Origin of the sequence: Arthrobacter sp. efr-133-TYG-120, assembly GCF_030209785.1 — a bacterium.
Taxonomy (GTDB): domain Bacteria; phylum Actinomycetota; class Actinomycetes; order Actinomycetales; family Micrococcaceae; genus Arthrobacter.
Genome location: NZ_JARVRI010000017.1, coordinates 1 through 114,281, shown reverse-complemented (window position 1 = coordinate 114,281; position 114,281 = coordinate 1). Strand labels below are relative to the sequence as shown.

The window sequence follows — 114,281 nt, the reverse complement described above, 5'->3', positions numbered from 1 at the left end:
CGTAACTGTCCAGGCTCTGATGGCAGCCCGGCAATGAGCCCGGAGCCGGGCTGCTGCCGCCCGTGCCGGCAGCATAGGAATCGCCCAGGGCGACATAGACATCGGCCGGTTTCGTTGTAGTCGCCTGTGCGGGTCCCGTTCCGAGTCCCACCAGGAGTACGACGACGGCGACGGCGCCCGCCAGGCGGCCACACCGGCGTCGCGAATTAGCTGCTTGCATGATTGATATCCCCCTCGTGTCGATCTGCAGTGCCGCTTGGCGGCGCGGGCTACCCCAGCCCGGCAGTCTTGCGGCCAGACTACGCGAGCTGCGGGCCCACGACTACGGAAACCCAACTAGCTGACAGTTGTTGTCGTTACGAGGGCTCATAACGACAACAACTGCGAGTTAGTTGGGTCGGCTACGGCGGGGGTCAGTTGGGTCGGTGGGTTGGAGGGGTGAGGGCGCTGCGGACCGAGGTCCAGGACTTGAGGACCTCCAGTACGTCCGGGGCGCGTTCCGTCAGGACGGCCTGGGAGTACGATTCCTCGAGCAGCGCGTCCACGGAAATGCGGGTGCCGGTGGATGCGCTGAGCATGGCCGCTTCCACCATGGCCAGGCTCATGATGTTCTGGTGGACCTGCCCCATGGGAGTGGACCCTGTGCGCAGGGCAGTCACGAAGTCACGCAGCGAACCGGCGATCTCCTGCCCGGGATCGTCGCCGCCGGGGCCCGAATCAGCGCCCAACGAGGACACAGGTTCGCTGTCGCCGTCCCACAGGACCGTGCCGTGTTCGCCGCTGATCCGCCACGCGGCGTTCCACGAGGTCTCCTGGCCAGGGCTGCACCAGCTCCCGGTGAACACGAAGCGCTCCCCACCGGTCATTTCGAAGATGGCGGTGGCGCCTGCGTCACCGCGGTACCAGCTCCAGGCCGGGTTGTATTCCTCGCAGAACACCGAGACGGGGTCCGCGTCGAGCAGGAACCGGGCCATGTCGAACTGATGGATGGCCATGTCCAGCAGCAACGGGTGGTCCATGGCATCCCGGAATCCGCCGAAATGCGGTGCCTTGAAGAACTCGGCGGAGACAATCCCCACGCTGCCTAGAGAAGCAGAAAGCCGTTTGGCCTCGAAAAGATGCCTGTTGTACCGGCGCGACTGGCTGACCATGAACAACTGGCCGCTAAGCTCCGACGCCGCGGCTAGCGACAGCCCCCGGGCCACGGTGGAAGCCACGGGCTTTTCGCCGAGCACGGGCAGCCCTGCCGCAAGCGCCTCCGTGGTCACCGGATGGTGGGCTACCGGAACGGTGACGTTGATGACCGCTTGGGCGCCGACGTCGGACGCCAACTGTGCGGTCCCGGAGCCCACCGGCAGATCGGGACGCCCGATCGCCGCCGCGCCGGCGCGGGCGGCGTCCAGGTCCAGGTCGACGATGCCCGCTAGTTCCACGAGCGGGGACTCCTGCACCGTCCGGAGCCACGCGCGGCCCATGCCCCCGGCGCCGACGACGACGACGCGAAGGGGAGTGCCGTCGTCGGGAAGGGTGGCGAAACGGGTACTCATGCGTTGGCTCCCTGGTAGCTCTTGCCGTTGAAGAAATCGTTGGTCTCGTAGCGCAGCAGCTCGGGGTGGGCGCGCTCGGGCCGATCGGTGACTGCCCATTCGACGGCGTTGGAGATGACCCGGCGGACGTCCTTGTGGTGGTAGACCGGGTAGTCCTGGTCGCCGGGGCTGAAGAAGAAGATCTTGCCGTGGCCGCGGCGGAACGTGCAGCCCGAGCGGAAGACCTCGCCGCCGCTGAAGGAACTGATGAACACGAGCTCCTCCGGAGTGGGGATGTCGAAGAACTCGCCGTACATTTCCTGCTGATCGATCACGATGGGGTGCGGCACGCCCTTAGCGATGGGGTGGGTGGGGTCCACAGTCCAGACCAGTTCGCGGTCCTGCTCACTGCGCCAGCGCAACGTGCATGAGGTGCCCATGAGCTTGGTGAAGATCTTGGACCAGTGCCCCGAATGCAGGACGATCAAGCCCATCCCGGACAGGACGTGGCGGTGCACGCGCTCGACGATCTCGTCGTCCACATCACCGTGGGACATGTGCCCCCACCAGGTGAGGACGTCCGTGTTGGCGAGGACTTCTTCGGTGAGGCCGTGCTCGGGCTCGTCGAGGGTGGCGGTGCGGACGCTGGCCTTGTCGCCGAGGTTCTCCTCGATGCCGGCCTTAACGGCTCCGTGCATGCCCTCCGGGTAGAGGCGGGCCACCAGTTCGTCGCGCTTTTCGTGCCGGTTTTCGCTCCAGACGGTGACGCGGATTGGTTCAGACATGGTTTCTCCTTGAAGGTTAGTGGTTTGGTGCCCGACGGCGGTGCGGAGCCGCGGGCGGCGAGCTCGGCACCCGCGACGGGACCCGCTGTCGGGATCTGGCTATTTGACGGCCGCTACTTGACCGCTCCACTGGCCGTGCCCGCCGCGATGTACTTCTGCGCCGCGACCAGCAGGATGATGGCCGGGATGGAGGCGAGGACGGCCGTGGCCATGACGGAGCTCCAGTCGTTCACGTAGGCGCCGATGTACTGGAAGATTCCCAGCGTCACGGGCCGCACGGCCTCCGTGGTGGTCAGGGTCAGGGCGAACAGGAAGTCGCTCCAGGTGAACAGGAAAGTGAAGAGCCCCGCGGTGATGAGCGAGTTCCTGCTCAGTGGCACCACGATGGACCAGAACGCCCTCACATGCCCGGCACCGTCTACTCGGGCCGCCTCGATGACCGACGCCGGCATGCCGTTCATGAAGGCCCTGATGATGAGGATCGCGAACGGGATGCCATGCGCGGAGTCGGCCAGGATCAGGCCCGGGATGGAATTGAGCAGGCCAAGATCGTTGTAGGCCGTGTACAGCGCGTTGGCCACCACGATCCCCGGGATCATCTGGCTGATCAAGATCGCGAAGAGCACCACGCCAGCGCCCTTGACCTTGAAATAAGCCAAGGCATAGGCCGCCGGCGCCGCGATGGCCAGGCTGAGCACCACGCTGCCGAGCGAGATCACCAGGCTGGTGGCCAGGTTCCCGCCCTGCTCGCTGATGGCCGTGGCGTAGCCGGTGAAGTCCGGCTTGAGCGGCAGCCACGAGGTTTCCAAGGTGGTGCCGTTGGGCTGCTGCGAAGCGTTGACCATCCAGTAGACCGGGAACAGCATGATGGCCAGGAAGACGATGGCCAGGACGGTGTAGCCCCACCTTTTGCGCTCGGGTCCCGTCCCGGAGCGAACCGGTCCGGCGCCTTTGGAGGCGATCCTATTTCGGGCGCTCGCTTTCCGGGCGCCCGCCGGCGCCGAACGGCGGGTGGTGATTTTCGTCGTCGTCATGGTTTCCTCACTCATCGACGGAACGCCGGCTGGCACGCAAGTACAGGACCGCGAAGACCAGCGAAATGACCACCAGGACGTTGCCCAGCGCGGCGCCCTCGCCGAATTTGAACTCGTGGAAGGACAGATCGTAGGACTGGGTGGCGATGGTCTGGGTCGAATTCGCCGGGCCGCCGTTGGTCAGGCCCAGGATGATGTCCAGCACCTTGAGGGTGTAGACGACGCCGAGCACCAGGACCACGCTCACCACCGGACGCAGCATCGGCCAGGTGATGTGCCGGAACGCCTTCCAACCGGTGGCGCCGTCCAAGGAACCGGCCTCGTAGAGCTCATCCGGTATTTCCTGGAGGCCGCCATAGAGGATGGTCAGATTGAACGGGATGCCGATCCAGATGTTCACCCCCACCACGGCGATCAGCGCCAGCGAGGTACTGGTGAGCCATGGAACGCCCGTATTCACGATGTGCATCTCTCCGAGGAAGCGGTTCAAGGCTCCGCTGTCCTTGTCCAGGATCCATCTCCACACGGCGCTGGACACGATGAGCGGCAGCAACCAGGGGAGCAGGAGCAGCGAACGCAGGATTCCGTTGAGCGGGAACTTGCGCTGGAAGAAGATCGCCAGCGCCAGCCCGATCACGAACTGGCCCAGTATGGATCCCAGCGTGAACAGCGCGGTATTCACCAAAGATGTTGAAAACAACGACGACGACAGCACCTTCGCGTAGTTCGCCAACCCCACCCAGGGGGCCTCGCCCGTGAAGAACGTGGCCGTGGTGTAGTCCTGGAAGCTCATCACGATGTTCTTGACCACGGGGTAGCCGAAGAACAGCGCCATGTAGGTCACGGCAGGGACCAGGAACAGCCACTGGAAGAGGCGCTCGCGGCGTTTGCGGCTGCGCCGGCGCGGTGACTGGATTGCCTCCCCGGCCCGGGTGTTGTCCGAGCCGGACTTTGCGCGCGCTGTGGCCTGCTGGTTGGCGCGCTGGTTGGCCTGCCACTTGGCCTGCGCTCTGGGTTGCGACGAATCAGTTGTGAGGGACATGTCCAGCCGCTTACTGGCCTTGGGCTTGCTTGAGGGCGTCGGCGGGGGAGGCCTTGCCCGTCAGCGCGGTCTGGATTGCGGTGTAGATCTTGGTCGCCTGTGCCGGCCATCCTTCTCCGAGTTCGCCGGTACGGGCCCGGGCTGTCTTGATGAGGTCGGTGAAGGTGGCGAGCTTGGGGTTGTCGGTGGCGAACTTTGCGGCCAGCGAGGTCTTGGACGGGATAGTGTTGCGGGCCTTGGCCATGGCCAGCTGGTTTTCGTCGCTGTTCATGCAGGCCACCACTTCCGCGGCCTTGGCCTGATGGGCCTTATTGCCTGTCTGCGGAACGGTCCACACTTCGCCGCCAAGCGGGGCAACGGCTGTCTGGCTGGCGTCACGGACCGGAATCTTCACGACGCCGTATTTCAGCGCGGTGTTCTTGTCGAGCGCCGGGATCTGCCAGGGGCCGTTGACCATCATGGCTGCCTTGCCTGCCATGAACTGGTCCTTGACGTCTGCCTGGGTCCAGTTCAGCGCCGAGGAGGACACGGATCCGTCCTTGACGAGGTCGGTCCAGAGCTGGAGGGCCTGGGCTGTCGCTGGGGTGTCGATGTTCTTCTCGTCGCCTCCGTTGGACCACATGACCGGAAGGAACTGCCATGTGCCCTCGTAGGTCGGGTTGGCGTTGAAGGCCAGGCCATACTGCTCGCCTGAGGTGAGCTTGGTGGCCGCCGTCTTTAGCTCGTCCCACGTGGTGGGCGGGGTGACTCCGGCCTTGGCCAGAATGTCCTTGTTGTAGAAGAGCGCGATCGTGTTCACGGTGGGGGCGAGCCCGTACACCTTGTCTTTGTAGGTGCCTGCACTCAGGACCCCGGGCGCGAAATCGGCGGTGCTGATGTTGAAATCGGACAGTGGAGCCAGCGCTCCGGTAGCGGCAATCTGTTGCAGGTCCGGATTGTCGAGCATGAGTACATCCGGAAGGGTCTTCGAAGAGGACTGCTGGAGCACCTTGGAGATCAAGGACTTGCCCGGCACGGTCTCTCGTTTGATCGTGACGCCTGCCTTGGTGCCGCAGGCGGTCAGGGCGTCGCCGATGAAGGACTTGTCCGGCTCGTTGTTGTAGTAGTCCATCACGGAGATTTCCTTCACGGCATCCGTGGAGGAGGCGGAGGTAGTGGTGCCGCAGCCCGAGATGGCGAGCGGGAGGCCGACGAGAGCGGCCACGGCCAGGGCGAGCGGGCGGCGTGTCCTGATAGCTGACTTCATTGTCTGTTCCTTTGTTGGTGGAGGAAGGGAATGGTGCGTTTGTTGATGGGAAGTGAATTATCGAATCATCGATGCGTATCGACGATGCCGAAACGAACGGAGTAACGGAGTAACGACCTGCGATGAAAAGCGTTGACGCGGTGGATCAGGGGTGGCGATTCACTGCGGACGGAGGGTGCTTGAACGGTGCGTGATGACCGTGGGTACCAACTCCAGGGATTCGTGTGGTCCGTGGGAGTCGGTGTCGAGGAGTTGGCACATGATTTTGACTGCCCGGCGGGATACTTCAGCCGGGCGCAGATCAATGGTGGAAAGCGGTATGGGTTGGAGCTCGGCGAGGGTGGGGGAGGCGCTTCCGATAACAGAAACGTCCCGCCCCAGGGTCAAACCGCGGCGGCCCAAGTCGCGGCGCAGAATGTCTTGGATGGTGCGGTCGGGAGCGATGAACGCGGGCTTGCCGGTGGTGCCGGCGAGGGCCTTGTCCACCGATTTGGAGATGGTGGCGCGGTCGGTCCCGCCGGGAAGGTGGAGCACGGTCACGCCCAGTGCTTTGGCCGCGACGTCCGTGCCGTTCAAGAACCGGTCGACGTAGTTCACGTGGCGGTCCATCACTGCGGGCTGCCAATCAATAACGGAAATCACAGAGTGGCCTGCGGCCGCAAGATCCCGGACGCAGTGTTCACCGGCCATTTCGAAGTCGGCGTCGATGCAGACCAGCCCGGACGGATCGCGGGGGATGCCGATCAGCACCACCGGGACGTTCAGGCTGCGGGCCACCGGGAGACGCTCGTCCTCGTCCTCAACCTGCATGAGGATCAGGCCGTCGCAAATCTGCTGCCCGACCACGCGGCTCAGTCCGGCGGCGCCTTCGTCGTCGGTGACCAGGAGAATGTCGTGGTCGAATTGCCGGGCCGTACTGGCAATGACCGAGACGAACTCCATGATCGATCCCATTTCCAGCTCCGGAATGAACGGAATGACCAGGCCGATGACCCGGGTCTTGCGGCTTGCCAAGGCGCGGGCGCCGGCGTTGGGCTGGTAAGTCAACTGCTCGATGGCGGCCTCGACCTTTTTCCGGGTCTTCTCGGAGATGGGCCGCTTGCCGCTGAGCACGTACGAGACGGTGCTTTGGGCTACGCCGGCAGCCTGGGCGACATCCTTGCTGGTGGGCACGTTCCAGGCCTCCTTGCCGGGTTCAGTGGGTCTTGGTGATGCGTAGTGCGTCGATACGCATCGTCGATGCGTATCGAGAAAGAGTATGACATGGATCACGTAAAACCCGCAAGACCCAACCCTCGCTCACATATCCCGCCTTTCCTCCCGACCCCCGCTCACATATCCCGCCTTCCGAGCAAACCCTCGCTCACCTATCCGGCGTGTGGTTAGCTGTCCGGTATGGATGGGATCTCAACCGCCGCCAAGCAGCGGGGCGTCCATTGGGACGGTGCGGTGAACGCCTGGCACATCGCCGGAGGCTTGTACCGGATGGGTCGGCGGGAATGGCTCACCGATCTCGGGTGGCAGCAAATGTACGACGCCGGCATCCGCACCGTGATCGATCTGCGGACCCTTCGCGAGCAGCAGCCCAGGGAGGTTGATCCCGAGGTTTCGGCGGATGCGACTGCTCGCTTCGAGATCGTCCATTGCCCCACCGAAGATCCGGAGGACAAGGAGTTCACCGAGCGCTTTGGCCCGTACCTGAAAGACCCTGCCCACTACGCCGACTATGTGCGGCTCTTCCCGGACAGGCTCGCCGCGGTTTTCAAGGCCATCGCCGCGGCACCCGGCGGTGTTGTAGTGCATTGCGCTGCCGGGCGTGACCGTAGCGGGATCATCGCCGTGATGCTGCAGAACCTGTCCGGAGCCGGCGACGAGGAAATCGTGCGCGGTTACCAGCAGGGAATGCGCGGAATCAACGAGCGCCACCGCCACCACCGCGCCCCGCACGCCCACGATCCCTTTCTCGAGGAAGCCGCACTCGAGGCCTTGCTGGCATCGCGCAGCGTGAGCCTGTTGGAATTCGCGCATTCCTTGGACACGTCTACCTTCCTGAGAGCCAATGGGGTCTCCGAGGCGGAAATTTCCGCCATCCGAGCGAAACTCAACGCTCCGGCGCGGTAGAACGCGGTAGAAGCAGCGTCCCGGCGGGCATCTAGTGTGCAGATCGGGCCTCTCATGTATTCTGGGTTGTATTACCGAACGGCCGGTCAGTAATTTGCGGCCGTTCAGTCCATTTCGTGCCCGTGCCTTGGAAGGACCCGTCGACGATGACCAGTACCGCAGTCGCTCCGGAAGCCACAACCGTTGAAACCGTGCCCAGTTTCGTCCAGGGCGAGTGGTGGACCCCCAGCGCTGAAGCCTCCGCTGGCGTCCCCGTCCGCGACGCCAGCACAGGCGAGATCCTCGCAACGGTCAACACCGACGGACTGGACCTTGCCGGCGTCGTGAACTACGGGCGCACGGTGGGCCAGCGCGAGCTCGGCAAGCTCACCTTCCACCAGCGCGCCCTCAAGCTCAAGGAACTCGCCCAGTACCTGAACGGCCGCCGCGAAGAGTTCTACGCCTCGTCCTTCAAGACCGGCGCCACCAAGATCGACTCGATGGTGGACATCGACGGCGGCATCGGCGTGCTCTTCACCTTTGGTTCCAAGGGCCGCCGCGAACTGCCGAACTCGCAGGTTGTAGTGGACGGACCCATGGAAGTCCTGTCCAGGGACGGTTCCTTCGCCGGCGAGCACATCTACACCCGCATCCCGGGCGTCGCGGCGCAGATCAACGCCTTCAACTTCCCCGTGTGGGGCATGCTCGAGAAGTTCGCGCCTGCATTCATCGCTGGCGTCCCCACCATCGTCAAGCCAGCCACTCCCACCGGTTACGTTGCCGCCGTCGTGGTCAAGGCGATCGTCGAGTCGGGCATTCTGCCGGAAGGCTCGCTGCAGCTCATCTCGGGATCCGCCCGCACCCTGCTGGACCACCTCGACTACCGCGACATTCTCGCCTTCACCGGTTCCGCCTCCACCGCCAACTCGCTCAAGTCCCACGCCAACGTGGTCCAGGGCGGCGTCCGCTTCACCTCCGAAACCGACTCCCTCAACGCGGCCATCCTCGGACCCGACGCCGTGCCCGGCACCCCCGAGTTCGACGCCTTCATCAAGTCGGTCGTCACCGAAATGACGGTCAAGGCCGGCCAGAAGTGCACCTCGATCCGCCGCACCATCGTGCCCCAGGCGCTGGTGTCCGACGTCGTCTCCGCCATCGGCGCGCGCGTGGACGAGCGCGTCGTCGTCGGCGACCCCAGGGCAGAGGGCGTCACGATGGGCGCCCTCGCGTCGCTCGAGCAGCTCGCCGACGTCCGCGCGGCAGTGCAGTCAATGCTCGACGCCGGTGGCGAGCTCGCGTACGGGACGCTGGATTCGCCGTCGGTCACCTCGCTGGACGGCACCATCGGCGTCGTGGAGGGCGGCGCGTTCATGTCGCCCGTTGTCCTGAGCTGGGCCGACGTGGACTCGGAAGCCGTCCACTCGCTCGAGGCTTTCGGTCCGGTGTCGTCCGTGATCGGCTATTCGGACCTCGACGACGCCGTCCGCCTCGCCGCCCGCGGTGGCGGCTCCCTGGTGGCCTCCGTGTGCACCAACGATCCTGCTGTCGCCCGGGAATTGGTGACGGGAATCGCGGCACACCACGGCCGTGTCCTGATGCTCAACCGCGAGGACGCCCGCTCGTCAACCGGGCATGGTTCGCCTGTGCCGCACCTGGTTCACGGTGGGCCGGGCCGCGCCGGTGGTGGCGAGGAACTCGGTGGTATCCGTTCCGTCATGCACCACATGCAGCGCACCGCGATCCAGGGCTCGCCGAACATGCTCACTGCCGTGACCGGCGTCTGGCACACGGGCGCGGACCGCAACTTCACAGTGGAGACCGAAGGTACGCACCCGTTCCGGAAGTCGCTGGCAACCCTGCGGATCGGCGACGCCGTGCGGTCCGAACTGCGGCAGGTCACCCTGGACGACATCACGGCCTTCGCCAACTCCACCGGCGACACCTTCTACGCCCACACCAACCAGGAAGCAGCCGAAGCCAATCCGTTCTTCCCGGGAATCGTGGCGCACGGGTACCTGCTGCTCAGCTGGGCCGCCGGCCTGTTCGTGGAGCCGGCACCGGGCCCCGTCCTGGCCAACTACGGCCTGGAGAACCTGCGCTTCATCACTCCCGTTGCCGCCGGGGATTCGATCCGGGTCACGCTTACGGCCAAGAAGATCACTCCGCGCGAGACCGACGACTACGGCGAAGTAGCCTGGGACGCCGTCCTGACCAACCAGAACGACGAAATCGTAGCCACCTACGACGTCCTGACCCTCGTGGAGAAGTAGCCTCCCCTACCGACGCTCGCTCACGTATGTGGGGGTTTGGCCGGACGCCCGCTCACTTGTGTGGGTGTTTGGCCGGACGCCCGCTCACACGGAACGCTCCCCATCACTGGGGAGCGTTCCGTGTCTAAGGAGTTCTATTGCCCGGGGGCGCGGTATGTCGGGGTCTTCTTGGCAGCTTCGTCGAGATCCTCCACCGTCATGAGCGGCTTCAAATGCAGGCGCACAGCGCCTGTCGCATTGATCATGAGTGAGAGGGCGGCGGCGCTAGCCGCGTCCGGGATCTCGAAGACTCCGACGACGTCGGTCTCCCCGAAAGCGTAGTAGAAACTCTCAAGCGATCCGTCTACGGATTTGAGTGCATCGACCACAGCATCGCGGCGCTTGGTGCCACCCTCGCGCAACAGCCCCTTGATTCCGTCGCCTACGTAGTTTGCTTCGAATAGATATTTGGTCATTGTCTTCCCGTCCCTGATGTCCAGGACTCGGGCCTCCTAAGGTGCTCCCATCACCCGTTGAGGGAAGGTCCCGGAGTTGTTCCCCTGCGAGGGGGCTGTGCACATAGTAGGCCGAGGCTGTCGCCCTGACAACGGTCTAGCCAACGCATGCTCACAAGGTCTTTCCGATCCCGCCCGGCGTAAGATTTTTTGCGTAGGAGGTGGCGAAATGAACCTAGCACTCAGAACAGCCACAACCGTCTTGCCCGTCGACGACGTGGACCGAGCCCGCAGCTTCTACGCGGAGAAACTCGGCCTCCCTCATCGCGGCATGACCTGGGATGGAAATGATTTGTTCGGCATCGACGGCGGTCCCATGCTGCAGTTGATGCCCATCAAGGACGGCATGCACTCGTCGCACACTGCCCTTTCCTTTGAAGTCAGCGACATCGAGCGGACAGTCGACGAAATGGAGGCGAACGGCGTCGAATTCCGGGATTACGATCTCCCGGATCTCAAGACAGAACACCACATTTGTACCACCGACGCCGACCGTTGCGCCTGGTTCATGGACACGGAAAACAACGTCCTTTGCGTCCATGAAAGTTTGGGTATCCAGGCCGAATACCAGCTCTGAAAAGCATCACAGCACCACGCAGAACGCCCGCTCACTTTTTAGTGAGCGGGCGTTCTGCCAATTGGGGATATATGTGAGCGAGCGTCGGTCGAAAGTGCCGTATATGTGAGCGGGCGTCGGTCGAAAGTGCCGTATATGTGAGCGAGCGTCTGAGGGGGCGGGGAAAACCGGGCGACCTACGCCGAGGCGTGGAGGCCGTCGAACGCCATGGTGATGACGTCGTCGGCCAGGCGCTGCGGGGAGAGCGAGCCGCCCGGTTTGTACCACTCCACAATCGAGTTGATGGTCCCGAACAGGAGCCGGGTCACGGTGCGGGGGTCGATGTCCTGGCGCAGCGTGCCTTCTTCGCGGGCGGCCGAGATCAACGCGGCCACCTTGTGGTCGAAGGCACGACGCCGTTCCAGGGCATCGCGCTCAATGTCGGTGTTGCCGCGGAGACGCAGGAGCAGCGTGACGAACGGCAGCCGGTCCACCAGCACGGCGATGGTCTGCCGTAGGACAAACTCCAAACGCGCGTCGGCCGCCCCGGTAACAGCCTCGGGCTGTTCCAGGATGGCCTCGAGCCCACCCAGTGCGTGCTCAAGGGCGAGCTTTAGGAGGTCGCCCTTGGACGGCACGTGATGGTAGATGGCTGATTTTGAGATGCCCAGGTTTTCGGCCAGAATGCCCATGGATGTGGCGTCGTAACCGTGCCGGTTGAAGACGTCGACGGCGATGAGCAGCACTGATTGCTGGTCGTATCCGGGGCGTCCCCGCTTGGTTACTGTTTCACTAGGCATGCTGGCCATTTTCTCATGAACGGTCGGTTGATTCGCGCATGCGCCCGGCCACGTTACCTCTTGGGTCGCATGTCGTAGACGCGGCGCAGCTTGCCGTTGGAGCGCTCAAGCGAACCCGGCTCCACGACGTCCACCACGCACGAAGAACCCACGTGGATCTTGATCTGTTCGCGCAGGGCGTGTGCCGCCGTCGTGCCCGCCTCGACCGAAACGTTCTCGCGGCGCTCAATCTTGACCGTCAGCGAATCCATGCGCTTGCCTTCGGGGCGGGTGAGCTCGAGTTGGAAGTGCGGGCTGAGCTCGGGGATGCGCAGGGCGATTTCCTCGATCTGTGAAGGGAAGAGGTTCACACCGCGCAGGATGATCATGTCGTCGCTGCGTCCGGTGATGCGGCCCATGCGGCGGTGCGCGGGGCGGGCGGTGCCGGGCAGCAGTCGAGTGAGGTCCTTGGTGCGGTACCGGATGATCGGCAGCGCTTCCTTGGTGAGCGAGGTGAAGACGAGTTCGCCCGGCTCGCCGTCGGCCAGCACGGCGCTTTCCCCGCGGGAGGGATCGAACGGATCGATGATTTCGGGGCGGAAGTGGTCTTCCCAGATGTGGCAGCCGTCCTGGGTCTCCACGGCCTCGCCGGCTACGCCCGGGCCCATGACTTCCGAGAGCCCGTAGATGTCGCAGGCCTTGATGTTCATGGTGGTTTCGAGCTCATGCCGCATTTCCTCGGTCCACGGTTCGGCTCCGAGCACGGCGTACTTGAGCGAGGTCGACGCCGGATCCACACCCATGTGCGCCATCGCGTCGGCGATTGTGAGCAGGTAAGTCGGGGTCGCCAGGATCGCGTCCGGCTTGAAGTCCTGGATCAGCTGGATCTGGCGTTCGGTCTGGCCGCCGGACATCGGGATGACGGTGCAGCCGAGCGCTTCGGCACCGGCGTGGGCGCCCAAACCGCCGGTGAACAGGCCGTAGCCGTAGGCGTTGTGGACCTTCATGCCCGGCCGGACGCCGGAAGCGCGGAGCGAGCGGGCCACGAGGGTTGCCCAGTTGGCGAGGTCGTTCTTGGTGTACCCGACGACGGTAGGGCGGCCCGTGGTTCCGGAGCTCGCGTGGATGCGGGCTACTTCGTCTTGCGGTACGGCGAACATGCCGAAGGGGTATTCCTGGCGGAGGTCTTCCTTGGTGGTGTACGGGAACTTGCCGAGATCGGACAGTTCGCGGAGATCGGAAGGGTGGACGCCGGCGTCGTCGAACTTGCGCTTGTACAGTGGCACGCGATCGTAGGCGTAGGCCACGGTCCGTTGGAGGCGGCTCAGCTGCAAGGCCTCGAGCTCGTCGCGGGAGATGGTTTCTTCGCGATCTAGCTGTGCGGTGTTAAGCGGTGCGTCGGGAGCGGCGACGGTGTTCTGTGTCATTGTCTTCCTACTTCTTGGAGATGGTGCGGCTGCGGCCACGGAACTCGGCGATGAGCTCGCCGTAGCTGCCCGGTTCTTCGGGAGACCCGACGGCGGAAGGTTCGCTTGCGTCGGCCGCGAAGATTTGGATGTCGTACAGGCCGCTGCGGCCGTTGTTGGCGCGACGGTTCGCGACGGCGGTGATCACTTGGCCTTGATAGGCCGGCTTGAGGAAGTTGATGTCGACGCCGGCGGCGACAGTTATGGTGTCGGCTTCCGACGGCGAGGGGTTGGCCGGGTTGCATGCCAGTGCAAAAGCTGAATCGGCGAAGGCGAAGATCATTCCGCCGTGGGCCATTCCGAAGCCGTTGAGCATTTCCTGCCGGAGCTTCATGCGGACGGTGGCGTGGCCGTCGTCGACCTTGAGCACCTCCAGGCCCATCCACTCGGAGGCGTAGTCGTTCTTGAGAATCTGGTGCTGCGCTGCGCCAGAAAGGGTGGTCTCAACCATGCGTCATTGCCTCCAGCTTTATTTACCGAATGTTCATTAGGTAATCCCAGTTTGCTTGAACTGTCAAGAGGAGATCGCTCGGCGGGACGGATCCAGACCCCCAAAAACCCAACGTAGTAGCCTCGAGTCATGCCGCTCATCGAACTGCCCATCCGGACCCCGAGGCTCGTGCTTCGCAGGTTCGAGGCCACTGACCTGGAGCGATTCCACGCCTACCAGTCTCTGCCCGAGACGGCGCGCTTCCTGCTCCGGCAGGAATTGACCCTCACGCAGTCCATGGAAGCGTTGGGCCGCTACGCCAACTTCTCTTTCGAACAAGAGGGCGACTGGGTGTGCCTCGCCATAGAGCGCGCGGACGCGGCGGGCTTGCTTGGCGAAGTGGTGCTCAAGTGGCTGCCGGGCACGGGGCAGGCCGAAATCGGCTGGATCTTGGCGCCGGAAAGCCGAGGCCAGGGCTACGCCGCAGAAGCGGCCGAAGCCGTGCTCCGCCTGGGTTTTGAAACCCTCATGTTCCACCGGATCGAGGCCAAGCTGGATGCCCTGAACACCTCGTCGTCGGGATTGTGCGAACGGCTTGGGATGCGCCGCGAAGCCGAGCTCGTGGACAACTGGCATTACAAGGGCCAATGGTCCACCGAAGTCATCTACGCGATGCTTGACTCGGAGTGGCGCGCGCGGAAATAGCGCCCGCTGCGAGCTGCTTGCGGGACGGTCATGGTGCGGGCTCCAGTTCTTTCTCGGGTGCGATGGATGCGGTTGCCCGGGAGAGAAGGATGACGCCGGCCAATGCGGCCGCGCCACCGAGGAGCGAGGCGACACCCGGGACTTCGCCGAGCAAAATCCACCCGAGCAGCAGGGACAGCACCGGCACGACGTACAGGAGAGAACCGCCCTCTGCCACGCTTGTCCGCGAGAGCGAAACGTTCCAGAAACCGTAGCCCACCACGGTGCAGATCACCACGAGCACGGCCAATGCCAGCCAAGCGTTCCACGTGAACTCGGACGGCGTCGCTGCGAACCGGGCGGTCGGCAGGGTTGCCACTCCGCCGATGAGGGATCCCCAGAAGACCACTTCGAGCGGAGGGACGCGTGCCAGCAGGGGCTGCTGGACGATGAGGAATGCCGACAGGAGAAGTGCGGCTGCCACGATGTACAAGGCATCGCCGTTGAAGCCGACGGCCGCGGAATCGCCCAGCGTAATGGCTACGACGCCTGCTACGGCAAGCAGCATCCCCCAGTAGCCCAGGCCCGACGTTCTCTCCCGTAACATCAGATGACCGAGGACGAACGCGAAGACGGGCGAGATATTCAGCAGGAGACTCGCTGTTCCGGCCGGAACAGTCGTCTGCCCGAGGTTCAGGAGCAGGCCGAAGCCCGCATACCCCAGTAATCCCGCGACAAGCATCCTCGGAATGTCACCACCCCGCAGCGTAAGCCGCTGCCGCCGGATCAGCAGCACCAAGCCAAGCACGACGGCGGCGCCCAAGTAGCGCAGCGGCGTGAGGTCCTGGGGGTCCATCACCTTCAGGGCCTCGCGGGTAGCCACGTATGTGGGCGCGGAAGACAGCACCATCAGCATATCTGGTCTTCGGTACCATCCGGTCACAATTGGGGCCTTCCCGGTGAAGTGGCCCTTTGCTTCAGGGCGCTTATTCAGGGAACTATTGCTCTCCCGGACGATTTATTCGTACAGTACATGAATTAGATCGTTCGCGGAAGAAATAAAGAGCAACTATTCCTTGAAGAGACCTTTGAGAAGCGCATTAGTCGGACATCGGCCTGAGCAGGGGAAACGGGGACGAGCGACATGACGGCGACCGCCAAGGACCACGAAGAGCGGCCTCGCGCCAAGACTGCCGGCGAACGGCAGCGGCACCCCACTGAAGTGCGGCGTCAGCTGGTGGTTGACGCCGCGCGGGACCTGATCGCGGACAAAGGACTGTTCAATGTCCTGATCCGCGACATTTCAAAAGCCTGCGGAGTGTCACCCGGGACCATCACTTACCATTTCAAGAGTCTCGACGAAGTCCTGATGGAAGTAGTCAAGGCGGAAACCGCAGACTTCTACGTTCCCCTGCTGGAGAGCGCCAGAGGGTCCGGCGACCCTACTAGGGAACTGCTGTTTTTCCTCGAGGGGATGTTCGGCTCCGACGCGAATTCCCGCAGGCACTGGCTGATCTGGTTCGATTTCTGGTCCGCTGCGGCCAGGGACGAAGCCTACGGAAGCTGGATGAGCGAACACTACGACGGCTGGCGCAACGCCTTGCGCGAGATCACCGAGCGCGGCGTCAGCGAGGGATCCTTCGTCTGTGACGATCCCCAAGGTTTCGCCATCGAGACTGCAGCCATGGTGGATGGCCTCGCCGTCCAGTGCTATGCGCGGGGTTCGTCCCTTCCGGTGGAAACATCGCGGAACCTGCTTATCGCGTTCGTGAGGCGAGAGCTCCAGATCAGGTGAGCAGTGCGACCAGGAAGAGTGCCGGAAATAGCCCCGCCGCGACGCCGGCACGGCCGCGGGCGCGCGCGTAAAGCGGACTTACGCCGACATGCGCGAGAATAGCAGGTACCGCTGGTGTTAAGGTGGGCTGAGCATAAGAGAGATGGGGATCTTGAAGTGGGCGCATCGGGCGTGGCTGTAGTAATCGAGGATGACGATGACATCCGTGAGGTAGTCCATGCCGTCCTCGAGGCATCGGGCCTGGAGGTTTACGCGGCCGGAAACGGCGTCGACGGCGTGGATGCGGTCCGCCTTCACAACCCCGACGTGATCACCTTGGACCTTGGCCTGCCCGACATTGACGGGATCGAGGTCACCCGCCGCGTCCGCGAGTTCAGTGACGCCTACATCATCATGCTCACCGCCCGGGCACGTGAAGTGGACACCCTGCAAGGGCTGGCCATCGGCGCCGACGACTTCGTCACCAAGCCCTTCCGGCCGCGCGAACTCCTGGCCCGGGTTGAGACGCTCCTTCGGCGGCCGCGTGGCAGCAAGCTTTTGAGCAGCTCCGGAGGGAGCCCGACGGCGGAGCTGCCGCCGGCCCCGGCGTCGAACTCGCCAACCGGACCCACACCTGCGCTGCCGGCGGCTGAGCCATCGGGACTGGAACACAATGGCCTTTTCCTGGACGTAGCCACGCGGACCACCCGGGTGGGAACCGAAGAGGTGCAATTGACCCGCACCGAGTTCGACCTTCTTCAGGCCCTCATGGAGGCCGGGCGCGTTGTGCGAAGCACCACGGGGCTTGCCCGCTGGCTCCACGCCAGGGAGTACGAAACGGGAGGCTTTGTCAGCGAATCCGAAGAGCGCGCGATCCAGGTGCACATCGCCAATCTGCGGCGGAAGCTCGGCGACTCGGCGCAGTCGCCGCGGTGGGTGGAAACAGTGCGTGGCGTCGGTTACCGCCTAGCGGCAAAGACATCGGAAAACTGACCCAATCTTAAGCGAACCTTTAACAACGCTCTTTACGCTGGGAAAGTCAACTTCGGATTTTCACGGCTCAAAGGAGCATCGCATGAAAAAATTCGCCGCAACACTGCTCATGACGGGCCTGCTGGCTATTGGCGGATTTGTCACCCCTGCCAATGCCGCACCGAAGACCACGCACGACACCACCGGCACAACAGTAACGACGGTTACCACCGGCACTGTTGTGAACTACGCTCAGATCGGTTGGTGGCCCAACTGACTCGCACTAGATGCCGTTTTGGCGCCTCATAACGGCATCTACTGCTAGCTACTTGGGTAGACGGGCAAGAAGAAGCTCCACACACCGCCCCGGGCCACCGCCCAGGGGCGGTGTTTTTTTGGGCGGCCGCCCTTAGCTCTCGGTATCCAGCGGGAGCCGGACTGAAACCGTGGTTCCTACGCCCAGGGCGGACTCGACGTCGAGCCGGCCGGAATGGCGTTCCACAATGTCGTGGGCAATCGCCAGGCCAAGCCCGCTCCCGGGGATGGCCGCAGTGGAGGCGTTTGAAGCGCGGAAGAACCGTGTGAACACCTGTTCGATCTCGGTTTCGGGGATCCCGACGCCGGTGTCCTCCACGCGCACCACCACGCTGGGAACCGTCCCCGGGTCCGATGTGACCCCGCTGCTGACCGCGACGTGGCCGCCGTTGGGCGTGAACTTGATCGCGTTGCTGATGATGTTGGCGAAGACTTGCTCGAGCTTGGCCTCGTCGGCCTGGACGGTCATGGTTCCGGGCGCATGCATCACAGTGAGGGACAGCGAACGGGAGTCGGCGAGCGGCTGCAACGTCGAGACAACAAGCCTGAGCAGGGTGCCCACATTCACGCGGCTCAATTCGAGGTCGCCGGAAGTGTCCTGGTGCGAGACGGTGAGCATGTCTTCGATCAGTCGTCGGAGCCGCTCGGCATTTCGCGAAATGACATCGACCATCCGCTCGACGCCCGCGGGAAGAGGTCCACCGGCGCCAGCGCGGATCATGTCCAGGTATGCCGTGATGGACGTCAGGGGGGTACGGAGTTCGTGGTTCACCGTGGTGAGGAAGTCGGTCTTGGCCTGGTCGAGTTCCTGGAGCTTGTACATGACCTGCTGTTGCGCGCCAATCAGGTGGCTCTGCATCAGGCCATACGCCAAGTTCCCCGAGACGTGCTGAATCAGGCCTATTTCGGCCCGGGTCCATTCCTGCGCCGTGTCCGGGCGGGCGATCCAGATGACGCCGAGAACGAGGTCTCCCTCGCCTACCGGCACCACAACAGAGGCCGACGGCGCCCCCGCACCACCGGTATCACCCGCACCGCCGGATTCACCCGAGGGAGCCCGTTTGGGCAGCGGCTGCACTTCCGCTTCTGCCCACAACCGTTCCGCCAGTTCGAACGTGGCGATTTCGTCAGTGAGTTCTCCCGGCAGGACTCCCGGCACCAGTCCGGGCGCATTCCATTCGGCGCTCACCTGCGGCACCCGGGTATCCGGGAACGTCGTGAACCAGACGTGTTCCGCGCCCAAGGCCTCGCCGATTCCGTCGACCAGGTGCCGGGCAATCAGGCCTGGATCAATGGTTGACCGGATCGCCGCGGATACCTTCCGCAGGCTCTCCCTCAGCGACTCGGCTTCCGAACGGCGGCGCGTCCGTTCGGCGGCGCGGGCTATCAGTACCAAGGCCCGGTGCACCCGAAATGCGGGAGGCTGTCCTCGGTAGGTGTAATCAGCAATCGTCCACCCTTCCAGGGCAGCAACATCCAGCTCGTTCTCGGGATCCAGCAAGAGCAAAACCGGAACGCTGTTCCGGGGAAGGAACTCCCGGAGGTCGTTGTCCACCACCAGCACGTCGCACGGTTCGCTTTCCAGCGCGGCCGCAAGTGAACCGGCGTCGGGCGCTGAACGAACCCTAAACCCTGCCGCGGCGAGCGCTGCAACCGTCTCGGCGAGGCGGGCCGGGTCAGGGTCGGCCACCAAGGCCCGGTTTGGCAACGATGCATTGTCAGTCAAGCTACGCTCCTACTGTCCGGTCCGTCCCCCCACGGGAAGCCTACTATCGAGAACGTTACTTGAGTCCGGCTCCAGGCAGCAGTTCGACGGCGCCAAGGGAGTCCGCGACGAAGGCATAGTCCCACGCGCGCTCGCGCCACTGCACGTACCGTCCCGATGCTCCGCCGTGTCCACCGTCCATCTCGATCTTCATGACGATGGGCGCACTGCCCGTGGTCTCGGAGCGCAGCACCTGGACCCATTTGGCCGGTTCAACGTAGAGCACGCGGGTGTCGTTGAAGGACGTGACCGCTGCGATCTGCGGGTACGAAACGGCCCGGATGTTCTCGTACGGGGTGTAGGACTTCATGTACTCGTACACCTCGGGATCCGTGATGGGGTTGCCCCATTCTTCCCACTCGAGCGCGGAGAGCGGCAGCTCGGGGTCCAGGATGGTGTTGAGCGCGTCCACGAACGGCACGGCCGCCACGATCGCCGCGTACTTTTCCGGCGCGAGGTTGGCCACGGCGCCCATCAGCAGGCCGCCCGCGGAGCCGCCCATGGCCGCGATCCGCTCCGGCGCCACCCAACCGGAGGACGCGAGCCAGTCCGTTGCCGCGATGAAGTCGGTGAAGGTGTTTTTCTTGTTGAGCTTCTTGCCGTCGTCGTACCAGCGCCTGCCGAGCTCGCCGCCGCCGCGGATGTGGGCGATCACCATGACGATTCCGCGATCGAGGAGGGACAGCCTGGCCACGCCGAAGCCGGGATCCATGCTGACCTCGTACGAGCCATAGCCGTACACCAGGCCGGCGGCGCTTGAGTCCCGCGCAAGGGAGGCGTGCCGCAACACGGACAGCGGGACGCGCGTGCCGTCCGCCGCCGTCGCCCATTCCCGGGTGGCCACGTAGTCGGACGCGGTGTACCCGCCCAGCACCGGGCTTTCCTTCCGCAGCAGCAGTTCGCCGTGCGGCAGCGCGGCGGTGGGCAGCACGAAGTCGTACACGCGCGACGGCGTGAAGTAGGACGTGTAGCCGATGCGGATCACGGGCGCTTCATAGTCGGTTCCACCCACGCCGGCCGTGTACAGCTCCTCGTCGAAGGCGGGCTCCACGGCGGCGCCTTGCGCGGCGGTTCCCAGCCCGGCGAGCGGAAGCACCTGCACGCGTTCGATCGTGTCCTGCCGTACCGACACCACCAGATGCGTCGAGGTGACGCCCGCTCCGTTGACGCGAACGGCGTCGGAATGCCCGACGACGGTGCGCCAGTTCTGCTCGGACGGCGGCTTGGCGAACTCGGCCGGGTCCGCGATGGACACCATCGAGTTGATGGCACCCTTGTTGTGGGTCAGGAGGATCGTCTCAGCTTTTTGTCCATCAACACCATCGAGGAGGAACGGCTCGGCCTCGTAGAGGATGTGTTCGTCGCGGGAAATCACGGTGGACAGGCCGGCGTCGAAATCGTCGAAGCGCAGCAGGCGCGTCTCGCTGAATTCCGAGCAGCCGATGCTCAGCACGAGGTACCTCCGGTCGGAGGAGAGCTCGAATCCGAGCCACATTGCGACGTCGTCCTCCTGGTAGATGACCTCGTCCTCGCTGACGGGCGTGCCCAGGACGTGCGACTTCACCTGGTACGGGCGCCAGGAATCGTCAACCACGGTGTAGAAGATCCGCGTGCCGTCGGGGGAGAAGGCCACGCCGTAGAAGATGTTCTCGATGACGTCGGGCAGAAGTTCACCCGTGCGCAGGTCCTTGATGCGGAGCGTGAAGCGTTCCTCGCCGGAGTTGTCCACCGCGTAGGCATAGAGGTTGCCGTCTACGGTCACGGCGGTTCCGCCAATGGAGAAGAACGGCTTGCCTTCCGCCTCGGCGTTCCCGTCCAGCAGGACTTCTTCACCCGGGAGTTCGACGCCGGGTTCCACCGCCGGCGGGGTCCAGTCCGCCACCGGGTTGCCCGAGTTCGCGGCCTGGACGCGGCACTGGATGCCATACTCCTTGCCCTCGACAGAGCGGGTGTAGTACCACCAGCCATCCTTGCGGCTGGGGACCGAGAGGTCCGTCTCCTGGGTGCGTCCCTTGATTTCCTGGAAGATCGCCTCCCGCAGCGGTTCCTGGTGTGCGGTGACGGCTTCCTGGTAGGCATTTTCAGCCTTCAAGTGCTCAATGACCTCGGAGGATTCCTTGTCCCGCAGCCATTCGTAGTTGTCCACGAAAACATCGCCGTGGTGCTCGCGGGTGTGCGGCACCTTCTTGGCGACGGGGGCCGTTGGGCCTTCGGCGTGGGATGGCTGGGCGGAACCGGAAGTCTGGGTCATGCTCTCAATATATAGAGCCTGACGGACGCCGGAGCCCGCGTTCGCTGCGGGGGTAGCGGTGTGCGCTTAGGTGCAGGTGAACTGGCCCGACGTGGGGGTGCCCGTCCAGGTGTTGTTGGTGCCGGGGACCGGATACTGGTTGCTGACCGACCAATTCCAGGTTCCAAAGTGGGGAATGATTTTCGCCGTGTAGGTTCCGCCCCCACTTTGGTTGCTGTTGCCGCTGAAAAGGACGAGCCCGAGGCTGGAAGTGACGGTGAACTGTCCTACGAATCGGGGATCGGAAAGTGCCCAGTTCGTGACGCTGATGGTGAGGTTCGATCCCTGGCAACTCGCGCTGACCGTGGCGGTCGAAGCCAGGGTGGCGGAGGAGACCGGGAGGGCAGCGCCCGCAGCTGAGTTGAACGCGGCCTGCGCGATACCGGGAGCGAAGACCAACACCGCAGCCGCTGCCAGGACCGCGGCGACGCGCCCCAACGCAGGCGTCTGCGCTGCGTCGGCGGTGCTCCGGCTTCTACGCAAGGTCAGCGGCTTTCTGTCAGGCCCGGTGGTCCATTCCATTCTCACCGCTTTCATGCGGTAAGGGCAGGGCATCCGGTTCGGTTCTGTGAAGAGGATTTTACGCGGCGCGCCGGGTGGTGTGACCACCCAGGGCTTTTTCCAGCTGTGGTTGGTGCTGGCGGACGAGTTCCCCGGCTTGGGCTGCCGCGGTGTGATCGGTTGTGACCAAGGCGTGTTCGAGCCGGACGCAGTGCTGTTCCATCCGGAGCGCACCCACCATCGAGGAGCTGGTTTTCAGGCTGAGCACCGCATCCATCGCGAGGTCGCTGTCGCCGGTACTCAGTGCGTGGCTGATCTTGTCCACACGCTGGGGAAGCATCTTGGCGTAGGCGGCCGCGAACTTCTCGGCAGCCTCCTTGCTTTTCATTTCCCGTGCCAGGCGCTTGAGCGGGCGACGGTCAAAGGCCGGCAGGGCGGCGCCGGTGTCCACGGCGCCGTCGTCGCCTTCGGGCTTTTTCCGCCAGATGGAGACGAGAACCATGACCACCAGGGCGGCCGGAGCGCCATACATCAGGACCTTCAGGACCACGGGATCACGAAGAGCGCGGATCGCGTTGCCCAGGTACGGGACGGTGAACACCTGGCGGTCAACCTGACCTCCGGCCAACGTTGCTGTCCAGGGGTCGGCGCCGTTGTTCGCGTCGCCCTTGGTGCGGACGGTGGCAGTGCCTTGGTTGTTCACCGTCAGGTCGATGATCCGGTGGGTCTCCACCCGCTGGTCCTCCACCGGAATGTGGTAGGTGATGATGTCCCCGACCTTCAGGTTCTGGACCGCCACGGGAACGGTGACAACCACGTCTCCCGGGTTGATCAGGGGCGACATCGAGCCGGTGAGCATGGTGCTGGTCTGGTAGCCGAGGACGCGGGGCCCGACCGCGAGGAAAAGGAACGCAGCCACTGCCGCGACCATGATCGTGGTGGTGATGACGCTGACCAGCGCCCGGGCAATCTTCGACGCAAGACCCGGGTTCTTGCCCGAGCCGGGCGTCGCCGTCGTGGTGGCCGTCTGGGAGACCCGCCGGTGGCGGACCAGTGAAGCGGTCATGGCTGGGTCTCCGTTCTTGTGGAAGGCCCTCCGCCGTCGTTTGCATGGGGGGCTCGACGGCGGAGGGCTGGCTGGGTGGGGGTGTTACTGGTTGGTGGCGGTGCGCTGGGTGCCGGTGAAGTTGAAGGCGATGGTGCTGCTCTGGTTCTGGAGGGTGTTGTCTGCGGTGGAGGGCAGGGTGAGGGTGACGCGGAGGTTGTCGGTGTGTCCGGCGGTGACCGAGGTGAGGTTGGCCAGGGTGAGGTTGGCGCCGATGACGGGGCGGGAGGCGAGGACGCTGGTGGTGGTGCCGGAGCAGGTGTAGGTGTAGGCGGGGGCGGTGCCGGCTTCGGTCCAGGCGGTGGAGCAGTTATCGACGGTGACCTGCAGGCCCATGGTGGTGTTGGTGTCCAGCAGGGAGGTCGGGGAGGCGGCGGTGGTGAGGGTGATCGCGGAGAGGTTCTGGTTTCCGGTGGCGTTGGTCAGGGTGGCGACGCGTTGGACGGTGTCGCCGGGGACCAGGCCGGAGGCGGCGACGCTGAGGCGGTTGGTGGTGCCGGTGGCGCCGAGGGCGATGTTCACGATGCCGGAGGCGACGGTGTTGCTGGCGGAGGTGCTGGAGGTGAAGGCGCCGTAGGTTCCCAGTCCTGCCACGCCGGCAGCAGTGCCGACCAGGGCCAGGGATGCGATGACTTTGCCGGTGGTGGTTTTCAGGTTGAGACCCATGATCGTTTTCCGTTTCTTGAAGCCCGTGAGACCGGGACTTTGCTGTCCGATGTCCTCTACTTTCGGGCAGGTTTTTTAGGAAGCCGCAAGGTTCCCGCAAGCTTTTCTCGAAGTTTGGTTAAAGATTCGATCAAGTAGTTTTCGAGTGGTGGGAGGCAAATGCATTGCTGCCTCCCAGTAGTGGAAACGAGTAGCCCGCGTTGCCTCAGTAACCGTGGGCTGCCACATACTGCGGGAGGGTGTCGTCCCGCAGCGCCGCGGCCACTTCCCCGATCCCCGCGTAATCCGGCAGAACGATCGATTGTCCGTCCGGGGAAGTACCCGTGCCCGCGGTGGGCAAGGTGAAGAAGACTGATGCCGTGGGATCCACGGTGCGGAGTCCGTAGGCCAGGATGGCGACGGACATCGGGTCAAAGCCGTCGTCCACGGTGAGGTCATTGGCTGCGAATTGGACGAGTCCCAGCACGCTGGCAGGATTCTGCACGCCTCCCGAAAGCTTGACCAGGAGAGCGCGGAGGAACGTCTGCTGGTCGCGGACGCGCTGGTAGTCGCCGTCGACGAAGGCATGCCGCTCGCGGACAAACTCCAGGGCGGCCTGTCCATCCAAGTGGTTGATGCCGGCCACGAATTGATGCTGGGTCTCAATAGTGGAGGTGAACGGAAGCGTGACATTGACGTCGATACCACCTAAGGCATCCGTCAGGAGTTTGAAGCCGTGGAAATCAAGCATGACCGTGTGGTCCACATGGGCGCCGAGCAGCGATTCCACCGTACGGACCACCAGGGGGGTGCCTCCCAGACCAAGGGCCGAATTTACTTTTGACGCGCCGTAGCCGGGGATGTCCACCCAATTGTCGCGCATGATCGAAATACCGTAGACCTTGTGCCGGTCCGCCGGAACGTGGATCAGCATCAGGCAATCCGAACGTTGGTCCGATGCCTGGCCTGTTGTGATGGTCTGGTTGTTCTCCTCTTTGGCATTTTCACGGCTGTCACTGCCGATCACCAGGATGTTCATTGGCGCCGCCGGAAGCTCCGGGATTGTCGGCGGGGCAGGTGCGGGGGCGGGTGCGGCAGCGGTTGGCTTACGTGTTTGAGTTGCCGACGGCGTGGGGGTCGCGGTGGGGCTTGAGGAGGACGGTGCGGAGGACGGGGTCTTGTTGGATCCGGCGATGACCGCGGCCAAAACCACCATCAGGGCCAGCAAAACTGCCAGTCCCGCCGCAAGCCACAGTCGCCGTCGTCCGTTCATGTCCGGAACGTATCACCCAGGTGGGTTAAAAACGCGGCAGGGAAGGCCTCATTTCGGCCACAAAAATCGCCCGAGCGCAGTCCTGGTGTCTCGACAAAATAACGTCTTGGTAGCACGATGAGAGATAAATCTCTCGCCTTCACATGGGCCGGTTTTGCCGTGTCCTTTCGGTTCCGTAATGGGGGGCTCTTGGCCCACGGAACCGGACGTTATCCCTGCGAGCAAGGGAGGATCCTGCATGGCCCCAACGCCGTGGCGCCGCGCCGTATGCGGGGGACGGGCAGCAGTTGCGAGCTGAAGTTCATAGGGAATTAAAAGAAACCGAGTCACCGTCAAACGACGCCATGGTCTCCGGCGCGTCAAAATTTCCAGGCTAATAACAGCCGGTCAGCAAAGATTTTCCTAAGGAATGAGTCTTATGACTGCTCATCCAAAACCCCTCTTATTGCCGCGCTTTCGGGCGCTCATGATTTTGCTCCTTGCCCTGGTATTGCCGGTCGCGCTCAGCGGCACAGCGGCAGCGGACACTGGCAAATCCCCAAGGACGTGGACCGTCCAGGTCGGCTCCGAATCGTCGGACCAGGCCATCCAGGGAATGTCCTTCCTGCCGAAGAACATCTACATCAATGCGGGTGACAAGGTCACCTGGGAGGCCAACGCGGCCGAAATACATACAGTCACGTTCCTGGCCGCCGGGCAAACCATCGAGTCCACGCAACCCTTTGATCCATTCAGTCCCCTCTATATATCCGCGCAGGGCGGCACCTCCTACGACGGGCACTCCTATTACAACTCCGGCGTGATGTCGAACGTCTCGAATAGTGGGTTCGCCGAAGTCGGTTCCTACACTTTGAAGTTCCCGGATACCGGCGATTTCACGTACTACTGCCTGGTGCATGGCGCGGCCATGAAGGGCACAGTCCACGTGCGGGCCAAGGGTACGGACTACCCGTACACCCAGGGGCAATACAACAACCGGGTAGAGCGGGCTGAACGGGCCATCATCCGTGACGGCAACCAGCTATGGAGCGACGCCCGCGACCAGGCGGACAACCACACCGTGATTGCCGGAGCCGACGACGGCGTGGCTAGTGTCATGCGGTTCATCGAGCCAAAGGTGGTCATCCATGTTGGCGAGAGCGTGAGCTTCGTGAACAACGGCATGGGCGAGCCGCACACGGTGACCTTCGGTGCCGAGCCGGCCAACCCGTTCCCGCCGCTGGGCGATCCGACGAATTACACGGGCGGGCAGCTCAATTCGGGTATCTTGCCGCCGGGCGTGACGTTCACGGTGACCTTCAACAAGGCAGGGGTGTACGACTACATCTGCGCACTCCACGACTACTTTGGAATGGTCGGCAAGGTGGTGGTGAAGGACTAGCTGCTGATTCGAACGCATACTGGGGCTTGTTTCCCGTACGTGGTAGTTTCTTGCATATCCGGGGCTGGTTTCCTGCATGGGCGCTACAAACACCCGGCCGGGAACCAAGCCCCGGGTTGCGGCGGGCCGTGAGCAGGCGGTGCGCACCGCCGTCGTACGCGTTGTATTCTGTACGCTTAGCTGAATTAATAAGCAACCTTATGAAATGAGTCTTTGCGCCATGTTGGACAGCCCTCATACGTACTCGAGTGCACTGGGCGCCCCCGGCTTTCCGGCCGGAACTTTCCTCTTTGACCCGCTCACCGGGAAAGCGGAATGGTCCGACGGGCTCTTCAATCTCCACGGCTACCAGCGTGGGGAAGTAGTGCCCACGCTCGAGCTGCTGATGTCGCACAAGCACCCGGATGACCGGCCGCGGGCCATGGAGATCCTGGCTCAGGTATTCCGCGAGGGCGGACACTTCTGCATTTACCACCGGATCATCGACGCGCAGGGACATGTCCGCAGGGTCCTGACGGCGGGGAATGCGCAACGGGGCCCCTCGGGCACCGTCGCGCTCGAGGGGACCACGGTGGACCTGACGTCCACGCTGCGGCGGGAAACCGAGCAGGCGGCGCGTGACGCCGTCGCGGGCGCCAATGCGACGCGGGGCGTCATCAATCAGGCACGCGGCATCCTGATGGGGCGGTTGCTCCTCAGCTCCGAGGCCGCCTTCAAACTGCTGGCGGGTTGCAGCAGCATGACGAACGTCAAAGTCGCAGTCCTCGCCTCCCACCTTGTTCGCGTGGCTGACACCGACGCGGGGCCGGAAGCAATGGACGAGTTCATCCGTGTTCTCCAGGCCTGCGACCAAGCGGCGGTGAAACGCGCGTTGAGCCCCCAGTAAGAAGCCGGCCGGCCCAGCCATCGCCTCGCGCCCAACGGCGTGGCAGTATGTTGTGGGTCAGGCTCGATGAGGGCGTCTCCGCGACAAGGAGCGACGGTCATGACCTACATCTTCAACTTCGCCGATGTCCAGGCAGCGGACGTCGCCGTGGCGGGCGGCAAGGGCGTCGGGCTGGGCAACCTGGTCCGCGCCGGGCTGCCGGTCCCTCCCGGGTTCGTGCTGACCACCGCAGCGTATGAGGCCTTCGTGGATGCCAACGGGATCCAGGCGCGCATCCAGGAACTGGCGACGCTCCCGCCGGAGGCCGCGCCCCAGGATTACGAGGACGCCTCGGCCGCGATCCGGGACCTTTTCACCGGTGGGACCATGCCTGCGGCCATCGCATACGAGCTCGCCGCCGCTTATGAAGGCCTTCGCGGCGACGACGGCGGCGACGAGGGCGGCGAGCGGCCCGGCGAGGGCGGCGGGCCCGACGGTGACGACGGCGGCTCCGCGCCGGTTGCGGTGCGCTCGTCCGCCACGGCCGAGGACCTTGCCTCGGCCAGTTTCGCCGGGCAACAGGAAACCTACCTCAACGTCCGCGGGGCGGAAGCGCTGGATGCCGCCGTCGTCGACTGCTGGTCTTCCTTGTGGACGGCGCGGGCCATGGCCTACCGGAACCGTGAAGGCATTGCGCCCGGCGATGTACGCCTCGCAGTGGTTGTCCAGCGAATGGTGGAGGCCGAGGCGGCCGGGGTCATGTTCACCGCCAATCCTGCCAACGGCCGACGCGACCAGATCGCCATCAGTGCCGCGTGGGGCCTGGGGGAGTCCGTGGTCAGTGGAACCGTCACTACGGATGACCTTGTTGTGGAAGCTGGAACCGGCCGCGTGCTCTCGCGCCGGACGTCCGACAAGGAAGTCATGACTGTGTACGCCGAGGGCGTCCCGGACCGCGCCGCCGACAGCGCCGACGTCGCGCCGGACCAAGGAGGCACTACGGAGCAGCCGGTCCCGGCGGCGCTTCGGAACCGGGCCGTGCTCGACGACGGGGCTGCCGCCGCGCTGGCCCGCTATGGAACGAGGATTTCGGACTACTTCGGAACTCCGCAGGACATCGAATGGGCGCGGGCGGACGGCAATTTCTTCATGCTGCAATCCCGACCCATCACGGCATTGCCTGAACCCGTAGCCGATACCCCGGACACCTGGCCGTTGCCCTACCCGAAGGGGCTCTACTTCCGGGCAAGCATCGTGGAACAACTGCCGGACCCGCTCTCGCCCCTGTTCGCCGACCTCATCGACGGCTCGGTGACCAGGTCCCTCAAGGCCCTGATGAACGAGGCCGTTGGGAGCGAAGTGGTCAGGGACGGCGACGTCGGGCTGCCCACTATCAACGGGTACGCGTACTACTACTACCGCACCGCGGCGATGTGGCGCGTGATGGGCAAGGTTGGTCCCGCCGTGGTCGCCTTGGCTCGTGGCAAGGCACACATGGGCTTGGCTGGCTGGAGGGAATTCTCGCATCCGCGCTATAAGCAGGTGCTCGAGGACTGGTCCGCCAAGTCCCTGGGGGAGCTTTCGGGAGAGGAGCTGATTGCGGGTGTCCGGACGCTGCTCGACGCCGGAACCGTGTACTACACGGCCGTGGAGTCCGTCATACCGATCGCCGCCACGAGCGAAATTTCCTTCCGCGCGTATTACGACAAACTCATCCGACGCGCTGGAGATCCTTCGGCGGAGACGTTCCTCCTCGGCTACGACAGTGAACCCATACGGGCAGAGAAATCGTTGTACGACCTCGCCGCGTGGGCACGGGAAGTCGAGGGGCTCGCCCCGGCAATCCTCAATCAATCGACGGCCGCACTGGCCGAGTCGCAGAGAAACTGGCTCCCGCCTGCCGGCATGGACCCGGCCCTTTGGCAGCAATGGCGTCCGCGTTTCCAAGCCCACCTCGATCGCTTCGGCCATGCGGTCTACAACCTGGATTTCGCCAGCCCGGTGCCGGCCGACGATCCTTCGGCGCTATTGGACACGGTGAAGTTCTACCTCCGGGGCCAAGGCAACGATCCGCATGAGCGCCAGCGGCTCTCAGCCGCCCGGCGGGAGGACCAAACCGAGCGAATACTCGCCCGGCTCGGACGGACCCGGCTCGGGCGGAGTCGTAGGGCGCCGTTCATCCGTCTGCTCCGGTGGGCGCAGAAGTCCGCACCGATCCGCGAAGACGCGCTCGCCGACGTCGGGCTCGCCTGGCCGCTGATCCGGCGGATGCTGCTCGAACTCGGACAACGGCTGGTCTACTCAGGCGTCATCGCCCGCCCCGCCGACGTGTTCTGGCTGCGGCAACAGGAGCTGCAAAGCGCCGTCGAGTTCGGCCTCGCCGCGCCGCAACCGCCGGGCTCGACGGAACCGCCCGCACCCGTGGCCGTGGCAATTACCGGGGCGGCGCGCCCCGTCCGCGCCGACGTCGTCGACGAGCGCAAGATGCTTTGGCGTGGCCAGGCCAAGGCGGCCGCGCCGCAACTGCTGCCGGAGACCCGTTGGATGAAGGGCGCTTTCGAATCGATGATGCCGGCACGCTCCCAGGACCAGGCGGGCGACGTCATCAAAGGAGTCGGCGCCAGTGCCGGCCGGGTCAGTGCTCCTGCGCGTGTGCTGGGCGGGCCCCAGGATTTCAGCCAGATGGCGCCTGGCGAGGTCCTGGTTGCCCGTATCACCACTCCCGCGTGGACCTCGCTGTTCGCGATGGCCTCCGCCGTGGTCACGGACGTTGGCGGCCCGTTGAGCCACAGCTCCATCGTGGCCCGGGAGTACGGCATCCCCGCCGTGCTCGGCACCGGAGTCGCCACCCAACGGCTCACGAGCGGCCAACAAATCACCGTCGACGGCGACGCGGGCACGGTGACCGTCGAACCCCCACCCGCCTAGCGTTGCGCCCCCCTCCGACGCTCGCTCACTTTTGGGGTGTTTTCGGCGGACGCTCGCTCGCGTATATCCGAGCGAGGGTTCGGGGGTGGGGCCACATATCCGAGCGAGGGTCCGGGGATTCGGCCACATATCCGAGCGAGGGTCCGGGGGTGGGGCCCGACGGCGGCGGGGCGGTTGTGCTGTTGGGGCGCCTTTGGGTTGTGCCCCCTCGGACGCTCGCTCACTTATGTGGTGTTTTCGGCGGACGCTCGCTCGCTTATATCTGAGCGAGGGTTCCGGGATTCGGCCATATATCCGAGCGAGGGTTCGGGGGTGGGGCCCGACGGCGGCGGGGCGGTTGTGCTGCTTTCCCACCTTTGCTCGGGCTCGGCAGGAAAGCCCAAGATCGCAAGGATTTCCCTAGGTTTACCCCAAGAAATGCGCAGGATCGCGAGTCTTGACACAGGAAGTCCCAAGGACTGCTCCACGGGGTATTTGGCGTTGCTAAGTTGCTAGAGAGCTGGTGCTGGACCAGCCCACATTCCCCAACTCGCTCAGGAGTTTCACATGTTTTCTCTGGTCTCAAACACCGCGTCCCGCATCCGTCGTGACGAAACCGGCGCGACCGCCGTCGAGTACGGCATCATGGTCGCCCTCATTGCTGTTGTCATCATCGTCGCTGTCACGCTGCTGGGTGGAAACCTGAAGGAGACCTTCAGCAACACGGCTTGTAGCGTGAAGGGCGGCGTCTACACGGCGGCCACAGCTACGGTTGCCGGCTCCTGCTCCAAGTAAGTACACCCCACTCAGGGTTGGACGTTAGCCCGGGCATGCGCCCCCCGCAACGTTCGCCGATACATGCTAGGAGATTCAGTGCTTTCCAACGTCCTAAAATCCATGTCTCGCGCGCAGCGTGACGAAACCGGCGCCACCGCCGTCGAGTACGGCATCATGGTTGCCCTCATCGCTGTTGTCATCATCGTCGCTGTGTCACTGCTCGGCGGGAATCTCGTCGAGACCTTCAACAGCACGGCTTGCAGCGTCAAGGGCGGCGCTTGGACCGGGACCGTCGCTGCATCCGGTTCGACGGCGGCAGTTCCCGGCAGTTGCTCGAAGTAGCCGTCACCGCAGGAGCCAGTTTGGTGGGTGGGGCTCAAATCCCACCCACCGACACCCCTTTTTTCTAGAGGCTCCCTTCTTGTTTCAACAGCACGCGGCTCCACAGCACGAAAGGCAGACTCTCATGGCCAGGGCAGCAGAGCGCGGTGCCGTGGCGGTCGAATTCGCGTTGCTGGCACCAATCTTGGTCATGCTGCTCCTGGGCATCATGGAATTCGGCAGGGCCTATAACGCGCAGGTATCGCTCTCAAATTCAGCCCGGGAAGCGGTCCGGGTTATGGCGATCTCGAATGATCAAACGGCGGCAAAGACAGCAGCTAAGAACGCAGGCGTCTCGCTGAATCCAAAACTGCAGGACACGAATTTCGTCTTCACTCCCGCCAGCTGCACCTCGGGCGCCCAAATGTCCGTGACGATCAACTACACCCTCAGCACCCTCACGGGAATCGCGGGGCCTTTTCCCATGCAAGGCGTAGGAGTCATGGTATGCAGCGGCTGAGGGGCGAGGAGAGCGACGGCGAACGCGGAGCGGTAGCGGTCCTCGTCGCGCTCATGTTGGTGGTGCTGCTCGGTTTTGCAGCCATGGCAGTGGATGTAGGAATGCTGTACTCGGAAAGGGCGCAGGTCCAGAACGGGTCCGACGCCGCGGCCCTCGCAGTGGCACAAAAGTGCGCCGCCAACACGAGCGATCCGAACTGCTCATCGACGTCTCCCATCGCAAGCAGCATCGCAAACAAAAACGCCATCGACGGTTTGAACAACATCAAGTCCGTCAGCTTGGATCTGACGAACCGGCAAGTCACCGTGACCGCCGGAGCCCAGCAGGCGGGCGGCGCGCCGAACGCCGTCTCGCTGTTCTTCGCCCGCGTCCTGGGCTTCAGCTCGAGCGACGTTGTGACCACGTCCAGTGTTCAGTGGGGGAGCGCCGTAGCTGGTAGAACCGCCTTTCCCCTCGTATATTCCATCTGCCAGGTGCAGGGATACATCGGCGGAGCCCTCCAGCTTCTTCAGGATCATGGCTCCGGTGCCAATCCCAGCTGCAATTACGGCCCTTCAGGCGCCACGGTTGCCGGGGGATTTGGCTGGATTGTCCAAGATCCCGGCGTGTGCGGCGGCACCATAAACCTCGCGGCGAGTGAAGGCGGGAGCGCGCCGGGCAACAGCACACCGGGTAACTGCGCAACCACCCTTCAAAAGTGGGCAGATACCATCACCGCTGGTCGGGACGTCGTCGTTCTGCTTCCGGTCTTCGACGCTGTCACAGGTACGGGAAGCGGCGCCGTTTACCATCTGGTGTCCTTCGCCGCATTCAAAGTGACCGGGTGGAAGTTCAGCGGCAACAACAGTCTTCCCGACAGCTTCCGCAACACGAATTCCGATGTCTCCAACGCTCTTGCATGTACCGGAAACTGCCGCGGGATCATCGGGAGTTTCGTTAAGTACGTTTCGCTGGCGGATGGCTACTCGCTGGGCCCGGTAGACGCGTTTGGGGCGACCATTGTCCGCCTCACCAATTAGCTTTCATCCATTCATTGAGCACAGGAGTAGTAAGTGAAGTCACGCTTGTTGGCCGGATCGGCAGCGGCACTGCTGGCCGTCGTCGGGGTGATTCTCGTCTTCTCCTACGCTCAGGGCGCGGACCAGCGGGCTGTCCAGAACCTGGCTCCGGTTGACGTGTTGGTTGTCAAGGCCGCGATCCCGGCCGGCACCTCCGTGGACGCCATGAAGGATTCCGTCGTTACCCAGCAAATGCCGGGATCGGCCGTGCCAAAGACAGCGCTACACACGCTCGGGGATTCGGCAGGCAAGGTCGCCGCCGTCGACCTCGTCCCTGGCGAGACTTTGGTGGCCGAACGTTTGGTGGCCCCGGATGCACTCAAGACTCCGGGGGATGTCAAGGTGCCGGCAGGGCTTCAAGAGGTCTCCTTTCAACTGGAACCCCAGCGGGTAGTCGGGGGACTGCTGGTTCCAGGTGATCACGTCGGAATCTTCATCTCCATGGCGAATGGTGGAATCGAGGCGAAGCCGGACAAGGAAACCACTGAATTGGCGATTCACAAGGTTCTTGTGACCATGGTGCAGCGCGCCCCGCAGCCGGCAGCGAGTGCACAGGCGACGCCGAATCCGAGTTCCGGTGCGGCCGGCTCCAAAGACAGCGCGCTTCCTACGGGCTCCCTCATGCTCACCGTTGCAGTGAGCGATGTGGACGCATCCAAGATTGTCTTCGCCGCCGAGTTCGAAAAGATCTGGCTCAGCAAAGAGCCGTTGGATGCCAAAGACAGTGGTCCCACCGTCATGCAGAAGAGCGGGGTATACAGGTGAGCCGTTTTGTCCTGATAACCCCCAATACCGATTTTGACCAACGGCTGCGCCAAGCTGTTGCGGGTGGCCTGCCCGGAAGCGTGCAGACATTCTTCACGAGCGTTTTGCCTGCCGATCCTGCTGAGCTGTTTGGCGCGCTCAATCAGGAACAACTCGAAGTGCTGATTCTGGGACCTGACGTTCCCGTTGAGGACGCCCTTCGCTTGGCTACCGTCTTCGATGTGCAATTGCCGGAGCTGAGCGTGATCCTTGTGAGCGAATTGGATCCGTCTTTCGTGCTCCAGGCCATGCGGTCCGGTATTCGCGACATCATGAGCCCGGCAGCGGACGTGGCCCAGATACGGATCATGCTTGAGCGCGCATGCCAGTCTTTCGCCAGCCGGCAGCGCACCATGGAACCCAAGCAATCGGGCTCCCCGAAGGGCTTGGTGATCGGCGTCTTTTCGCCCAAGGGTGGCGTGGGCAAGACGACCATCGCCACAAACATCGCCGTGGGGCTGGGGAAGATCGCGCCCATGAGCGTGGTGATCGTCGACCTGGACCTGCAATTCGGTGACGTCGCCTCCGGGCTCTACCTCAATCCGGAACATACTGTTACCGACGCCGTCACGCCGTCGGCCAGCCAGGATTCCTTGGTACTCAAGGCCTTCCTGACGGTCCACCCGGCAAGCATTTATGCCTTGTGTGCGCCGAAGGACCCCGTTGAAGCAGACGAGATCTCGCCGGAACAGGTGGGCAGGCTCCTCGAACAGCTCGCCCAAGAGTTCCAGTACGTGGTAGTGGACACGGCACCCGGACTACCCGAAATCGGGCTTGCTGCCCTCGAACAATGCTCGGACGCTGTCTGGGTGACGGGCATGGACGTTCCTAGCGTCCGCGGCCTTCGCTCCGGCCTGGACATTCTCCGCAGGCTGAACCTCCTGCCGGAAACCCGGCACGTGGTGCTCAACATGGCTGATTCCAAGTCGGGGCTGTCGGTCCAGGACGTCGAATCGACCGTCGGTGCTCCGGTTGACGTGAGTATCCCTCGATCGAAAGCCGTCGCATTCTCAACAAATCGCGGCATTCCCGTGCTCCAGGACTCGGTAAAGGATCCGGCCGTCAAAGGGCTCAAGCAACTTGTGGAGCGGTTCAATCCCACGTGGCGTGCCACGGCGCAGCGCAAACTGCACAGAAGGGTAGTGGTCTAATGAAGCTTTCCGAACGCCTGCATGCTGCCGAGGACAAGGTCGAGGTGTCTGTCGGCCGGAGGGTCGCAAACACGCCGTCTTCGCCCAAACCGACGTTCGCTGAGTCCACTCAGCAAGGAAGGCCAATTACCGGCGGGAAGCCTAGCGGTGCCGCAAAACCCCACACGTCAGTCAAGCTGTCCGACGTCCCTGACTCGCCGAAGCTCAGGACCCCGCAACCGGTGGACGCTTTCGCTGCCCTCAAGCAGCGCGCCGCTACGGCGCTGTTCGAGCGACTGGGGGCAAGGTTCAACGACTCAAGCGTCAGCGAACAGGAGTTGCGGTCTACTGCTCGGGAAGAGCTCATCCGGATCATCGACGGCGAGCAGGTTCCATTGTCCGCGGACGAACGCAGCAGGCTCGTGGCGGACGTGGCGGATGACGTCCTTGGCTACGGGCCGCTTCAACGATTGCTGGACGATGCAGACGTTACCGAAATCATGGTCAACAGGATGGACCAGATTTACGTCGAAAGAAAAGGCAAGCTGACCTTGACGGATTCCGGCTTCAGCTCCGAGGACCATCTCAGGAGGGTCATCGAACGCATTGTTTCGAAGGTGGGGCGCAGGATCGACGAGTCGTCCCCTCTTGTTGACGCGCGACTTGAAGACGGCTCGCGCGTCAATGCCGTGATCCCTCCCCTCGCGGTGGGCGGATCGTCGTTGACCATCCGAAAATTCAGCAAAATACCGTTGACCATCAGGAACCTGATCGACTTCGGCACGCTCACACCCGAGATGGCTGAGCTCCTTAACGCTTGCGTCAAGGCGAAGCTGAACATCATTGTTTCCGGGGGTACCGGAACGGGTAAGACCACGTTGTTGAATGTCCTGTCTTCTTTCATCCCCGAGGACAACCGGATTGTCACGATTGAGGACGCCGTAGAACTGCAGATCCAACAGCAACATGTGGTCAGGCTTGAGAGCAGGCCCCCAAACACCGAGGGCAAGGGTGAAGTGACCATCAGGGAGTTGCTCAGGAACTCCCTCCGTATGCGGCCGGACAGGATCGTCGTCGGCGAGGTCCGCGGCGGAGAGTCCCTCGATATGCTGCAGGCGATGAACACCGGGCACGACGGTTCACTCTCAACGGTGCACTCAAATTCCCCTCGCGATGCGGTGGCACGCCTTGAAACCTTGGTGCTCATGGCCGGCATGGACCTGCCGCTGCGCGCAATCCGCGAGCAAATTGCCTCGGCCGTGAATCTCATCATCCAGATCTCCCGTTTGCGGGACGGAACGCGCCGAATCACACACGTCACCGAGGTTCAAGGGATGGAAGGCGACATCGTCACTCTCCAGGACGCCTTTGTTTTCGACTACTCGGCTGGTGTTGACGCCCACGGGATGTTTCTTGGAAGGCCCGTCCCGACGGGTATCCGTCCGCGGTTCATCGACCGCTTCGATGACCTGGGCATCCGCGTTTCTCCCGGGGTATTTGCCGCTCCCCTGGCAACTGCAACAGCAGCAAGGACGTGAGTGGAACATGGTGCTCATGATCGGAATGGCCTTGATGCTTTCAGCCATCCTGTTTTTCGGGGTGGCTGTGATTTTGCCGAAAACCCCGGAAGTTCCGTTCGATAGGAGGCGTCCGTATCACGAAGGCTCGGGGTCCCAGCTGACGCGGTTTGCAGGTTCTGCCACCGAGGTACTTCACGGGGTTCTGGCCAGGCGCAACGTGCGGCTCTTCAATCGTGAAGAACTGGAGAATGCCGGACTGCGGATGAGCCAGGCGGATTTCTTCATCCTTGTGATTGCGGGTGCACTCGTGGGTGCCTTGATCGGGCTGGTGATCGGGGGCCCGTGGGTGGCCATCCTATTCTTCATCCCGGCACCCTTCGTTGCCCGGCTCATCCTCGGTTCCCTGGCTGGCAAAAGGCGCGGGAAATTCGACGCTCAGCTTGGCGACACCCTCCAACTACTGTCCGGCGGCTTGAGGGCCGGACACAGCATCCTCCGCGCCATCGACGCTGCGGCCAATGAATCGGCCAGCCCGACTGCAGAGGAAATGCGCCGGATCATCACCGAGACAAGCCTTGGCCGCGATCTCCAGGCCTCGCTCAACGACGCAGCGGAGCGAATGCGGAGCGAGGACTTTGTGTGGATCGCGCAGGCCATCCAAATCAACCGCGAGGTGGGTGGAAACCTCGCGGAGGTCTTGGACCAAGTCAACGAGACCATACGTGAACGCAGCGAGATCAAGGGACATATCAAATCCTTGGCCGCGGAGGGAAAGTTCTCCGGATACATCCTGATGGCGCTTCCGTTCGGCATCGTGACCATGCTTATGGTTGTCAACCCCGGCTACATGGACGTGATGTTCTCCAATCCGCTCGGCTGGGGAATGATAGCGGGTTCAGCCATCCTGATGACCATTGGCGGTCTCTGGATGCGCAAGATCATCGACTTGAAATTTTGAGGTGACGCGTGAATCCCTCTCTCCTCCTCTCACTGCTGTTGGTTCCCCTGCCTGTCGCCTACCTGGCTTGGTCGTTCCTGTCGGTTGACCGCAAAACCCAGCGCGCCGTCCAGGAGCTTTTGACGCAGGGTCAAAGTGTTGCCGAGGCCGGTCCACAAAATCGTGGCGGCGCACTCGAGTACATTGGTTACCGCCTGACGCCTGGAAGCTACGTCCAGAAGCTGGATCGGCTGATCGCGCTGGCTGGCCGCCCGCCGTCGCTCCCTTTGGGACGCGTCCTCGCGGCTAAGCCCTTCCTTGGATTATGCGGAGCGCTCTTGGGCCTATTCATCAGTGCCAACAGCTCGAGTGGGATCATCAAGCTCGTAGGGATTTTTGTTGTATTGCTTGGTTACTTCATTCCGGATCTTTTGCTCTACAGCAAAGGACAAGAGCGTCAAAAAGCCTTGCAATTGGAACTCGCAAATACCATGGACCAAATGCTGATATCGGTCGAGGCGGGCCTAGGTTTCGAAGGAGCATTGGCCCGCGCCGGGGAAAACGGGAAGGGGCCGCTGGCTGAGGAGTTGGTGCGGACACTGCAGGACATGCAAGTTGGACGGAGCCGCCGCGAGTCCTATCTGGCACTGGCCGAGCGTACCAACGTTCCTGAGCTCCGAAGCTTCGTGCAGGCCGTAATCCAGGCGGACACATACGGTATTGCGATCAGCCGGGTCCTGCGGGTCCAGGCAAAGGTGATGCGGGTGAAGCGCCGCCAACGCGCCGAAGAAAAGGCAATGAAGCTTCCGGTCATGATCCTCTTCCCTCTTCTGTTCTTCATCTTCCCGGTGCTGTTCATTGCGATCCTGGGTCCGGCCGTCATCAACACCATAACCACGTTCAGCGGAGGCTGAGCGCAATATCACATTCTCCGAATTGTTAGACCGGATGAAAGGGGTCTAAATCAAGAAAGGCCTAAGATTTCCTTAAGATAGCCATAAGTTCGGTTTTTCCGGAAATTCAGAAAGTAGCATTGGGCTATGTTCAGTTCAGGTTCCAGCGAGGTCAACGAGGATTCAGATCCGAGCCATCCCGGCTCAGTCGACGACTCTACTGGGCTGCCCATCGTCCCGCTGGCCGAACATCCCATACTGGATCTCGCGGAATTCCAACTCCTGGAAGACCAAGTGGACAATCCGCTGATCGCACGCACGTTTGCCGGCGACTTCGCAAAACTCTGGGTTAAGCGATACGAAATCCTGGCTACCGCCGTCGAGCGCGGCGACGTGGCCGCGGCCCTGAACGCGGTCCTAAGCCTCCGAACCTCGTCAATTATGGTTGGCGGTGTTCGCCTCGCGGTGCTTGCAGCGCAACTGGAGGAACGCATTCGAAAAAGTGAATTGCGGGAGGCTCGGCCCCTCCTCAAGGAAGTTGCGGAATGCGGGCATCTGACGGTCCAGGAACTAAAGGACAGCTACGTACTCCGGAACGATTGACCTTCGCCGGCTCAATCTGACCTTTTCGGTGTCAGGCGATACCCGACTCCCCGGACGGTCTGTAGAAATCGCGGCGATTGTGGATCTTCACGGAGCTTTCGGCGGAGGTTGCCGATGTGGGTCTCAACAGCCCGTTCGTCGGCGTCGCTGATGTACGCATCGTCGTCGTAGTAGTCTCCGCGGGCCGCCCTCACAAGGTCAGCGCGCGTCCGCACCTCGCCCTTGGCCCGAATCAGGTCGTAGAGAAGATCGAACTCGCTTCGTGTCAGGGTCAGGACTGAACCTTGAAGCGTCACCATGCGTGACTTGTAGTTCAGGGCCAAGCCGTTGTGCCGAATCACCGCTCCGTCTGGCCCTCCGGTCCCGGCCGAACCACCGCCGCCGGCCGCACCGCCGTCGGGCACGTAACCCACGCGACCTTCCTCCGGCAACGCAAGCCTGCCCTCCGCAAGCCTGCCCTCCGCGCGAGGCCGCCGCATCATGGCGGTGACTCTGGCCCTCAATTCACGGGGCAAGAACGGTTTCTTGACGTAGTCGTCCGCGCCGGTCAGGAATGCCGTCAACGTGTCCGGCTCGTCGCGCCTGGCCGTCAGCATCACGACATATGCGTCGCTGAATTGCCGAATCCGACGCAGGACCTCGTGGCCGTCCATATCCGGAAGCCCGACGTCGAGTGTCACCACCGAGGCGTGGTGGTCCCGTACGACCTCCACCCCTTCGCGTCCGGTGGCGGCAGAATGCACCACAAATCCAGCTTCTTTGAGGATGGCGTCAACCAGATTTCGTACATCTTCGTCATCCTCAATGACTACAGCTACCCCAGGCTCGCTCATTGGACATCCTTGTGGGTGCACATCGCCGCACAGCCCAGCGCAATGCGGTAAATGCCACCCAAATACTCACGATACAAGCATTGAAGCCATCTGGCATCTAATATGTGGATTAAGCGCTGCTCCGAACTTCCAGTTGGATCGTTCGGGGCGTCGTATTGTGGTTCCTTGGGGGGAAAAGTGGGCTCTGCGCGGTTCCTTCGGGAATCGCGTGGAGCAGTAATTGGTTCGCGAATCTCCAACGAAGGGTCTCGACTTTGAGTGAGCAGCCATTTTTCCGCGCGGCCGCCCGTTTCTTCAGGAAACTCACGCCTCGCGCCCGCCTGGCTGTCTGTGAATTGCCGCTAACGCTTATCATCGCGGGCTTGGCGATCGCAGCCCCAACCCTTTGGCCAGGCTTAATCCAAAATTGGTTGTTCGTCACCGGAGTCGTCCTCCACGGCATCCTGTTCCTGGGCTGTCTGCTGGTTCCCTGGGAGAGATTGTCGCCAAGCGCGGGCCTGGCAATCCCTATTTTGGATTTTGTTGCCCTGTGGTTCACTCGAAACGGCGCCTTCAGCGCGGTACCGGGCCTCATCACGTTGGCTATCTTTCCCGTGATCTGGTTGTCTGCCTCGGGCATGCTTTCCAGGACAAGCCTGATCCTCAGCTTTGTGGGTCCTTTCCTCATCGCGATTCCGCCGGTCATTTCGCACATGCCCCGTCCTACGTCGTCAGACATTTCTTCAGTACTGCTTTTGCCCCTCATGATGTTTGCAATGGCAGTCTCCATTCGTCTGGCCGGCTCAAATGCCCGTCTGCAGCAACGGCGGGTAAGCCAGCGGGATCAGGCCCTGCGGCAATTGTTGGCCGCGAGCAGGGAGCGGGAAACGCTGTTCAAGACAATCCTGGACACGATCGACGTCGGAATTGTCGCCGTCGATTCGAAGGGCGAAACACTCCTGATCAACAACCAACAAAATGCATTCATAAAGATGGCAATGCCCGCGGAAGGCTCGCGGGGACCCGGGGAACAAGACTGGCTGGTTTTCGGCCAGGACCGGCGGACGCCAGTCCCACTTGAAAAGGGCCCTGTTCGGAGGGCCGTTCAAGGGGAAACATATTCCGACTATCTGCTGTGGTTCGGCGCCGGTACCGGCCAACGGGCCATCTCAACCGCCGCGCGGGGTATGAAAAGCGAGCTCGACGACGGGTTTGGTGGTGCGGTGATCGTTTTCAAGGATGTGACGGATGTTGTCGATGCCCTCGCCGCCAAGGACGAACTGGTTGCCAACGTTTCGCACGAATTCGGTTCGCCGCTGACATCGATCCTGGGCAATATCGATCTTGTGCTCCGCGGCGACCAGGAGCTCCAACCAGCAACAAGGCTTGGCTTGGAAGTTGCGGAGCGGAATGCCGAGCGGCTCCGAGCCTTGGTGGAGGACCTGCTCTCGTCAGCCGCGGCAGTAGAGAGCGTGCACCTGCGGCGCACGGATTTGGCAGGGTTGGTCGAAAACAGCCTGGTTTCTGCTCGGGCGCAGGCCGACGCCGCGCACGTGGGACTCGTCGCTGACGTTCCGGCACCCCTGTGGGCGAACGCCGACCCCTTGAGGCTGGGCCAGGCCTTGGACAATCTGGTATCCAACGCGATCAAGTATTCACCCGGTGGCGGACTCGTGACCATCAGGGCCGAGCGGAACGACGGTTGGGTCCAGCTCGAAGTGAAGGACACGGGAATGGGCATGACCACCGACGAGTCGGCCAGGATTTTCACCCGGTTCTTCAGGACAAATGCTGCCCGTCAAGCCGCGATACCCGGCGTCGGCCTCGGGCTGTCCATTACCAAGTCCATCGTGGAACGCCACGGAGGCAGCATCTCCTGCAGCAGCGAACCCGGTAGTGGAAGCACCTTCACAGTGGCGCTGCCGGCTGGCCAACCCCAGGAACCGTCACAGGCCGGCGCGCCCGCACTGTATTAGGCCGGGACTGTAGTGGGTCCGTTCCCGGACCGGGTAACTGCACGCGCCGGCAAGTAGTCAGCCGCGCAAAGTAGAGTACCCACTACTCGTGACCGGCCCCGGAGCCGCCAGATTGAATGGAACCCAGTTGGTCTCAATGCAGTTCCTGGTCTCTGGGGGTTATCCGTATGTGTGTTTCCTGCAATCCTGTTGTGTCCTTTCCGCGTCCCATGGTGAGGGGGGCAGTCCGTTGAGCGCGGGGATGGAATCCGCTTCCATGTTCGCCGGTTCGCTGCCCGGGCTCATTTTGATGGACCTGGGCCAGGCAATGGTGGTGGTTTGCGTGTGTTTCGACATGGTCCGTGCCATGTCCGTGCCACGGTCGCATCGGCGCTATGTCGCGAACACCATCTTCAAGACCCTGGCAGTGCCGTCGATTCTCGTCATGGGCGTCAGTGTGCTGGCCAAGGCGATCCAATGGAATTGGGCCGACGTGGCAATGGGCGTTTTCGTGATTGTGATGATCATCTTCCGCTGGCACCAAGACAAGGACGAGGACAGCTGGTGGAAAGGCAAAGGCAAGAAGCTGGCCCGCTGGGCGCGGAAGCAACTGACACCGCGACCCGCCTTGATCCCGGCCTCGGCCGCGGCCTAAGCGCCCACCCCTCCCGACGCTCGCTCACCTTTGGGGTGTTTTCCGGCGACCCTCGCTCAGATGATCTGAGCGAGGGTCGCCGCATTTGGCCATATATGTGAGCGGGCGTCAGGGGAAAGGGCCATATATCTGAGCGAGCGTCGCTGTCGGTGTGCCGGGAAAGGTCCGTTAGTGCCCGACGGCGGCAGTCCCGTTGCGCTGTCGTCCCGCCTTTGCGCCGTGCTCACCCCAGACGCTCGCTCACCTTTGGGGTGTTTTCCGCCGACGCTCGCTCAGATGATCTGAGCGAGCGTTCCGGCATTTGGCCATATATGTGAGCGGGCGTCGGGGGAGAGGGGCGTATATGTGAGCGGGCGTCGGGGGAGAGGGCCATATATGTGAGCGGGCGTTCTGTTGCTCTGCCCCGCCCCGCCCGGCCTGCTCCACCTGTTGCGTGTAGTGATGCAACGCTTGACGCATCTCGCGCCTTCCGCATATTCTGAACGAACGGTCGGTAAATATTTAGGAGCAACCATGGCATCGCAGAATCTGCAGTCTGTGCCCGCTGAGCTGTCCCCCGAAGAGCTTGAGCGGGAACGGGCCGGTCAGGCGTATTTTGACCGCATCATCTCTGAGGATTCGCGCATCGAACCCCGCGACTGGATGCCGGAGGCCTACCGCAAGACCCTGCTCCGCCAGATCTCGCAGCACGCGCACTCGGAGATCATCGGCATGCAGCCGGAAGCCAACTGGATCACCAGGGCTCCGAGCCTCAAGCGCAAGGCCATCCTCATGGCCAAGGTGCAGGACGAGGCAGGCCACGGGCTGTACCTCTACTCGGCCGCGGAAACCCTCGGCCAGAGCAGGGACAAGATGACCAGCGACTTGATCGCCGGCAAGGCACGGTACTCATCCATCTTCAACTACCCAGCGATTTCCTGGGCGGACATGGGTGCGATTGGCTGGCTCGTCGACGGTGCCGCGATCTGCAACCAGGTTCCCCTGTGCCGCGCTTCCTACGGACCCTACGGACGCGCAATGGTGCGCATCTGCAAGGAAGAGTCGTTCCACCAGCGCCAGGGTTTCGAGATCCTCCTTGAACTGTCCAACGGCACGCCCGCCCAGAAGGCGATGGCCCAGGACGCCGTCAACCGCTGGTACGCGCCGGCGCTGATGATGTTCGGCCCGCCCGACGACGATTCCCCCAACTCCAAGCAGTCCATGGCCTGGAACATCAAGCGGTTCAGCAACGACGAGCTCCGCAGCCGCTTCGTCGGCATGATGGTGGAGCAGGTCAAGGTCCTGGGCCTCACGCTCCCGGACAAGGACATCCGTTTCAACGAAGAAACCAAGAAATGGGAGCACGGGCCCCTGGACTGGAACGAGTTCAAAGACGTTCTCGCCGGCAAGGGTCCCTGCAACGCGCAGCGGCTTGAGCGCCGCCGCGAAGCGCACGACGACGGCGCCTGGGTCCGCGAAGCCGCCGCCGAATACGCGCGCAAGCAAGCAGAAAAGGAAGACGCAGCATGACCACCCCAGCCCACGAGACCAACGAACCCCACGAGACCCCCTGGAGCCTCTGGGAAGTCTTCGTCCGCTCCAGCCGCGGCCTGTCCCACGTCCACGCCGGCTCCTTGCACGCTCCTGACGCGGCGATGGCGCTGCGCAACGCCCGCGATCTGTACACGCGCCGCAACGAAGGCGTGTCCATCTGGGTGGTTCCGGCCGATGCTATTTCCTCGAGCGACCCGGATTCCAAGGGTTCCTTCTTCGAATCCCCGCAGGGCAAGGACTACCGCCACGCGACGTATTACACCAAGAGCGAAGGCGTGAAGCACCTGTGACCGCCCCCGCAAACGAAAACGAAAACAACCCGGACTTCGCCATCGAGGGCCACGGCGATATTTCCGTCGGAGTCAAAGGCGCGGGTGCCTCCGGAGACGGTTCGGCAAGCGCTACGCGCATCACGCCCGGGAACGCCCTGCGCCCCGAGGACATCGCCCTCGAAATCCGCAAGGGACAAGTCAAGCCAAGCGAAGACGTCGCGGAATACGCCCTGCGCATCGGCGACGACGGCCTGATCCTGGCCCAGCGCCTGGGTCACTGGATCTCCCGCGCACCCGAGCTCGAGGAAGACGTCGCCCTGGGCAACATCGCGCTCGACCAGCTCGGCCACGCCCGTTCCTTCCTCACCTACGCCGGAGCGGCGTGGGACAAGTCCGAGGACGATCTGGCGTACTTCCGCCGGGAGCACGAGTTCCGTTCCGCCCACCTCTTCGAGCAGCCCAACGGGGACTTCGCCGTCACCATCGCCCGGCAGTTCATCGTGAGCTACTACCAGTTCGAGCTCTACAAACGGCTAACCGGCTCGAGCGACAAAACCATCGCGGCCATCGCGGCGAAGGCCCTCAAAGAGGTCGACTACCACCGCGACCACAGCGCCCAGTGGGTCCTCAGGCTTGCCGGAGGCACGGAAGAATCCCGCCGTCGCATTGTCCAGGCTTTCAAGCTCGTCTGGCCGTATGTGGAAGAACTCTTCGAAGACGACGAGCTCACGGCCCGCCTCGCGGAAAGCGGAGCAGGAGTGCAGCCCTCCAGCCTCCGCGCGGACTTCGACCGGCTCACGGGCGAGATCCTGGGCGGAGCCGGCCTCGACGCCGCTTCGGGGGGCGAACTCGGTCTCGAACGCATTCCGCAGGCTTCAGGTGGCGGCCGCCAAGGTAAGCATTCCGAGCACTTGGGCTACCTGCTCGCCGAGATGCAGGTGCTTGCCCGCGAACATCCCGGTGCAAGCTGGTGACGGTGGACATGTTCGTTCATGACACCAGCGCCAGGACCGCGCAGGTCAAGACTCAGCAAACCGCCGAGCAGAAGGCCTGGGGGATTGCCGCCACGGTCTGCGATCCGGAGATTCCCGTCCTCACCATTGAGGATTTGGGGATCCTCCGGAACGTCCAACTGTTCGACGACGGCGGGCTGGTCCCCGCGGTCCAGGTCACCATTACGCCGACCTACTCGGGCTGCCCCGCGATGGACGCCATCCGCGACGACCTCAAGACCGCGTTCCACAAAGAGGGCTACCCGAGCGTCTACGTCGAGCTCGTCCTGGCCCCGGCATGGACCACGGACTGGATGACCGAGCACGGCAAGGCCAAGCTGCAGGAATACGGCATCGCCCCTCCGAGTGGCAGGGCGGCCGCCGGCGGCCACTCAGGCCCGGTAAGGCTCCAGCTCGCCGTGAAATGCCCGCAGTGTTCTTCGCTGAACACCAAGGAACTCACCCGCTTTGGTTCCACGTCCTGCAAGGCGCTCTTCGTCTGCCAGGACTGCAAGGAACCGTTCGACTACTTCAAAGTCCTGTAAGGAATCCGACATGCCCGTTGTCCGCCAGACCGCAGCCGAACAAGCGCAGGCCACCGGCCGCCGTCGTGCGTCTTTTCATTCCCTCAGCGTTTCGGAAGTCCGCCGCCTGACTGACGACGCCATCGAGGTCACGTTCGATGTCCCGGCTGAGCTCGCCGGCCAGTATGACTACCTTCCCGGCCAGTACGTGGCCCTGCGGACCACGCTTCCTGACGAGAGCGGGGAGCCGCGCGAGGTCCGCCGCAGCTACTCCATCTGCGCAGAGCCGCGCAGCTTCGCGGACGGCAGCAGCGAGATCCGCGTGGCCATCAAGAAGGACCTGGGCGGCATCTTCTCCACATGGGCGAACGCGGAGCTCAGGGCCGGCGACACCCTGGACGTCATGAGCCCCATGGGCGCGTTCATTTCCAAGCATGGCAAGGACGGCAAGACGGTCCAGCAGAATGTCATGAACTCGATGAACAATCCGGAGAACATGGCAGGGGAGTTCGGCGACGCCGGTTCGTTCGTGGCCATCGCCGCCGGCTCGGGCATCACCCCGGTGATCGCGATCGCCCGCACGCTGCTGGCCGCGAACCCGGGCACGCGCTTCGACCTGATCTACGCCAACAAGGCCGCCATGGACGTCATGTTCCTCGAGGAATTGGCGGACTTGAAGGACAAGTACCCGTCGCGATTGGCGCTGCACCATGTGTTGTCGCGCGAACAGCGGATCGCCCCGCTCATGACGGGCCGTATCGACGCCGAGAAGCTCCAGCAGCTGCTGGGCACGGCCATCCACGCGCAGGATGTGGACGAATGGTTCCTGTGCGGTCCGTTCGAACTGGTCCAGCTGTGCCGGGATACCCTCGCTGCCCGTGGCGTGGAGCCTGAACACGTCCGCTTTGAGCTCTTCACCACCGGTCGCCCGGACCGCCCAGAGGGCAACGCCGGCCGGCCCGTTGTGGAGGACGAGTCGAAGGACACCTTCAAGATCACCTTCAAGCTGGATGGTTTGACGGGCGATGTCGCCAGCCCCACCCACGCGCGGGAATCCATCCTCAACGCGGCTTTGCGCGTCCGCCCGGACGTCCCCTTCGCATGCGCCGGTGGCGTGTGTGGCACGTGCCGCGCCAAACTGGTCTCCGGGACGGTCAGCATGGACGAGAACTACGCCTTGGAGCAGGATGAGTTGGACAAGGGCTACGTGCTGACGTGCCAGTCCCACCCCACGAGTGAATCCGTCACGGTCGATTTCGACGTCTAAGGAATATACGAATGATCGAGCTCTCCATCGCCAACGGCATCGCCGAAATTGTCCTCAATGCCCCTGAAAAGCTGAACTCGCTGGACGAGGCGGCGCTCGCGGAACTGGATAGAGCGTACGACGACGCCGCTGCCGCCGCCTCCCGCGGGATGGTGCGGGCGCTGCTCCTCCGCGGAGAGGGCCGCGCATTTTGCGCGGGACGCGACATTGCGGGGGTGACGCCCGAGAGCGACGACGCGAAGGCGTACTTGAACGGGCTCGTGGAGCCGCTGCTCAAGAAGATGGCAGCCTTCCCCGCCCCGACCTTCGCGGCAGCGCACGGCGCGTGCCTCGGCGTCGGGCTCGGCCTGTTGCTCGCTACCGATGTGGTGTACGTGGCGGAGAACGCGAAGTTCGGTTCGCCGTTCGCCAAACTGGGTGCCACTCTGGACTCGGGCGGGCACTGGTACTTCACCGAGCGCCTGGGCATGCACCGGACCTTGGACCTCATCTACACCGCGGACCTGATCAGCGGCGCCGAGGCCGTGGCGCAGGGCATGTTCAGCCGGGTCATGCCGGACGACGCCTTGCTGGAGGCCACGCGGATCATCGTGGAGCGGGTCGCGGCGGGTGCCACCGGTGCGTTCACAGCCAGCAAGGAGCTCGTGGCCCATATCCGCGATCAGCGCCTTGGCCTGTGGGCCGCGATGTCCGAAGAGAACGACGAACAGGCGCGACTCTGCAAGACCGAGGATTACGCCGAAGGTTTCCGGGCGTTCCAGGAGAAGCGGGCACCGGTCTTCAAGGGGTAGCTTGTCAGCATCCCGTCCCATACCTAGACTCTCTAGGTATGGGACGAAGTTCAGTGAACGGACAGCTTGACCTGCTGCTGCTCAGCTCGCTCGGAGCGGGCGAGGCGCACGGCTACGCGCTCATCGCGCGCATTCACGAGCGCAGCGGCGCGCGGATTGAGCTTCAGGAGGGCTCGGTCTACCCCGCGCTGCACAAGCTCGAGGCGGCGGGGTGCGTCGCGAGCCGCTGGGCGGACGACGACGGCGGCCGCCGTCGCGTCTATGCGCTCACCGGGGCCGGACAGGCCGAGCTTTCCCGCAAGGTGGAGGAGTGGAAAGGCTTCACTGCGGCGGTGCGGGGCGTTCTTGGAGCGGCGTCGTGAACGCGGGGAACGGCGCCGGGGCCGAAGAGGGGCCCATCGACGCATACCTCGACGAGCTGTTCGTAGCTGCGCGCGACGGCGATCCCGCTGCCGCTCGCAGGCTCCTCGCTGAAACCGAGGCGCATTTGCGCGAATGCGCCGCCCGGCTCCGTGCGCAAGGCTTGGACCCGGTGGACGCCGAACGCGAGGCCGTCAAGCGCTTCGGCCCGGTCAGCACCGTGACGCCGGTCCTGCGCCCGTCACTTCGAGATGTTGCCCGGCTGCCGTTGCGGGCGTTCGTGCGGCCCTTGGTTGGCCTTGCGGCTGTGGGCGCGATCGCCGTCGGCGTGAGCGGCGTCGTATCGGAGCTGTTCGGCCGGATCTGGGGCGCGGGCTTCGTGGCCGGCGACCTCCCCGGCGTCGCCTACACGGCCGCAAGATGCGCGGTTCTGCAGGCACCTTACGCTGGCCTCGACTGTGCCCAGGCCGCTGCCGAGCACCATTGGGGCGAGGTGGTCGAATATCGGGTGGTCCTCGGGGTGCTGGGCCTTGTTCTCCTGCTCGTATGGCGGCTCCTTCCGCGCGACGCCGCGCTCCCGGCAGGCCTCGCGCCGTCGCTCGCGGCCGCGGCTTTTCTGCTCGCCGCCGCGGCGACCGGCGTCCTGGCCCTTAACGCCGCCGTCCAAGGCTGGCAAGGCACGGGCGCGTGGCTGAGCGCCGTCGTCGTCGCCTTGCCGCTCGCCGTCGTGTTCGCGGTAGCCGCCCTGCGCCGGATGCGCATGAAGCCCGTGGGTTCCTAAGGCCGCATGATGGCGGGGTTTGATGATGCCTGGGCGCGGCAGCCGTTGTAGGCACGGGCCGGTGGATTGCCGCCTCCGATGCCGAGTCCCTGGTCCACGACGCCGCAGCCCTCTCCGCGGGACGGTCCACCTTCCTGGCGGATATCTTTGGCACCGGGCTTTTGACGCTTGAGGGCATGGCACCACTGGTGGCCGCCCGCAGGAGTGCCGGACGCCCGCTACCTTTCTGTACAGATTCCCCCGGCGCACTCTTCCGGGCTGGCGGATGGAGGAACGCCGTGGTGGTCCAGGCCGGACAGCCCGCAGCAAACTTCGGCCGGCTAACCCGGACCCCGGAAGCCAGGGACGCCGGGCAGCAAAGCAATCTCCGCACCCATTTGGTGACCGCGGCCCTTTGAGGACGCCGCCGAACGCCGGGACACAACGGTGGCGTTGCTCAAGCGACCTGGAGTGTCAAGCGACCTGGAGTTGCGTGAGATGGGCGTATCTCAGCGCCTTGGCTTGGTGGCGGAGTTTGCGCCGGCGTCTGGAATGCGACGGCGCGGTGTCGGGTGGGCCGGTTCCTAGTGGATTGCTGCCTGGCAGCGGCGGGGCTGTTGATTGGTAGTGGTGTCCGGTAGGGGTGCGGATGTCGAGGACGTGCCGTGTCCCGGGTCTGGTTTTTGCTGGGCTGGTTTGTGCTGTCCAGCCGTTGAGTTCTTTGGTGTGGTTGCAGGCTTCGCACAGGCCCGCCCCGTTGGCGAGGGTGGTGGGGCCGTTGTCGTGCCAGGGGATGATGTGGTCGAAGTGCCTGATGGGTGCGTCGCAGTATGGGGTGCGGCAGGTGTCGTCGCGGGCCTGGATGAAGCGCCGCATCCCGGGCGGGAAAAGCCGCGACCGGGAATCGACGGCGACGAGTTCTCCGGTTCCCGGAGCGGTGAAGAGGCGCCGGAGCCAGAACTTGAGTTCTTGCCCGCCCTCAGACTCGCCAGGACCGGCGCCAGGTTTGGTGTTCCCGCTGCTGCCGCTGAGGAGGTTCCGTGCCCAACCTGCGGGGACGATGCCGTAGCCGGGGAGCCGGGCGGGTTCGCTGTCGCGCTGGAAGAGGGTGCGGTCGGTCATGACGAGTTGGATGGCCACTCCGGTGATCCCGCCGGGGGTGCCGGTGGTGCGTTCGACCAGGGCATCGGCCATGATTTGCCCGCGGCTGCGGGTGTCTCCGCCGGAGCGGAGCGAGTCTGCATGCCGGGACAGGGCCGCGTGCACGGCCACGCCCTGGGCGACGGGAAGCAGGGCGGTCAGGTAGGTCATGGTGTCCGGGGCCGGGCGCAAGCTCACGTGCCGCTCCGCCGCGGCGTGGCTGGCGCGTTGCGTCACCGACCGGGGGTCCCGCCGGTAGGCGGCGGCCCGTGCGGCGGAGATGATGGTCTTGTCTCCGGCGCCGTCGAAGGTCCCTGTGTCGGCGGCCAGTTCCTCATCCACCGCGCAGCGGTCTTCGGCGCTCAGGCAGGCTGTTTCCTTCACCAACAGGGTGGCGCGCCATTCGTTCAGCTGCCCGGTGTCCAGGGCGGCGAGGGTGCGCGGCATTTCGCTCACGAGGGCTTTCGCCAGGCCCAGCAATCGGGGTCCTTTGGCGGGGGATTCCCGCCGGGCCAAGGCAATCTGGGCTGCGACGCCGCGGCCGCGCTCGTCGGCGGGGACGCCCAGGTTCGTCTCGGCGCTGCGCTGGGCCGCATCGAAGGAGACGGCAATCCGGGCTTGCGCAGCGGCGGCCGCGGACTTCAGATCCTCCAGGGCACGCAACTGGTCGATCAGCTCGGCGCGGCCATCGGGTACCGTGCCGTTCGGGAGGGCTGGCCGGAACGAGGTCAGGGCATCGATCACGTCCCGTACCCAGGCACCTGACAATGGAGCCGCGCCGCCGACTGGCGAGCCCGTCTCCATCAGCTGTGTTCCCCGAATCCCTTCCATAACCAAAGCATTCCAGGGGGGTCTGACAATTTAGGGCCCAGGAAACCGCTTCCTCACCGAAAACCAGGAAAATTAGTAAAACTTTTTCGGGACCGCAGATGTCCGCGTTGTGTATCGAACCCTTTCAGCGGAGCCCGGTGGTCGAACTTGAACCTGGTGCTGGAGGCCGGGTTGCTCGTTGTGGGGATCTCGGCCAATTCGTTGGGAGTGCTCGCGGAGGGCGCGGACTACTTTGCCGATGCTCGTCTTGAGCGTCGCGATTCGAGTAGGCCCGGCTGTGCAAGACTGAGAATTACGCCGAAGGTTTCCGGGCGTTCCAGGAGAAGCGGCGCAGGTCGCCAGGGGGTAGGAAGGGTCCGGCCGCAAGCACTGGTCTGTTGAATTCGTGGGAGAAGTCCCACTGCTGCGTTCCGGAACCTAGCGCTGGGCCCGCACCCACGAACCGACGGCCGCCCGAAGATTCCTCAGCCTCCCTGCCGAGTCGTAGGGGAGTGCTGTCGATTCCGTGCCCGGTGCAGCCGGTACTCACGGGCGGTGATCCAGACGATGAAGATGTCGAAGGCTGTCAAAAGGACAAGGCCCCAGGAGAAGGCCACGACGATCCTGTAGGCCTGGTAAACGATGAAGACCAACAGGAACGCGATCATCCACGGGTAGGCCCAGAGTTTGTCCTTCAGGACGGCCCAGACCAGGACGATCTTGACCAAGCCGTGGAGCAGTAGGTAGATCGCGCCGAACAGCGTCGCGGACCCTGAGAGGTTGGAGCTCAGGTGCACCAGGCTGTTCGCCAGGAAGTCGTGCGGATCCTGGGCGAGTTCGTGCTGGGTGAGGAAATGGACCAGATCACCGATTTGTTGAGGCGTCACCAGCAACAGAAGAACGCCGCCGATCAGTTCCAGGACGCCGTCCAGGCCCTTCAGGATGAGGCTCACGCGAAATGTCCGGTCGAGCAGGGTTGTTTCAGCTGGTTTCGTTTCCATCACACTTCCCTCCGCTACCTCAAGATACATTCTTTCTTATGCCCCTCTCTTCTGATCCCGCAGGAGCTTTCGCGATTGAAACACATGGCCTGAGCAAGCACTTTGGCAGGCATACCGCCGTCGACGGCTTGACCATGCGCGTGCCTCAGGGAGCCATCGCAGGGTTTATTGGCCCCAATGGGGCAGGCAAGACCACCACCCTTCGCCTGCTCTTGGGCCTGGTGCGGGCGGATGCGGGCAGCGCCACGGTTCTGGGCCACTCGCTCACTGAATTCGAGCGCTACCTGCCGCGCGTCGGGGCACTGGTGGAAGCGCCGGCGTTCTATCCGGGCCTTTCCGGGCGGACAAATCTGGAGGTGCTCGCCCGTCTTGGAGGCCATCCCGGTTCCCGCGTGAGCGAACTGCTGGAAGTGGTGGGACTCTCCGATCGGGCCCGTGACCGGGTAGGAACGTATTCACTGGGCATGAAGCAACGCCTTGGGGTGGCGATGGCCCTGCTGCCCGATCCGGAGCTCCTCATTCTCGACGAGCCAGCCAATGGCCTTGATCCCCTCGGCATCATCGAGATGCGCGAGATGCTGCGCCGTTTGGCTGGCCAGGGGAAAACCATCCTCCTCAGCAGTCACTTGCTCGGCGAGTTGGAACAGCTCACCGACTGGCTGATCATGCTCAATCAAGGGAAGGCCCTGTTCTGCGGACCGGCACGGGAGCTGTTCGCCGAACGCGTCGAGGTAGTGGTCGAAGCCCAGGACACGGTCCAGTTGGATGTGGTGGCCCGGATCGCGGGCGAGGCCGGTTACACGGTGTCGAGGGAGGATCAGGCCTTGCGCATCGCCTGTCCTGCCGGTTTTGCCGAGGCCTTGAACCGGCAGGCCAGGGAGGCCGGCGCGCCGGATCTGACCATCCGAGTGAGGGAAGCCAGCCTGGAGCAACTGTTCCTGGCTTTGCTGAAAGGAGACCGCTCATGATTTCCGTGATCCGTGCGTTTCGCAGCGAAGTGCTCAAGTTCCGCCGCTGGAGTGTTTTGGCGGTTGCGGGCGCGATGCTGGTGGTGAGCACCTTTATCGCTTATCTGACGTTCCACCAGATCGCATCCGGAGCCACCAGCCGCGAGATGACCGGCCTGATTGCTGCCTTCCCCACACCTCAGGGATTGGTCTCGATCATTGGCCAGGCCCGCTCCGTGATCATTGCCATCGCGCTGGTGATGGTGACAGCCAATCTCGCCGCCGAATGGTCGCAAGGCACGCTGCGCAACTTGTTGGTCTGTGAGCCGCGCCGCCTGCGCTGGTTGGCAGGCAAAATGCTGGGGCTGGTACTTTTTGTGCTGCTCTCGATGCTGCTCACCTTGCTCATCAGCGGCACGTTCATCCTTGTCGCTGCTCAAGGCCAAGGGATTCAGACCGCCGCCTGGACCTCTCCGGAGGGGTTGCAGGTCTTCCTGGCGTTCCTGGGCAATGAGGTGCTGTGCCTCATCGGGGTGAGCGCCCTGGGCATGGTCATCGCCGTACTCACGCGTTCGGTCGCGGCCGGCGTCGGGATCGGCCTGGCCTACATCCTGGTGGTCGAAGGCATCATCGCGGTGGTATTGCCGCAGGTCAGCCAGTGGTTCCCGGGCCGGGTGTTCAACACCATCGTGGGGACCACCGTGCCCCTGGTTGGCCCGACGCCTCTCCAAGGTTATCCGGCAGCGCTAGGTGCAGCGCTCTTGTGGATTGTCGGCTTCGTTGTGGTGACCGCCGTCGTGTTCCCCCGCCAGGACGTCAAAGCGTGACAGAAAGAGCGCCCTCCGGCGTGGTCGGCAACGAGCGCCTCACCGCCCTGACGGGGGCCGTGGTGCTGATTCTGTCGCTGGCGGAGATCGCCACCGTTCCGACACTGGGCAGCCTGATCGTGGCGCACTTCTTCATTGGCGTGCTGCTGGCCGGCCCGGTGGTGGCCAAGACGGCCAGCACCGGCTGGCGGTTCATTCGCTACTACACGCGGGATCCCGCCTACCGCCGCAAGGGTCCGCCAAGGCTGCTTCTGCGCCTGACAGCTCCGCTGCTCGTCGTCTCAACGCTGGTGCTGATTGGCAGCGGCATCGCCTTGGCCATCACCGGCCCGGCCCCCGAGATCCTGATCCGGGTGCACGTTGTCAGCTTCCTGTTCTGGCTCGGCACCCTCGCAGTGCACGTCTTCGCGTACGTGAGGCGGGTACCCGGTCTCATAGCCGACGACTGGCGGCGCCGCACCATCCAGCAGAAGCGCGGGAAACCGGAGCCCGGGGGACGCCGGATGCGGCTGGCAGTCAACATTGCGGTGCTGGTGCTGGCCGCGATCGCCGGGGTGCTGCTTCTGCCGACGGCCGCACCATGGGAGGGGTGGCGCGGTCAGGCCGCGACCGGGCCTGGGGTCCTCGCCGTCGCGGTGTGCATCGGGACAGCGGTCGCGGTGATGCTCAAGCGCCGCTAGGACTAAACCACGACGGCGGTGGCGCTCGCCAATGCGGGCCGCCCGCTCACACCTAGTCAGTGATGTCGGCGTGGTGGTGGCGGGGTGTTCCCTCGAGGGAATGCTCGGCCTGGAAGATCGCGTCAGTAACGAGTTGGCGGACGTGCTCGTTCGCGAGGCGGTAGTACACCCGGGTTCCGGCTTGCCGTGTGGTGACAACGCGGCCGAGGCGCAATTTGGCCAGATGCTGGGACACGGATGCCTGGGATTTGTGGATCAGTTCCGCCAGCTGGTTGACCGGCAACTCGCCGTCGCGCAGCGCAAGAATGATGCGGATCCGGGTGGCGTCGGCGAGCATCGCAAAGACCTCGACGGCGAGCTCGACGTACTGGCTATCCGGCTCCCGGCCGCACACAGCGTTATCTGCATCCATGCTTATATTGTTTCATACGGATAAAATGAGGTATATATAGTGAGCAAGGTGCCGTTCGTTAGCTGAGGCTCCTTCGCGGAAACATGCCAGCGACCCCCAACGTCGAGAGACGCCCCGGGTCAGGACAGGCCGCCCCGGCATTAAGGGGTGGTCCCGATTGGCTCCTGGACACAGTCCGGGTTCACGCCGCGAAGTGCCAAAGGTCTTACGAGGAGGGGCATGTGCGGGTCTCTATGCCCGCCCTCCCCGCGGCGCGACCAACGGCAGCAGGAGGTGACGGTTCCATCATGAACGATGGTCATAAACCCAGTCTCCCGTCCCGTTTTCCGGATTCTGCTTCAGGCTCCTGAAACACTGCGCTAATTCCGTCCGGCACGCCGGGCCTAATCCAGCCATGGCCTGCTCCAGCCAGAGCCTGATTCAGCGAGAGCCTGCTCCAGCCAGAGCCTGATCCAGCCAGAGCCTGATCCAGCGAGAGCCTGATCCACTCGGCACGCAACGTGCCCCCCTTTTACGCGACGCAAATACGCCCGCCCATGCCACGTGCCCCGGCGAGGCTTTTCCATGACTTTTTATGCCCCTTTCCGGGCAGAAGGCCGGTACATCATGACCGAAACCAAGACCCTGCTAGCGCCATCCGCAGCCCTGGACACCGCCCACATCGGCGACATCAAGGGTGCTTTCGGCACCATCCGTGTGAATGACGAAAAGCCGCGCTCGGGCATCAAAGCACGCGTGAAGACCCTGTTGGCGATCATCGGACCCGGGCTGATCGTCATGGTCGGCGACAACGATGCCGGCGCATTCGGCACCTACACGGAGGCCGGACAGAACTACGGAACGTCGCTGCTCTGGACTCTGCTCCTACTGGTCCCGGTGCTGTACGTGAACCAGGAAATGGTGCTGCGCCTGGGGGTCGTCTCCGGCGTGGGACATGCCCGGCTGATCCTGGAGCGCTTCGGCAAGTTCTGGGGCGCGTTCAGCGTGATCGACCTGTTCATCCTTAACGCCCTGACCATCGTCACGGAATTCATCGGCATCAGCCTGGGCCTGGACTACCTGGGCATCCCCAAGATCCCGGGAATCCTCCTGGCCACCGCGGTGATCGTGGGTGCTGCGAGCACCGGTTCCTTCAAGCGGTTCGAGCGCGTTTGCCTGACCCTGGTGGCCGGGTCGCTGCTGCTGGTTCCGATCATCTTCATGGTCCATCCCGACGTCGGACAAGTCGCCCACGACTTCGTGGTGCCCGGCATGCCCAAAGGCGCGGATCTGTCCACGGTGACTTTGCTGATCATCGGGATCGTTGGAACCACCGTGGCGCCGTGGCAGTTGTTCTTTCAGCAGTCGTACATCATCGACAAGCGCATCACTCCCCGCTTCCTGAAGTACGAGAAGGCCGATCTCTGGCTGGGAATCACCATCGTGATCGTGGGCGCGGCAGCGATTATTTCCTTCACGGCGGCGACGTTTGCCGGCACCCCGGAGTTCGGCAACTTCACGGACGCAGGCGGTGTCGCCGTCGGGCTCGAACAGCACGTCGGAAAGGTTGCCGGCGTCCTCTTTGCGCTGGCACTGATCGATGCCTCGATCATCGGCGCGGCCGCCGTCGGGCTTTCCACCTCCTATGCACTCGGTGACGTCCTGGGGCTCAAGCACTCCCTGCACCGGAAAGTGTCCGACGCCAAAGGCTTCTACGCCGTGTTCGCCGGAGTCCTGCTCCTCTCAGCCATTGTGGTCCTGATCCCGGGCAGCCCTTTGGGTCTGCTCACGGTGGGGGTCCAGGTGTTGGCGGGGGTCCTGCTTCCCTCGGCCACGGTGTTCCTGCTGCTGCTCTGCAATGACAAGCAGGTGCTGGGACCCTGGGTGAACGGGCGGTTCATGAACTTCTTTACCTCGGCCGTGATCGCCGTCCTGGTGATCCTTTCCTTGGTCCTGACTGCCGGGGTGTTGTTTCCGGATATGGGCTCGGGCGCCATCCTTGGCATCCTCATCGGAGGCGCCGCCGTCTCCGCCGTCGCGGCGGTTGTGTTCCTGGTCTACCGCGGATTCCATCCCGCAGTGCCGGGCCCGGATGCGGTGGACCGGTCACAGCGGACCACCTGGCGCATGCCCCCGATTGTCCTGCTCACCGCACCCAAACTGTCCACCGGGCACCGGATTGGCCTGACGGTCCTGCGCGCGTACCTGCTGATCGCGATGATCCTGGTGATCGTCCGCGTGGTTCAGCTCGCCCTTGGCGCCTGACGGTTTCCCGCGTCATCGAGGCCATTCCTTGGATGTCCGATTACAATCTGCTTACCCGCTGGTCCCGCCGCGGACCCAGCCACCGCGCCAACCGCGGCGGGGACAGGAGAATTCCATGAATGATGGGCCCCACCGCCTCCGCGGCGGAAGACGCGCCGGGAGACGCGGCGGAACGCATGCCGGATCACCCGGCGGGGAGGCAGGCTTTCAGGGCCCTCGCCATATGCGCCACAAGTCCCGGCGCAAGTCCGTCCTCCTGATCTCGACGACGGCGGTCGCGGCGACCGTGGCCCTGGCGGCCGCCGTCGTGGTCACGTATGTGGGCGCGACGGCGGTTGCGGTCAACAACAACGTCCACCGATCGGATGTCCTCAAGGACCTGAAGACGCAGCCCCAGGCGGTGCCGAAGCTCAGCCAGGACACGAACATCCTGATCATGGGCCTGGATACCAGGGTTGACGAGAAGGGCAAGCCCCTTCCTCCGGAGATGTATGACGCGCTGCACGCGGGGGATGAGAATATCGGCGGCTACAACTCCAACGTCCTGATGCTCATCCACATCCCCGCGGACGGTTCCAAAGCCGCAGGAATCTCGATTCCCCGGGATGACTACGTCCAGGTGGACGGCATCCCCGGAAGCGGCCCGTTCAAAGCCAAGATCAAGGAGGCGTACGGCTACGGTTTCGCTGCGGAGAAAACTTCCTTGATCAACGCTGGAAAGCCCGACGACGACGCCACCTACCAGGCGGCCCGCGACGCCGGACGCAAGGCCGAAATCGCCACGGTGACCAAGTTCCTGGGCAGCGTGCACATCGACCACTTCCTCGAGGTCACCATGGCTGCGTTCTACCAGACGGCCCAGGCCATCGCGCCCATCACGGTGTGCGTGAACCGGGCCACCCAGGACACCTTTTCCGGGGCCGACTTCAAGGCGGGCATGCAGCAGATCGACGCCAAACAGGCCATGGCCTTCGTGCGGCAGCGCCGGGACACCACGGACCCGACGTACCTCTTCTCGGACCTGGACCGCGAACGCCGGCAGCAGGCCTTCATCGCCTCGGTCTCGCGCCAGCTCAAGGACGCCGGGACCTTCACCGACATCGGGAAAATGCAGGGTGTCCTGGATGCGGTGAGCAAGAACATCGTGGTGGATTCGGACTTGAACCTGATCCAGCTTGCCCAGCAGGCAACGTCCCTGACCGGGGGCAACATCTCCTTCTCCACCCTGCCGATCACAGGCTTCGGCACCTCCCCGGATGGCGCATCCATCAACACCGTGGACGTCAAGCAGGTGCAGGCGACCGTCAAGGAACTCCTCACCCCGGTCCCGCCGGCTCCCGCACCGACGACGACGGCGCCCGCGACGGCGGCGGCTGCCTCGCCTGCGGCACCCGCACCCGAAGCGGCACCCGCCTCAGGGGCTGCGGCACCAGCCACTCCGTCGGCACCTGCAAGCAACGTCTACGCGGACTCCACCGGCGCCCTCCAAGGCGGGGCGATCGCCTGCGTGAAGTAGCGGAGTGGTCGTGAGGTCAAGGCACTATGACCACCCGGACGCTTATGTGAGACGGATCTGGCGATTTGCATCGGTGTAGAGCAGGTAACGGAACTTGCCCGGGCCTCCTGCATAGCAGACCTGCGGGCAGAAGGCGCGCAGCCACATGAAGTCACCGGCTTCGACCTTCACCCAGTCGTCGTTGAGCAGATAGACGCCATTGCCTTCGAGGACGAACAACCCATGTTCCATGGCAGGTGTTCCGGCGAACGGGATGGAAGTGCCAGGCTCGAAGGTCACGATGTTCACGTGCATGTCATGCGCGAGGTCGTCGGGATCCACGAATCGAGTCGTGGCCCAGCTGCCGTTGGTACCTTGCATCTGGCTGGGCTCCACATCCTGATCGCGGGTCACAAAGGACGTGGCCGTGTAGCCATCCGCCGGTTCGTAGGCCTTACGGATCCAGTGGAAATTTGCGATGCCGTCCGAATCGTTCCTTACGGACCAGTCGGCCCCGGCGGCGACATACGCGTAGCTGCCTTCCTCCAAGATATGCAGTTCACCGTCCAGCGTCAGGGTAAGCCATCCCCTTGTCAGGAAGAGGACCCCTTCGACGGCGGCTTCCGGCTCGGGCTTCCGCGAACCGCCGCCGGGTCCCACCTCGACGATCAGCTGGGAAAACCGTGTCGCGAAACCTTCGATGGGGCGTGCGATGATCCAAGACCGTGTGTTCTCCCAGCCGGGGAGATTGCTGGTGACTGTGTCTTTAAGGACGCCCTTGGGTATCACGGTATAGGCGTCCTTGACCATGGCCCGGTCCTTTGGGAGCTGGGCTTGTGGACTGGCGCCTTCGGGGTGAAATGAATTGGCCATCTAACTGCGCGTCCCTGCAGCCTGCACGGCAAGGTTCCCGGCATCGATCGGGCCGCCTTCAGCTGCGGGCTTGTCTCCGCTGAAGGCACGGAGCATGGCTTCACGATCGAACTGCCCCTCCCACTTGGCGACGACGAACGTCGCAACGCAGTTGCCCAGCAGGTTCACGACGACGCGCATGGAGTCCATGAGGCGGTCGGCTCCGAGCAGGAGAGCGACGCCGGCCACAGGGAAGATCCCCAATGCGCCTGCCGTCGCGGAGAGTGCCAGGAAGGCCGAACCCGGGACGCCTGCCATGCCCTTTGAGGTGAGCATCAGAATGCCCAGGGCGGCCAGTTGATGCCCGAGATCCAAGTGGTGGCCGAAGGCCTGGGCAAGGAACAAGAGCGAGATCGACAAGTAGATGGCCGCACCGTCCAGATTGAAGGAGTAGCCGGTGGGGACCACCAGGCCGGCGGTGGAGCGGGAACAGCCGGCGTCCGTCAGCTTGGTCATGATCCGCGGCAGAACCGACTCAGTGGACGCGGTGCCCAGAGCCAGGAGGAACTCCTCGCGCGTGTACTTGATGAACTGCCACAACGGGACCCGGACCAGGCCCCAGGCGATCACGAACAGCAGGCCAATGAACACGATCGCTGCACCGTAGCAGGCCACGATGAGCAAGGCATAGGTGCCCAATGTGCTCAGTCCATACTGGCCAATGATGAACGCCATGGCACCGAAGGCGCCGATCGGGGCCAGGCGCATCACCCAGCCCATGATCTTGAAGAAGACCTCCAGGATGGTGTCCAGGACCTTCATGACAGGGGCACAGCGGTCCTTGCCGATCACCACTATGGCCGCGCCGAAGAAGACAGAGAAGCACAGGACCTGGAGGAGGTTGTTGCTCGCGAAGGCGCCGATCACGCTCGTCGGGATGATGCCAAGGATGAATTGTCCGGCGTCGCTGGGCGGAGCGGTGCCGGTCTTAGCCTTCAGGGCGTCCTGGCTTAGGGTGCTGGGGTCGATGTTGAGCCCCGCACCGGGCTGGACGATGTTGGCCACCACGAGGCCGAAGGCCAGGGCGAACAAGGTGGCCCCGGTGAAATACAAGAGCGCTTTGACTCCCACTCGGCCCACGGCTTTGACATCGCCAACGGCCGCGATCCCTGTGACGATCACCAGGAAGATCAGCGGCGCGATGATCATCTTGATGAGCTGGATGAACCCGTCACCGAGCGGGCGTAGTCCTGCCCCGATCGACGGCCAAAGATATCCGATCAGGATGCCGGCGACGACGGCGACGAAGATCTGGAGGAACAGGGACTTGTACAGCGGTTTCTTGATGGCGGCTGCCTGCGCAGCATAGATGTCGAGTTTCATGGCGAAGCCAATCCTCATGCGGAACCAGAGGTCCGCGGCCGAAATTCAAGGGACCCCTCCAACGTAGGGGAGCATTGTTTCCGGCCTGAAACGAATGTATTAAACTATCGGAACCTTGAAACATCTGTTTCAAAAGGTGCGCGGATCGCTGGTCTGAGGACGGTTCCTCACCGTCTGAGAGCCGGATCTACCGAAGCCTTTCAACCTCTCCGAGCGAGTCGAAAAGGCCTGTGATTTCACTGATGCGTTTGGTCCCTGGTCTTCCCATGGCCGAAAGTACCGCGTTGGCCAGGACGCTCAGGAGGCTCATGGGCGCAGCATAACTGTCGAAGGCTCCAGCGCCTTCCACGGGACACTCGATCCACACCTTGGCGTCGCCGGCCATCCGGCGCCCGCTGGCATCGCCAATCAGGATGGTGGATGCACCTGTTCCGGCAGCTGCTTTGAGGACGTTTGGAAAGGATTCTGGACGGCGGCGGAAACCCAGCAGCACCACAGCATCGGCAGGACCGAGCCCCGCGAGTTCTTCGCCTACGCTTTGGCCTGGCTGCGGGGCCAGCCCGACGCCGTCGCGGCATTGGAGGAGCTGTTGCCGCAAATGGAGCGCGAGGGGAAAGCTGTTTCGGAAGCCGATCAGCAGTACCTTCCGGGCCCCCGCAAGCAGATTGGCCACCTCGCCCAGCCGTGTTTCGTCAATGGACTCGAACAGGCGCTGAAGGTTCCGCTGTTCCAGTGCCCCGTGGGTCGGCAGACCGCCGTCGGACTCCCTGGTGGCGAGCGGCACGCCGCTGGACCGCAGTGCCCTGGTGTGCTCCTTGACCTCATTGAAATCGGCAAAGCCGAGGCGGCGAAACAAGCGGCTCACGGTTGCCTTGGAGACACCGCTCAGGCGCGCCAGTTCGGCCGCGTTGTAGACGGCGAGATCACCCAAGTGGTTCAGGATAGTGTCTGCCGCGAGCTGTTCCTGCGGGCCAAGCGCCGGATAATGCTGTTCGATTCGCTCATCGATCCTCATGAAACAACCGTCTCACGACCCCGCGCTGTTCCCACAGCCGTTGTGGTTTTTGCCGGGTTATCTCTCCGATAGGCTCGGCGAATGAGCGAAAATACAGCGCGACTCGCTGGCTACCTGGACAAGCAACAGCCCGGGCTTTATCAGGCCCTGTCCGACTACGCGGGTAAGGTAACTGCCGAGGCTGATAGGACCGGGATCCCGCGCCGCACGCTGGAGTTGTTGAACTACCGCGCTTCGCAGATCAACGGCTGTGCCTTTTTGCCTGGATCTCCATCACCGCCGCGCCATCGGCTATGGGGAGACTGAGCAGCGGCTTTCCTTGGTGTCCGTGCATGGCGAGGTGGGCCTCTTCGATGAGGCCGAGCAGGTGGCGCTGGAGCTTGCCGAACAGATCACGCGCATGAGCAGTGCCCGTCCCACGGCCGAGCTGTTCTCCCGCGCGCGGAAGGTCTACACCGAGGAGCAGATCAGCGTGCTGTGCATGGCGTGCATCGGCATCAACGCCTTCAACCGCCTGTCTATCCTGAGCGAGCACCCGGTGCGCAAGGCCCGGAGCTAACGACTTCTTGGCCGGAAATGTCGCAATCTTGCCCCAGGGATTCGTGCTTCCGATAATCCATTCGTAGGATTTGCCTATGTCTATGGGGAGATTAGTTCGTAAAGCAGTTATTCCGGCAGCCGGATTGGGCACGCGTTTCTTGCCTGCCACCAAGGCGATGCCGAAGGAAATGTTGCCGGTGGTGGATCAACCGGCCATCCAATACGTGGTTGAGGAGGCCGTGAAGGCGGGCCTCAGCGACGTGCTGATGATTACAGGCCGCAACAAGCGCGCCCTTGAAGACCACTTCGATCGCGCACCTGATCTTGAACGCTCTCTGGAGCTGAAAGGCGACGAAGCTCGCTTGGACGCCGTGCAGCATGCCTCCGGGCTTGGGCCTATCCACTATGTGCGGCAGGGCGAACCGAAGGGCTTGGGCCATGCCGTGCTGTGCGCCAAGCAGCACGTGGGCGACGAACCGTTTGCAGTGCTTCTTGGGGATGACCTGATTGACGAGAGCGAGGAGCTCCTGTCAACCATGATCGACGTCCAAGCGAAGACAGGTGGCTCGGTGATCGCTCTCATCGAAGTGGAGCCGTCGCAGATCAGCGCGTATGGCTGCGCCGACATTACACCCATTGCGGGGGAGGACTACGTCCGGGTCAACAGCCTTGTGGAGAAGCCTTCCGTGGAAGAGGCTCCTTCGAACTTGGCCGTCATTGGCCGCTATGTCCTGCACCCGGCCGTGTTCGATGTCCTCGAAGAGACCGGGCCGGGGCGCGGCGGCGAGATCCAGCTGACCGACGCGCTTCAGACCCTCGCGAAGGGCAACGGCGAAGGCACGGGCGTCTACGGGGTGGTCTTCCGCGGACGTCGCTATGACACCGGAGACAAGCTCAGCTACTTGAAGGCCGTCATCACCCTGGCGTCCGAGCGCGCCGAATTCGGTGAAGACCTCAAAACCTGGATGAAAGGCTTCCTCGGCTAGGACGGCTGCATGCTTAGACGCGCGTAGCGCAGAATCCTGAGGATGGCCGGGGCCAGCTCGTCTTCCATCCGCAGGTACGCCTCGGCGCCCTGTTTGTAGGGGTCCGCGACGTCGTTGTCCGAGGAGTTCGCCGCGAGGACGAGGTGGCGGACGGAGGATGCCCGTGCCGGCAGTTCTCGCCATAGTTGGGTGTAGTCAGAGCCCGACGGCGGTGGGTCGGCTCGTTCTTCAAGGGCGGTCACCATCCGTGCGAACTCGCGGATGGTGAACGTCCGTTTGAGCAGGGAGGCGTCCAGTTGCAGAACTTCCCCGCGATGGTGAGACGCCATGGTGAGTACCAGGTCCGATTCCCTGAGGATCTTTGAAGTGAGCTGGCGCGCGGCAAAGTCATCGGGCGTGCCGCCATACGTGCGGATGATGTCCGCTGACAGCGGCTGAATGGGGCTTCCAACCATGGCGCGGGTGCCGGCGCTGCGGACTTCGAAGCCGCCGGGAAGAACCTGGTCCAGGCCTGCCTGAAGCAAGCGTTCGGCTACGGGGGAGCGGCAGATGTTGCCGGTGCAAACGGTCAGTATCCGAACGGGGTGGGGCGATTCCAAAGGTATAGCTCTTTCACTGGCTGGCTGGCTGGCAGGCGCGCGTGACACCTGTGTTTTACAAGTTAACACCCAGAGTCATAATCACGAGTGACGTAGCAGGGCGAAGGCAGCCAGGCCGAAGGAAATCGCGGCCAGCAGGATCAGAAAAATGATTGGCCAGGCCGCACTCGGAATCGCTGGAATTCTTGGAATCGCTGGCAACTCCACCCTGAAGCTCAGCCGCTTGCGGCGTCGCCAATGTCTCCCCATGTTCATAAGTTACCGTAGGCGCAAGCAAGGAGGGGTTGTTTCCGGATCACCGGAAACAACCCCTCCTTTTCGTTGTGCGTTTAGGCTGCGGCTACGGTTTCGTTCTTTGCGCGGCGGCGAACCACCACTACGGAGGCCGTGCCGGCTACGAGTGCGCCAGCACCAACCAGGCCCCAAAGGATCAGGCTGGAGTCGACGCCGGTGTTGGCCAAACCGGTACCGCCGGTGTTGGCAAGCCCGGTGCCACCGGTGTTTGCAAGACCTGCGCCGCTAACTCCTGCAGCAACCACGGTTGACGTGACGCTGTGGCCGGAGGTCGCGCCGACAGCGGTCAACTGGTAGGTGCCTGCAGCAGTCAGCGTAACGTTGGTGGAGAAAGCGCCGGAGCTGTTGGCAACAGCGGTCACCGTTGTGGGTGCCAGGTGAAGGGCGCCGGGTACGGCCAAGGCGAGGCCGCCACTGGTGCCGGGTGCTGCTGCGCCCTGAGGAGCGGCAGTAAATGTGATTGTGACAGTGATGGTTTCGCCGGGCGTGAAGCCGCCTCCGGAGAATACGACGGATCCGCCCACCGTTACAGTCGCGCTAGAAACGGTGCCCGGGACCGGTGCCGGGTAATCGACGGCCATTGCCGGAGCCGAAGCGGCGAGAGCGATGGTGCCCGCAAGCGCGAGCGCTGCAAGTGATTTCTTCAATTTTTGTCCCCCTGAGACCTTTGGTATGTGCTTGAGACCTGCTGCGAAATTCATTGTGGTGATGTGATTTCATCCACCACGAACACGTGAACTGAAATCTGAGACCTACCCAAGAGAGAAGCTACCACCCTAAGGGTGCTTACTGCAAAGTAAATCCAAACTCGTTACAAAGGGTTAACACCCTGTCTATCCGAGGGCTCCACAAGTTTCTGATTCGGTCGTGAGGACCACTTTGTCAATGGGCTGGATAGTTGGCGTGACCACCACTTCAGGCTGGCTATGCTGGACGATTTTTCCGAAAGTGAATTCCACGGTACTGCTCTGTCCAGGGGCCAGCCGTACGGAGAGTGTGCCAACTGGTCGGTCGTCGTGGCGCTGCGCACCAAACGGAACAGTCTTCCCGTCCTGCGTGGCAGTTTCAACCAGGGATTGGGAAGGCCCGTACGCGATCACGTTGCTTTGTGCAGTACCGGGCGGGACTCCGTAAGCTCCACCGCCTGTAACATATGCCGGTAACGATGTGGCCGCGTCAACAGGAGCCGTATTAGTGCTTGTGATTCGAACCTTGACTGTTGCATAACCATCGGCAGCCGTGCATTGCTCGACAAGCCGAACAGTGCGTTTCACGTAGTAGTCCATTTTCGCGCCAGTACCGTCATTGAAGTAAGCGCCGAATTGGGCAGCGGGCACGCTAGGGCCGGATATTGAGCCGCTAAGCGTGTACTTCGCGAGAACGGACTGTTCGGTGGTATCTGCCGACCAGAGCAGGACCCTGTGTTCTTCTACGCCTTTCCCTACTCCGGCGAGCAGGCTTTTGGCATCGCCCTTGCCGGAGGAGAGAGCACCGAAGATTTCCTTGGCCACCACTGCAAAGTAAGCGTCTTGCGCCTTTGGATCTTTGATTTGGGCGTATACGTCGGAAAGTAGGGTTTTTACCACATTCTTGCCGGAAAGCTGGTTCGGAAGTTTCCCTCCAGTTAGGGCAAGCATCTGCGGGTCCTGAAGGCTGACAGGTCCTGTGGCGTCCAGGATGTAGCCCAGAGCCACTGGATCGATCGAAATTGCTCCGTCCAGCTGTTCACTCTTTTTCTGTTCCCACATCTTCAACGCGGTGGTGGCAGCCGTCGGGAAATCTGGGGTGAAGTTAACGTCCTGCATGAAGGTGCCCATACGGTCCGTATAGATGCGTTGTTGCTCTTCATCCACCGATACCGGAGGGGTGAAACGGCCAAGTTCCGTAGCGCTGGTTTCGGCGGAAAGGCTGATTTTGCCCTTGTCGGCGGTAAGGACGACCAAGGCGCCCGGGATGCCTCCCGTGGCTCGGGCCTCGGCGTTGTTTTGGACCAGCAGCAGGTAGTGCCGCGGCTTATCGGAGCCCAACAGGCCCGGAGCTAGTCCCGCGGCGTCGGACGCCGTGTCCAACTCGTCCACAACAGAGCCAAGTTGTTGTCTGGCTTGTATCAGTGGCCCAGCGATCTGCGGGAGCAGGCCGCCGGCATCGATACCGTTCAGGCGCTGCGCAGATGCGCGCACGGCTTGAGCGGCGGAGGACACCGCGGGGGCTGCCTTGCGGATTGGTTCCAGGTCGGTGCCGCCTGCGCTCGGCATCAGCTTGTCCCATTTCAGGGAATCGTAAACCTTTACAAGGGGTGTGACGCCCAGCGAGGCTACGTCGTCGGCTGAACGGGCAATTTCGGCAGTGGCCGAGAAATTCGCGCCGAGCCACGGGGTGGCCGACGCCAAAGACCAGAGCGGATCGGAGGCAGCGTCGCGGGCCGCCGCCGTGTGGCGCCGAAGCTCGTCGGCAGAAGCCGTGGCATCTGCGGGGCGGTTCTGGAGGATGTCTTCTTTGAGTTTGGGCACCAACTGGGTGGATGCTTCGAGCTCGGTCTGGATGGTGGAAGCCTTAGCACCAAGCCATAGGGCGGCGGCGCCGGCAACCACCAGACAGGCCCCAAGGCAAATTCCGGCTGTCAACTGGCGACGACGGCGCTTGCTTGCTTGGGATTTCCCCCTGCCCCGACGCAGCTCGGGTTCGTTCGGGGTGGTATCGGACAGTTCGTTTTCCGTCACGCCTAGGGCCTTCCGAGTCCACGGTACTGCCATCCGGCAGCACGCCATTTTGCGGCGTCCAGCACGTTTCGTCCGTCCAAGATCCGGAGACCGGCAACGCCGCTGCTCACTTCAAATGGGTCGAGTTCCTTGTATTGTTGCCATTCGGTGAGCAGGAGGAGTGTATCGGCTCCTGCGATCGCTGTATCCAAATCAGATTCGTACTGCAGTTCAGGGAATCGCTTGGCGGCGTTTTCCAGGGCTTTCGGGTCAGTTACCGTCACGACGGCACCTTGAAGCTGGAGTTGGGCGGCGATGCTCAGGGCCGGCGAGTCCCGGACATCGTCGCTCTCGGGTTTAAAAGCAGCACCGAGCACGGTGACGCGGTGACCGAGCAGGCTTCCACCGCAAAGCTCGCGGGTAAGTTCTACGACACGCGTGCGGCGTCGCATGTTGATCGAATCCACTTCTCGCAGGAAGGTCAGGGCCTGATCGGCGCCGAGTTCGCCGGCCCTGGCCATGAATGCCCGGATGTCCTTGGGGAGGCATCCACCACCAAAACCAATTCCGGCGTTAAGGAATTTTCGGCCGATCCTGTCATCCATGCCGATAGCGTCTGCCAAACTAGTGACGTCCGCGCCTGCTGCTTCGCAGACCTCCGCCATGGCATTGATGAACGAAATTTTGGTGGCGAGGAAGGAGTTGGCTGCTGCCTTGACGAGTTCGGCTGTCGGGTGGTCTGTGACCAATCTGGGGGTGCCATCTGCCAGCGGACCGGAGTAAACCTCGTCCAAAATGGTGACGGCGGGGTGGTCTTCCGAGCCTTCCTCGACGCCGTAGACCAGACGATCTGGGGAAAGAGTATCTTTGACGGCGTGCCCCTCGCGTAAGAACTCGGGATTCCAAACGAGGTGAGCGCTGGGTTGATATTCGGACAAGAGGTCAGCCAGACGGGAAGCGGTCCCCACCGGGACAGTGGACTTGCCGACCACAAGGTCGCCGGGTCTTATGTGCGGAAGGAGCGCCTCCATTGCGGCATCGACGTGGCGCAGATCGGCGCCATTTTCGCCCTTCTTCTGGGGTGTCCCCACACAAATGAAATGGACGATGCTCCCAGCAGTCTTCGACATGTCAGTGGTGAATGACAGCCTTCCCGTCCCCTGCACGTCGCTAAGGAGTTCGTCCAAACCGGGTTCGAAGAACGGGGCACGGGCTGCCGATAGGGCACTGATCTTTCGTTCGTCCACGTCGATTCCGACCACCTCGTGGCCAAGTTTGGCCATGCAAGCTGCGTGCACAGCCCCGAGATAGCCACAGCCAATAACTGAAATGCGCATTATGTTGCCTTCCCCCAGAGGGTCGTTTCTGCGTCACGGTCCAACACGGCCTAATTAGTAGGCGCCGTCGCCGCCCAAGACGGCACGGGCAGTGCGAAGTAAAATTATCAAGTCCCCGGCCAGAGACCAGTTTTCCACGTAGTAAAGATCCAACCGTACGGAGTCCTGCCAGGAGAGATCGGACCTTCCGCTTACCTGCCACAGCCCGGTCACTCCAGGCTTGACCAGAAGCCGTCGACGCGCATCCTGTTCGTAGGCCTCCACCTCGAGCGGTAAGGGCGGCCGCGGGCCCACCAAACTCATGGACCCGGAAACAACATTGAATAGCTGAGGGAGCTCATCCAGGCTGTATCTTCGCAAGAAGCGTCCAGTACGCGTAATGCGTGGATCGTTCTTGACTTTGAAGAGGATCCCGTTGCCGTCATTCCGGTGTGCCAGCTCAGCGAGCCGCGCTTCGGCATCGACAACCATGGAACGAAACTTGAGCATTTTGAATGGAGTGCCCTCAAACCCCACGCGTTCCTGCTTAAACAGGATCGGGCCGGGGCTATCGAGCTTCACCAGGAGGGCTAGGACCGCCAGCAGAGGCGAAAACACTACAACCAGCCCCGCGGAAACCACAATGTCGAACAGTCGTTTGGCGACACGCTGCCCGGCTTCGAGCGTAGGCGTTGTGACGTGAATAAGCGGGAGCCCAGCGACTTGCTGTGTGTGAATACGCGGTCCTGCTATATCAGTAAGGGCAGGGGCCATAATCAGCCCGACATTCCGTTCCGCTAATTCCCAACCGAGCTGGCGGAGGGTCCTTGGATGCAGAAGGACCCCCGCCGTCACGGCCACGGCGTCAGCTTCGCATCGCCCGATCGCGTCAAGTATTGCCTTCGTCTCCGACTCATGGCCAAGCACGGGCAGCCCGACACCTGTCAATTCGTGCGATTGCGATGAGTCGCCGGGCGTGTAAGCGGCAACGGGCATATAGCCGGCATGTTTCTCCCGCACTAGGGTCGCGGCAAGGTGAACGATCGCGCTCGGACTTCCTAGCAACATGAGCCGAGACATTCGTCGGCCCTTCTGGCGATGGACGCTCAGATGCTGGCGAAGTAACCATCGCGCAAGGAGGAGTCCAACAAGTCCGGCAGGTAAAGCGATTCCGACATACCCCCGGGCGGTTTCTACACGGAAGACGTAAGAGAAAATCGCAACGAAACCGAAAAGCCAGAGGGATGCTGCCGCCACGCGCTTGTACTCATCCGGCCCCGAGCCGAGGATTCGGCTTTGCCTTGTGCTCCACGCCCCCAGCATGAGCCACCATGTAATGGCGAGGAATATTGACAGCCAGAAGTAGCTGGAATCCTGACCCTTGATGCTGAATCCTGAATCCAGGCCGAACCGAATGCTGTATGCGCCAGCCACGGCCCAAACAATCACAAAGGCATCAACTACCCTCAAGGTACGAGACGTCCTTACTCGCCAATCAGAAACTGTCCCCACCAGCATCCCCATGTATGTAGTCGTTTTCAGTTTTTGGGAGTCCCCGGGCCTAGGATACAGCCGCCCGGGATGCCACCTCTAATGTTGCGAACCAGGGACAAAATTAATCTCAAACAGCGCCCAGACCCAAACCTGATCCCCCGCCCCGCCGGAGTCGCTTGATTGCCTCGATCTACGGAAGAAGGCGAATGGCTGCAAATTCTATCAGTGCCGTCGCACTGATCCGGGCAGTGCGGGTCGAGAATGTCAACGGTAAGCCAAGCCTCCCCAGGCTGACACACACTTCCCGCTCGGTTCCAGTCATGTCCTTCGGCGGGATAGCATCATCCGTGAGACCACGCCTCTCCATCTGGGAGCACTTGTCAGGGTCGGCGGCTCTACTCAGCCGCAACGGCGTAGCGGTGGACACTTACGGTTTGACTAAAGCGAGGCGGGGAAACGTTCCGGTGAGCACGTCGAAATCAACCTGAATTATCGATGAGCAAAGCAATAAAATTGGGGTGAGCATGACCAAATCGATAGCAATAATAGGTACTCGAGGCTATCCAAGTTACTACGGCGGCTTCGAAACTGCGGTTCGGAAGCTAGCACCTTTCCTCGCCGATTGCGACTGGACGGTTACCGTCTACGGCCGCCGTAAGGCGTCAAGGGAAGTTGCTGCGGAGGCAGATCCCAGAATCAGTCAAAAGATTACGTTTGGGATAGAGAATCGATCATTCAGCACCCTCTCGTTCGGCCTCACATCCGTTTTGCATGCGGTTCGCACAAAGCCAGATGTAGCGCTCGTTATGAATGTCGCTAACGGATTCTGGTTGCCTCTTCTGAAGCTCAGGGGAATTCCAACTCTCGTTAATGTTGATGGCATGGAGTGGGAGCGGGCGAAATGGGGACGTCTTGCCCGAACCGTCTTTCGTTTGGGAGCCAGGCTCACCGCAAAGTTTGCGGACGAACTGGTGGCGGATGCCAAAGAAATCCAACATCGGTGGAAAGTTCAATTCGGTAGGGAAAGTACATTTATTCCGTATGGCGGGGATGAGATATCGCCCCTCGAGCTTGGTGAAGAACTGCGATCTCGATCGTACGTGCTCGTCGTCGCAAGATTTGTTCCAGAGAATACGATTCATGAATTCTTCGAAGCCGCGGACCGGCTTGCCAAGGAGTATCCGGTTGTAGTGGTCGGTGCGTCGGGGTATGGTGGCGCACTTGATGAGAAGGCGGAGTTGTTGGATCGCAAGCATCCGAACTTCAATTGGCTCGGAAGAATTAGCGATGATGCGCGATTGTTTGCATTGTGGCAACATGCGGGAGCATATTTCCACGGCCACAGCGTCGGCGGCACCAATCCTGCCCTGGTTCAGGCAATGGCTACGGGCGCCCCGATCGTCGCCCTTGACACTGCGTTCAATCGCGAAGTTCTAGGCAACGATTCGATTTTTACATCTAATTCCCCGATGGATATTTACGACTCGATCGTGCGACTCATGGAGTCCGAATCACTTCAGGAAGCAACCTCTACCTCGAATATCGAGCGTGCGAGGAGTCTGTATTCATGGAGTTCAGTATTAGAGAAGTATCAAGATCGGTTACTTTGTTTGGTTGAGCGCAAAAAGAACAAGAACCGACCCTAGATAGAATAAAGACGGAGCGATACGACATGCGCGTTATGGTTACGGGATGTGCCGGTTTCATCGGAAGCCATTTAGTAAATCGACTGCTAGCTGACGGTCATCAGGTAACGGGGATTGATTCCTTCACCGATTACTACCCTCGCGAATTAAAAGAACGAAACAACGCTTGGAACATGGGGAAAGAATCGTTCCAGTTCATTGAGATGGACTTAGCGATACTCACGAAGGCTGAGTTGACTGGAGTTGACGCTATTATTCATTTAGCTGCCCAGCCCGGCGTTCGTGCATCTTGGGCGAAGTTTGACAACTATATCAATGAAAACTTGCTGTCCACGCATAAGTTGGCAACTGCGGCCGGGGAGGCTGGCGTTAAGAGATTTGTCTTCGCCAGCAGCTCATCGGTCTATGGTGACGCGCACGCCTACCCAACGCACGAAACTACCCCAACGATCCCAAGGAGTCCCTACGGGGTTACCAAACTCGCAGGGGAGAGTCTTCTTGATGCGCACGCCGCGAACTTCGGTCTCGAGGTGTTTGCCCTTCGTTTCTTCACGGTTTACGGCCCGGGTCAGCGGCCAGACATGGCTATTCAGCGATTGATTAGGTCTGCAATTGATGGCGGGGAGTTTCGACTTTATGGTGACGGACATCAGAGGCGGGACTTTACTTTCGTAGCCGATATCGTAGACGCTTGCGTTCGTGCGACATCTTCGATCTACCCTGACGGAACTGTTCGATTGAATATCGGGGGTTCTGGGGATATTTCTATGAACGAACTGATATCGCTGGTCGAATCGACGGTCGGCGGTCCGGTGAATTTGTCTCGACATCCAGCTCAACTCGGCGATGTTCTCCGTACTGGAGCCGATGGAAGCCGATCCTCTGAGATCCTGGGATGGAAACCCCGCGTACAAATCGAAGAAGGAGTGGCTCGTCAGGTGAAGTTCGAGCTTGAGCCTACTTACGGTACCTGGGGGTCAACGCATTGATGGTTAGTTTTAGCATTTCCTCTGAGCTTCGAGCGTTGCGACTTGCCTTTGGTCACTGCTTGGCTGCTGTCCTTCTTCCTCCGTACTCCACGAGACGGCTTCGGGCCTTGTGTTTCAAGTTGGGGGGCGCACGGGTCGCCCCAGGAGTTGAGATATGCGGGGGTACCCGTATGACCGGCAACACTGTGAGGATTGGAAAAGGGTGCTTCATCGGTGCAGGGGTTTTGATCGAGGCGAACACTTCTGCCGAAGTCTTCATTGGCACGAACGTGGCGATCGGTCCGGGGACAACGATTTTGACGAGCACTCACGAAATCGGCGACAGGGGTAAGCGTGCGGGATCACCTGTCGCTAGATCAGTGAGGATCGGTGACGGCGCATGGATCGGCGCTGGCGTGACTATCCTGCCAGGCATTAGCATCGGGAACGGTGCTGTTGTTGCGGCAGGGTCAGTGATCCACAAAGACGTCGCTGATTCATTCGTGGTGGGCGGTCAACCTACTCGAACTATTCGAGACCTCAGTAGCCACTCGTGACTGGCGTGGGTGTTAAGACAAGTTTGGAACGAACGGTGTCGGCCTCAAGGGCAGGCATGACGACGACGGTTTTGACCCTCCTAAATGTGATCTTGGGATTTGTCTTCCAGAGTGCAGTTGCGGCGACAATGGGTCTTTCCGGCGCGTCTGACAGCTTTCAACTGGCGTGGAGTATTGTCACGTTCGGAACGGTGCTTTTCTTTACGCTTGTACCAATATTACTGGTTCCACGACTTGAGAATCCGATAACGCGCGAGATTGGCCTCGGCGACTGGCCGAAATTCGTCATGCTGGGCACAGTATTGACGCTGGCCCAGCTTCTTATCGCAAACTACTGTGAGCCTGGCCTTGCAGATATTCTCCGATGGTCTGCTCCCAGCCATTTGTTTGCAGCTATGACGGCAATACCACTGGCCGTGGCCTACATAAGGAAACGCTTCGTGGTCGCCGGAATTGGTCCGGCAATCAATGGGGCGGCGCTCCTAGGTTCATTTATGCTGACCGGAACGACCCAACAGCCTTCTTCGATAGGCGCCTGTCTAACTATTGGCTACATGTGCCAGATGATCTTCGTCGGTGTATTTTCCATGAATCGAGGGGGTCCATTCGGGGTAGGATCCCATATTTCCATTCGCCTCTACGTGTTTCTTGTTGGTTTCACACTATTGTCAAAATTTCAGCCGCTATTGGAAAGATTCTTGTCCGTGGTTGGCCCAACGGGATCAACCGCGACATTGGGGTTTGGACAGAAACTCGCCCAGGGACTGTTGCTTTTCGCGGCGTTTGGTCTCGCCCTTACGGCCAACGCGACGCTCGCCCGCAAAGTGAAATCAGAGGATTTGGAAAGCGCTGCCGATCTCATGGCCAAAACAGTCGTCACCACGATCGTGTTCTCCGCGATAGTTCTATTGGTCGCTTTACCGTTGAAAGATCTCGTAATTCGTGTCCTCTTCGTACGAGGTGAATTCACTAGTTCGGATGCCGCAGATGTCGGCGATGTATTGTTGTGCCAACTACCCTGGGTGATCGCATGCGCAATTACCGGGGCACTCACATCATATTTGTATATTGAGCGTAGCTACGTGCGCGTCGCGACCGCCGCGGTGATCGGACTAGTTGTCACATTCATAGTCTCTCGTCTGCTTCAGCAAGCCTTCGAACTGACTGCCGTCCCAATAGCGAGCAGCGCCGGAGCGGTTGTCACTCTTTTTTGGATTATCTGGCTCGTTGCGCGGTCTCCCATTTGGCCCCATTTACGGCGTAAGCTTGGCGCGTATCGGACCCTACTGTATTTTTCGAGCTTCTCGGTTATTGTTTCTTTTGGCATTTCCGTAATTTCCCGCCTAACCGTAGGAAGCGACGTGGGTTTGACAAACGTACTATTGGGGTTCTTCTTCATAGTGTCTGTACTGTTTATTCGATTCTATAGGCCAATTTGGAAGCAATGTCGAGCAGCCACAGGCGGGAAACTGTGAAAATTAAGACCGTTGTTGCCCTAGTGCTTGGAACACGAGATGTTGCGAGTAGTCGAATTCGCGCCCACATTCCCTTGGACCATATCGAGCATTCTGGATACCGGGTCATAAGAATCATAAGTTCGTCAAGGTTCTGGCCGATCTATTTATTTCTTTCAACGCTGATTCGTAGGCCTGAAGTTTTGTTCTTTCAGAAAGTAATGCCTCCGCCGTGGTTTCTTCAGATTTCTCGTTCGCTGTGCGCCAGAATGGTTTTTGATCTGGATGACGCGATTTATCTTGGATATCCAGGTTCGTCCAATCGACAAGTGACTAAGGCCAGTTCGCGTGTACGACGAGGTCTTCGATATTTCGATCTTGTGCTGACTTCGAACGCGATGATACGGAATGACCTGGGATTGAGCTCGGATTCAAGGTGTGTCATTTTTCCCGGACCGAGCCCGCTTCTGCCCGAAACCGAGGAGGATCTAGCGTCTAAAGAGCGCGCGGTTCTTTGGCTCGGAAGTCCGTCAACAATTTCTAACGTGGAATCGATTCTTCCAGCAGTTGCTGCACTGCTCCCGGATCTAGAATTCTTAATCGTCGGCAGTCCGATCGACGTGGACTTGACTGGATCCATTCGAAGACAACAATGGACAGCTTCGGTTGAAGAACACGCATTGAGGCGGTGCTGGTCAGGATTGATGCCTCTGGAGGCCACGGTTTGGAACAAGCGGAAGGCCGGCTATAAGGTACTCGAATATCTGCGGCACGGGGTTATTCCCGTTGTTGAAGATTCTCAGATTATAAGGACTCTCCTAGGGGAAAGGACCGAGCAGCTTTGCGAACTCGTAAGGGGCGGCAGCGCCTCGGCCTGGGCCGAGGCTATTGAAAGATCGCTAACCCGATCCCCGGACGGTGCTTGGCTGGAAGCCCGAGAGGAGGTCTTCGCAACCTGGGACAGTGGAACTTTTGCAAGACTGATCCTCGATAAGAATTGCAGGGAAGGACTTCGTGAATAAGTCGGTTGTTATGGTGTGCTCCCAGTATCCGCCAATTTATGGGGGAGCAGGACAGCAGGCGAAGCTTCTGAGCCAGACTCTTGTTAGTCGCGGTTGGGAAGTGGCTGTAGTCACCCTAGATCAGAAGGGCGTCGGAAGCTCTCTCGGCCAGGGGCTCGGAGTGGTTCGGCTGCTTCGGGGTATCGCGGGGACGGGCAAGCTTCAAAGAGCACTGACCACCATCGCGCTGGGGTTGGGCGCGGCGTCGATAATTTTGAAGAGGCGCCCCACGGCAGTCCACGTTCACGGAGCATATTGGTGGAGTATTCCGGCTGTGCTTGCTGGTCGGCTTGTGTCGGCCACCACGGTTGTGAAGGTGACCCGAGACGGCGAGGATGATCCAGAGACCGTGTTGGGACGGAAGTTCCTACGGGCAGTCCCCTTGGGCTGGCTGTACGGGCTGTCGCTCAGGGCGTCGGATTACGTAGTTGTGCTCAGCACGGAAGCCTACGAAAAGGCGAAGGCGTTCGTTCCCGCGAAACGTCTCAGGTTGGTTCGAAATGGCGTTGACCTTCATGCTTTGGACCGGACCGAGGAACGACGGGAAAGCGCCCGAAAAAAATATGGCGTGGGTCCCGAGACGAAAGTTACTACATTTATCGGTTATCTGGTTGAGCACAAGGGCATTTTAGATCTCTTGTCGGCCTGGAAGCTTAGATCGAAAACCAGCAATAGCGAGTTATGGCTTGTTGGACCATATGAGGGTTTTTATCGCGAATTGACTTCGCGGGCCATAAGTGAAATAAGCGCCATGCAGGCCGTGGGATTCAAAATAAGATTGTTCGGGCACGTTGATCCGCAAGAAATGCCTTCAATCTACTGGGCGAGCGATGTCTTCACACTACCAAGCTACAGCGAAGGAATGCCGAACAGCCTGGCGGAAGCAATAGCTGCAGGATGCGTGGTTGTTGGAACAGCCATTCCGGGCATTACAGATATTGCCAGGCTTGCGCCTTCCGTGCTGATTGAACCCGGGGATGTTCATGCGCTGACGAAGGCCCTAGATTCAGCAGAGCTAATTGGGCACAGCAATTTCTCCGAGCATCGAGCAGGCCTCGGGATCGAAAATACTGCGAGTCTGATTGAAGAGTTATATGTTTCATCGACTTAATGTGAGATTTATCGGATCCCTGACTGCGATCGCTATTGCCTTGCTATTTCCGTTCGTATCTGGCGGCCCGAATGAAACATCTGTTAGCTTTGCGGTTCTAATTGCAATTTGCGGTTTCTGTCTGTTTCGCCTTCGTTCAACGGCTGGTCGGGGCTTAGAAGGATCGTCTGCGTTGGTCATTCTCCTCATAGCAGCTGTCTACGGCGTTGGGCTGGTTGATCGATCAGGCCCAGTATTTGGTATTAACCCAACGAGTCAAGACTATGAGCTAGTCGCTATCGGGCTCATAAGTCTTTTTGCCGGTTCGTTGATCGCCGCCAACCTTCGATTTAAGAGTGATTATACCCTCGAATCCAAGCCGAAATTCGGACAGGTACTGTTCAGAGGAGACCATAGGATAATTGTCATTTCGGGTTTGGCAATGACTGCCGCCGTGGTGAACTATGCAACTGGGGGAATTCCAGTATTGTCGAATGACGTGGACGGTAGTAGATTCACGGGCAACTACGGAGTCCTAGGTCGATTCTGGCCAATTATACTTCCAATTCTGCAGATAGTTGTGATTATAGCTTTTGCCCGACTTTGTGCAGGCCGCGGAAGCCGCAAGTGGTTCGTACTTGGTGGTCTGTCGCTCGTTTTTCTTTTTCTGAGTGGAGGGAGATCACTATTCATTGTCCCGCTTATTGCCATCGGACTGCTCAGCGTCGATTTCTTTAGACCGCGATTCAGGACAATTTTGTTGTTTGCGGCTGCTGGTTTTGGGGTTATTGGAGCTTTTGGTTATGCGCGAACACTTGGATCAAATGGCAGTCAAGCTAGCCTTGCGTATTTGGGTACCCGGGAGCAAGACTCCTGGTTCGGCGCTTTGGATATTTCACTTCAGACCGGACCTCGGGTAATGTCGGCGGCCCGAGAATCCATTCACGAAAGTTTCCTTTCCGGACAGTTCTTTTGGGCCGATCTACAGAATTTTCTCGGATTTCAGGTTATGCCGTCGGATCGACTTGTAACAGTTTTGCTCGATCGACAACCTGATCAGGTTGGCGGGTTGCCGCCCACTCTTTTTGGAGGGTTGTACCTGGATTGGGGTCTCGCGGGGGTCATAGTAGGCGCCGTTGCGATTGGGATACTTCTTGAAATATTTCGATCTCGCGGGTTGTTTAGATTGAATTTGGCCAATTTGGTGTGGGCTTATTATTTTTCGGCGTATATTCTGATGTCTGTTTATAGTTACGTCGGAGCGAAACCAAATCTTCTTTTCGCTGCCGTGATTTGTCTGTTCGGTTTTGATCGAGTGAAAGGGGACTTTGGTGAGAATACTAATGGTCTCGAAGTATCGGGAGTTTCACGGCGGCGTTGAGTCGCATATTCTAGATTTGATTGCGGGCCTTTCTGAACTTGGACATCGAGTGGAGTTGTTTAGTTCGGAGGATGTACCCGGTGATGGATTCGATGCTCGAGCGCGTGGTCTGGCGGCAAAAGTCCGATCGGTCGGTTCGCTATTCTGGAACTCAGCTGCGCGAGAGGCTCTTGCCGCTGCCATTGAGAAGTTTGAACCGGACTTGGTGCACTATCACTCCATCTACCACCAGTTGAGTCCATCCGTGCTTGATATTTCGTCGGTTCCTTCCATAATGACCCTGCATGACTACAAGTTGGTCGCTCCTTGCTACTCGCTATACCGCGATTCTCAGATCTGCACTGACTGCGTGGGACGAAAATTTGCGCTGCCAGCCGTTCTGAACCGTTGCGTCAAGGGGAGTGCAATTGCATCGGTGGTGTGTGCTGCGGAGCAAGTGATCTACAAGAGTAGGTACATAGATTCTGTAGATCAGTTTATAGTTCCGTCTAGCTTTCTGCGCCAGATGTTGGTCGAATCGGGCATTCCGGAAGAGCGGATGACCGTTGTCCCTTGGGGGGTCCCCGCCAATTCTCCCGAGACAGTCCTGGTGTCTGAATCTCCCGCTAACGGTTCGAAGTTTGTGCTGTATGCCGGCCGACTCCACGAGTCCAAAGGTTTGGGGCAGCTTTTGGATGCTTGGACCGGTTTGGTAACCAAAGAAGACTACAAACTGATTGTTGTCGGCGGAGGTTCTCTGGAACCGTCTGTTCGCGCGGCAGTGGCAAGTGACCCAAGTGTTGAGTACTTGGGAGTAATTGATAGAGGGCATTTGTTGGATCTAGTTTCGATGGCGGAAGCGACCGTGATGCCATCGATAGTTCCAGAGACCATGGGATTGTCTGCTCTCGAAAGCCTTGTGCGCGGGACTCCTGCTCTCTTGACTGGGCGAGGCGCGCTATCAGAGCTCTCCGGTGCTGGGACCGTAGACATTGATCCTGGTGCTTTGGTCGAGTCACTTGCGGAGGCGCTGTCCAGGATAGTTCGTGATCCGTCATTCTTGGCGGCCAAGCGAGCGGAGTTGGCAAAGCGTGATCTATCAATGTACACGCGGGATGCGATGGTAGGTCGGATAGTCGATATCTATAAGTCGACCCTCCTTGCCTCCTCGGGATCTCATCGGTAGGGGTATGACCGTGGGCGTCGTGGTGGGGGCGGAGCTCGGTGAGGTCTTGCTGCAGAGTACGGATCTGCAACGCTCAGATAGGGGAACACGTGAACAACGCGTTGACAAGTTTCCGGAGTCTCATCTCCAACCGTCGCCTTCCATCTGTCGTCGTTGGCGAGTTCTGGTCGTCGACAGTGTTTAGGGCTCCTCTTCATGGTCGGCGACGAGCTCGTGAAGGTCTTCTGGCGAGCTTGGACCGTAATCCGCAACACTTCGAAACAGCTACAATTGCCGTAACCGCAAGAATTGAGCAGTTATGGTGGCATGCCATCCGGCAGGGCTCCATTCATCGATACAGGGGGATCTGGTTTGGACCTAAGAGACTATCTGCGCATTGGGCGTCGAAACTGGATATTGCTTGTAGCCTTCACGCTCGCAGGCCTCTTAGGGGGAGGCGTTACATCCGTATTAATTCAGCCCACCTACACCGCAGAGACTCAACTTTTTGTGGCCATTCAGAGTTCCGGTACGGTGCAAGAACTGCAGCAGGGGAACACCTTCACTCAGGCTCGGGTGCAGTCATACGTCAAGACAGTGACCACTCCGGTAGTGCTGCAGCCCGCGATCGACGCGTTGGGTTTGAAGGTCACCGCTGATCAACTCGCTAAACACGTAAAAGCGAGTACGGATGTCAACACAGTCCTCATCAACATTTCGGTTTCGGACACATCGCCGGTGCAGGCGGCCGCAACCGCGCAATCTGTCGCCAACAGTCTCATCAAGGCGATCGACCTGCTTGAGAAACCGAAAACTGGCGGTACATCGCCAGTCAGCCTTTCAATCATCACGCCCGCCGAAGCCCCTTCGGAACCCTCAGCGCCCAATACGAAGTTGAATCTCTTGCTAGGCCTTGCTCTGGGACTAGTTCTGGGTATCGGCGCTGCGGTTCTCAGGACGAACCTGGATTTTCGAATTCGAGGAGAAGCCGACCTTCGCAAAATTACTGACGCTCCAGTTCTCGGCGGGATCGCGTTCCATGCTGACGCAGTTCGAAAGCCGCTCCTGACTCAATCTGGCCCGCAGAGCCCAAGGGCCGAGTCATACCGTCAGCTGCGTACAAACCTTCAGTTTGCCAATGTAGCCGGGCAAGCGAAGACCGTGTTGATCACGTCGTCCCTTCCGGGAGAAGGAAAGAGTACGACGGCGACTAACCTGGCAATTGCTCTGTCCCAGGCGGGGCAAACGGTGTGTCTCATAGATGCAGATCTTCGGCGCCCCATGGTTCATGATTATTTGGGCCTAGATAGAAATGCAGGTCTAACAACTGCTCTGGTGGGAGCTGCCGACGTAAATGATCTAATCCAACCTTGGGGTGAAGATGATCTATTTGTGCTTACTTCGGGCCAGATTCCGCCGAATCCGAGTGAACTCTTGGGCTCCGAAGAGATGAAACATCTCATTACGAGATTGGAACATGCATTCGACACAGTGATCGTTGACGCTCCTCCGCTCCTTCCGGTCACAGACGCAGCCGTATTGTCCCAGCACGTTGGAGGTGTTGTGATCGTAATCGGTTCTCAGAAGATCAAGCATCACGATTTGCGGAAGTCCCTGGACGCGCTCAAGATGGTTGACGCGAAGCTTCTCGGTGTGGTCCTTAATCGGGTTCCTATTAAGGGCCCAGATTCCTACGCATACAGCTATTACGGCGGGGAGTACGCAAGCGCTTCAAGTGACTCGAAAGCCGGTCCGTCGACCAGCTCCGGGATACAGGGTTCAAACGATGTTGGGGCCTTGGATGCTCTTGACTATGTCATGAAACCAGATGACATTAGGCAGGCCCGTTCGTTCCCGCGCGCCCGGCTGGACAAGTAGGAGACGAGCAGACTGGGCACGACTCCAGTCGCTGGCACGATCGGTCTATTTGTTCTAAGGAGAGATCTTCGCACCAGAAGGTGGCAAAGACTTCGGGGGCGCTTGAGTTTTCGGCAAGTTTCATTTGACCGTTCACCGTGGTGATTCATGAGCCTGCTATCGGAGTCGAAGAGCCCAAGGGGAGAAATCCTCTGTTCAGCCCAGCTCCTGATGGGTTCGGCGAGTCCTTCTTAGGGACAACATGTTCCGAATCCCTTACGTCGAGCGGTTCATCGCCGATACTTATTCACGGGACATTCAGGAACATCAAAAGTGGAGGATGCTTTGCCGTACGTGGACATCAATCCATATCGAAAGGCCACCCGGAAACGGTTCAAGTTCGGCGGTTTGATTGTCTTGTTGCTGGTAACGGCCGGAGTGGTCTACCTGGCGCTGTCTCGGTAGCGCTCGATGTCCATTGAAGACTACGTCGAAGGCCTGTCAACGATGCTTGGTGCTCTTGGAATTGTCGGAGGAGCTGGCATGTTGATCATCGCCCTTCGTATGCGGGGAAAGACTAAGCTGACTCGTCCTGCTTGTTGCGCTCCCGCGACAACGTGTGTCTGTCCAACGACGTAGGTTGAACGGCCTTGGAGTTCGCACGTAGCGTTCCCTGAATATGCCTCAAGCCGTGGTCCTACCGCGTATCCAGATCCTCGAACACCAGGAACGTCTGCGTATCCTGCACGCCCGGCATCGACTGCAACTGGTCGAAAATGACCCTGCGAAGGTGAATGTTGTCAGTGGCGCGGACCAGCAGGATGACGTCGAAATCGCCGCCGACAAGCGCGATGTGCTGCACCTCCGGAATGAGCCGAAGCTCTTCACGGAGCTCGCGCCACGAGTGCTGCTGCACCTTGAGCGTGACGTAGGCCGATGACTTCAAGCCGGCCTTGATGGGGTCCACAAGTGCGGTGAACTTAGTGAGCACGCCTTCGCCCGTCAGCCGGGAAATTCTCGAGTATGCATGCGCTCGACTGATGTGGACGTTTTCAGCTACCTGGGTCACGGACATCCGGCCGTCCCGTGTCAGCTCGGCAATGATGTCCCTATCCACTTGGTCAAGAGGAACTTCTGCTTGGTCGGTTTCGACCTCGGCCATCGCATCTCCAATTCGTCCACAGTGTGGGCCCGTTAGCCAGCTCACATTTGCGATTTGTCTTCCAGACTATAGGTTTCTGGCAAGCTTTTCCACGATTCTGGCCAGAGCTGGATACGAAACTTCGCTAGGGAACATACTGGTGACAAATAGTGGATACAGAAGGACGGACCAATGACGATCTCCGCGGACCATGAGCCCCAGGGTCTTGCTGACGCTCGGCCGGACGAAACCGAAGCAAACGATCAAGCTTCTGAAGTGCGGCGCAAGTTCGGAATCAGCGTGGAAGACTATATGCTGCCTGCCCGCCATCAGATCCAGATGGTCGATCCTTCTGGCGTGCTCAAGCCTGAAGCTGAACAGGGTACCGAACCCGGTCACGAATATCCCATCCCCGGCGATGCCGAACTCATGGCGGCTTACGAGCAACTGGTTGTCGGGCGACGGGTCAATGATCAGAACTCCGCCCTCGTCCGTCAGGGCCGCATGGCCGTTTACCCGTCCAGCCACGGCCAGGAGGCTTGCCAGGTAGCGGCTGCTCTGTGCCTCCGCGAAGGCGACTGGCTGTTCCCCACCTACCGCGACGCTGTGGCGGTCATGTCCCGCGGAGTGGACCCGGTGGAGACCATGACGATCTTCCGAGGCGACTGGCACGGCGGCTACGACCCCACCAAGCACAAGGTCGGCATTCAGTGCACGCCGCTGACCACCCAGCTGCTCCACGCCGTCGGAGTTGCCCATGCCGCCAAACTTCGCGGCGAAGACACCGTGGTGTTGGCAATGTGCGGCGACGGTGCCACGAGCGAAGGGGACTTCCATGAAGCTCTCAACTTCGCCGCGGTCTTCCACCTGCCTGTCATCTTCTTCGTACAGAACAACAAGTACGCGATCTCTGTGCCTCTGAGCCAACAGTCCGTGGCACCGTCGCTGGCGCACAAGGCCGTCGGTTACGGCATGGCCGGTGAGCGCGTTGACGGCAATGATCTGGTCGCGCTACTTGCCGTTCTGGACCGGGCGGTGAAACTGGCCCGTGAAGGCTCCGGCCCGCTCCTGATCGAGGCCCACACCTACCGCATGCAGGCCCACACCAACGCCGACGACGCCACCCGCTACCGGCAGGACAGCGAAGTGGCCGAGTGGACTGCCAAGGACCCCATCAGCCGCATGACGTCTTATCTCACCGGCCGAGGACTCCTCGACGACGACGGCTCGACACGAATCGCGGCAAAGGCTGAAGCCGTTGCGTCGCAGCTTCGCGAAGGCTTGGGGGAGGACGTCCCGGTCGACCCGCAGAACCTCTTCCGCTACGTCTTCTCCACACCCACTCCGCAACTGAAGGAGCAGTCCGCCTTGCTCGCCGACGAACTCGCCCGTGAGGCATCCAGCCAGAAGGAGGCAGGCAAATGAGCCCCGCCGTCACCACATCCTCTGAGGCCACCGAGCACGCCGCAATCGGTGATGTCAGCTCTGCCACCGCCAGTGCGGCAGCCAGCGCAGCCGCAGTCGCCGAAGCCTCCGGCCCGCAGACCATCACCATGGCCAAGGCCCTCAACACCGCGATGGCGGACGCCATGGAGGCCGACTCGTCCGTCCTGGTATTCGGTGAAGACGTTGGTCGCCTCGGTGGCGTCTTCCGGATCACCGATGGCCTCATGGCCAAATTCGGAGAGCAGCGGTGCTTCGATACCCCGTTGGCCGAGTCCGGCATCGTGGGCATGGCAGTAGGTATGGCCATGAACGGAATGCGGCCCGTAATTGAGATGCAGTTCGACGCCTTCGCATACCCGGCCTTCGAACAGATAGTCAGCCACGTCGCCAAGATGCACAACCGAACCAAGGGCGCCGTCACGCTGCCCATGGTCATCCGCGTCCCGTATGCCGGCGGGATCGGCGGCGTAGAGCACCACTGCGACTCGTCCGAGTCCTACTACGCCCACACCGCCGGCCTAAAGGTCTACACGCCGGCGACGGTAGCGGACGGCTACCGCATGCTTCGCGAAGCCATCGATTCCGACGATCCCGTCATGTTCATGGAACCCAAGAAGCTCTACTGGTCCAAAGACCAGGTAGATTTGGGCGCCCTGCGCGCCGAACACGCCGCGAATGCTGCGACAGGATCCAGCAGCGAGGGCCGCGCCGCCGTCGCGCGCCCCGGCACTGATGCAACGCTCATTGCCTACGGCCCCTCGGTCCCGACCGCACTTGCCGCCGCGGCTGCGGCGGCTGAAGAGGGCCGCAGCCTTGAAGTGATTGATGTCCGCTCCATCGTGCCCTTCGACGACGAAACAGTCTGCGCATCGGTGCGCAAGACCGGCCGAGCTGTTGTCATCGCCGAGGCTCACGGATTCGCTTCCGTATCCTCCGAAATCGTGGCCCGGGTGCAGGAGCGCTGCTTCCATTATCTGGCCGCGCCCATCCGCCGCGTGACCGGCTTCGATGTCCCGTACCCGGCTCCGAAGCTGGAGCACTACTACTTGCCGAGCGTCGACCGCATCCTCGACGCCGTTGACGACCTTCAATGGGAGAACTGACCATGAGCACAGAAATGCAGGTGTTCCTGCTGCCGGACCTGGGCGAGGGCCTCACCGAGGCTGAACTCGTCAACTGGCTTGTGGCCGTGGGCGACGAGATCCGCGTGGATCAGCCGATCGCTGAGGTTGAAACCGCCAAATCCATGGTGGAGGTGCCTTCGCCGTACGCAGGCATAGTCGCCGTGCTGCACGGTGAAGCCGGCCAGACGCTGGACGTTGGGAAGCCGCTGATCTCGGTGGCTCCTGTCGGTGCTTCGGTTGCTGTTAAGCCTGAGCCTGAGCCTGCGGAAGAAAAGGTCCCTGCGGCGCCCGCGGTGGCCGTCGCTGCCGAGACCTACCGGACCGAAGAGAAAGCCGGATCCGGGAACGTCCTCATTGGCTACGGCACATCCGGAGGCGGCGAAGCCCGCCGTACCCGGCCGCGGAAGATGTCTGGTGGGTCTGCCGTTGCTGTGACCTCGGAGCCCGACTTTGCCGAACTCTCGTTGTCCCGTACGCGGATCCCAGGGAAGCTCTCCGCCGTGATTTCCCCATTGGTGCGCAAGATGGCCCGGGACCATGGAGTCTCGTTGGACGCCGTGCCTGGCTCGGGGGAGAGCGGGCTCATCCTGCGCCGCGATATTGAGGCCGCCATCGGAGGGGCCACGCGCGAGACCGCTCCCGTTGAGGTGCCCGCCGTTACGCAGTCTTCCAGCGGAGTCCAGCCTTCCACCGGAGTCCAGGACGCCCGTACCGGCTTGACCGTGGCATCGCGCACTCCGGTCCGTGGGATACGTAAAGCTGTTGCGGCCAACATGACCCGCAGCCGTTCCGAGATCCCAGAGGCAACTGTCTGGGTGGACGTTGACGCTACCGCGCTCCTTGAGATGCGTGCAGAACTCAAGAAGCGCGATCCGCACGGCGCTCCCGGCCTGCTCGCGTTCATCGCTCGTTTTGTCACAGCCGGACTAAAAAAATTCCCCGAGCTGAACACCCGGTTTGTCACGGCCGAGGATACGGCCGGCGGTGTGATGCAGGAGATCATCGCATTCGACGGCATCAACCTTGGCTTCGCCGCACAGACGGACCGCGGACTCGTGGTTCCCTCAGTCCGTAACGCCCATCTGTTGAACGCCCGCGAACTCGATACCGAAATCCGTCGGCTCACTGCCGTCGCACGCGACGGCAAGGCAACTCCGACGGAGTTGGCCAGCGGCACCTTCACCCTGAACAACTACGGAGTGTTCGGAGTGGACGGATCCGCTGCGATCATCAACTACCCCGAGGTTGCCATGCTCGGTGTGGGCCGCATTATCGACAAGCCCTGGGTGGTGGACGGCCAGCTTGCAGTCCGCAAGGTCACCGAGTTGACGCTGGCATTTGACCACCGCGTTTGTGATGGCGAGACGGCTGCGGGTTTCCTGCGGTATGTTGCGGACGCGATCGAGAACCCTGGGACGGTGCTGGCGGATTTGTAGGGTCAGCGAAGGTATCCGGATGTTTAGGACGTCGATGGTCCGAACATTTCCGCTTGCCTCACGCTATTCCTATCCACGTGTTAGCCGCAGTCGCAACATAAATGCGTTGGTTTGCGGTGCTAGGAGTGTCTTTTCGGAAGTAATAGTCCCCGGCGACTGACCCGACCACGTTGGGCGCGCCGTTTCCCGAGTACATCCCTGAACCCAGGCCAGCCGTTGTTCCGGGGGTAATAGCTCCGGTAGCACCGTTCATTGATGCGAGAGTGGCTGCGGATCCGTTGGCGGCGAAGAAACTAGTTCCTTGGGTGACCAAGTTGCCTTGGGCGTTGACGCGGACGCGGAGGTTTGACCCGCTGTCAAACCATTCCGTAAGGTTTTTCGCCTGCCCTTTCTGAGCATTGATGCGCAACGCCGTCGTGTTCGGTGTTGTTGGGTCGAGCATGAGCTGACCATTAGTGGTTGCGAATGATCCTGAGGCAATGACAGCGCCACTTATGGTCGCTCCTGAGAAGGCAGTGTAGGCGACGATGGTCCGACTAGATGAGTCCAACATGAACGTGCCGCCGCCAGCTGGAAGGGTCGCACCATGATTAGTGGTAAGTGTCTGCGGCGTGGTTGTCAGGGTATATGCGCCGGAAAGTGTGCCATAGCTCGCGGTGGGCTGCCCAACTTGAACTAGCGACGTCGATCCGTCCTTGTCGCCTCCATATTTGGCCTTGAATGCAGTGCCAGCGGAGCGACCTACACTGAGTTGGGTTTCGGAATTTGCTGGATCAATGACATACACACCGAAAGCGGTTGCGGCACCGGACGCTACTTGCTGCCAATAGGCTACGTATTTGTCAATACTGCCTGTTGCGCCGGGGTCGGTTTGGGTGGAGGTCTTGAAGCCATACCCGGAGGCGACGTGCGCTGTGCCGAGGACGTTGAGACGGGTCCCCATACCGCCGACAGGGGCGGTGTCCCCGGCTACGGCCTGGACCGCGCCCTCGACGCGAACATTGGCTTCCCAGCCAATTACCGGCTTCGCCTGCGCCCAGCCAATGTTGCCGTCGTCTTTGAGATATGTCGTAGACGAACCGCCTTCTGCGCTGTCATCGGTGGTTGGGCCGTAGTAGAGCGTGTTCCCGAAGAGGCCCTGCGTTGTCTTGAGCACTGGACTGCCGGGCGAGGCAAAGCCGAACCGCTTGTACCATCCCAGTCCGCCAGCAATCCCAGACGGCGAACCTGAACCAGCGAATCCCATGCTTCCGGCATCCCCAAAAATAGGGGTTGTGGGGTAAGTTCCGGAAGCGTCTGCAACCCGATAAAGGCCTGTCCCCGTGGCAACCACCGGAACGTACGTTGGGCTGAGGTTCCAATCGGCCGCGCTATAGCTTGCCCCTGAAGTAAAACTCCTCTTCGCCGTGACCATGTCACCGGACGGGTTGAGGACAGGGGAACCAACAATGTAGGCGGTGTTTGGTTGCCATTTCAGGACGTAATTGGCGGCGAGATCACTGGTGCCGATTCCTGTCTGTGCCAGCCCGGACAACTCGGCTGCTTGGGCCCGCTCGGCCTCGAAGCTTGAAGCTGCGAAGACACCTGTCACCGCTGTCGCGAGAGCTCCAAGCTTGAATACGCCACGGCGTTTGATACTGGCGGCACCCCCCAGCGGCGCACCTCGTTCCTCAGATTCGTTGTACATGACCGACCACAATCCCAGATGGTGTTGATAGGAGACCGTTGATCGACCAGGAAGAGCTGCGCAGGTGGTCGGGAGCTTGAAGAAGCCCCGAGGTAGTACGCATTCCTACTGGTAGATCGACATGTCCAAACGCTAAGTGCGCGGGATTCCCCTAACCACAGTAGCTATTACGCCTTTTTAGCCGTCCATACTCGCTTCTGCCGGCTGAGCTACGTATTTCATTCGATGAGATTTAGCCTGAACACTCGCGGCAGAGGCGGCGGAGCCACACACTATTTGCCGAAACTTGGCGTGCGATAGCACAGCTTCATGGCTGGTCGGCGAAATTGAAAATAGGGTCTGACGTGGGAGTACGTCGAAAGAGCCCTGTCTGTGGAGATGCTCACTGCAGGGGTTGGGCTTGTAAGGTTTGAATTTCCTTAAGAATCAAGTACTGCACGTTCAGGGTTTTAGTTACTAAGGTGGCTTACTAAAATTTAGCGAATCTTATGGCGGAATCCGGCAACCGTCCGGGCAAGCTGGGCAATTGTGGAATCCGCTGCGGGCGGGACCATGTCGCGATTATTCGAGTTCTTTTATAAATATTCTGGAGGAATTACTTTTTGACTCAGCAGTCCGGGTGGATCGCAACCTTGACGAAGGCCGCCGTCTGGTAGAGGTACTGGTATGCCCAGGAATACGTTGGGTCAGTCAAGGAAACCACCGGCACATCCATCCTGTCAGCGACCATATGCAGGTTTCCTGAATAGCAGCGGCTTACGATCACTCGGGCCCTTGTCACGTGGAACTGGGCGGTCAGGACGTCAGCGCTCTTCCAGCCATACTGATCCGAGAGGTCTTTTAGTGCCCGCGCTTCGCCTTGGGTAGTGAACGGATCGGGGTTGAAGCAGATAATCCGGTACGACCGGTGATCGCCACATATTGCCGCTTCGAATCTGCCGTCCTTCCCCACCGGGCTCGAGACAGCAATGGTTGGTGCGTACCCCTGCTGCATCAGCTGTTCGGCATAGACCATGCGTTGGTCCGGGGGCCCGAGCACGAACAGCACATCCGCGTGCTTCGGTTCGTCAGCTGGCGGGGCTACATACAGAAAGATGCCGGCAACGGCCCAGAAGATCGCCAAGGCTGCAATGACTGCAAACGAGCGAAAGAACAGACGCTTCTTTCGGGTAGGCGGTTTTGCCTGTATTTCGTGATCGCGGAGAAGAGTCATACCGTCCTCTGACCAATGCGGGGATGTGGGCGGCAGCGCTGCACTGGATCTAAGACTACTATCTGCTAACCCCAAGACCCATCGGCTGACTCATTGAAGGACCACCCGAAGGACGACGTTTTCGCCATCCGCACTGAGTGTCACTTCCTTGGACAGGGCCTGAAGCGTCGTCATCCCGAGGCTGGGGCGGACCGGGCCTCGGAGCCGGCCAGGGGAACTGATGCTTATGTGAATGGCGCCGGTGTCGGCCGCCGATCGTGTCGGGCGCGGTTCAGGAACCGATATTGTGACCCAGACATTGTTTCGTTCGCCATGGCGGATGGCGTTGGTGAATCCCTCGGAGAGCACCTCGATGACTGCCTCAGCCCTGGCCGGGTCCTCGTCGCATAGCGCCCACACGCCGGGATCAATGTCGCACGCGAGCTTCAGCACACGCCCCCAGGTACCCACCAGATCCCGGATGCTGGACGCTCCGCGCACCGACTGCCCGTGTGGCTCTTCCAAGATCTCACTCTGCGCAGCAGCCACGGCGCTGGCCAGGATGTCCCTAACGTCCTGCGGGGCCAGATCCTCGTCCGCGTCGTTCCCTCTGGAGCCGGCCAGGGCGAGGGCGCTCGAAACCAGGTTTCCTTGCAGCTTTGTGTGCAGGATCCTGGCGACCCTCCGGCGGGTGTGGAGCAGCTTTTGGTGCGCGCGGTCTGCAAGCTTGAGTAGCTCGTTGAGCGAGCGTGCCAGCCTGACTTCGTGCCGCCGTCGTCGGCGTTCGGCAGCTCGAAGAACCGCCACGGTGAGCGCAGTCAGCGGATAAGCCCAGAGGGCGGCCCAGTAGAAGAACGGGGCATAGCCGAACGCCTCCTGCAGCATGCAGGTCACCGACGCGCCAAGTGCGGCCGTGCCCGCGTAGCAGAGGGGCATGGCGGAAATTCGCCGCAGGGGAGTGGCGATCCTCCGTACCGTCCGGGCGGTCGCCGCGTTCCCGACGAGCAGGATGGCCCCGCCCACAACCCACTGAACCAGTAGGAAGAGGAGGCCGTATTCCGTCAGCAGTCGCACTGCGATGAGTGATTCGAAGAGCAGCACAGGCAATGCGAGCGGTGCAGCTCTGATCAAGTGCGTGAGTCCCTCGGTGCGTTCTGCGCGGGAAGGCGGCCGCGGAGGGGGTGTCTCAGGGGGCAAAGGGGTGTGGTCGTGGAAGAGTTGGTGGCTCATCGGGCGGACGACTTCATCGGAGATGGTCCGCAGCAGGCGTGAGGCCTCGGACCGGTCGAGGGTTGCGCTCATCCGGGCAGCGAGGACCGTGTCAAGGCGCTTGGAGAGTTCGGCGACATAGTCGGAACGGATCGAGCGCAAGCGGTGCTCATCGAATCCGAGCTGAGCCTCGATCGCAGCCTGGGCAGCGCGGAGCCGGCGTTCAAGCACGGCGTGCCCGCGGATGGAGTCCGTCAGCATCGCGATCGCCGAGAGGAAAACCAGGGCTGCGCCGATATTGATGAGGACGCGGGCCCAGAGATCTTCACTCAGGTCCGCGATATTCAGGGTCCCCGCGGACCAAGCCACCAGGAGCGGGCGGCAGGCGCCCAGGAACGCGAAGGTGCCGAACGCCGTCGTAATTCTGCCTTTGAGGCTCGGGCGAGCCGTGATCAAAGGGCGAAGAAGCATCCCCACAAGGCCAAGCACCACGTGCACAAGAAACACGACCGCCGTACCGGAACTTTCCTCAGCCAGCGGGACCGATCCCGTCCCAGCGAGCGTGACCGACCCGGCAAACATATTCATGACCGTCAGCGCCAAGGGCAAGGTCAGAAGCCACGACCAGAAGCTCAAGGCATTCATACTGCCGATACCCCGGGCCCAGAATGCGGGGGAGCGGCCGCTCATTGATCGCTATCGGCAGGGGCCGGCAACCCAAACGTGCGCGAGTACAGCGTGGCCGCGGCAACCCGCGGATTGACGTCCGGATTCCGGTTCAGGCCGAGGGCCTCGAACGTGCGCGAGACGGCCTTCTCCACGGAGCGCATGCTGCTTCCCCGTTGTTTGGCGATTTCAGCGTTCGACCATCCCTCCGCGATCAAGCGCAGGATATCCAACTGCACGCGGGTCAGCGCGCCGAGCTTCGCTGCGCCAGACTCCACCGGGGGAGTCACCGTGACGGGAAGCTCCACGAGGGTCGAGTTCACTGCACTGATGAGGCCGTCCACGGAGTCAAGGGACGACTTGTTGACGAACGTTGATCCCGCCGGCAACTCGGAAAAGGGAGCTTCCGACGGATAGTTCGTCAGGAAAACGATGGCGCACCCCGGGGAGAGCGACTTCACCACGTGCGCCAGCTCGACGCCGTTGGGCCGGGATCCCAGGTCGATGTCAGTCACAAGAACATCGGGATCGACGGCGGCGAACATCGATATGGCCTCGGACGCGGAGGCGCAGTCATGCACGTCGAATTCCGCGCCCCTCAAAGCCTCGGCGACAAGCCCGCGCATGAACGGTTGATCTTCGACAACCAGTACCCGCCGAACCCACCCCATAGCCCCCATGGTTGAAGGGTATCCGAGCACACCCAGTGATTCACCGGCAGCAGCCAGTTGTTACGGCTCAGGACAGATCACGACGGCGGCGCTTTCGTTGCGTTTCGCGACGCCGGCTGCCGTAGTGCTTGCCTGAGGCTTCGGCCTCAGTGGCGGAGGGCGATCGTGACGACGAAGATTGTGGCGGCGCCCAAAATAGCCAATCCAACGTAGGACAGCTTCCGCTGAAACCTTCTCCGACGCTCGCGCCGTTCATCCCTGGCCAGATATCCCGTGCTGTAGTTCCCCATGCCGCGAGGATAGCCCCGGTGAATTTGCGCTCGCCTCCAGGGGTTCGGTTATTGCGACCGGTTTGGCTGCCCGCCTACTCCGGGGTAGCGCGGCTGACCACTCAATTTCGCAGCGATCACCACTCAAATTCGCAGGGATTACCACTCAAATTCGAGCAAACGGCCACCTATCGGTCCTTTTCGACGATAGCGTTCGTTGTGGGTTAGCCGCCCCCGGAGTGGGGTAGCCGCCCCCGGATGGTGCGCCCGATACGTCAGCCCCCTGAGATACCGGGCGTGAGACTTTGCTTTCGGAGCAGCCAAGTCTGTGGCCGGCCAAACCGACTGGCCGGCCACACCATTCGACAGGATGGACTACCGGTTACTGTGTCCCATAGTCCATCCACCCAGAACCCCGCCCGCGCAAACTATCACGCCAATAATGAGTAGCCGGTTTCTTACGTGCGCAAAAATATGTGGTGTTTGAAATTGAAGGTCCTATTCATAGCGCAGGATTCCATTCCGCGGGTTCTAGACCGCAAGTGGAAGTATTAATTGCCAAAACGACGAAGGGTGGGCGGCTCAATCCGAGCCGCTCACCCTTCTAAACGGTCTCCTCCATTTGCCCCTTAGCTAATTTTCACGGCCGGGAGGGGATCAGGAACGGACGTTCCGACAGACAGTGACGAGAGCAGAATTACAATGTTCATCACCAGAGCGGCCAGACTGACTAAGAGTGCTATGCGGTACGCGTGCTGACCGGTGCTGCGCTTACCGGCAATAGCCCACACCAACTCAAGCACGGACAGCGCAGCCCCCAGAAGCGGGTGAAGGACTGTCAGGACGCCCCCAATGACCCCGACAATTACGCACAGTCGGGAAAACCGGATGCCGCTTTCGGTACCATTTACGTTCGCGGTCAATTTGAAACCCTTGTCCTAGTAGATCTCATCAGAGTTCACGAATCCGGCTCGCGGTAGGCGTGCACCATGGGGTCGGCGTGATCCAGCTCGGCTGCGCGCGCACGCACGGCCTTCTTCCTCCGGTGAAGTACTACTTCATTGATCACGTAAGAAACCAGGACCAGAGATGGCAAGAGGATTTGAAGCCACAGGTCCCAATTGGTCATAAAAAGGGGCGCCAAGGATGCTCCAAACATCGGCGCATGCGCGCACGAGTACCATTTCACGATTGCCTTCTCTCAGAAGCCGCAGTCTCGACCAGGCATATCCCGGAGCGGAGCGGACGGTTTAGAAAGGTTGATTCCATAGCACTTTGTGGCAACCAGACTGGCGCCCCTGAACGCGCCACTGATGATACCGATGGCCGATATGGCTCCGCTAGCACCGCTCACCCTACAAATCAGATTCACGACCGTTGCGATCCATCCGGTGAGCTTGCTGAATGTGCAGCCTACCCACGTTCCACCGACGAACACCGCGGCCGAGAGTCCCGCTAGCACCTGCAACTCGGCGCCGGTGAGAGCGAGGACTGGCCACGGGACCGAACCGTCAGCTTCCACCTTTGCGGTGGATCCGGCCGCGAGAGCTAATGGGAATCGGTAATCGCGCAGTGCTTTGTCCGATTCGACCGTGATCAGCGTTTGCGAGCCGTGTGGGGTGCTGTAGGTGGTCGTTGTCGCGCCGGACAGGGCGGTTGTTAGAAGTGGTGCGCCTTCGCCAATAAAGTGCCCGATCGGGACGCCCTTAAGCTGGGCAGGTCTCGTCTCTGACCTTTTGCCGGGAACGGTAATCCGTACCGCACCCCAGGGGGGGGTTGCGTTTGGACTGCCGCGGTTCCGGGGGCGTTCCCGTCCATCACATCCACGCCGTCGTACTTCTTGGCGTAAGGATGGTCGCAATCAAAGAAAGACATGCGGTAGCTGAGCCAAAAATATGTAGACGTCGCAATTGAGGCTCCTATTCATATAGGTGCCCCCTGAGACCCGCAGCTTGCAAGAAATCATACGGTCTTTTTGCCTTTGTTGGAAGGGAATTTCGAGCAAAACTCGTCTTACGTGAGTTCTTAAATTTGCATTTCAAAAGGAGGATTAGCGAGTCGGCTGTGGTTAGATTTCTCGATCTACGCCTCGATAGTCACTCGCCGTTCCCCGGCGGGACACGGGCTGCGAAGCCTTCCGGCAACCCGCGCGGGGGACTAGGATGCCGGAATGAAAGTTACCTTGCTCCGCGGGGAGGGCGATGGCGGCCCCGATTGCCCACATCAATTCGTTGGTCGCTGCGATGATTGCCGCGACGCCGAACGAAATTCGAGTAGTGAATCCGGCGGCCATGAGCCAGCCGGCCCCAGCGATTAGTCGGCGTGGAGCCACCGAGAGGTGTTCTTCGTCGGTACTCGCTCCAAATGAATAGATGGAATCCATGCGGATTACCGTGATTGCGCGGGTCACGACGGCGGCGCCCTCGCGCGGCGCTGGACAGCTGCGGGCCATGACGTGACTACGCTCGGCCAGAACGGCGGTGATGCCACCGGCGCCGACGTCGTGGTGGTCGCCATCCCGGGAGACTCGATCGCCCAACAGGTCAAAGCGATTGTCGGCGGCCCCACCGCAAGGCGTTCAACACCAATTTCGCTTCGATCTATGACGCCGTCGACGCCGAACCACTGCCGCCCGGAACCCTCTTCGCCTCCGACCCCGACGCTCTCGAGGCGACCGAGCAACTCATCCCGGACGCAGGATTCGAACCGATCCATCTTGGTGACCTGGCGAGGGCTCCGCTACTGGAAAGCCTCATCGCCCTGACCTCAACCCTCGACCGGGGAGAACTGGGCCCGTTCTTCTACCGCTTCCACCGCCCGGGCGACCGTGGCGGCACGCTTAAGCCTCAACCCAAGCTGAGCGGCGGAGCGACTCGCTCTCGGACCCCGAGGATCTCTCTGTCCGCTTGCAGCGGACCGGCGTTCAACATCTCAGGCCCCGCTGCATCTTCATCAAGCTGTTGACACCGGTCCTTCTGACAACCTCCCCGCGGCCGTGAACCGCGAGCCGTGCACAGGGTCGTGCCCGCACTTGTTGGCGTCATTGCCATGCGCGAACCCATCCAAGAAGACACTTCCGACATGCCGTTTGACACTCGTATCTAGGTCTTGAACATGACGCTAAATGGATTTAGCCTTGGAGAGCACGCCTTCTGACAAATCTCTTCAGAGCCCAAAGACAAGGGAGACCTTTATGCCTTCGACCGCCATCCGGCGACATGATTCCGATGCGACGCACCAGCAGGTGCTGGCCGGATGACTTTCGCAAAAGACGACCACTGGGTCTGGGATTTCTGGCTCGCCGACGAAGGCGAGGCATACCATCTGTACTACCTACAGGCCCCGAAATCGCTCGGCAACCCTGACCTTCGGCACCGCAACGCATCCATCGGCCATGCCACCTCCGCGGATCTGCGTACTTGGCGGGACCACGGCACAGTCCTCGTCCACGGAGAACCGTCGGAACCGGACGCCTCGGCAACCTGGACGGGAAGTGTTGTGTGTGGGGACGATGGGCTCTGGCGGATGTTTTATACGGGTTCGAGATTCCTACGTCCGGACGCGATCACTAACATCGAGACCATTTGCGTAGCGGTTTCTCCAGACTTGCATGCCTGGCACAAGTCCGACGACTTCGCCCTGAATGCTGATCCGCGCTGCTATGAAACCTTGGACGACGGCGTCTGGCATGAAGAGGCTTGGCGCGACCCTTGGGTATTTCAGAGCCCGCCGGGATCCTGGCATATGCTCATCACCGCCCGCGGCAGGAGCGGACCCGACGAACGAAACCGGGGTGTTATCGGATATGCGCGTTCCGACGACCTTGAGAACTGGAGTGTGGGCCCGGCGCTGACAGGAAGTGCCGGGTTCGCTCACCTCGAAGTTCCCCAAATCGTCGAGCTGTCTGGGAGCCACTGGCTGCTTTTTTCGTGCGACGGGAATCATCTCGCCGGGCCGCGGGCGGGGCAACCAGGCGGGATCTGGCTCGCCCCGGCAGCCTCCCCGCTCGGTCCCTTCGACCTCGACCAAGCCAGACTTCTGGCAGACGAGCACCTCTACAGTGGTCGGATCGTGCATAACCGTTCAGGGCGTCCGGTTCTTCTTGCCTTCGAGAACCTTTCCGCCGAGGGTGGCTTCGGCGGCCGAATTTCCGATCCACGCGATCTGGAATGGGACGGTGAGGCATTCGTGCTCGCCACGGAACGTCACGAGAGGCCGGCCACTAGGTGATGCAGACACAAGGAACTATCGCCCCTGGCTACGAGCGCGTAGCCGAAGCTTTCACCCGAGCATTCGACGGCCGTCCAACCATGGGCGCGGCACTGGCCATCCTCGTCGGCGGAGAAACCGTAGTGGACCTCTGGGGCGGAGTCGCGGATGAAAAGACGGGATCTCTGTGGGAGCAAGGCACCGCTACAGTGGTGTTTTCCTGTACCAAAGGGCTCGTCTCGATCCTTGCCGCCAGGCTGGTCCAGGAAGGGCGGCTTTGCTACGACGCCCCAGTCCACCGCTACTGGCCCGAGTTCGCCACAGCGGGCAAGGAGAAAGTCACCGTGGGCGAGCTCCTCGCCCACAGGGCTGGCCTTTCGGCTCCCCGGGTTTCATTCACGACCGAGGAGATCCTCGACTGGAAGTACGTGACCGGGCAATTGGCAAAGCAGGACCCGCTCTGGAAACCTGGCACCGGTTACGCCTATCATGCGATCACGCACGGGTGGCTCGTCGGGGAAGTCATTCGCCGTGTGGCACGCGAGTCGGTCGGCGACTACTTCCGCCGTGCGACCGCCCCGTGGACCCGGGATGCATGGATAGGGCTGCCGGCCTCCGAAGCTGGCCGAGTCGCGCATATCCAAGTGGGTGAGAGCCAGGCGCAAGCCGGGCGCCTGCTCCGGGACGCGCCGGACGAGTGGACTCTGCGGGCGATGACTCTCGGGGGTGCGCTGCCCGTTGAGCTTGTAGGGGACGGCACCGGTTTCAACGACCCCCGAGTGCGCGCGGCCCAGATTCCGGGGGCTGGCGGCGTGGCGACAGCACATGCACTCGCGTCCATCTGGTCCGCGACTATCGTCGACACAGAGGGCGCCCGTCTTCTCGATGACGCGACGCTCGATCGTGCTCTTGTGCCGATGAGCCAAGGCGCACCGGTCTACCACGCGCCCGGTCCGTGGCCGCGCTGGGGCGCCGGTTTCCAGCTCGACTCCGCAGCCCGGAGATACCGCGGCCCCCGAAGCTTCGGCCACGACGGCGCCGGCGGGCAGGTAGCCTTCGCGGACCCCGATTCGAAGACCGGTTTTGCCTTCATCACCAACTGGATGGAAGCGGGCGACGATCGCGCGACGCAGATTATTGACGCGCTCCGCGCCGTGCGGCGGGACTGAGCGCACCTGACATACCTCCTGCCCACGTTGTAACGGCAGGCAAAAAACAGGACTCCTCTTGACAACTTGGGAGAGGTTCGTCACCATAGCTAAATCCATTTAGCAAATTATTTAGCCATCTATTCAAGGACAGGACAGAGGATGTGCCGCCGGGCACAAACCTCGGGCCTGGAGTACACGACGAAGGAGTCACCCGCTATGACAGTTAGTACCCTCCGTTCAACCCCGCGTCCGCGGCTGCGAGGCATCGCAGCAGGCGGGCTTGCTGCGCTCGTCTCAGTCGCTTTGGCGGCTTGCGGCGGACCATCGGTGTCGGATTCGCCCTCGGAAGCATCGAACATTTCTGCTGGATCGGGTACGGGCACCCTGAAGGTCTGGGCCCTGGACGGCCAGTCCGCAGAGAACACCGCGATCCAGAAGATCGTCTCCGACTTCGAATCCAGCCACCCGGACATCAAGGTCAAGATGCAGTTCCTGCCGGCCGACTCTTTCGCGAAGGCCCTGCAGACCTCCAGTCCTGCTGATCTTCCCGATGTCCTTGAAGTGGACGGACCGCAGATCGCGAACCTGGCCTACGGACAGAAGATCGCTCCACTATCGGACTACGTCTCAGCGGCCACAGTGCAGAACCAGACCGACGCCGTCAAAGGCCAGAACACCGTGGACGGGAAACTCTACGCCGTGAGCATGATGAACTCCGGTCTGGCCATGTGGGGCAACAAGAAGCTGCTCGACAAAGCTGGCGTGACGATGCCCAAGAGCGCGTCTGAAGCCTGGACGGCAGACGAATTCACCGAGGTCCTCAAGAAGCTCTCCGCCGTGGTGCCGAACGGAAAGCCGCTCGGCATCGCGGAGAACAACGGACTGAGCTCCGAATACGGCATTTACGGCTTCTCTCCGGTCCTGTGGTCTGCCGGCACGCCGATGATAGCCAACGGCAAGGCCTCCGGTGCGCTTGATTCGGACACTGCGGTGGATGCCCTGAAGAAGTTCGCCTCGTGGAAGCAGTTCACCAACCCCGACGGCGACGGCACGGCCTTTCAGTCCGGCCAGGTGGCGCTGAACTGGATGGGCAACTGGATGTACCCGGCCTATGACAAGGCACTCGGGAACGACCTCGTCGTGGGCCCGCTGCCCAACTTTGGCAAGGGGGCAAAGACCGGTTCCGGAACGATCGCATGGAGCCTTGGAGGGCACACGAAGAACGGGGCGGCAGCGGGCAAATTGCTTGACTTCCTCATGAGCGACCCCGTCGTTTCCACGTACACCGCAGCTAACGGGGCTCCGCCGGCGACGAAGACCACAGCCGGATCCTCTCCGCTTTACGGAGCAGGCAAGCCCCTGGCTTTCCTGCGGGACCAGCTCGACGCAGCTTGCCCCACCGAGGATCGGCTGACCCAGCAGTGCGTTGCCGTTTCGCGGCCCGTAACGGCGGGTTACCCGGTGGTGACGTCATCGTTCGGCAAGGCTCTTACCGCCATCTGGGGCGGGGCCGACGTGGCTGCAAGTCTCCAGGCGGCTGCACGTGCGATCGACCGCGATTTCGCGGACAACAACAACTACAAGTGATCGCTACCGTACGGGGTGGGCTTGCCTACCCCGTATGGTGACCGTCGAAGGCAAGGTTATGACTCTTCTTATTCGATCCCAGGCCGGGCGGACGGCGCCGCCGCCCACCCAGCGGCGAAGGCGGCTCTCGTCCCATTCGATCATGGGCCCCGCGATGGCAGCTCCCGCGCTCATCCTTCTCGCTGTTTTCCTCGCCATTCCGTTCCTTGGTGCGATCGCGATGTCGTTCTACCGGCTTCAGCTCAATAGCACCCGGGCCCCACGATTCATCGGGCTGGAGCAATATTCAAGGCTCTTCGCCGACCCTGACATCAGCGCAGCCTTCCTCCATTCGCTGGGCAACAACTTCACCTTCGCGGCCGTGGTGGTGCCCGTCCAGACGGGGCTCGCCCTAGGACTCGCGCTTCTGGTGAACGGCAAGCTCCGTGGCATGGCCGTGTTCCGCACAATGTTCTTCATGCCGCTCGTCTTCCCGCTGGCCCTGGTTGCCGTCGTGTGGCGGCTCATTTTCGCACGGGATGACCACGGTCTGCTGAATTCCGCAATCTCCCTGTTCACGGGCGGTTCCATCGGTCCGCACGATTGGCTTGGAAGCAGCGCAACTGCCATGGGGGCGATCATCGTGATGTCGATTTGGCAGAGCGTGAGCTTCCAGATGATCATCCTCCTCGGGGGACTGCAAGCTGTTCCTCATGACTTGTATGAGGCTGCGTCCCTGGACCGCGCTGGACGATGGAGTCAATTCCTGCACGTTACCGTGCCCGGAATTCGAAACACCCTCATCTTCGTGGCCCTGCTGACCACGGTCTTCTCTTTCCGCCTCTTTGACCAGGTGTACCTTCTCGGCCAAAGCGGATCCGTTGACATCGAATCGACCCAGACAATGATGTACCAGGTCATCACTACTGGCTATGACCAGAACAACATCGGCCAAGGCGCAGCCATGGCCGTGGTCTTCCTCGTCATTGTCACCATCGTCGCCGTCATCCAACGCCGGCTTGTCCGTCAGGAAGGAAGCATCCGATGACCCGCGTCCGAAGCATCAAACGGTCCCGGCTGCTCTCGACGACCGGGCGCTATGCCCTGCTGGTCTTCTTCGGCCTGATCTTCTTCGTTCCGGTCTACTACTTGTTGGTTGGAAGCCTCAGGCCTGGTGACAAGGTCCTGGGCGGCCTGAGCGCCTTGGTTCCCTCGGACCTGTCGCTCGACAACTATGCCGGCGTGTTCAACCGGTTCTCAAACGACACCACAGGGTATGTGTGGCAATTCGCTGGGGTCTCCCTGGCGGTGACCGCCATTGTTGTACTCGGAGGCCTCCTGGTGAACTCGCTCGCCGGCTATGCGCTGGCACGCATGAAGTGGCGGGGACGCAACATCGTGCTCCTCCTGGTGACCATCATGACAATCATCCCGTTCGAGGCGGTGGCACTGCCTCTCTACTACATGCTCTCCGGTCAACGGAACACACTATACGTCCAGGCCCTGCCGTTCCTGGCCAATGCGTTCTCGATTTTCCTCTTCTACACGTACTTCCTCAGCATCCCCGTGGAAGTGGAAGAAGCGGCAACGATCGATGGGGCCGGACCGGTGCGGACACTCTTCCAAGTGGTGGCACCCATGAGCCTGCCAGCTTACGCGACGGTAGCCATTCTGACCTTCCTGGGCCAGTGGGGCCAATATCTTTGGCCAGTACTCATGATTACCGACACCAAACTCCGGCCCCTTCCGCTTGAGCTGAGCGTTTTCCAAAACGCGCAGCCGCCGGAATGGGGGCCAGTGCTAGCGTTCGGAGTCCTCTTCGTGTTGCCGGTGCTTGTTGTCTTCCTGATCTTCCAGAGATCCTTCGTCGCCAGCGTGGCAAGTTCCGGCGTTAAGGGCTGAGCTTTCGCGCCCCGATTCCGCCAAATCCGAGGAGAAAATGCACATGAATGAAGTAAATGGGTTCGTGGCCGATGGCTTCGGCCCGGTGGCCGATGCCTACCGTAAAAGCGTCGGTGACGGCGAAGGCGGCTCTGCGCTGAACATCAGGGTCGGCGGTGAGACGGTCGTCGACCTGTGGGCCGGCCTCGCCGACCGGCACGAGGGGAGACCTTGGGCACGTGATACGCCTACGGTGATCTTCTCCTGCACCAAAGGCCTCATCGCGGTCCTTGTTGCCATGCTCGTTGGCCAGGGCCGGCTCGGGCTGGACAGGCCGGTTGCCGATTACTGGCCGGAGTTCGCGGCTGCCGGCAAGGAGGCGGTCACAGTCCGTCAGCTCCTGAGCCACCGCGCCGGGCTTGCCGCGCCCCGAGAAGACATCAGTCTCGGGACCGCGCTCGACTGGCCCTCGATTGTATCCGTCCTGGCCACGCAGGAGCCGCTGTGGAAACCTGGAACGGCTTATGGCTACCACGCGCTGACTTACGGCTGGTATGTAGGAGAGGTCATCCGCCGCATCACTGATACCAGCGTGGGCTCGTTCTTGCAACAGTCCGTAAGTGGTCCGTTGGGCGTCGACGCGTGGATCGGGGTACCGCCGTCGGTGGAGCCGCGGGTAGCCCGACTCCTTGCGGGGGACTCTATCCGGAATCCGCCAGCGAGCGGCACCCGCCAACCAAGTGAGGACGACCTCTATTGGGCAGGTCGGGCGATGACGCTGGGAGCAGCGTTCCCGCCCGAGCTGGTTGTGGCTGGCGCGGGATTCGACTCACCCGAGGTGCATCAGGCCGAAGTTCCGGGGGCAGGCGGTATCGCAACCGCCGCTGGCCTCGCCACGATCTGGTCGGCGATGGTGGTTCCGACGGAGGGCATCGCCCTCGTGGAGAGCGATGTCGTCAATGACATGACCCAGGTCCAGAGCGAGGGGGAGCCCGTTTGGTGGCTTCCGGGCCCTTACCCCCGGTGGGGAACTGGCTTCATGCTCTCGTCCGAGCGACGGGAGTTCCTCACCTCATCTTCGTTCGGGCACGACGGGGCGGGCGGTCAGGTCGCTTTCGCAGATCCCGTTCATAAGGTCGGCTTTGGCTACGTCACGAACACCCTCGAAAACCAAGACGATCCCCGGGCGACATCCATCATGCGCGCCCTGCGAAGAATCATGGAAGCCTAGCGAATGACCGATGAACGCTCGATCAGCGGCATCGGAACCAGCCGCTCGCCTGGAGCCGCATCATCGGATAGGAGCAAACGGACGGCATCCCTGCCCATCTGTTCGTGGGGGAGGGCAACCGTAGTGAGGCCAGGACGCAGATACGAGGCCAACTCGTCGTTATCGAAAGACACGATCGAAATATCGTCCGGAATCCGAAGACCTTTCTCCTGAAGCGCCTGATAAGCGCCGAACGCGAGCCGGTCGTTCATGCACAGCAGGGCGCGGATGCCCGGGTGCCGGCGGAGGATCTTCTTCGCCGCGGCATAACCGGGATCCGCGTCCCAGAGCCAGACTGATTCCCAGACGGGGACATCAATGCCGTTTTCGGCGAGGGCATCCTTGATGCCCTCCACGCGGCGATTGACGGCGACCGAACGGAACAGGCCTTGCTCAGCTTCTTCGGAGTACCCGAGCACGGCCACCCCCTCGGTGATCCCATGGCGCGCGAGTACTTCCACCGCGGTCTTCCCCCCGGTGTACTCGTCGGACAGCACACTGACAGTGTGCCCCTGGCTGGTGGCGTTCAAAAGAACTGAACGCGTTCCGGCAGGCAGTTCGGGGATGTAAAGCTCTCGAGCGCGCATGGAGGCGAAGACGATTCCGTCTACCTGCCTATCGAGCACGGCCTCAAGGGCCGAGGCTTCCAATTTGGCTTCGCCTCCGGTTTCGAGCACAAGCATGACATGATCGGCGGCTCCCGCTGCCGCAAGTGCACCTTCGATCAGGCCGCTTGCGAATCTGGTGGTGGCAACGCGATCCGATATGAAACCGATGGTCCGCGTCTTCTGCGTCCTCAAACCTCTTGCCGCAACGTTGGGGCGATAGTTCAGTTCGGCCGCGGCCGCGAGCACACGCTCGTGCGCATCCTTGGACAGCCGGGTATCGGGACGCCCATTGAGGATCATCGAGGCGGCGGTGGTGGAAAGCCCGGCGAGCTTTGCAACATCCGCCAAAGTAACGCGCTTGGGTACCATTCATCCTCCTTCAGGACAGCACGCGCACCCGACCAGAAGAAGGTGCCTCCTTAGTATATTTGCTAAATCCATTCATCATGGATGGCGGTTCCACGGGGCGCCAATTTTCCCCGTCAACCCCCTACTGCAGCTTGAACAGATTGTGCGTCGCCGGGCCCTCCAGCAGCTTGCCTGCCGCAGAGTAACGGGAACCGTGCAGGGGACAGTCCCAGGACTTCTCGGCGTCGTTCCAGTGCAGGATCCCGCCCAGGTGCGCGCATTCCGCCGACACCCTGCACACCACGCCATCCACCGTGCAGATGGCCGCAGGCTTCCCGTGGAACAGTCCCGTGACGCCCGTGCCCTCGGCGGGGTGGGTTTCCTCCGTGATGGCCGGCTTCTCCTTCAAGGCGGCCTTGTCCCGGAAATTCTGCTGCTGGGTCTCCACGTTGAGCGAAATCGTCGACGCTGCGCCGCGGGGACCTGTCACCCGGTGGTGGATGATGCGGGCCCACTCCAGCTTTTCGCCACGGATATCGGCGGTGATATCCAGCGCCGCGGCAACACCGTTGGTCATGCCCCACTTGTTGTAGCCGGTGCCGAAGAAGATCTTCCCGTGGCCCCGGGGGAACCGGCCGAAGAACGGCATGAGATTCCCGGCCTGGTAGTCCTGGGCAGCCCACGTGTGCGTCACCTCGGCGCCCGGATAGTGCTGTTGGGCCCAGCCGAGCAGCTCATTCACGTGCACCTGCGTCGACGGCGCCCGGCCGCCCGCATGCCCGAACCCGCCCACCAAAAGCAAGGTCCCGCCGTCGGGCATTGGATAGTCCCGCAGCGAGCGGGTGGGCGGCTCGGCGGAAAGGTACATTCCGGGAGGAGGGCTCATGCCGTCCGGCAGCCGCAGCGCGGCAGCATACGAGCGGTTAGGCCGCAGCTTCGCAAAGTAGAGCCCGCGGTTCAGGATGGGTGTCCCGGTGGCGAGCACCACGTAGCGGGCCCGGACCTCGCCCTTCCTGGTTACCACCGTCAGGGGATCACCGTTGCGGACGTTCATGACGCGGATACCCTCCACGATGCTGCCGCCGGCAGCCCGGACATCCGCAGCCAGCGCATCCAGGACGTCCATCGGGTTGAATTGGGCCTGCTTCGCAAGCCGCAAGGCGGCGTCGACGTCGAACGGCAACCCGGTCTCGCGGGTGGACTTGACGTTGAGCCCGCACGCCCGGGAAGCGTTGGCCTCGGCGACAAGGTGTTCCGCGCCGGTGGGTGTGGTGGCGAAGGTGTAAGCATCCCGGTACTGGAAAGGCACACCCCGGCCCTCGAGGTACTCGATCAGCCATTTCTGGCCTGCCCGGTTCGCGTCGACGTAGGCGCGGACCACGTTCACCGAATACTGGTTCCGGAGCCTGGACAGCGTGGTGCCCTGCAAAAGGCTCAGCTTGGCCGTGGTGTTGCCGGTGTTGACCGCCCCGATATGTCGTGCCTCGAGGACCAGCACGCTGCTCCCGGTCCGGGCCAGCATGAGAGCCGTGGCCAGGCCCGTGATTCCGGCGCCCACCACGACGGCGTCGTACGTGTTCCCTGGCGTGAATTCATCGGGGCTCGCGGCTGCGGAAGCCTCGCGCACGTCTAGCCAAAGAGAAGTCATAGCAGTCCCACGTCCCTTCAGCCGGGGCGCGGCCCACACCGGATTTAGCGCGGCGGCGGCCCGGTAGTGCCAGAGAACCAGAAGGCCGCAAGAGAAGCAAGAGGCATCCTACCCAACGCGGGGTCACTTACGGCCCATGTTGCTGCCCGACATGGGCCGTAAGTGACCCCGCGTTGGCGCAAGAAGGGCTATGACAGACCGGTCTGTCTTGGCGGGGTACGAGTAAGATTGCTCTTACCATGAGTACGCCAGATGCCTCGGAAGCACCCGGTCCGTCTTCATCGCCAGCCGGACAAACCACCACCCGTGATGACGCGGTGGATCGAATCCTGGACGCCGCCTACGAACTGTTCTCGCGGCGCGGGATCCGCGCGGTCGGCGTCGACCAGCTCATCGAGCGTTCAGGGGTGGCGAAGGCCACCTTCTACCGCCACTTTCCGTCCAAGGACGATCTGGTTCTTGCATTCCTCGCGCTTCGCGACCAGATCTGGACCGTGGACTTGATCATCTCCGATGCCCGGAGCCGGGGAGACACCGCCGAGGAGCAGTTGCTCGCCATCTTCGACGTCTTCGGGGACTGGTTCCAGCGGGAGGACTTCGAGGCGTGCTCGTTCATCAACGTCCTGCTCGAAATGGGCCGTGAGCATCCGCTGGGGAAAGCCAGCATCGGCTACCTCGCCAGGATCAGGGGACACATCCAGGAGTTGGCAGAGGAAGCCGGGCTGGAACGGACTGAAGAGTTCGCACGCTCTTGGCACATCCTGATGAAGGGCTCCATCATTTCGGCCACCGAAGGCGACGTCCTGGCGTCAAAGCGCGCACAGCAGATGGCAGCCTGGTTGATAGAACAACACCGAGGCCCGGATCGGCCTGTAGCTGCCTGAGTTATCCGAAGCGGCGGCCCTTTTGGGGTTCGCGACCGTCAGCTGCGAGTGGTTCTGCCGCGACCGCCGGGGGAGGCGAGATGCCGGGAGCGCCCGCCCCACTTTGCCCATTCGCTGGGCTGCACCGAGGGCCGCCCAAGGTGATACCCCTCGCCGAGGGTTACTCCCAGATCCGCCAAAGTGGCGAGCTCGTCCTTGGTTTCGATGCGTTGGGCAATCAAGGCCGCCCCGATCTCCCGCGCGAACGCGACCTCGGCCTCGACAAGTTCCTGCCGGAGGGAATCCTGGTTGAGACCCGCAGTCAGATTCCGCTCCAGCTTGATCATCTCCGGCTTAAGCCGAAGGATATGGCTGGCCCCGGCGAAGAAGGAACCCGTGTTTTCGATGGACAGGCGCACGCCAACGCTTCGCAGCGGAGCCACCGCCGCGTCAAGCGAAGCGGCCTGCTCCTGGGGGAACTTCCCGGAAACTTCAAGGATGACCCGCGCGGGAGCCACCGGAGTTTGCTCGAAAAGCCCAGGAAGACGCGGATCCAGGCACACCTCGTCGGAAAGTTTCAACGCCACGAAAAGGTGGGCCGGCAGCTTCAGCGCGGCCTCGAGCCCCGACTCCAACGCCGCGAATTCGAGATCGGTTCGGAGCCCCGAGTCCTCAGCCTCTGCGAACCAATAATCGGCAGGGTCCCCGCTGTCGCTCACGAAGCGGGTCAGAGCCTCGGCGCCGACCACCGTGGACGTCGTGAGGTCGAATACGGGCTGGAAGGCGGTCATCAGCATGTGGTCCCGGAGCACCGCCTCAAGACGCGCGCTGCTTGGGTGCTGGCTGATTGCGTGTTGGCTGTTTGCGTGCTGGGACTCCGGCTCGCCTTGGGCGGCCGGGTTGTCCTGTGACTCCGGCTCGTTTTGCGGGGCCGGCTGTTCCGACCTGAGTGAAGACAGGTGTTCCAGCAGGGCCTCTTCCGGACGCCCAGGGTGGGCAGCAATGTGCCGGCGAAGTTCCTCGCGCACCGCATCTGTTGCTTGCGAAGAGTCCCCTAAGACTTCATCGATGATTTCCAGTACCTGGAGGCGCAGCCCGCGCAACTGCTTGAGGGGCGGCTCCGTAGCCTCCGGACTAGCCGGCATCCCTGAATCGGTCAATGCACGAGCAGACGGTTTGCGCGTCGACATGAATCATTCCTTTGCCTTGAGTTCCGGCTGAGCCCGGGACCTGCAACAAAGCAAACACTACAGCCGAACAATCCGGTCGCCCCGGATTGAAATGAAATCTTCATAGGGATGTAACGCCGCGCTGCGCACCTGGGCGCAGTTACACCCGATTGTGATCTGTTCCGGAATTTTCCGCGCCGGCCAGGAGTGCGTAGTATCCCGGAACCCACTGCGGAAGGCCGCCGGCGTTCATCGGGACCACCTCGATGTTCATCGGGCCGTCCGCAATCAACTGCCAGTCGGCATCCGAAAAGGCGCGGTGCCGTTCCGCAGCACCGAAATGCCCGGGCCTGGGAAGGTTCTCCAAGGCGCGCCGCAGTTGCAGGGGAATGCTTTGCCGGGTGGCGCCGAGCTCGGTCAGGTAGCCCAGGCTAGTTCCGCGGAAGTTGGTTTCGGCCAGCAACACCCGGCCTCTGTTCCCGACGGCGGTCCGCAGGTTGGCGGCCATAGCGGCCTGCTTGCCGGGTTTCAGGACGTGGAAGACTCCGCGGACAAAGACGTTGGCGGGCCCCAGCCGCTCCACCAGGACCTCTCCGGCACCTGCCGAAGCCGCATCCAGAACCATGAAGTCGGCATTGTGGACGCCTTCTGCTTCCTTGCGCGCCATCTCGATCGCCCCGTTGGACACGTCGATTCCGAGAACCCGGGGAAACAGGCCGGCAAGCCAGCGGGTGTGGGTGCCGTTGCCGCACCCGACGTCAACTACCGGAAGAGCTGGATCAAAGTGGGCCGCGATCGCGTTGGAGTACTGAGCATGCTCGGCCGCGGAGTCGGAGTCCCAAAGCACATCTCCGGAACGGCCAGTGGTGCGGATTCCGCGCCAGTATCCTTCCCACGCGGTGTCCGGATTTCTCGGTGCCCGGGAAGCGAGGCGTACTACTGTGGGGACAAGCAACATCTGGTCCCAAAGCTTCGACATGCGCTAACTCTACAGACGCCGTGCGGGCCGGCGGAGTTGACGCGGTATTTCGGAGGGAGGCCCCGGATAGCCGAAGAAGTAGCCTTGCCCGTAGAGGCAACCCATGGCCTCCAGCTGGGCCGCCTGCTCGGCGGTTTCGATGCCTTCCACGGTTGCGTTGAGCCCCGCAGCGAAAATCAGCTGCAGGATGGCGGAGACGAACTTTTGCTGCCGAGGGTCCAGCTCCATGTCCTTGATGAGGGACTGATCCACCTTCACAGTGTCTGCCGGAAGCGACCTGAGGTAGCTGATGGACGAATAGCCCGTACCGAAATCGTCAATTTGCAGCCCCACGCCGAGCTCCCGTAGCCCGCTAAGGACCTGTTCCTGCACGGTTTCACGCGACATCAAGACGGTCTCGGTGATCTCCAAGATCAACCGCCGCGGATCCACACCATATTTGGCCAGCGTTGCCTTGATGTCCTCCAGCAAGTCGGTCCGAAGCAGTTCGGCGGCGGAAAGATTGATGTGCAGGCAGAAATCCGTCAGCTCCGGGTCTGTTTGGCTCCAGCGGCTCATTTGGGCAAGACCTTCATGCAGCACCCACCGTCCCAGCTCGAAGATCAAGCCGGTTTCTTCTGCGATGCCAATGAAGCTGCCCGGCATGATGGTTCCGCGAACAGGGTGATGCCATCGGAGGAGGGCTTCCACCCCGATGACGCGGCTGGAAGCCAACTCGACCACCGGCTGATACACCAGCCCCAACTCGCCTCCGGCAACAGCGGTGCGTAGTTCGGCGGTTATTCGCGACCGTTCCTGAACGGCGTCGAGCATGTCCGGGTGGAAGAGTTGGACATTATTCCGGCCCCGAGCCTTTGCCTGGTACATGGCAATATCGGCGTCGCGCATCAGCGCCTCTGCCCGGTCCCCGGGCTTGCCGATGCAAACGCCGATGCTCGCCATCGCCCAGACCGTTTCTATTCCAATGCTCATGCTGTCCTGCAGATACTCCGATGCGCGGTGCGCAATCCGAAGGATCTCCCCTTCCGTGGCCCCGGTAATGAGAATGGCAAACTCATCCCCGCCCAGGCGGGCCACAGTGTCCTGCTCCCTGACGGCCGAGCGGAGCCGTTTGGCAACTTCCACCAGCACGGCGTCACCGGCGCTATGGCCCAGGATGTCGTTGATGGCCTTGAAGGAGTCCAGATCCAGGAGCAACACGGCCGGGGCTTTTCCGCCGTCCGTGCTGGACAGGGTCGCTTGCTGGATCCGCTCGGTAAGCAGTGTCCTGTTCGCGAGGCCCGTGAGGGCATCTGTCTTGGCCATCTGTTCCAGCTCAACCTGCGTTCGCCGCAACATAGCCGTGCGGGCGGCCACCCGCTGCTCCAGATCCGCATGGATGTGGCCCAGCTCCTCCGCGAGCAGGTTGACTCCGGTGATCACGGCGTCAATGTCGTCACGATGCTTCGACGGCTCAATGCGTGCGTCCAGATCGCCGGCAGCCAACCGGACAACGCCGTCAACCAATAGCTGCAGGCGCGGGTCCTCAACGCCCTCTCTCGAGGTCACGTATTCTCAGCGGGCAGCAGCAAGAAGCACATCCTGGGCTCAGGAACCCGCATTAAGCCAGTCCAGGGCCTCGCTGCGCGATGTGAAGAAACGGGTGGGGCACGGCGGGACGTGCACTCCCAGGAAGAAGTTCGCCAGGACCCGGTCAACAGGCGACGAACCCAACAAAGCGATGCGCGAAGCGCCGCAGGGAATGGACCACACACCCCGGGCCTCCCGGCTAACGGAAGCGACCGTGGCCATGTCTACAAGCATTGGATGCTGCTCCTGTTGGCAGAGCTCGTTGACTTTCGCCATGGCTGCCCGCGCATCGTCAACCTCAATGGCGACCCCGCGCCGCCAGCGCAAATGGAGAAGACCGTCGACGCCCAAATCGACACTGGCCTTTTCACCGTCCGAAGTATCCGGTAACACGATCATGTCCTCCCCAGGCAGGCGGCCGAACCTAGCTGCAACTAGTTAACAAGCAGCAATCGCCAACCCCGATAGCGTAGCTCCCCGCGCATTGCTCCTCAAGCCTTCTCAGTGCGCATCGACCGATTTCGAACGGCCCGGGTCTCAACTGTGCCTTTCCTCCCGATCCTCCCAGCTCTACGTGGGTAGAATCGAGGCCTGAACACTGCCGGAACGTATCAGACGGAGAAACAATGTCAGCATGGCTCGAAGTCGGCCCTAACAACTACGTGTTGGAGACCGAAGGGTGCCTGCTTAACACGGGCCTCGTTGTAGGTACGGAACGAGCCATGGTGATCGACACCGGTTGCGGCCCCCGCCAAGGCCGGCAGATCCTCGCCGCCGTCCGGGAAAAGACCCAGCTGCCGCTGGTCGTCGTTAACACCCACGCCCACTACGATCACTACTTCGGCAACGCCGTTTTTGCCGACGACGGCGTCACCGAGTTTTGGGGGCACGTCAACTGTGCGGCGACAATCGACGACGACGGCGACCACCAGCGCCGATTCGTCGCCGCCACCGAACCGGAGATGGCCGCGGGCCGGGGCGACGCCGTCGAACTCGTCATTCCCAACGCGATCGTCAAGGACCAGCCCGTCCTGGTTGACCTCGGCGGACTCACCGCCACCCTCTTATACCTGGGCCGCGGCCACACCGACGGCGACCTCCTGGTAGGCACGCCCAGCACCCTTTTCGCCGGCGACCTCGTGGAACAAGGCGCGCACCCGTCGTTCGAGGACTCCTACCCGGAAGACTGGGCAGACGTCCTGCGGCACATCTCGGCGCTGCGCCACCGCTACGAGTTCCTGATCCCCGGCCACGGCAAGCCTTGCAGCGACCAGTTCGTGAAGACCATGGCAGACACCATGTCCACAGCGGTACGTCAGGCTAGGCAGTCGATCCGGGACACGCCGTCGGACGCTACCAAAGCGATCCCGGTGCTTCCCTACGGGCCCGAGCAATCACGCTGGTTCATCAAGCGGCTCCAGGAGACGCAAGCACACCACTAAGGGGTGTGCTTGAAGGTCAGGTTCGATTGAGCCTCGGTGTGCTTGCTGCGCCTACGAGCAGCGCGAGCGCGCCCAGGCCAAGCGGCAGTCCGCCCAAGGTGGCGAGGCTTCCGACTATCAGCGGTCCGCCCGCGTCGCCGAGTTCCCTGCCGAGTTCGGCTGAACCCATGGTCCTGCCCATCCGTTCGTGGGGTGTGGTGTCGGCCAGATGGGCGAACGCGAGCGGGGTGGCCGTTCCGATCCCGGCCCCGATCAGCAGGGCGGCGATGAACAGGGTGATGGGTCCCGGTGCAGCGGCCACGATTCCGATGCCCGCGGCGGTCAGCAGCAGCCCGGCCCTCATCCCCGCGGCGCCGCTGGTCCCTCGCAAATCACGCCGCGTTCCAACCCATGGCGAGATGATGGCCGAAGCGATGGCCAGCACGCTCACTGCGGCCGTCCCTGCGACGGGATCAAGTCCGTGCCGGGTCGCCAGGGCGGGCAGGAAGCCGATGGCGGCACCCAGGGCGCCGGTGGATGCAGCAAGCACCGCCGTGGGCACGAGGAAACGCCGTTCGGTGATCTGCCGGGCGAGGTCCAGGACGGTGTATCTGACGCGGGGAACCGGTTCGAACCGTGGCAGGCTCACAGCCACCCAAATGGCCGTAGCCGCCGCCAGGGCTGACAGGGCCGCAAAGAGCAAGGCAAAACCGCCAGCCTGGATCAGTCCGGCTCCCAAGAGCGGGCCGAAGATATAGCCGAGGCTTTTCCAGGATCCATAGCGGCCAAAGAATTTCCCGGCGTTCTTGCCGCCGGCAAGCCGTGCCACGGTGGCCGACGAGGCGGGGGAGAATGCCGCCGCGGATGCGCCCTGACCCAGGCGGGCCAGGCCCAGCAGGAGCGGATCCGCGCCCCACAACCCCACCAGCGAGAAAACGGCGAACGCCAGCAGGCCTCCGACGATGACCGGTTTGGGCCCGATCCGGTCACTGAGGACACCGAAGACGGGTTTGAGAAACACCTCGGCCAGGTCGTAAACGGCCAGCAGGATGCCCAAGTTCAGCAGGCTCAAGCCGATGTTCCCGCTCTGGGCTCCCATGCCTGCGGCAATGCTGTGGGCCCCGAAAGCGGTCACAAACCCCGCTGCATAGAGAGGAAGGGTAGGCCCGTGGATTGTCCCGGCAGGGCTGGTGCGGCTCACTGGTGCACCGCCCGGCAGACAAGGTCATTCATGGGGTGCTCTTGTCCGTGGTGTGTTTGAGGGCGTGCCGGGCTTCCACCGCGGCGTAGTAGATGATCACGACCCCTGCCAGCGGATCGGCCCACCACCAGCCGAAAAGGGCATTCAACGCGAGCCCGGCCAGCACCGCGCCGGCCAGGTAGGCGTCCACGAGGGTCACCTTTCCTTCCGCGCGGATTACGGGATTGCCCAAGCGCTGCCCGGTGCGGATCTTGCCCCACGCCAGGGCAAGCATCACCACGAAGGTCAGGGCCGTCCAGACGATGCCCAGACCCGAGGTTGCGGGGCGGACGCCGGTGGCAAACACAACGGCCACCTGGATGAGCAGGTAAGCGCCCAGAATGGCAAAGGCGATCCCTATCAGGCGCATCGCGGGGGCTTCGCGCTCTTTGTGGGCACCCTTGAGCTGCCACACCACCACGATCGAAGCGAAGATCTCGATCAGGGAATCCAGGCCGAAACCGGCCAGCGCCGGGGAGCCGGCTTGAATGGCGGCGGCTGCCAGGACGCCCAGGCCCACCACATTCCAGCCCAGGGTCGCGTATTCAAGCCGCAAACCGCGGCGCAACAAGAGTTTGCGGACTTCGCTTGTGTCGTTAATGCTGGCCATGGGTGTCCTTTGTCTTGGGGCGCGCTAGCAGCAGTCTTCACCCTTCCACGCTTCGCGGCCTTCTTTGACGGCCACGGCGGCGATGATGAGGCCAATGACGGGGTCAAGCCACCACGCGGCGAAGACCGCATTGCCGGCCAGTCCGATCAGGACAGCGGCGGCCGTGGCGGCACAGAGCAGGTTCTGGGTTCCTTCACCGGCAGTGGCCCCGGAATCCAGCCTGGCGCCAAGGCGCTGCTTGGCGACGCCGAGGGCAGGCATGATGAGCAGGCTCGCCGCCGTGAGCACGATGCCCAGGACGCTGTTCCCGGCCCGGTGTCCCGTGGCCAGATCGATGATCGACTGGATTCCGATGTACGGCGCCAGGAGCCAGAAACTGATGGCGACAGCCTTTTGTGCTCGCCGTTCGGCAGATTCGGACAGGGTGCGGGAGCCGGTGAACCGCCAGATCACGATGATGCTCGCCAGGCCCTCGACGGCGGAGCTGAGCGCCCAGCCGATCAGTGACACGGAGCCTGCCGTACCGCCGGCAAGCAGTCCGAGGGCTCCCTCCAGGACCATCCAGGCCAGGCTGAACCAAGACAGCAGCCGGACGGTACGGGCGTCCTTGATCCAGGCGGCCTCCGGGACTGTTGTCATCAGTGGGTTCCGGTTTCGTGGACGGCGTGGCCGGCGGGTTCGAGCTGGAAGGTGGAGTGTTCGACGTCGAAATGGCCGGTCAAGCAGCTTTGCAACTGGTCAAGGATGAGCGGGGCGTGTCCATCGTGGAAGCAGCTCTCATCCAGGACGACGTGCGCGGAGAGGGCAGGAAGGTCGGAGGTGACCGTCCAGACGTGCAGGTCGTGGACGTCGTGCACGTGCCCGGTTTCGAGGAGGTGTGCCCTGACCTGGTCCAGGTCAACACCTTCCGGCGCGCCTTCCAGGAGGATCCTCCCGGAGTCCCGCAGGAGTCCCCACGCGGCGTGCAGCATCAGGGCCACCACAATGAGGGAAGCGATCGCGTCCGCACGGGTAAAACCGGTGGTCAGGACGACGAGCCCGGCGACCGCCGTCGCAATGAATCCGTAGAGGTCGGTCAGGATGTGCTGGAAGGATCCTTCAACGTTCAGGCTGGACCGGTTGGCTTTGGCCAGCACCCACACCGCCACGAGGTTCACGATGATGCCGAAGATCGCGACGATGAGGACAGGGCCGCCCTCAACCGGTGGCGGATCAAGGAGGCGGTGGATTGCCTCCACGGCCACGAGGGCGCTGATGACCAGCAAGGTGATTCCGTTGGCGGCCGCGGAGAGGATTTCAGCACGCTTGAATCCGAACGTCCAGATACCCCGTGCCGGACGGGCCGCGAGGTTGATCGCCCACAGGGAGGCGGCGATCGCCCCGGCGTCGGTGAGCATGTGCCCGGCGTCCGAAAGCAGCGCAAGCGAGCCGGAAAGGATGGCGACAATCACCTCGACGATCATGAACCCGACAATCAGCGCCAACGCGATCACCAGATAGCGCCGGTCCGCGTTCGCTGCTATCGCGTGGCTGTGGCCGTGGCCGTGGCTGTGGTGCTTGGCTGGGTTGCCCGCCGTGTCATGGTGGTGGTTGCTCATTGGCCGCTGTCCTTCTTGGCCGTGCGCTCGGGATGAACGGCGACGGTATGTCCTGTGTGGGTCAGGCCCAAGTCCAACAGCATCCGCACGTGGGCATCATCCAGACGGTAGTAGGCCATCCGGCCGCGCCTCGAAACGGAAACCACCCGGTGGGCGCGCAGAAGCCGCAACGCATGACTGACTGCACTCTCGCTCATCGCCGTCGTCGCTGCGAGGTCGCATACGCACAGCTCGCCGCCCTCCAACAGGGACGTCAGCAACCGTAAGCGTCCCGGATCGCCCAGCAATGAGAACACGTCCGCCAGCTCGGCAATGTCGTGATCCGAGGGCAGGGCCGCCCGGACGAGTTCGACCTTGTCCGGGTCAACAAGTTTCACACCGCATTCATCGACGGCTTCACGAACAGCCACGGGGCCTCCAACATCTGAACAGGTATTCAGGTGTCAGTATAGGGGACACGGTCCTTAGCCGGAGGCTGCCAGTGGGGAACTTCGCAACAGTTATCCCGTTTACGGCGGCAGCGGGTTGCGCTTGCCTTCTTAGCGCGAGCAGGCAGCAAATGCCCACGGGGAGCGATTTTGCGGGCATCAGCTGCCAGCTCGCGCCGTTACTCGTTTCCACTACTTGGATGCTGAGGCACCCCCGCCTGCCCAACACTCGAAAACTACTTGATTGAATCTTTAACCAAACTTCGAGAAAAGCTTGCGGGAACCTTGCGGCTTCCTAAAA

At 62.0% G+C, this 114,281-nt stretch carries 108 protein-coding genes and 1 riboswitch (1 of these 109 running past the window's edge); of the genes, 59 read left to right on the top strand and 49 right to left on the bottom strand.

Annotation, left to right across the window (positions count from 1 at the left end; genetic code table 11):
* From QRN51_RS11970 to QRN51_RS11940, 7 genes are all read right to left on the bottom strand, one after another.
* Window positions 1-220, bottom strand: partial view of an SGNH/GDSL hydrolase family protein gene (locus QRN51_RS11970; RefSeq protein ID WP_284990064.1) — the 5' portion only. 626 nt of this gene lie to the left of the window's left edge; 220 of the gene's 846 nt are visible here — the first part of the coding sequence; its start codon is at window positions 218-220; its stop codon lies off the left edge, out of view.
* A gap of 193 nt (window positions 221-413) precedes the next feature.
* The gene (locus QRN51_RS11965; RefSeq protein ID WP_284990063.1) at window positions 414-1,547 is read right to left on the bottom strand and encodes a Gfo/Idh/MocA family protein; all 1,134 of its coding nucleotides are present in this window, start codon (window positions 1,545-1,547) and stop codon (window positions 414-416) included.
* Window positions 1,544-2,311, bottom strand: a complete 768-nt coding sequence (locus tag QRN51_RS11960) for a ThuA domain-containing protein (protein ID WP_284990062.1) — start codon at window positions 2,309-2,311, stop codon at window positions 1,544-1,546. Before QRN51_RS11960 ends, QRN51_RS11965 begins: the two co-directional genes overlap by 4 nt.
* Window positions 2,312-2,424: 113 nt before the next feature.
* Window positions 2,425-3,177, bottom strand: coding sequence for a carbohydrate ABC transporter permease (locus tag QRN51_RS11955; RefSeq protein ID WP_284990098.1), 753 nt, complete (start codon window positions 3,175-3,177; stop codon window positions 2,425-2,427).
* Between the two features lie 175 nt (window positions 3,178-3,352).
* Window positions 3,353-4,387 carry a carbohydrate ABC transporter permease gene (locus tag QRN51_RS11950; RefSeq protein WP_284990061.1) on the bottom strand — a complete coding sequence of 345 codons (1,035 nt, stop codon included), beginning with the start codon at window positions 4,385-4,387 and terminating at the stop codon, window positions 3,353-3,355.
* Between the two features lie 10 nt (window positions 4,388-4,397).
* Window positions 4,398-5,633, bottom strand: coding sequence for a sugar ABC transporter substrate-binding protein (locus tag QRN51_RS11945; protein ID WP_284990059.1), 1,236 nt, complete (start codon window positions 5,631-5,633; stop codon window positions 4,398-4,400).
* Window positions 5,634-5,792: 159 nt separating this feature from the next.
* Window positions 5,793-6,806, bottom strand: coding sequence for a LacI family DNA-binding transcriptional regulator (locus QRN51_RS11940; RefSeq protein ID WP_284990058.1), 1,014 nt, complete (start codon window positions 6,804-6,806; stop codon window positions 5,793-5,795).
* A gap of 222 nt (window positions 6,807-7,028) precedes the next feature.
* On the opposite strand from QRN51_RS11940, the gene QRN51_RS11935 reads away from it, so the two are divergent.
* Together QRN51_RS11935 and paaZ are read left to right on the top strand one after the other, a co-directional pair.
* On the top strand, window positions 7,029-7,754 hold the full coding sequence (locus tag QRN51_RS11935; protein WP_284990057.1) for a tyrosine-protein phosphatase: 726 nt from the start codon (window positions 7,029-7,031) through the stop codon (window positions 7,752-7,754).
* 146 nt (window positions 7,755-7,900) lie between these two features.
* The gene (paaZ, locus tag QRN51_RS11930) at window positions 7,901-10,003 is read left to right on the top strand and encodes a phenylacetic acid degradation bifunctional protein PaaZ (protein WP_284990056.1); all 2,103 of its coding nucleotides are present in this window, start codon (window positions 7,901-7,903) and stop codon (window positions 10,001-10,003) included.
* A 134-nt stretch (window positions 10,004-10,137) separates the two neighbouring features.
* On the opposite strand, the gene QRN51_RS11925 is transcribed toward paaZ, so the two are convergent.
* The gene (locus QRN51_RS11925; protein WP_284753769.1) at window positions 10,138-10,458 is read right to left on the bottom strand and encodes a GYD domain-containing protein; all 321 of its coding nucleotides are present in this window, start codon (window positions 10,456-10,458) and stop codon (window positions 10,138-10,140) included.
* Between the two features lie 208 nt (window positions 10,459-10,666).
* On the opposite strand from QRN51_RS11925, the gene QRN51_RS11920 reads away from it, so the two are divergent.
* On the top strand, window positions 10,667-11,074 hold the full coding sequence (locus QRN51_RS11920; protein WP_059389546.1) for a VOC family protein: 408 nt from the start codon (window positions 10,667-10,669) through the stop codon (window positions 11,072-11,074).
* 176 nt (window positions 11,075-11,250) lie between these two features.
* On the opposite strand, the gene QRN51_RS11915 is transcribed toward QRN51_RS11920, so the two are convergent.
* From QRN51_RS11915 to QRN51_RS11905, 3 genes are read right to left on the bottom strand one after another with little or no spacing between them, the layout of a single operon-like run.
* Window positions 11,251-11,853: a TetR/AcrR family transcriptional regulator gene (locus tag QRN51_RS11915; RefSeq protein ID WP_078107744.1), complete on the bottom strand. Its 603-nt coding sequence runs from the start codon at window positions 11,851-11,853 to the stop codon at window positions 11,251-11,253.
* Between the two features lie 53 nt (window positions 11,854-11,906).
* On the bottom strand, window positions 11,907-13,259 hold the full coding sequence (gene paaK, locus QRN51_RS11910) for a phenylacetate--CoA ligase PaaK (RefSeq protein WP_284990054.1): 1,353 nt from the start codon (window positions 13,257-13,259) through the stop codon (window positions 11,907-11,909).
* A gap of 7 nt (window positions 13,260-13,266) precedes the next feature.
* Window positions 13,267-13,749, bottom strand: a complete 483-nt coding sequence (locus QRN51_RS11905) for a hotdog fold thioesterase (protein ID WP_059389548.1) — start codon at window positions 13,747-13,749, stop codon at window positions 13,267-13,269.
* A gap of 129 nt (window positions 13,750-13,878) precedes the next feature.
* Here QRN51_RS11905 and QRN51_RS11900 point away from each other — a divergent pair, with 129 nt between their 5' ends.
* Window positions 13,879-14,433 carry a GNAT family N-acetyltransferase gene (locus tag QRN51_RS11900; RefSeq protein ID WP_284990053.1) on the top strand — a complete coding sequence of 185 codons (555 nt, stop codon included), beginning with the start codon at window positions 13,879-13,881 and terminating at the stop codon, window positions 14,431-14,433.
* A gap of 28 nt (window positions 14,434-14,461) precedes the next feature.
* Here QRN51_RS11900 and QRN51_RS11895 read toward each other — a convergent pair whose 3' ends face one another.
* A complete protein-coding gene (locus QRN51_RS11895) occupies window positions 14,462-15,322 on the bottom strand; it encodes a DMT family transporter (protein WP_284990052.1) in 861 nt (286 codons plus the stop codon).
* A gap of 234 nt (window positions 15,323-15,556) precedes the next feature.
* Between QRN51_RS11895 and QRN51_RS11890 the strand changes: the two genes are divergently transcribed.
* The 3 genes from QRN51_RS11890 (at window position 15,557) to QRN51_RS11880 (ending at window position 17,435) form a co-directional block, all read left to right on the top strand.
* Complete coding sequence (locus tag QRN51_RS11890) at window positions 15,557-16,207, top strand: TetR/AcrR family transcriptional regulator (protein ID WP_284990051.1); 651 nt, start codon at window positions 15,557-15,559, stop codon at window positions 16,205-16,207.
* 171 nt (window positions 16,208-16,378) lie between these two features.
* Window positions 16,379-17,179 (top strand): response regulator transcription factor, encoded by an 801-nt coding sequence (locus tag QRN51_RS11885; protein WP_284990050.1) that lies wholly within the window; start codon window positions 16,379-16,381, stop codon window positions 17,177-17,179.
* An 82-nt stretch (window positions 17,180-17,261) separates the two neighbouring features.
* Window positions 17,262-17,435, top strand: coding sequence for a hypothetical protein (locus QRN51_RS11880; RefSeq protein WP_172465637.1), 174 nt, complete (start codon window positions 17,262-17,264; stop codon window positions 17,433-17,435).
* A gap of 132 nt (window positions 17,436-17,567) precedes the next feature.
* On the opposite strand, the gene QRN51_RS11875 is transcribed toward QRN51_RS11880, so the two are convergent.
* From QRN51_RS11875 to QRN51_RS11850, 6 genes are all read right to left on the bottom strand, one after another.
* Window positions 17,568-19,199, bottom strand: coding sequence for a sensor histidine kinase (locus QRN51_RS11875; protein ID WP_284990049.1), 1,632 nt, complete (start codon window positions 19,197-19,199; stop codon window positions 17,568-17,570).
* Window positions 19,200-19,254: 55 nt separating this feature from the next.
* Entirely contained in the window at window positions 19,255-21,489 is a 2,235-nt protein-coding gene (locus QRN51_RS11870; protein WP_284990048.1) for a S9 family peptidase, read from the bottom strand.
* A 66-nt stretch (window positions 21,490-21,555) separates the two neighbouring features.
* Window positions 21,556-22,065, bottom strand: a complete 510-nt coding sequence (locus QRN51_RS11865) for a hypothetical protein (protein WP_284990047.1) — start codon at window positions 22,063-22,065, stop codon at window positions 21,556-21,558.
* A gap of 43 nt (window positions 22,066-22,108) precedes the next feature.
* The gene (locus QRN51_RS11860) at window positions 22,109-23,095 is read right to left on the bottom strand and encodes a signal peptidase I (protein ID WP_284990046.1); all 987 of its coding nucleotides are present in this window, start codon (window positions 23,093-23,095) and stop codon (window positions 22,109-22,111) included.
* Between the two features lie 84 nt (window positions 23,096-23,179).
* Entirely contained in the window at window positions 23,180-23,800 is a 621-nt protein-coding gene (locus QRN51_RS11855; RefSeq protein WP_284990045.1) for a TasA family protein, read from the bottom strand.
* Between the two features lie 205 nt (window positions 23,801-24,005).
* The gene (locus tag QRN51_RS11850; RefSeq protein ID WP_284990044.1) at window positions 24,006-25,052 is read right to left on the bottom strand and encodes an LCP family protein; all 1,047 of its coding nucleotides are present in this window, start codon (window positions 25,050-25,052) and stop codon (window positions 24,006-24,008) included.
* A 418-nt stretch (window positions 25,053-25,470) separates the two neighbouring features.
* Here QRN51_RS11850 and QRN51_RS11845 point away from each other — a divergent pair, with 418 nt between their 5' ends.
* From QRN51_RS11845 to QRN51_RS11785, 13 genes are all read left to right on the top strand, one after another.
* Window positions 25,471-26,433: a plastocyanin/azurin family copper-binding protein gene (locus tag QRN51_RS11845; protein ID WP_284990043.1), complete on the top strand. Its 963-nt coding sequence runs from the start codon at window positions 25,471-25,473 to the stop codon at window positions 26,431-26,433.
* Between the two features lie 220 nt (window positions 26,434-26,653).
* Entirely contained in the window at window positions 26,654-27,319 is a 666-nt protein-coding gene (locus tag QRN51_RS11840; RefSeq protein WP_284990042.1) for a PAS and ANTAR domain-containing protein, read from the top strand.
* Between the two features lie 99 nt (window positions 27,320-27,418).
* Complete coding sequence (locus tag QRN51_RS11835; RefSeq protein ID WP_284990041.1) at window positions 27,419-30,226, top strand: PEP/pyruvate-binding domain-containing protein; 2,808 nt, start codon at window positions 27,419-27,421, stop codon at window positions 30,224-30,226.
* A gap of 546 nt (window positions 30,227-30,772) precedes the next feature.
* Window positions 30,773-31,000 carry a Flp family type IVb pilin gene (locus tag QRN51_RS11830; RefSeq protein WP_284990040.1) on the top strand — a complete coding sequence of 76 codons (228 nt, stop codon included), beginning with the start codon at window positions 30,773-30,775 and terminating at the stop codon, window positions 30,998-31,000.
* A 78-nt stretch (window positions 31,001-31,078) separates the two neighbouring features.
* The gene (locus QRN51_RS11825) at window positions 31,079-31,324 is read left to right on the top strand and encodes a Flp family type IVb pilin (RefSeq protein ID WP_284990039.1); all 246 of its coding nucleotides are present in this window, start codon (window positions 31,079-31,081) and stop codon (window positions 31,322-31,324) included.
* A gap of 124 nt (window positions 31,325-31,448) precedes the next feature.
* Entirely contained in the window at window positions 31,449-31,823 is a 375-nt protein-coding gene (locus tag QRN51_RS11820; RefSeq protein ID WP_284990038.1) for a TadE/TadG family type IV pilus assembly protein, read from the top strand.
* Window positions 31,811-32,842 (top strand): Tad domain-containing protein, encoded by a 1,032-nt coding sequence (locus QRN51_RS11815; RefSeq protein ID WP_284990037.1) that lies wholly within the window; start codon window positions 31,811-31,813, stop codon window positions 32,840-32,842. The genes QRN51_RS11820 and QRN51_RS11815 overlap by 13 nt, the downstream gene beginning before the upstream one ends.
* Window positions 32,843-32,875: 33 nt before the next feature.
* Window positions 32,876-33,646, top strand: coding sequence for a Flp pilus assembly protein CpaB (gene cpaB / locus QRN51_RS11810; RefSeq protein WP_284990036.1), 771 nt, complete (start codon window positions 32,876-32,878; stop codon window positions 33,644-33,646).
* Window positions 33,643-34,836 (top strand): CpaE/TadZ family protein, encoded by a 1,194-nt coding sequence (locus QRN51_RS11805; protein WP_284990035.1) that lies wholly within the window; start codon window positions 33,643-33,645, stop codon window positions 34,834-34,836. The genes cpaB and QRN51_RS11805 overlap by 4 nt, the downstream gene beginning before the upstream one ends.
* Window positions 34,836-36,353, top strand: a complete 1,518-nt coding sequence (locus tag QRN51_RS11800; RefSeq protein ID WP_284990034.1) for a TadA family conjugal transfer-associated ATPase — start codon at window positions 34,836-34,838, stop codon at window positions 36,351-36,353. Before QRN51_RS11805 ends, QRN51_RS11800 begins: the two co-directional genes overlap by 1 nt.
* Window positions 36,354-36,360: 7 nt before the next feature.
* Complete coding sequence (locus QRN51_RS11795) at window positions 36,361-37,293, top strand: type II secretion system F family protein (protein ID WP_284990033.1); 933 nt, start codon at window positions 36,361-36,363, stop codon at window positions 37,291-37,293.
* Between the two features lie 8 nt (window positions 37,294-37,301).
* Complete coding sequence (locus QRN51_RS11790; protein WP_284990032.1) at window positions 37,302-38,186, top strand: type II secretion system F family protein; 885 nt, start codon at window positions 37,302-37,304, stop codon at window positions 38,184-38,186.
* Between the two features lie 126 nt (window positions 38,187-38,312).
* The gene (locus QRN51_RS11785; protein ID WP_284990031.1) at window positions 38,313-38,768 is read left to right on the top strand and encodes an Hpt domain-containing protein; all 456 of its coding nucleotides are present in this window, start codon (window positions 38,313-38,315) and stop codon (window positions 38,766-38,768) included.
* An 11-nt stretch (window positions 38,769-38,779) separates the two neighbouring features.
* Here QRN51_RS11785 and QRN51_RS11780 read toward each other — a convergent pair whose 3' ends face one another.
* Entirely contained in the window at window positions 38,780-39,601 is an 822-nt protein-coding gene (locus QRN51_RS11780; RefSeq protein ID WP_284990030.1) for a response regulator transcription factor, read from the bottom strand.
* Window positions 39,602-40,011: 410 nt separating this feature from the next.
* Between QRN51_RS11780 and QRN51_RS11775 the strand changes: the two genes are divergently transcribed.
* From QRN51_RS11775 to QRN51_RS11725, 11 genes are all read left to right on the top strand, one after another.
* On the top strand, window positions 40,012-41,556 hold the full coding sequence (locus QRN51_RS11775; protein ID WP_284990029.1) for a sensor histidine kinase: 1,545 nt from the start codon (window positions 40,012-40,014) through the stop codon (window positions 41,554-41,556).
* A gap of 241 nt (window positions 41,557-41,797) precedes the next feature.
* Window positions 41,798-42,190 (top strand): hypothetical protein, encoded by a 393-nt coding sequence (locus QRN51_RS11770; protein WP_284990028.1) that lies wholly within the window; start codon window positions 41,798-41,800, stop codon window positions 42,188-42,190.
* A 513-nt stretch (window positions 42,191-42,703) separates the two neighbouring features.
* Window positions 42,704-43,699, top strand: coding sequence for a 1,2-phenylacetyl-CoA epoxidase subunit PaaA (gene paaA, locus QRN51_RS11765; RefSeq protein WP_284990027.1), 996 nt, complete (start codon window positions 42,704-42,706; stop codon window positions 43,697-43,699).
* Complete coding sequence (gene paaB / locus QRN51_RS11760) at window positions 43,696-44,013, top strand: 1,2-phenylacetyl-CoA epoxidase subunit PaaB (RefSeq protein ID WP_284990026.1); 318 nt, start codon at window positions 43,696-43,698, stop codon at window positions 44,011-44,013. Before paaA ends, paaB begins: the two co-directional genes overlap by 4 nt.
* Complete coding sequence (gene paaC, locus QRN51_RS11755) at window positions 44,010-44,969, top strand: 1,2-phenylacetyl-CoA epoxidase subunit PaaC (protein ID WP_284990025.1); 960 nt, start codon at window positions 44,010-44,012, stop codon at window positions 44,967-44,969. The genes paaB and paaC overlap by 4 nt, the downstream gene beginning before the upstream one ends.
* 8 nt (window positions 44,970-44,977) lie before the next feature.
* The gene (gene paaD / locus QRN51_RS11750) at window positions 44,978-45,532 is read left to right on the top strand and encodes a 1,2-phenylacetyl-CoA epoxidase subunit PaaD (RefSeq protein ID WP_059389572.1); all 555 of its coding nucleotides are present in this window, start codon (window positions 44,978-44,980) and stop codon (window positions 45,530-45,532) included.
* Window positions 45,533-45,542: 10 nt separating this feature from the next.
* Window positions 45,543-46,778, top strand: a complete 1,236-nt coding sequence (gene paaE / locus QRN51_RS11745) for a 1,2-phenylacetyl-CoA epoxidase subunit PaaE (RefSeq protein ID WP_284990024.1) — start codon at window positions 45,543-45,545, stop codon at window positions 46,776-46,778.
* A gap of 11 nt (window positions 46,779-46,789) precedes the next feature.
* A complete protein-coding gene (locus QRN51_RS11740) occupies window positions 46,790-47,569 on the top strand; it encodes an enoyl-CoA hydratase/isomerase family protein (protein WP_284990023.1) in 780 nt (259 codons plus the stop codon).
* 38 nt (window positions 47,570-47,607) lie between these two features.
* The gene (locus tag QRN51_RS11735; RefSeq protein WP_284990022.1) at window positions 47,608-47,931 is read left to right on the top strand and encodes a PadR family transcriptional regulator; all 324 of its coding nucleotides are present in this window, start codon (window positions 47,608-47,610) and stop codon (window positions 47,929-47,931) included.
* Window positions 47,928-48,710 (top strand): permease prefix domain 1-containing protein, encoded by a 783-nt coding sequence (locus QRN51_RS11730; RefSeq protein WP_284990021.1) that lies wholly within the window; start codon window positions 47,928-47,930, stop codon window positions 48,708-48,710. The genes QRN51_RS11735 and QRN51_RS11730 overlap by 4 nt, the downstream gene beginning before the upstream one ends.
* Window positions 48,711-48,886: 176 nt before the next feature.
* Window positions 48,887-49,108, top strand: coding sequence for a hypothetical protein (locus tag QRN51_RS11725; RefSeq protein WP_284990020.1), 222 nt, complete (start codon window positions 48,887-48,889; stop codon window positions 49,106-49,108).
* A gap of 55 nt (window positions 49,109-49,163) precedes the next feature.
* On the opposite strand, the gene QRN51_RS11720 is transcribed toward QRN51_RS11725, so the two are convergent.
* Both QRN51_RS11720 and QRN51_RS11715 read right to left on the bottom strand, forming a co-directional pair.
* The gene (locus QRN51_RS11720) at window positions 49,164-50,660 is read right to left on the bottom strand and encodes an HNH endonuclease (protein WP_284990019.1); all 1,497 of its coding nucleotides are present in this window, start codon (window positions 50,658-50,660) and stop codon (window positions 49,164-49,166) included.
* A gap of 464 nt (window positions 50,661-51,124) precedes the next feature.
* Window positions 51,125-51,640 carry a DUF2127 domain-containing protein gene (locus QRN51_RS11715; RefSeq protein ID WP_172465639.1) on the bottom strand — a complete coding sequence of 172 codons (516 nt, stop codon included), beginning with the start codon at window positions 51,638-51,640 and terminating at the stop codon, window positions 51,125-51,127.
* A 38-nt stretch (window positions 51,641-51,678) separates the two neighbouring features.
* On the opposite strand from QRN51_RS11715, the gene QRN51_RS11710 reads away from it, so the two are divergent.
* Genes QRN51_RS11710 through QRN51_RS11700 form a run of 3 tightly spaced genes read left to right on the top strand, consistent with a single transcriptional unit; the run spans window position 51,679 to window position 54,094 of the window.
* A complete protein-coding gene (locus QRN51_RS11710; protein WP_284990018.1) occupies window positions 51,679-52,608 on the top strand; it encodes an ATP-binding cassette domain-containing protein in 930 nt (309 codons plus the stop codon).
* Window positions 52,605-53,414 carry an ABC transporter permease gene (locus QRN51_RS11705; protein WP_284990017.1) on the top strand — a complete coding sequence of 270 codons (810 nt, stop codon included), beginning with the start codon at window positions 52,605-52,607 and terminating at the stop codon, window positions 53,412-53,414. The genes QRN51_RS11710 and QRN51_RS11705 overlap by 4 nt, the downstream gene beginning before the upstream one ends.
* Entirely contained in the window at window positions 53,411-54,094 is a 684-nt protein-coding gene (locus tag QRN51_RS11700; protein ID WP_284990016.1) for a hypothetical protein, read from the top strand. Before QRN51_RS11705 ends, QRN51_RS11700 begins: the two co-directional genes overlap by 4 nt.
* Before the next feature lie 52 nt (window positions 54,095-54,146).
* Here QRN51_RS11700 and QRN51_RS11695 read toward each other — a convergent pair whose 3' ends face one another.
* Window positions 54,147-54,506 carry an ArsR/SmtB family transcription factor gene (locus QRN51_RS11695; RefSeq protein WP_284990015.1) on the bottom strand — a complete coding sequence of 120 codons (360 nt, stop codon included), beginning with the start codon at window positions 54,504-54,506 and terminating at the stop codon, window positions 54,147-54,149.
* Between the two features lie 47 nt (window positions 54,507-54,553).
* Window positions 54,554-54,728: riboswitch (M-box (ykoK) riboswitch) on the top strand.
* A gap of 342 nt (window positions 54,729-55,070) precedes the next feature.
* Here QRN51_RS11695 and QRN51_RS11690 point away from each other — a divergent pair.
* Window positions 55,071-56,750, top strand: a complete 1,680-nt coding sequence (locus QRN51_RS11690; protein WP_284990014.1) for an NRAMP family divalent metal transporter — start codon at window positions 55,071-55,073, stop codon at window positions 56,748-56,750.
* Between the two features lie 115 nt (window positions 56,751-56,865).
* Complete coding sequence (locus QRN51_RS11685; protein ID WP_284990013.1) at window positions 56,866-58,266, top strand: LCP family protein; 1,401 nt, start codon at window positions 56,866-56,868, stop codon at window positions 58,264-58,266.
* Window positions 58,267-58,308: 42 nt separating this feature from the next.
* Here the strand turns inward: QRN51_RS11685 and QRN51_RS11680 are convergent, their stop codons facing one another.
* From QRN51_RS11680 to QRN51_RS11670, 3 genes are all read right to left on the bottom strand, one after another.
* Window positions 58,309-59,118 carry a bifunctional allantoicase/(S)-ureidoglycine aminohydrolase gene (locus tag QRN51_RS11680; RefSeq protein WP_284990012.1) on the bottom strand — a complete coding sequence of 270 codons (810 nt, stop codon included), beginning with the start codon at window positions 59,116-59,118 and terminating at the stop codon, window positions 58,309-58,311.
* Window positions 59,119-60,480 carry a cation:dicarboxylate symporter family transporter gene (locus QRN51_RS11675; RefSeq protein ID WP_284990011.1) on the bottom strand — a complete coding sequence of 454 codons (1,362 nt, stop codon included), beginning with the start codon at window positions 60,478-60,480 and terminating at the stop codon, window positions 59,119-59,121. It abuts the gene before it with no gap.
* Between the two features lie 187 nt (window positions 60,481-60,667).
* On the bottom strand, window positions 60,668-61,495 hold the full coding sequence (locus QRN51_RS11670; protein ID WP_284990010.1) for a MurR/RpiR family transcriptional regulator: 828 nt from the start codon (window positions 61,493-61,495) through the stop codon (window positions 60,668-60,670).
* A gap of 81 nt (window positions 61,496-61,576) precedes the next feature.
* On the opposite strand from QRN51_RS11670, the gene QRN51_RS11665 reads away from it, so the two are divergent.
* The 3 genes from QRN51_RS11665 to galU all read left to right on the top strand — a co-directional run bounded on the left by QRN51_RS11665 (window position 61,577) and on the right by galU (window position 63,021).
* Window positions 61,577-61,801, top strand: coding sequence for a carboxymuconolactone decarboxylase family protein (locus QRN51_RS11665; RefSeq protein ID WP_284990009.1), 225 nt, complete (start codon window positions 61,577-61,579; stop codon window positions 61,799-61,801).
* Window positions 61,746-62,054 (top strand): carboxymuconolactone decarboxylase family protein, encoded by a 309-nt coding sequence (locus QRN51_RS11660; protein ID WP_284990008.1) that lies wholly within the window; start codon window positions 61,746-61,748, stop codon window positions 62,052-62,054. The genes QRN51_RS11665 and QRN51_RS11660 overlap by 56 nt, the downstream gene beginning before the upstream one ends.
* A 76-nt stretch (window positions 62,055-62,130) precedes the next feature.
* Window positions 62,131-63,021 (top strand): UTP--glucose-1-phosphate uridylyltransferase GalU, encoded by an 891-nt coding sequence (gene galU, locus QRN51_RS11655; protein ID WP_284990007.1) that lies wholly within the window; start codon window positions 62,131-62,133, stop codon window positions 63,019-63,021.
* Here galU and QRN51_RS11650 read toward each other — a convergent pair.
* The 5 genes from QRN51_RS11650 to QRN51_RS11630 form a co-directional block, all read right to left on the bottom strand.
* Complete coding sequence (locus tag QRN51_RS11650) at window positions 63,018-63,620, bottom strand: arsenate reductase/protein-tyrosine-phosphatase family protein (protein ID WP_284990006.1); 603 nt, start codon at window positions 63,618-63,620, stop codon at window positions 63,018-63,020. The genes galU and QRN51_RS11650 overlap by 4 nt on opposite strands.
* A gap of 329 nt (window positions 63,621-63,949) precedes the next feature.
* The gene (locus tag QRN51_RS11645; protein ID WP_284990005.1) at window positions 63,950-64,561 is read right to left on the bottom strand and encodes an LPXTG cell wall anchor domain-containing protein; all 612 of its coding nucleotides are present in this window, start codon (window positions 64,559-64,561) and stop codon (window positions 63,950-63,952) included.
* A 186-nt stretch (window positions 64,562-64,747) separates the two neighbouring features.
* Window positions 64,748-66,634, bottom strand: coding sequence for a DUF4012 domain-containing protein (locus QRN51_RS11640; protein WP_284990004.1), 1,887 nt, complete (start codon window positions 66,632-66,634; stop codon window positions 64,748-64,750).
* A 2-nt stretch (window positions 66,635-66,636) separates the two neighbouring features.
* Window positions 66,637-67,950, bottom strand: a complete 1,314-nt coding sequence (locus QRN51_RS11635) for a UDP-glucose dehydrogenase family protein (RefSeq protein ID WP_284990003.1) — start codon at window positions 67,948-67,950, stop codon at window positions 66,637-66,639.
* Between the two features lie 54 nt (window positions 67,951-68,004).
* Window positions 68,005-69,453, bottom strand: coding sequence for a sugar transferase (locus tag QRN51_RS11630; RefSeq protein WP_502870860.1), 1,449 nt, complete (start codon window positions 69,451-69,453; stop codon window positions 68,005-68,007).
* A gap of 494 nt (window positions 69,454-69,947) precedes the next feature.
* Between QRN51_RS11630 and QRN51_RS11625 the strand changes: the two genes are divergently transcribed.
* From QRN51_RS11625 to QRN51_RS11590, 9 genes are all read left to right on the top strand, one after another.
* Window positions 69,948-71,069, top strand: coding sequence for a DUF1972 domain-containing protein (locus QRN51_RS11625; RefSeq protein ID WP_284990002.1), 1,122 nt, complete (start codon window positions 69,948-69,950; stop codon window positions 71,067-71,069).
* A gap of 26 nt (window positions 71,070-71,095) precedes the next feature.
* Window positions 71,096-72,058: an NAD-dependent epimerase/dehydratase family protein gene (locus QRN51_RS11620; RefSeq protein WP_284990001.1), complete on the top strand. Its 963-nt coding sequence runs from the start codon at window positions 71,096-71,098 to the stop codon at window positions 72,056-72,058.
* Window positions 72,058-72,594 (top strand): acyltransferase, encoded by a 537-nt coding sequence (locus QRN51_RS23265; protein ID WP_350224972.1) that lies wholly within the window; start codon window positions 72,058-72,060, stop codon window positions 72,592-72,594. The genes QRN51_RS11620 and QRN51_RS23265 overlap by 1 nt, the downstream gene beginning before the upstream one ends.
* Before the next feature lie 56 nt (window positions 72,595-72,650).
* Window positions 72,651-74,069: a lipid II flippase MurJ gene (locus tag QRN51_RS11615; protein ID WP_284990000.1), complete on the top strand. Its 1,419-nt coding sequence runs from the start codon at window positions 72,651-72,653 to the stop codon at window positions 74,067-74,069.
* Between the two features lie 524 nt (window positions 74,070-74,593).
* A complete protein-coding gene (locus QRN51_RS11610) occupies window positions 74,594-75,070 on the top strand; it encodes a hypothetical protein (RefSeq protein WP_350224971.1) in 477 nt (158 codons plus the stop codon).
* A complete protein-coding gene (locus QRN51_RS11605) occupies window positions 75,063-76,220 on the top strand; it encodes a glycosyltransferase family 4 protein (protein ID WP_284989999.1) in 1,158 nt (385 codons plus the stop codon). Before QRN51_RS11610 ends, QRN51_RS11605 begins: the two co-directional genes overlap by 8 nt.
* Window positions 76,192-77,580: an O-antigen polymerase gene (locus tag QRN51_RS11600; protein ID WP_284989998.1), complete on the top strand. Its 1,389-nt coding sequence runs from the start codon at window positions 76,192-76,194 to the stop codon at window positions 77,578-77,580. Before QRN51_RS11605 ends, QRN51_RS11600 begins: the two co-directional genes overlap by 29 nt.
* Window positions 77,543-78,745, top strand: a complete 1,203-nt coding sequence (locus QRN51_RS11595; RefSeq protein ID WP_284989997.1) for a glycosyltransferase family 4 protein — start codon at window positions 77,543-77,545, stop codon at window positions 78,743-78,745. The genes QRN51_RS11600 and QRN51_RS11595 overlap by 38 nt, the downstream gene beginning before the upstream one ends.
* A gap of 306 nt (window positions 78,746-79,051) precedes the next feature.
* Window positions 79,052-80,602, top strand: coding sequence for a tyrosine-protein kinase domain-containing protein (locus QRN51_RS11590; protein ID WP_502870859.1), 1,551 nt, complete (start codon window positions 79,052-79,054; stop codon window positions 80,600-80,602).
* Between the two features lie 676 nt (window positions 80,603-81,278).
* On the opposite strand, the gene QRN51_RS11585 is transcribed toward QRN51_RS11590, so the two are convergent.
* Window positions 81,279-81,743: an Lrp/AsnC family transcriptional regulator gene (locus QRN51_RS11585; RefSeq protein WP_284989995.1), complete on the bottom strand. Its 465-nt coding sequence runs from the start codon at window positions 81,741-81,743 to the stop codon at window positions 81,279-81,281.
* Window positions 81,744-81,914: 171 nt separating this feature from the next.
* Here QRN51_RS11585 and pdhA point away from each other — a divergent pair, with 171 nt between their 5' ends.
* The 3 genes from pdhA to QRN51_RS11570 are packed head-to-tail and all read left to right on the top strand — an operon-like array spanning window position 81,915 to window position 85,728.
* Entirely contained in the window at window positions 81,915-83,147 is a 1,233-nt protein-coding gene (gene pdhA, locus QRN51_RS11580; RefSeq protein WP_284989994.1) for a pyruvate dehydrogenase (acetyl-transferring) E1 component subunit alpha, read from the top strand.
* A complete protein-coding gene (locus QRN51_RS11575; protein ID WP_284989993.1) occupies window positions 83,144-84,271 on the top strand; it encodes an alpha-ketoacid dehydrogenase subunit beta in 1,128 nt (375 codons plus the stop codon). The genes pdhA and QRN51_RS11575 overlap by 4 nt, the downstream gene beginning before the upstream one ends.
* 2 nt (window positions 84,272-84,273) lie before the next feature.
* Window positions 84,274-85,728, top strand: a complete 1,455-nt coding sequence (locus tag QRN51_RS11570; protein WP_284989992.1) for a dihydrolipoamide acetyltransferase family protein — start codon at window positions 84,274-84,276, stop codon at window positions 85,726-85,728.
* A 58-nt stretch (window positions 85,729-85,786) separates the two neighbouring features.
* Here the strand turns inward: QRN51_RS11570 and QRN51_RS11565 are convergent, their stop codons facing one another.
* From QRN51_RS11565 to QRN51_RS11535, 7 genes are all read right to left on the bottom strand, one after another.
* Entirely contained in the window at window positions 85,787-87,262 is a 1,476-nt protein-coding gene (locus QRN51_RS11565; protein ID WP_284989991.1) for a hypothetical protein, read from the bottom strand.
* 760 nt (window positions 87,263-88,022) lie between these two features.
* Window positions 88,023-88,628, bottom strand: coding sequence for a YdcF family protein (locus tag QRN51_RS11560; protein ID WP_284989990.1), 606 nt, complete (start codon window positions 88,626-88,628; stop codon window positions 88,023-88,025).
* A gap of 90 nt (window positions 88,629-88,718) precedes the next feature.
* Entirely contained in the window at window positions 88,719-90,506 is a 1,788-nt protein-coding gene (locus tag QRN51_RS11555) for a sensor histidine kinase (RefSeq protein WP_284989989.1), read from the bottom strand.
* Entirely contained in the window at window positions 90,503-91,162 is a 660-nt protein-coding gene (locus tag QRN51_RS11550; protein WP_284989988.1) for a response regulator transcription factor, read from the bottom strand. Before QRN51_RS11550 ends, QRN51_RS11555 begins: the two co-directional genes overlap by 4 nt.
* 137 nt (window positions 91,163-91,299) lie before the next feature.
* A complete protein-coding gene (locus QRN51_RS11545) occupies window positions 91,300-91,443 on the bottom strand; it encodes a hypothetical protein (protein ID WP_284989987.1) in 144 nt (47 codons plus the stop codon).
* Between the two features lie 937 nt (window positions 91,444-92,380).
* Complete coding sequence (locus QRN51_RS11540; protein WP_284989986.1) at window positions 92,381-92,551, bottom strand: hypothetical protein; 171 nt, start codon at window positions 92,549-92,551, stop codon at window positions 92,381-92,383.
* Window positions 92,552-93,490: 939 nt separating this feature from the next.
* The gene (locus QRN51_RS11535) at window positions 93,491-93,961 is read right to left on the bottom strand and encodes a hypothetical protein (RefSeq protein WP_284989985.1); all 471 of its coding nucleotides are present in this window, start codon (window positions 93,959-93,961) and stop codon (window positions 93,491-93,493) included.
* 716 nt (window positions 93,962-94,677) lie between these two features.
* On the opposite strand from QRN51_RS11535, the gene QRN51_RS11530 reads away from it, so the two are divergent.
* The 6 genes from QRN51_RS11530 to QRN51_RS11505 all read left to right on the top strand — a co-directional run bounded on the left by QRN51_RS11530 (window position 94,678) and on the right by QRN51_RS11505 (window position 101,460).
* Window positions 94,678-95,652, top strand: coding sequence for a glycoside hydrolase family protein (locus tag QRN51_RS11530; RefSeq protein WP_284989984.1), 975 nt, complete (start codon window positions 94,678-94,680; stop codon window positions 95,650-95,652).
* Window positions 95,652-96,800, top strand: coding sequence for a serine hydrolase domain-containing protein (locus QRN51_RS11525; RefSeq protein ID WP_284990094.1), 1,149 nt, complete (start codon window positions 95,652-95,654; stop codon window positions 96,798-96,800). Before QRN51_RS11530 ends, QRN51_RS11525 begins: the two co-directional genes overlap by 1 nt.
* Before the next feature lie 198 nt (window positions 96,801-96,998).
* Window positions 96,999-98,369, top strand: a complete 1,371-nt coding sequence (locus QRN51_RS11520) for an ABC transporter substrate-binding protein (protein ID WP_284989983.1) — start codon at window positions 96,999-97,001, stop codon at window positions 98,367-98,369.
* 58 nt (window positions 98,370-98,427) lie between these two features.
* Complete coding sequence (locus QRN51_RS11515; RefSeq protein ID WP_284989982.1) at window positions 98,428-99,396, top strand: carbohydrate ABC transporter permease; 969 nt, start codon at window positions 98,428-98,430, stop codon at window positions 99,394-99,396.
* Complete coding sequence (locus QRN51_RS11510; protein ID WP_284989981.1) at window positions 99,393-100,250, top strand: carbohydrate ABC transporter permease; 858 nt, start codon at window positions 99,393-99,395, stop codon at window positions 100,248-100,250. The genes QRN51_RS11515 and QRN51_RS11510 overlap by 4 nt, the downstream gene beginning before the upstream one ends.
* A 43-nt stretch (window positions 100,251-100,293) precedes the next feature.
* A complete protein-coding gene (locus QRN51_RS11505; RefSeq protein WP_284989980.1) occupies window positions 100,294-101,460 on the top strand; it encodes a serine hydrolase domain-containing protein in 1,167 nt (388 codons plus the stop codon).
* Here QRN51_RS11505 and QRN51_RS11500 read toward each other — a convergent pair.
* Entirely contained in the window at window positions 101,457-102,476 is a 1,020-nt protein-coding gene (locus tag QRN51_RS11500; protein WP_284989979.1) for a LacI family DNA-binding transcriptional regulator, read from the bottom strand. The genes QRN51_RS11505 and QRN51_RS11500 overlap by 4 nt on opposite strands.
* 121 nt (window positions 102,477-102,597) lie before the next feature.
* Window positions 102,598-104,103, bottom strand: coding sequence for an FAD-dependent oxidoreductase (locus QRN51_RS11495; RefSeq protein ID WP_284989978.1), 1,506 nt, complete (start codon window positions 104,101-104,103; stop codon window positions 102,598-102,600).
* A 239-nt stretch (window positions 104,104-104,342) separates the two neighbouring features.
* Here QRN51_RS11495 and QRN51_RS11490 point away from each other — a divergent pair, with 239 nt between their 5' ends.
* Entirely contained in the window at window positions 104,343-104,987 is a 645-nt protein-coding gene (locus QRN51_RS11490; RefSeq protein WP_284989977.1) for a TetR/AcrR family transcriptional regulator, read from the top strand.
* A 38-nt stretch (window positions 104,988-105,025) separates the two neighbouring features.
* Here QRN51_RS11490 and QRN51_RS11485 read toward each other — a convergent pair whose 3' ends face one another.
* The 4 genes from QRN51_RS11485 to QRN51_RS11470 all read right to left on the bottom strand — a co-directional run bounded on the left by QRN51_RS11485 (window position 105,026) and on the right by QRN51_RS11470 (window position 109,076).
* Window positions 105,026-106,156 carry an EAL domain-containing protein gene (locus QRN51_RS11485; RefSeq protein WP_284989976.1) on the bottom strand — a complete coding sequence of 377 codons (1,131 nt, stop codon included), beginning with the start codon at window positions 106,154-106,156 and terminating at the stop codon, window positions 105,026-105,028.
* Window positions 106,157-106,295: 139 nt separating this feature from the next.
* Window positions 106,296-107,114, bottom strand: coding sequence for a class I SAM-dependent methyltransferase (locus QRN51_RS11480; protein WP_284989975.1), 819 nt, complete (start codon window positions 107,112-107,114; stop codon window positions 106,296-106,298).
* A 9-nt stretch (window positions 107,115-107,123) separates the two neighbouring features.
* Window positions 107,124-108,662, bottom strand: a complete 1,539-nt coding sequence (locus tag QRN51_RS11475; RefSeq protein ID WP_059387207.1) for a putative bifunctional diguanylate cyclase/phosphodiesterase — start codon at window positions 108,660-108,662, stop codon at window positions 107,124-107,126.
* A gap of 39 nt (window positions 108,663-108,701) precedes the next feature.
* Complete coding sequence (locus QRN51_RS11470) at window positions 108,702-109,076, bottom strand: DUF7793 family protein (RefSeq protein ID WP_284989974.1); 375 nt, start codon at window positions 109,074-109,076, stop codon at window positions 108,702-108,704.
* Between the two features lie 233 nt (window positions 109,077-109,309).
* Between QRN51_RS11470 and QRN51_RS11465 the strand changes: the two genes are divergently transcribed.
* Window positions 109,310-110,125 carry an MBL fold metallo-hydrolase gene (locus QRN51_RS11465; protein WP_284989973.1) on the top strand — a complete coding sequence of 272 codons (816 nt, stop codon included), beginning with the start codon at window positions 109,310-109,312 and terminating at the stop codon, window positions 110,123-110,125.
* A 16-nt stretch (window positions 110,126-110,141) separates the two neighbouring features.
* Here the strand turns inward: QRN51_RS11465 and QRN51_RS11460 are convergent, their stop codons facing one another.
* The 5 genes from QRN51_RS11460 to QRN51_RS11440 are packed head-to-tail and all read right to left on the bottom strand — an operon-like array spanning window position 110,142 to window position 113,962.
* Window positions 110,142-111,305: an MFS transporter gene (locus QRN51_RS11460; protein ID WP_284989972.1), complete on the bottom strand. Its 1,164-nt coding sequence runs from the start codon at window positions 111,303-111,305 to the stop codon at window positions 110,142-110,144.
* Between the two features lie 28 nt (window positions 111,306-111,333).
* Entirely contained in the window at window positions 111,334-111,954 is a 621-nt protein-coding gene (locus QRN51_RS11455) for a cation efflux transmembrane domain-containing protein (protein WP_284989971.1), read from the bottom strand.
* 24 nt (window positions 111,955-111,978) lie between these two features.
* Window positions 111,979-112,593 (bottom strand): cation diffusion facilitator family transporter, encoded by a 615-nt coding sequence (locus tag QRN51_RS11450; RefSeq protein ID WP_284989970.1) that lies wholly within the window; start codon window positions 112,591-112,593, stop codon window positions 111,979-111,981.
* On the bottom strand, window positions 112,593-113,552 hold the full coding sequence (locus QRN51_RS11445) for a cation diffusion facilitator family transporter (RefSeq protein WP_284989969.1): 960 nt from the start codon (window positions 113,550-113,552) through the stop codon (window positions 112,593-112,595). The genes QRN51_RS11450 and QRN51_RS11445 overlap by 1 nt, the downstream gene beginning before the upstream one ends.
* The gene (locus QRN51_RS11440) at window positions 113,549-113,962 is read right to left on the bottom strand and encodes an ArsR/SmtB family transcription factor (RefSeq protein ID WP_284989968.1); all 414 of its coding nucleotides are present in this window, start codon (window positions 113,960-113,962) and stop codon (window positions 113,549-113,551) included. Before QRN51_RS11440 ends, QRN51_RS11445 begins: the two co-directional genes overlap by 4 nt.
* Between the last annotated feature and the right edge of the window lie 319 nt (window positions 113,963-114,281).

Coding starts and splice junctions, on each gene's coding strand:
- QRN51_RS11965 (WP_284990063.1), bottom strand. CDS start 1,547: ATGAGTACCCGTTTCGCCACCCTTCCCGACGACGGCACTCCCCTTCGC.
- QRN51_RS11960 (WP_284990062.1), bottom strand. CDS start 2,311: ATGTCTGAACCAATCCGCGTCACCGTCTGGAGCGAAAACCGGCACGAA.
- QRN51_RS11955 (WP_284990098.1), bottom strand. CDS start 3,177: ATGCTGTTCCCGGTCTACTGGATGGTCAACGCTTCGCAGCAGCCCAAC.
- QRN51_RS11950 (WP_284990061.1), bottom strand. CDS start 4,387: ATGTCCCTCACAACTGATTCGTCGCAACCCAGAGCGCAGGCCAAGTGG.
- QRN51_RS11945 (WP_284990059.1), bottom strand. CDS start 5,633: ATGAAGTCAGCTATCAGGACACGCCGCCCGCTCGCCCTGGCCGTGGCC.
- QRN51_RS11935 (WP_284990057.1), top strand. CDS start 7,029: ATGGATGGGATCTCAACCGCCGCCAAGCAGCGGGGCGTCCATTGGGAC.
- paaZ (WP_284990056.1), top strand. CDS start 7,901: ATGACCAGTACCGCAGTCGCTCCGGAAGCCACAACCGTTGAAACCGTG.
- QRN51_RS11925 (WP_284753769.1), bottom strand. CDS start 10,458: ATGACCAAATATCTATTCGAAGCAAACTACGTAGGCGACGGAATCAAG.
- QRN51_RS11920 (WP_059389546.1), top strand. CDS start 10,667: ATGAACCTAGCACTCAGAACAGCCACAACCGTCTTGCCCGTCGACGAC.
- QRN51_RS11915 (WP_078107744.1), bottom strand. CDS start 11,853: ATGCCTAGTGAAACAGTAACCAAGCGGGGACGCCCCGGATACGACCAG.
- paaK (WP_284990054.1), bottom strand. CDS start 13,259: ATGACACAGAACACCGTCGCCGCTCCCGACGCACCGCTTAACACCGCA.
- QRN51_RS11905 (WP_059389548.1), bottom strand. CDS start 13,749: ATGGTTGAGACCACCCTTTCTGGCGCAGCGCAGCACCAGATTCTCAAG.
- QRN51_RS11900 (WP_284990053.1), top strand. CDS start 13,879: ATGCCGCTCATCGAACTGCCCATCCGGACCCCGAGGCTCGTGCTTCGC.
- QRN51_RS11895 (WP_284990052.1), bottom strand. CDS start 15,322: ATGGTGCTGTCTTCCGCGCCCACATACGTGGCTACCCGCGAGGCCCTG.
- QRN51_RS11890 (WP_284990051.1), top strand. CDS start 15,557: ATGACGGCGACCGCCAAGGACCACGAAGAGCGGCCTCGCGCCAAGACT.
- QRN51_RS11880 (WP_172465637.1), top strand. CDS start 17,262: ATGAAAAAATTCGCCGCAACACTGCTCATGACGGGCCTGCTGGCTATT.
- QRN51_RS11870 (WP_284990048.1), bottom strand. CDS start 21,489: ATGACCCAGACTTCCGGTTCCGCCCAGCCATCCCACGCCGAAGGCCCA.
- QRN51_RS11865 (WP_284990047.1), bottom strand. CDS start 22,065: ATGAAAGCGGTGAGAATGGAATGGACCACCGGGCCTGACAGAAAGCCG.
- QRN51_RS11860 (WP_284990046.1), bottom strand. CDS start 23,095: ATGACCGCTTCACTGGTCCGCCACCGGCGGGTCTCCCAGACGGCCACC.
- QRN51_RS11855 (WP_284990045.1), bottom strand. CDS start 23,800: ATGGGTCTCAACCTGAAAACCACCACCGGCAAAGTCATCGCATCCCTG.
- QRN51_RS11850 (WP_284990044.1), bottom strand. CDS start 25,052: ATGAACGGACGACGGCGACTGTGGCTTGCGGCGGGACTGGCAGTTTTG.
- QRN51_RS11845 (WP_284990043.1), top strand. CDS start 25,471: ATGACTGCTCATCCAAAACCCCTCTTATTGCCGCGCTTTCGGGCGCTC.
- QRN51_RS11840 (WP_284990042.1), top strand. CDS start 26,654: ATGTTGGACAGCCCTCATACGTACTCGAGTGCACTGGGCGCCCCCGGC.
- QRN51_RS11835 (WP_284990041.1), top strand. CDS start 27,419: ATGACCTACATCTTCAACTTCGCCGATGTCCAGGCAGCGGACGTCGCC.
- QRN51_RS11830 (WP_284990040.1), top strand. CDS start 30,773: ATGTTTTCTCTGGTCTCAAACACCGCGTCCCGCATCCGTCGTGACGAA.
- QRN51_RS11820 (WP_284990038.1), top strand. CDS start 31,449: ATGGCCAGGGCAGCAGAGCGCGGTGCCGTGGCGGTCGAATTCGCGTTG.
- QRN51_RS11815 (WP_284990037.1), top strand. CDS start 31,811: ATGCAGCGGCTGAGGGGCGAGGAGAGCGACGGCGAACGCGGAGCGGTA.
- QRN51_RS11800 (WP_284990034.1), top strand. CDS start 34,836: ATGAAGCTTTCCGAACGCCTGCATGCTGCCGAGGACAAGGTCGAGGTG.
- QRN51_RS11795 (WP_284990033.1), top strand. CDS start 36,361: ATGGTGCTCATGATCGGAATGGCCTTGATGCTTTCAGCCATCCTGTTT.
- QRN51_RS11785 (WP_284990031.1), top strand. CDS start 38,313: ATGTTCAGTTCAGGTTCCAGCGAGGTCAACGAGGATTCAGATCCGAGC.
- QRN51_RS11780 (WP_284990030.1), bottom strand. CDS start 39,601: ATGAGCGAGCCTGGGGTAGCTGTAGTCATTGAGGATGACGAAGATGTA.
- QRN51_RS11770 (WP_284990028.1), top strand. CDS start 41,798: ATGGAATCCGCTTCCATGTTCGCCGGTTCGCTGCCCGGGCTCATTTTG.
- paaA (WP_284990027.1), top strand. CDS start 42,704: ATGGCATCGCAGAATCTGCAGTCTGTGCCCGCTGAGCTGTCCCCCGAA.
- paaB (WP_284990026.1), top strand. CDS start 43,696: ATGACCACCCCAGCCCACGAGACCAACGAACCCCACGAGACCCCCTGG.
- paaD (WP_059389572.1), top strand. CDS start 44,978: ATGTTCGTTCATGACACCAGCGCCAGGACCGCGCAGGTCAAGACTCAG.
- paaE (WP_284990024.1), top strand. CDS start 45,543: ATGCCCGTTGTCCGCCAGACCGCAGCCGAACAAGCGCAGGCCACCGGC.
- QRN51_RS11740 (WP_284990023.1), top strand. CDS start 46,790: ATGATCGAGCTCTCCATCGCCAACGGCATCGCCGAAATTGTCCTCAAT.
- QRN51_RS11735 (WP_284990022.1), top strand. CDS start 47,608: ATGGGACGAAGTTCAGTGAACGGACAGCTTGACCTGCTGCTGCTCAGC.
- QRN51_RS11725 (WP_284990020.1), top strand. CDS start 48,887: ATGGCACCACTGGTGGCCGCCCGCAGGAGTGCCGGACGCCCGCTACCT.
- QRN51_RS11720 (WP_284990019.1), bottom strand. CDS start 50,660: ATGGAAGGGATTCGGGGAACACAGCTGATGGAGACGGGCTCGCCAGTC.
- QRN51_RS11715 (WP_172465639.1), bottom strand. CDS start 51,640: ATGGAAACGAAACCAGCTGAAACAACCCTGCTCGACCGGACATTTCGC.
- QRN51_RS11710 (WP_284990018.1), top strand. CDS start 51,679: ATGCCCCTCTCTTCTGATCCCGCAGGAGCTTTCGCGATTGAAACACAT.
- QRN51_RS11705 (WP_284990017.1), top strand. CDS start 52,605: ATGATTTCCGTGATCCGTGCGTTTCGCAGCGAAGTGCTCAAGTTCCGC.
- QRN51_RS11695 (WP_284990015.1), bottom strand. CDS start 54,506: ATGGATGCAGATAACGCTGTGTGCGGCCGGGAGCCGGATAGCCAGTAC.
- QRN51_RS11690 (WP_284990014.1), top strand. CDS start 55,071: ATGACTTTTTATGCCCCTTTCCGGGCAGAAGGCCGGTACATCATGACC.
- QRN51_RS11685 (WP_284990013.1), top strand. CDS start 56,866: ATGAATGATGGGCCCCACCGCCTCCGCGGCGGAAGACGCGCCGGGAGA.
- QRN51_RS11680 (WP_284990012.1), bottom strand. CDS start 59,118: ATGGCCAATTCATTTCACCCCGAAGGCGCCAGTCCACAAGCCCAGCTC.
- QRN51_RS11675 (WP_284990011.1), bottom strand. CDS start 60,480: ATGAAACTCGACATCTATGCTGCGCAGGCAGCCGCCATCAAGAAACCG.
- QRN51_RS11670 (WP_284990010.1), bottom strand. CDS start 61,495: ATGAGGATCGATGAGCGAATCGAACAGCATTATCCGGCGCTTGGCCCG.
- QRN51_RS11665 (WP_284990009.1), top strand. CDS start 61,577: ATGAGCGAAAATACAGCGCGACTCGCTGGCTACCTGGACAAGCAACAG.
- galU (WP_284990007.1), top strand. CDS start 62,131: ATGTCTATGGGGAGATTAGTTCGTAAAGCAGTTATTCCGGCAGCCGGA.
- QRN51_RS11635 (WP_284990003.1), bottom strand. CDS start 67,950: ATGCGCATTTCAGTTATTGGCTGTGGCTATCTCGGGGCTGTGCACGCA.
- QRN51_RS11630 (WP_502870860.1), bottom strand. CDS start 69,453: ATGGGGATGCTGGTGGGGACAGTTTCTGATTGGCGAGTAAGGACGTCT.
- QRN51_RS11625 (WP_284990002.1), top strand. CDS start 69,948: ATGACCAAATCGATAGCAATAATAGGTACTCGAGGCTATCCAAGTTAC.
- QRN51_RS11620 (WP_284990001.1), top strand. CDS start 71,096: ATGCGCGTTATGGTTACGGGATGTGCCGGTTTCATCGGAAGCCATTTA.
- QRN51_RS23265 (WP_350224972.1), top strand. CDS start 72,058: ATGGTTAGTTTTAGCATTTCCTCTGAGCTTCGAGCGTTGCGACTTGCC.
- QRN51_RS11615 (WP_284990000.1), top strand. CDS start 72,651: ATGACGACGACGGTTTTGACCCTCCTAAATGTGATCTTGGGATTTGTC.
- QRN51_RS11595 (WP_284989997.1), top strand. CDS start 77,543: ATGGTCTCGAAGTATCGGGAGTTTCACGGCGGCGTTGAGTCGCATATT.
- QRN51_RS11590 (WP_502870859.1), top strand. CDS start 79,052: ATGCCATCCGGCAGGGCTCCATTCATCGATACAGGGGGATCTGGTTTG.
- QRN51_RS11585 (WP_284989995.1), bottom strand. CDS start 81,743: ATGGCCGAGGTCGAAACCGACCAAGCAGAAGTTCCTCTTGACCAAGTG.
- pdhA (WP_284989994.1), top strand. CDS start 81,915: ATGACGATCTCCGCGGACCATGAGCCCCAGGGTCTTGCTGACGCTCGG.
- QRN51_RS11575 (WP_284989993.1), top strand. CDS start 83,144: ATGAGCCCCGCCGTCACCACATCCTCTGAGGCCACCGAGCACGCCGCA.
- QRN51_RS11570 (WP_284989992.1), top strand. CDS start 84,274: ATGAGCACAGAAATGCAGGTGTTCCTGCTGCCGGACCTGGGCGAGGGC.
- QRN51_RS11560 (WP_284989990.1), bottom strand. CDS start 88,628: ATGACTCTTCTCCGCGATCACGAAATACAGGCAAAACCGCCTACCCGA.
- QRN51_RS11555 (WP_284989989.1), bottom strand. CDS start 90,506: ATGAGCGGCCGCTCCCCCGCATTCTGGGCCCGGGGTATCGGCAGTATG.
- QRN51_RS11550 (WP_284989988.1), bottom strand. CDS start 91,162: ATGGGGGCTATGGGGTGGGTTCGGCGGGTACTGGTTGTCGAAGATCAA.
- QRN51_RS11545 (WP_284989987.1), bottom strand. CDS start 91,443: ATGGGGAACTACAGCACGGGATATCTGGCCAGGGATGAACGGCGCGAG.
- QRN51_RS11540 (WP_284989986.1), bottom strand. CDS start 92,551: ATGACCAATTGGGACCTGTGGCTTCAAATCCTCTTGCCATCTCTGGTC.
- QRN51_RS11530 (WP_284989984.1), top strand. CDS start 94,678: ATGACTTTCGCAAAAGACGACCACTGGGTCTGGGATTTCTGGCTCGCC.
- QRN51_RS11525 (WP_284990094.1), top strand. CDS start 95,652: ATGCAGACACAAGGAACTATCGCCCCTGGCTACGAGCGCGTAGCCGAA.
- QRN51_RS11520 (WP_284989983.1), top strand. CDS start 96,999: ATGACAGTTAGTACCCTCCGTTCAACCCCGCGTCCGCGGCTGCGAGGC.
- QRN51_RS11515 (WP_284989982.1), top strand. CDS start 98,428: ATGACTCTTCTTATTCGATCCCAGGCCGGGCGGACGGCGCCGCCGCCC.
- QRN51_RS11510 (WP_284989981.1), top strand. CDS start 99,393: ATGACCCGCGTCCGAAGCATCAAACGGTCCCGGCTGCTCTCGACGACC.
- QRN51_RS11505 (WP_284989980.1), top strand. CDS start 100,294: ATGAATGAAGTAAATGGGTTCGTGGCCGATGGCTTCGGCCCGGTGGCC.
- QRN51_RS11500 (WP_284989979.1), bottom strand. CDS start 102,476: ATGGTACCCAAGCGCGTTACTTTGGCGGATGTTGCAAAGCTCGCCGGG.
- QRN51_RS11495 (WP_284989978.1), bottom strand. CDS start 104,103: ATGACTTCTCTTTGGCTAGACGTGCGCGAGGCTTCCGCAGCCGCGAGC.
- QRN51_RS11490 (WP_284989977.1), top strand. CDS start 104,343: ATGAGTACGCCAGATGCCTCGGAAGCACCCGGTCCGTCTTCATCGCCA.
- QRN51_RS11485 (WP_284989976.1), bottom strand. CDS start 106,156: ATGTCGACGCGCAAACCGTCTGCTCGTGCATTGACCGATTCAGGGATG.
- QRN51_RS11480 (WP_284989975.1), bottom strand. CDS start 107,114: ATGTCGAAGCTTTGGGACCAGATGTTGCTTGTCCCCACAGTAGTACGC.
- QRN51_RS11465 (WP_284989973.1), top strand. CDS start 109,310: ATGTCAGCATGGCTCGAAGTCGGCCCTAACAACTACGTGTTGGAGACC.
- QRN51_RS11455 (WP_284989971.1), bottom strand. CDS start 111,954: ATGGCCAGCATTAACGACACAAGCGAAGTCCGCAAACTCTTGTTGCGC.
- QRN51_RS11450 (WP_284989970.1), bottom strand. CDS start 112,593: ATGACAACAGTCCCGGAGGCCGCCTGGATCAAGGACGCCCGTACCGTC.
- QRN51_RS11445 (WP_284989969.1), bottom strand. CDS start 113,552: ATGAGCAACCACCACCATGACACGGCGGGCAACCCAGCCAAGCACCAC.